At 74.8% G+C, this 115343-nt stretch carries 103 protein-coding genes, 1 tRNA gene and 1 pseudogene (2 of these 105 running past the window's edge); 47 read left to right on the forward strand and 58 right to left on the reverse strand.

The window, feature by feature from the left end:
- Nucleotides 1-271, reverse strand: the start of a protein-coding gene (locus ABD990_RS13615; RefSeq protein ID WP_345380829.1) for a tyrosine-protein phosphatase. 488 nt of this gene lie to the left of the window's left edge; only the first 271 of its 759 coding nucleotides appear in the window; the start codon lies at nt 269-271; its stop codon lies off the left edge, out of view.
- A gap of 48 nt (nt 272-319) precedes the next feature.
- Nucleotides 320-1102 carry a hypothetical protein gene (locus ABD990_RS13620; protein WP_345380830.1) on the reverse strand — a complete coding sequence of 261 codons (783 nt, stop codon included), beginning with the start codon at nt 1100-1102 and terminating at the stop codon, nt 320-322.
- A gap of 117 nt (nt 1103-1219) precedes the next feature.
- Here ABD990_RS13620 and ABD990_RS13625 point away from each other — a divergent pair, with 117 nt between their 5' ends.
- Nucleotides 1220-2674, forward strand: coding sequence for an AMP-binding protein (locus tag ABD990_RS13625; RefSeq protein ID WP_345380831.1), 1455 nt, complete (start codon nt 1220-1222; stop codon nt 2672-2674).
- A 163-nt stretch (nt 2675-2837) separates the two neighbouring features.
- Here the strand turns inward: ABD990_RS13625 and soxR are convergent, their stop codons facing one another.
- Nucleotides 2838-3302, reverse strand: coding sequence for a redox-sensitive transcriptional activator SoxR (gene soxR, locus ABD990_RS13630; protein WP_345380832.1), 465 nt, complete (start codon nt 3300-3302; stop codon nt 2838-2840).
- 323 nt (nt 3303-3625) lie between these two features.
- Between soxR and ABD990_RS13635 the strand changes: the two genes are divergently transcribed.
- Both ABD990_RS13635 and ABD990_RS13640 read left to right on the forward strand, forming a co-directional pair.
- Nucleotides 3626-4483, forward strand: coding sequence for a transglycosylase SLT domain-containing protein (locus ABD990_RS13635; protein ID WP_345380833.1), 858 nt, complete (start codon nt 3626-3628; stop codon nt 4481-4483).
- A gap of 256 nt (nt 4484-4739) precedes the next feature.
- A complete protein-coding gene (locus tag ABD990_RS13640) occupies nt 4740-6869 on the forward strand; it encodes an acyltransferase family protein (RefSeq protein WP_345380834.1) in 2130 nt (709 codons plus the stop codon).
- A gap of 4 nt (nt 6870-6873) precedes the next feature.
- On the opposite strand, the gene ABD990_RS13645 is transcribed toward ABD990_RS13640, so the two are convergent.
- On the reverse strand, nt 6874-7098 hold the full coding sequence (locus tag ABD990_RS13645) for an RNA-binding S4 domain-containing protein (RefSeq protein WP_345380835.1): 225 nt from the start codon (nt 7096-7098) through the stop codon (nt 6874-6876).
- 73 nt (nt 7099-7171) lie between these two features.
- Here ABD990_RS13645 and ABD990_RS13650 point away from each other — a divergent pair, with 73 nt between their 5' ends.
- The gene (locus ABD990_RS13650; protein WP_345380836.1) at nt 7172-8113 is read left to right on the forward strand and encodes an NAD(P)H-dependent flavin oxidoreductase; all 942 of its coding nucleotides are present in this window, start codon (nt 7172-7174) and stop codon (nt 8111-8113) included.
- Nucleotides 8114-8177: 64 nt separating this feature from the next.
- Here the strand turns inward: ABD990_RS13650 and ABD990_RS13655 are convergent, their stop codons facing one another.
- From ABD990_RS13655 to ABD990_RS13670, 4 genes are all read right to left on the reverse strand, one after another.
- Complete coding sequence (locus tag ABD990_RS13655; RefSeq protein WP_345380837.1) at nt 8178-8663, reverse strand: DUF3592 domain-containing protein; 486 nt, start codon at nt 8661-8663, stop codon at nt 8178-8180.
- A 41-nt stretch (nt 8664-8704) separates the two neighbouring features.
- Nucleotides 8705-9523 carry an HTTM domain-containing protein gene (locus tag ABD990_RS13660; RefSeq protein WP_345380838.1) on the reverse strand — a complete coding sequence of 273 codons (819 nt, stop codon included), beginning with the start codon at nt 9521-9523 and terminating at the stop codon, nt 8705-8707.
- Complete coding sequence (locus ABD990_RS13665; protein ID WP_345380839.1) at nt 9517-9837, reverse strand: hypothetical protein; 321 nt, start codon at nt 9835-9837, stop codon at nt 9517-9519. Before ABD990_RS13665 ends, ABD990_RS13660 begins: the two co-directional genes overlap by 7 nt.
- Before the next feature lie 132 nt (nt 9838-9969).
- Nucleotides 9970-11385: a phytoene desaturase family protein gene (locus ABD990_RS13670; RefSeq protein ID WP_345380840.1), complete on the reverse strand. Its 1416-nt coding sequence runs from the start codon at nt 11383-11385 to the stop codon at nt 9970-9972.
- Between the two features lie 195 nt (nt 11386-11580).
- Between ABD990_RS13670 and ABD990_RS13675 the strand changes: the two genes are divergently transcribed.
- The 6 genes from ABD990_RS13675 to ABD990_RS13700 all read left to right on the forward strand — a co-directional run bounded on the left by ABD990_RS13675 (nt 11581) and on the right by ABD990_RS13700 (nt 17036).
- Nucleotides 11581-12426 carry a class II aldolase/adducin family protein gene (locus ABD990_RS13675; RefSeq protein WP_345380841.1) on the forward strand — a complete coding sequence of 282 codons (846 nt, stop codon included), beginning with the start codon at nt 11581-11583 and terminating at the stop codon, nt 12424-12426.
- A 144-nt stretch (nt 12427-12570) separates the two neighbouring features.
- Entirely contained in the window at nt 12571-13779 is a 1209-nt protein-coding gene (locus tag ABD990_RS13680; protein WP_345380842.1) for a cytochrome P450, read from the forward strand.
- Nucleotides 13776-14459 carry a TetR/AcrR family transcriptional regulator gene (locus ABD990_RS13685; RefSeq protein ID WP_345380843.1) on the forward strand — a complete coding sequence of 228 codons (684 nt, stop codon included), beginning with the start codon at nt 13776-13778 and terminating at the stop codon, nt 14457-14459. The genes ABD990_RS13680 and ABD990_RS13685 overlap by 4 nt, the downstream gene beginning before the upstream one ends.
- Nucleotides 14456-14656 (forward strand): ferredoxin, encoded by a 201-nt coding sequence (locus ABD990_RS13690; protein ID WP_345380844.1) that lies wholly within the window; start codon nt 14456-14458, stop codon nt 14654-14656. Before ABD990_RS13685 ends, ABD990_RS13690 begins: the two co-directional genes overlap by 4 nt.
- Before the next feature lie 89 nt (nt 14657-14745).
- Nucleotides 14746-15723: an AraC-like ligand-binding domain-containing protein gene (locus ABD990_RS13695; RefSeq protein ID WP_345380845.1), complete on the forward strand. Its 978-nt coding sequence runs from the start codon at nt 14746-14748 to the stop codon at nt 15721-15723.
- Nucleotides 15724-15800: 77 nt separating this feature from the next.
- On the forward strand, nt 15801-17036 hold the full coding sequence (locus tag ABD990_RS13700; protein ID WP_345380846.1) for an acyl-CoA dehydrogenase family protein: 1236 nt from the start codon (nt 15801-15803) through the stop codon (nt 17034-17036).
- A gap of 10 nt (nt 17037-17046) precedes the next feature.
- On the opposite strand, the gene ABD990_RS13705 is transcribed toward ABD990_RS13700, so the two are convergent.
- Nucleotides 17047-17472 carry a nuclear transport factor 2 family protein gene (locus tag ABD990_RS13705; protein ID WP_345380847.1) on the reverse strand — a complete coding sequence of 142 codons (426 nt, stop codon included), beginning with the start codon at nt 17470-17472 and terminating at the stop codon, nt 17047-17049.
- 288 nt (nt 17473-17760) lie between these two features.
- Here ABD990_RS13705 and katG point away from each other — a divergent pair, with 288 nt between their 5' ends.
- The 10 genes from katG (at nt 17761) to ABD990_RS13755 (ending at nt 27717) form a co-directional block, all read left to right on the forward strand.
- Complete coding sequence (katG, locus tag ABD990_RS13710; RefSeq protein WP_345381007.1) at nt 17761-19944, forward strand: catalase/peroxidase HPI; 2184 nt, start codon at nt 17761-17763, stop codon at nt 19942-19944.
- A gap of 185 nt (nt 19945-20129) precedes the next feature.
- A complete protein-coding gene (locus ABD990_RS13715; protein ID WP_345380848.1) occupies nt 20130-21524 on the forward strand; it encodes a DNA-binding protein in 1395 nt (464 codons plus the stop codon).
- 380 nt (nt 21525-21904) lie between these two features.
- Nucleotides 21905-22372 (forward strand): MSMEG_3727 family PQQ-associated protein, encoded by a 468-nt coding sequence (locus ABD990_RS13720; RefSeq protein WP_345380849.1) that lies wholly within the window; start codon nt 21905-21907, stop codon nt 22370-22372.
- 14 nt (nt 22373-22386) lie between these two features.
- A complete protein-coding gene (locus ABD990_RS13725) occupies nt 22387-24081 on the forward strand; it encodes a PQQ-dependent dehydrogenase, methanol/ethanol family (RefSeq protein ID WP_345380850.1) in 1695 nt (564 codons plus the stop codon).
- A 53-nt stretch (nt 24082-24134) separates the two neighbouring features.
- Complete coding sequence (pqqA, locus tag ABD990_RS13730; protein ID WP_345380851.1) at nt 24135-24230, forward strand: pyrroloquinoline quinone precursor peptide PqqA; 96 nt, start codon at nt 24135-24137, stop codon at nt 24228-24230.
- A 73-nt stretch (nt 24231-24303) separates the two neighbouring features.
- The gene (gene pqqB / locus ABD990_RS13735; RefSeq protein ID WP_345380853.1) at nt 24304-25194 is read left to right on the forward strand and encodes a pyrroloquinoline quinone biosynthesis protein PqqB; all 891 of its coding nucleotides are present in this window, start codon (nt 24304-24306) and stop codon (nt 25192-25194) included.
- Nucleotides 25195-25204: 10 nt separating this feature from the next.
- Nucleotides 25205-25915, forward strand: a complete 711-nt coding sequence (pqqC, locus tag ABD990_RS13740) for a pyrroloquinoline-quinone synthase PqqC (RefSeq protein ID WP_345380854.1) — start codon at nt 25205-25207, stop codon at nt 25913-25915.
- A 5-nt stretch (nt 25916-25920) separates the two neighbouring features.
- Nucleotides 25921-26262: a pyrroloquinoline quinone biosynthesis peptide chaperone PqqD gene (pqqD, locus tag ABD990_RS13745; protein ID WP_345380855.1), complete on the forward strand. Its 342-nt coding sequence runs from the start codon at nt 25921-25923 to the stop codon at nt 26260-26262.
- Nucleotides 26255-27340: a pyrroloquinoline quinone biosynthesis protein PqqE gene (gene pqqE / locus ABD990_RS13750; RefSeq protein WP_345380856.1), complete on the forward strand. Its 1086-nt coding sequence runs from the start codon at nt 26255-26257 to the stop codon at nt 27338-27340. The genes pqqD and pqqE overlap by 8 nt, the downstream gene beginning before the upstream one ends.
- On the forward strand, nt 27337-27717 hold the full coding sequence (locus ABD990_RS13755) for a hypothetical protein (RefSeq protein ID WP_345380857.1): 381 nt from the start codon (nt 27337-27339) through the stop codon (nt 27715-27717). Before pqqE ends, ABD990_RS13755 begins: the two co-directional genes overlap by 4 nt.
- A 202-nt stretch (nt 27718-27919) precedes the next feature.
- Here ABD990_RS13755 and ABD990_RS13760 read toward each other — a convergent pair.
- The 3 genes from ABD990_RS13760 to ABD990_RS13770 form a co-directional block, all read right to left on the reverse strand.
- Nucleotides 27920-27996: transfer RNA gene (locus ABD990_RS13760), tRNA-Met, on the reverse strand.
- A 297-nt stretch (nt 27997-28293) separates the two neighbouring features.
- Nucleotides 28294-31230 (reverse strand): UPF0182 family protein, encoded by a 2937-nt coding sequence (locus tag ABD990_RS13765; protein ID WP_345380858.1) that lies wholly within the window; start codon nt 31228-31230, stop codon nt 28294-28296.
- Between the two features lie 226 nt (nt 31231-31456).
- Nucleotides 31457-32479 carry a YlbL family protein gene (locus ABD990_RS13770; protein ID WP_345380859.1) on the reverse strand — a complete coding sequence of 341 codons (1023 nt, stop codon included), beginning with the start codon at nt 32477-32479 and terminating at the stop codon, nt 31457-31459.
- A gap of 50 nt (nt 32480-32529) precedes the next feature.
- On the opposite strand from ABD990_RS13770, the gene ABD990_RS13775 reads away from it, so the two are divergent.
- A complete protein-coding gene (locus tag ABD990_RS13775; RefSeq protein ID WP_345380860.1) occupies nt 32530-34053 on the forward strand; it encodes a zinc-dependent metalloprotease in 1524 nt (507 codons plus the stop codon).
- A 147-nt stretch (nt 34054-34200) separates the two neighbouring features.
- On the opposite strand, the gene ABD990_RS13780 is transcribed toward ABD990_RS13775, so the two are convergent.
- A complete protein-coding gene (locus ABD990_RS13780) occupies nt 34201-34800 on the reverse strand; it encodes a M48 metallopeptidase family protein (RefSeq protein ID WP_345380862.1) in 600 nt (199 codons plus the stop codon).
- A 129-nt stretch (nt 34801-34929) separates the two neighbouring features.
- On the opposite strand from ABD990_RS13780, the gene ABD990_RS13785 reads away from it, so the two are divergent.
- Nucleotides 34930-35997: a hypothetical protein gene (locus ABD990_RS13785; protein ID WP_345380863.1), complete on the forward strand. Its 1068-nt coding sequence runs from the start codon at nt 34930-34932 to the stop codon at nt 35995-35997.
- Complete coding sequence (locus tag ABD990_RS13790) at nt 35994-37310, forward strand: ABC1 kinase family protein (RefSeq protein WP_345380864.1); 1317 nt, start codon at nt 35994-35996, stop codon at nt 37308-37310. The genes ABD990_RS13785 and ABD990_RS13790 overlap by 4 nt, the downstream gene beginning before the upstream one ends.
- A 210-nt stretch (nt 37311-37520) precedes the next feature.
- Here ABD990_RS13790 and ABD990_RS13795 read toward each other — a convergent pair whose 3' ends face one another.
- The 3 genes from ABD990_RS13795 to ABD990_RS13805 all read right to left on the reverse strand — a co-directional run bounded on the left by ABD990_RS13795 (nt 37521) and on the right by ABD990_RS13805 (nt 40936).
- The gene (locus ABD990_RS13795; RefSeq protein ID WP_345380865.1) at nt 37521-37760 is read right to left on the reverse strand and encodes a hypothetical protein; all 240 of its coding nucleotides are present in this window, start codon (nt 37758-37760) and stop codon (nt 37521-37523) included.
- A gap of 84 nt (nt 37761-37844) precedes the next feature.
- Nucleotides 37845-38201 carry a WhiB family transcriptional regulator gene (locus ABD990_RS13800; RefSeq protein ID WP_345381008.1) on the reverse strand — a complete coding sequence of 119 codons (357 nt, stop codon included), beginning with the start codon at nt 38199-38201 and terminating at the stop codon, nt 37845-37847.
- Nucleotides 38202-38860: 659 nt separating this feature from the next.
- On the reverse strand, nt 38861-40936 hold the full coding sequence (locus tag ABD990_RS13805; protein WP_425569595.1) for an ATP-dependent DNA helicase UvrD2: 2076 nt from the start codon (nt 40934-40936) through the stop codon (nt 38861-38863).
- A gap of 108 nt (nt 40937-41044) precedes the next feature.
- Between ABD990_RS13805 and ABD990_RS13810 the strand changes: the two genes are divergently transcribed.
- Nucleotides 41045-41287, forward strand: a complete 243-nt coding sequence (locus ABD990_RS13810; protein WP_345380867.1) for a mycoredoxin — start codon at nt 41045-41047, stop codon at nt 41285-41287.
- 106 nt (nt 41288-41393) lie between these two features.
- Here ABD990_RS13810 and nudC read toward each other — a convergent pair whose 3' ends face one another.
- From nudC to ABD990_RS13825, 3 genes are read right to left on the reverse strand one after another with little or no spacing between them, the layout of a single operon-like run.
- Nucleotides 41394-42389 (reverse strand): NAD(+) diphosphatase, encoded by a 996-nt coding sequence (gene nudC, locus ABD990_RS13815; RefSeq protein ID WP_345380868.1) that lies wholly within the window; start codon nt 42387-42389, stop codon nt 41394-41396.
- Nucleotides 42386-43765, reverse strand: a complete 1380-nt coding sequence (locus tag ABD990_RS13820) for a M16 family metallopeptidase (RefSeq protein WP_345380869.1) — start codon at nt 43763-43765, stop codon at nt 42386-42388. The genes nudC and ABD990_RS13820 overlap by 4 nt, the downstream gene beginning before the upstream one ends.
- The gene (locus ABD990_RS13825) at nt 43762-45108 is read right to left on the reverse strand and encodes a M16 family metallopeptidase (RefSeq protein WP_345380870.1); all 1347 of its coding nucleotides are present in this window, start codon (nt 45106-45108) and stop codon (nt 43762-43764) included. Before ABD990_RS13825 ends, ABD990_RS13820 begins: the two co-directional genes overlap by 4 nt.
- Nucleotides 45109-45363: 255 nt before the next feature.
- Between ABD990_RS13825 and ABD990_RS13830 the strand changes: the two genes are divergently transcribed.
- Nucleotides 45364-45669: a hypothetical protein gene (locus ABD990_RS13830; protein WP_345380871.1), complete on the forward strand. Its 306-nt coding sequence runs from the start codon at nt 45364-45366 to the stop codon at nt 45667-45669.
- 235 nt (nt 45670-45904) lie between these two features.
- Here ABD990_RS13830 and ABD990_RS13835 read toward each other — a convergent pair whose 3' ends face one another.
- The 6 genes from ABD990_RS13835 to ABD990_RS13860 form a co-directional block, all read right to left on the reverse strand.
- Complete coding sequence (locus ABD990_RS13835; RefSeq protein ID WP_345380872.1) at nt 45905-47182, reverse strand: aldehyde dehydrogenase family protein; 1278 nt, start codon at nt 47180-47182, stop codon at nt 45905-45907.
- A 205-nt stretch (nt 47183-47387) separates the two neighbouring features.
- Nucleotides 47388-47990 (reverse strand): class F sortase, encoded by a 603-nt coding sequence (locus ABD990_RS13840; protein ID WP_345380873.1) that lies wholly within the window; start codon nt 47988-47990, stop codon nt 47388-47390.
- A 188-nt stretch (nt 47991-48178) separates the two neighbouring features.
- Complete coding sequence (locus ABD990_RS13845) at nt 48179-48919, reverse strand: DUF4142 domain-containing protein (RefSeq protein WP_345380874.1); 741 nt, start codon at nt 48917-48919, stop codon at nt 48179-48181.
- 137 nt (nt 48920-49056) lie between these two features.
- Complete coding sequence (locus tag ABD990_RS13850; RefSeq protein WP_345380875.1) at nt 49057-50430, reverse strand: aldehyde dehydrogenase family protein; 1374 nt, start codon at nt 50428-50430, stop codon at nt 49057-49059.
- A gap of 138 nt (nt 50431-50568) precedes the next feature.
- Nucleotides 50569-51420: an exodeoxyribonuclease III gene (locus tag ABD990_RS13855; protein WP_345380876.1), complete on the reverse strand. Its 852-nt coding sequence runs from the start codon at nt 51418-51420 to the stop codon at nt 50569-50571.
- Between the two features lie 11 nt (nt 51421-51431).
- Nucleotides 51432-52487 (reverse strand): potassium channel family protein, encoded by a 1056-nt coding sequence (locus ABD990_RS13860; RefSeq protein ID WP_345380877.1) that lies wholly within the window; start codon nt 52485-52487, stop codon nt 51432-51434.
- A gap of 66 nt (nt 52488-52553) precedes the next feature.
- Here ABD990_RS13860 and ABD990_RS13865 point away from each other — a divergent pair, with 66 nt between their 5' ends.
- Nucleotides 52554-52910: a DoxX family protein gene (locus ABD990_RS13865; protein ID WP_345380878.1), complete on the forward strand. Its 357-nt coding sequence runs from the start codon at nt 52554-52556 to the stop codon at nt 52908-52910.
- A gap of 57 nt (nt 52911-52967) precedes the next feature.
- On the opposite strand, the gene ABD990_RS13870 is transcribed toward ABD990_RS13865, so the two are convergent.
- The gene (locus ABD990_RS13870) at nt 52968-54041 is read right to left on the reverse strand and encodes a saccharopine dehydrogenase family protein (protein WP_345380879.1); all 1074 of its coding nucleotides are present in this window, start codon (nt 54039-54041) and stop codon (nt 52968-52970) included.
- Between the two features lie 78 nt (nt 54042-54119).
- On the opposite strand from ABD990_RS13870, the gene ABD990_RS13875 reads away from it, so the two are divergent.
- The 6 genes from ABD990_RS13875 to ABD990_RS13900 all read left to right on the forward strand — a co-directional run bounded on the left by ABD990_RS13875 (nt 54120) and on the right by ABD990_RS13900 (nt 60201).
- Nucleotides 54120-55217, forward strand: coding sequence for a sensor histidine kinase (locus tag ABD990_RS13875; protein WP_425569596.1), 1098 nt, complete (start codon nt 54120-54122; stop codon nt 55215-55217).
- Nucleotides 55214-56002 (forward strand): LytR/AlgR family response regulator transcription factor, encoded by a 789-nt coding sequence (locus ABD990_RS13880; protein WP_345380880.1) that lies wholly within the window; start codon nt 55214-55216, stop codon nt 56000-56002. Before ABD990_RS13875 ends, ABD990_RS13880 begins: the two co-directional genes overlap by 4 nt.
- A gap of 10 nt (nt 56003-56012) precedes the next feature.
- Nucleotides 56013-56372, forward strand: coding sequence for a hypothetical protein (locus ABD990_RS13885; RefSeq protein ID WP_345380881.1), 360 nt, complete (start codon nt 56013-56015; stop codon nt 56370-56372).
- Nucleotides 56369-58027 (forward strand): sodium/solute symporter, encoded by a 1659-nt coding sequence (locus ABD990_RS13890; protein WP_345380882.1) that lies wholly within the window; start codon nt 56369-56371, stop codon nt 58025-58027. Before ABD990_RS13885 ends, ABD990_RS13890 begins: the two co-directional genes overlap by 4 nt.
- 165 nt (nt 58028-58192) lie before the next feature.
- Nucleotides 58193-58561, forward strand: a complete 369-nt coding sequence (locus ABD990_RS13895) for a DUF485 domain-containing protein (protein WP_345380883.1) — start codon at nt 58193-58195, stop codon at nt 58559-58561.
- Entirely contained in the window at nt 58558-60201 is a 1644-nt protein-coding gene (locus tag ABD990_RS13900; RefSeq protein ID WP_345380885.1) for a solute symporter family protein, read from the forward strand. The genes ABD990_RS13895 and ABD990_RS13900 overlap by 4 nt, the downstream gene beginning before the upstream one ends.
- A 152-nt stretch (nt 60202-60353) precedes the next feature.
- Here ABD990_RS13900 and ABD990_RS13905 read toward each other — a convergent pair whose 3' ends face one another.
- The 3 genes from ABD990_RS13905 to ABD990_RS13915 all read right to left on the reverse strand — a co-directional run bounded on the left by ABD990_RS13905 (nt 60354) and on the right by ABD990_RS13915 (nt 68227).
- On the reverse strand, nt 60354-63683 hold the full coding sequence (locus ABD990_RS13905) for an ATP-dependent helicase (protein WP_345380886.1): 3330 nt from the start codon (nt 63681-63683) through the stop codon (nt 60354-60356).
- Nucleotides 63684-63756: 73 nt separating this feature from the next.
- On the reverse strand, nt 63757-64680 hold the full coding sequence (locus ABD990_RS13910; RefSeq protein WP_345380887.1) for a glycoside hydrolase family 16 protein: 924 nt from the start codon (nt 64678-64680) through the stop codon (nt 63757-63759).
- A 193-nt stretch (nt 64681-64873) separates the two neighbouring features.
- Nucleotides 64874-68227, reverse strand: coding sequence for an ATP-dependent helicase (locus ABD990_RS13915; RefSeq protein WP_425569599.1), 3354 nt, complete (start codon nt 68225-68227; stop codon nt 64874-64876).
- Nucleotides 68228-68602: 375 nt separating this feature from the next.
- Between ABD990_RS13915 and ABD990_RS13920 the strand changes: the two genes are divergently transcribed.
- Both ABD990_RS13920 and ABD990_RS13925 read left to right on the forward strand, forming a co-directional pair.
- Nucleotides 68603-69376, forward strand: a complete 774-nt coding sequence (locus tag ABD990_RS13920; protein ID WP_345380889.1) for an alpha/beta fold hydrolase — start codon at nt 68603-68605, stop codon at nt 69374-69376.
- Nucleotides 69376-69654: an MGMT family protein gene (locus ABD990_RS13925; protein ID WP_345380890.1), complete on the forward strand. Its 279-nt coding sequence runs from the start codon at nt 69376-69378 to the stop codon at nt 69652-69654. The genes ABD990_RS13920 and ABD990_RS13925 overlap by 1 nt, the downstream gene beginning before the upstream one ends.
- A gap of 440 nt (nt 69655-70094) precedes the next feature.
- On the opposite strand, the gene ABD990_RS13930 is transcribed toward ABD990_RS13925, so the two are convergent.
- The 9 genes from ABD990_RS13930 to ABD990_RS13970 all read right to left on the reverse strand — a co-directional run bounded on the left by ABD990_RS13930 (nt 70095) and on the right by ABD990_RS13970 (nt 83006).
- Nucleotides 70095-70856 carry a sirohydrochlorin chelatase gene (locus ABD990_RS13930; RefSeq protein ID WP_345380891.1) on the reverse strand — a complete coding sequence of 254 codons (762 nt, stop codon included), beginning with the start codon at nt 70854-70856 and terminating at the stop codon, nt 70095-70097.
- The gene (locus ABD990_RS13935) at nt 70853-72031 is read right to left on the reverse strand and encodes a uroporphyrinogen-III synthase (protein ID WP_345380892.1); all 1179 of its coding nucleotides are present in this window, start codon (nt 72029-72031) and stop codon (nt 70853-70855) included. Before ABD990_RS13935 ends, ABD990_RS13930 begins: the two co-directional genes overlap by 4 nt.
- 47 nt (nt 72032-72078) lie before the next feature.
- A complete protein-coding gene (gene nirD / locus ABD990_RS13940; RefSeq protein ID WP_345380893.1) occupies nt 72079-72450 on the reverse strand; it encodes a nitrite reductase small subunit NirD in 372 nt (123 codons plus the stop codon).
- Complete coding sequence (gene nirB, locus ABD990_RS13945) at nt 72447-75002, reverse strand: nitrite reductase large subunit NirB (protein WP_345380894.1); 2556 nt, start codon at nt 75000-75002, stop codon at nt 72447-72449. The genes nirD and nirB overlap by 4 nt, the downstream gene beginning before the upstream one ends.
- Before the next feature lie 66 nt (nt 75003-75068).
- On the reverse strand, nt 75069-76448 hold the full coding sequence (locus ABD990_RS13950) for an MFS transporter (RefSeq protein ID WP_425569600.1): 1380 nt from the start codon (nt 76446-76448) through the stop codon (nt 75069-75071).
- Nucleotides 76449-76649: 201 nt separating this feature from the next.
- Complete coding sequence (locus ABD990_RS13955; protein WP_345380895.1) at nt 76650-77468, reverse strand: TIGR02569 family protein; 819 nt, start codon at nt 77466-77468, stop codon at nt 76650-76652.
- A gap of 222 nt (nt 77469-77690) precedes the next feature.
- The gene (locus ABD990_RS13960) at nt 77691-80147 is read right to left on the reverse strand and encodes a hypothetical protein (RefSeq protein WP_345380896.1); all 2457 of its coding nucleotides are present in this window, start codon (nt 80145-80147) and stop codon (nt 77691-77693) included.
- 635 nt (nt 80148-80782) lie between these two features.
- On the reverse strand, nt 80783-81955 hold the full coding sequence (gene moeZ / locus ABD990_RS13965) for an adenylyltransferase/sulfurtransferase MoeZ (RefSeq protein WP_345380897.1): 1173 nt from the start codon (nt 81953-81955) through the stop codon (nt 80783-80785).
- 22 nt (nt 81956-81977) lie between these two features.
- Entirely contained in the window at nt 81978-83006 is a 1029-nt protein-coding gene (locus ABD990_RS13970) for an alpha/beta fold hydrolase (RefSeq protein WP_345380898.1), read from the reverse strand.
- 199 nt (nt 83007-83205) lie between these two features.
- Here ABD990_RS13970 and ABD990_RS13975 point away from each other — a divergent pair, with 199 nt between their 5' ends.
- From ABD990_RS13975 to ABD990_RS13985, 3 genes are all read left to right on the forward strand, one after another.
- The gene (locus ABD990_RS13975) at nt 83206-84129 is read left to right on the forward strand and encodes a hypothetical protein (RefSeq protein ID WP_345380899.1); all 924 of its coding nucleotides are present in this window, start codon (nt 83206-83208) and stop codon (nt 84127-84129) included.
- A complete protein-coding gene (locus tag ABD990_RS13980) occupies nt 84126-86492 on the forward strand; it encodes a heavy metal translocating P-type ATPase (RefSeq protein ID WP_345380900.1) in 2367 nt (788 codons plus the stop codon). Before ABD990_RS13975 ends, ABD990_RS13980 begins: the two co-directional genes overlap by 4 nt.
- 113 nt (nt 86493-86605) lie before the next feature.
- Nucleotides 86606-87262, forward strand: coding sequence for a TetR/AcrR family transcriptional regulator (locus ABD990_RS13985; protein WP_345380901.1), 657 nt, complete (start codon nt 86606-86608; stop codon nt 87260-87262).
- 74 nt (nt 87263-87336) lie between these two features.
- Here the strand turns inward: ABD990_RS13985 and ABD990_RS13990 are convergent, their stop codons facing one another.
- Genes ABD990_RS13990 through ABD990_RS14000 form a run of 3 tightly spaced genes read right to left on the reverse strand, consistent with a single transcriptional unit; the run spans nt 87337 to nt 90019 of the window.
- Nucleotides 87337-88224: an alpha/beta fold hydrolase gene (locus ABD990_RS13990; RefSeq protein WP_345380902.1), complete on the reverse strand. Its 888-nt coding sequence runs from the start codon at nt 88222-88224 to the stop codon at nt 87337-87339.
- Nucleotides 88221-89126, reverse strand: coding sequence for an AurF N-oxygenase family protein (locus ABD990_RS13995; protein WP_345380903.1), 906 nt, complete (start codon nt 89124-89126; stop codon nt 88221-88223). The genes ABD990_RS13990 and ABD990_RS13995 overlap by 4 nt, the downstream gene beginning before the upstream one ends.
- Nucleotides 89123-90019 (reverse strand): SDR family NAD(P)-dependent oxidoreductase, encoded by an 897-nt coding sequence (locus ABD990_RS14000; RefSeq protein ID WP_345380904.1) that lies wholly within the window; start codon nt 90017-90019, stop codon nt 89123-89125. The genes ABD990_RS13995 and ABD990_RS14000 overlap by 4 nt, the downstream gene beginning before the upstream one ends.
- A 62-nt stretch (nt 90020-90081) precedes the next feature.
- Between ABD990_RS14000 and ABD990_RS14005 the strand changes: the two genes are divergently transcribed.
- Both ABD990_RS14005 and ABD990_RS14010 read left to right on the forward strand, forming a co-directional pair.
- Nucleotides 90082-90807: a TetR family transcriptional regulator gene (locus ABD990_RS14005; RefSeq protein ID WP_345380905.1), complete on the forward strand. Its 726-nt coding sequence runs from the start codon at nt 90082-90084 to the stop codon at nt 90805-90807.
- Nucleotides 90797-91156 (forward strand): DUF4873 domain-containing protein, encoded by a 360-nt coding sequence (locus ABD990_RS14010; protein WP_345380906.1) that lies wholly within the window; start codon nt 90797-90799, stop codon nt 91154-91156. The genes ABD990_RS14005 and ABD990_RS14010 overlap by 11 nt, the downstream gene beginning before the upstream one ends.
- 79 nt (nt 91157-91235) lie before the next feature.
- Here the strand turns inward: ABD990_RS14010 and ABD990_RS14015 are convergent, their stop codons facing one another.
- Both ABD990_RS14015 and ABD990_RS14020 read right to left on the reverse strand, forming a co-directional pair.
- Nucleotides 91236-91460 carry a DUF3107 domain-containing protein gene (locus ABD990_RS14015; RefSeq protein WP_345380907.1) on the reverse strand — a complete coding sequence of 75 codons (225 nt, stop codon included), beginning with the start codon at nt 91458-91460 and terminating at the stop codon, nt 91236-91238.
- A 147-nt stretch (nt 91461-91607) separates the two neighbouring features.
- Nucleotides 91608-92336 (reverse strand): ferritin-like fold-containing protein, encoded by a 729-nt coding sequence (locus ABD990_RS14020; protein WP_345380908.1) that lies wholly within the window; start codon nt 92334-92336, stop codon nt 91608-91610.
- A gap of 285 nt (nt 92337-92621) precedes the next feature.
- Here ABD990_RS14020 and ABD990_RS14025 point away from each other — a divergent pair, with 285 nt between their 5' ends.
- Nucleotides 92622-94409 (forward strand): DEAD/DEAH box helicase, encoded by a 1788-nt coding sequence (locus tag ABD990_RS14025; protein WP_345380909.1) that lies wholly within the window; start codon nt 92622-92624, stop codon nt 94407-94409.
- Nucleotides 94410-94430: 21 nt separating this feature from the next.
- Complete coding sequence (locus ABD990_RS14030; RefSeq protein ID WP_345380910.1) at nt 94431-95669, forward strand: Rv3212 family protein; 1239 nt, start codon at nt 94431-94433, stop codon at nt 95667-95669.
- Between the two features lie 237 nt (nt 95670-95906).
- Here the strand turns inward: ABD990_RS14030 and ABD990_RS14035 are convergent.
- From ABD990_RS14035 to ABD990_RS14060, 6 genes and pseudogenes are all read right to left on the reverse strand, one after another.
- Nucleotides 95907-96374 (reverse strand): annotated as a pseudogene (locus tag ABD990_RS14035) (aldo/keto reductase); the annotation flags it as partial.
- A gap of 230 nt (nt 96375-96604) precedes the next feature.
- Complete coding sequence (locus tag ABD990_RS14040; RefSeq protein ID WP_345380911.1) at nt 96605-96916, reverse strand: hypothetical protein; 312 nt, start codon at nt 96914-96916, stop codon at nt 96605-96607.
- Nucleotides 96913-97842, reverse strand: a complete 930-nt coding sequence (locus ABD990_RS14045) for a RecB family exonuclease (RefSeq protein WP_345380912.1) — start codon at nt 97840-97842, stop codon at nt 96913-96915. The genes ABD990_RS14040 and ABD990_RS14045 overlap by 4 nt, the downstream gene beginning before the upstream one ends.
- A 37-nt stretch (nt 97843-97879) precedes the next feature.
- Nucleotides 97880-98764 carry a PHP domain-containing protein gene (locus tag ABD990_RS14050; protein WP_345380913.1) on the reverse strand — a complete coding sequence of 295 codons (885 nt, stop codon included), beginning with the start codon at nt 98762-98764 and terminating at the stop codon, nt 97880-97882.
- A gap of 28 nt (nt 98765-98792) precedes the next feature.
- Nucleotides 98793-99356, reverse strand: coding sequence for a PH domain-containing protein (locus ABD990_RS14055; protein ID WP_345380914.1), 564 nt, complete (start codon nt 99354-99356; stop codon nt 98793-98795).
- Entirely contained in the window at nt 99356-99517 is a 162-nt protein-coding gene (locus tag ABD990_RS14060) for a hypothetical protein (RefSeq protein WP_197040525.1), read from the reverse strand. The genes ABD990_RS14055 and ABD990_RS14060 overlap by 1 nt, the downstream gene beginning before the upstream one ends.
- Nucleotides 99518-99616: 99 nt before the next feature.
- Between ABD990_RS14060 and ABD990_RS14065 the strand changes: the two genes are divergently transcribed.
- A complete protein-coding gene (locus tag ABD990_RS14065; protein WP_345380915.1) occupies nt 99617-100012 on the forward strand; it encodes an NUDIX hydrolase in 396 nt (131 codons plus the stop codon).
- A 145-nt stretch (nt 100013-100157) separates the two neighbouring features.
- Here ABD990_RS14065 and ABD990_RS14070 read toward each other — a convergent pair whose 3' ends face one another.
- Entirely contained in the window at nt 100158-100661 is a 504-nt protein-coding gene (locus ABD990_RS14070) for a MaoC family dehydratase (protein WP_345381011.1), read from the reverse strand.
- Between the two features lie 340 nt (nt 100662-101001).
- Here ABD990_RS14070 and corA point away from each other — a divergent pair, with 340 nt between their 5' ends.
- Both corA and ABD990_RS14080 read left to right on the forward strand, forming a co-directional pair.
- Nucleotides 101002-102051, forward strand: a complete 1050-nt coding sequence (corA, locus tag ABD990_RS14075; RefSeq protein ID WP_345381012.1) for a magnesium/cobalt transporter CorA — start codon at nt 101002-101004, stop codon at nt 102049-102051.
- A gap of 105 nt (nt 102052-102156) precedes the next feature.
- Nucleotides 102157-103149 carry a Rieske (2Fe-2S) protein gene (locus ABD990_RS14080; RefSeq protein ID WP_345380916.1) on the forward strand — a complete coding sequence of 331 codons (993 nt, stop codon included), beginning with the start codon at nt 102157-102159 and terminating at the stop codon, nt 103147-103149.
- A 2-nt stretch (nt 103150-103151) separates the two neighbouring features.
- Here the strand turns inward: ABD990_RS14080 and ABD990_RS14085 are convergent, their stop codons facing one another.
- Nucleotides 103152-105026, reverse strand: coding sequence for a class I SAM-dependent methyltransferase (locus tag ABD990_RS14085; protein ID WP_345380917.1), 1875 nt, complete (start codon nt 105024-105026; stop codon nt 103152-103154).
- Between the two features lie 77 nt (nt 105027-105103).
- On the opposite strand from ABD990_RS14085, the gene ABD990_RS14090 reads away from it, so the two are divergent.
- Both ABD990_RS14090 and ABD990_RS14095 read left to right on the forward strand, forming a co-directional pair.
- Entirely contained in the window at nt 105104-105751 is a 648-nt protein-coding gene (locus tag ABD990_RS14090; RefSeq protein ID WP_345380918.1) for a metallophosphoesterase family protein, read from the forward strand.
- Nucleotides 105752-106591, forward strand: coding sequence for a ParB N-terminal domain-containing protein (locus ABD990_RS14095; protein ID WP_345380919.1), 840 nt, complete (start codon nt 105752-105754; stop codon nt 106589-106591).
- Between the two features lie 60 nt (nt 106592-106651).
- Here the strand turns inward: ABD990_RS14095 and ABD990_RS14100 are convergent, their stop codons facing one another.
- From ABD990_RS14100 to ABD990_RS14120, 5 genes are all read right to left on the reverse strand, one after another.
- Nucleotides 106652-107653, reverse strand: coding sequence for a sugar phosphate isomerase/epimerase family protein (locus ABD990_RS14100; RefSeq protein WP_345380920.1), 1002 nt, complete (start codon nt 107651-107653; stop codon nt 106652-106654).
- On the reverse strand, nt 107650-108804 hold the full coding sequence (locus ABD990_RS14105) for a Gfo/Idh/MocA family protein (protein WP_345381013.1): 1155 nt from the start codon (nt 108802-108804) through the stop codon (nt 107650-107652). The genes ABD990_RS14100 and ABD990_RS14105 overlap by 4 nt, the downstream gene beginning before the upstream one ends.
- Nucleotides 108805-108824: 20 nt before the next feature.
- Complete coding sequence (locus tag ABD990_RS14110) at nt 108825-109889, reverse strand: substrate-binding domain-containing protein (protein WP_345380922.1); 1065 nt, start codon at nt 109887-109889, stop codon at nt 108825-108827.
- A gap of 30 nt (nt 109890-109919) precedes the next feature.
- On the reverse strand, nt 109920-110834 hold the full coding sequence (locus tag ABD990_RS14115; protein WP_345381014.1) for an ABC transporter permease: 915 nt from the start codon (nt 110832-110834) through the stop codon (nt 109920-109922).
- 196 nt (nt 110835-111030) lie between these two features.
- Nucleotides 111031-112509, reverse strand: coding sequence for a sugar ABC transporter ATP-binding protein (locus tag ABD990_RS14120; protein ID WP_345381015.1), 1479 nt, complete (start codon nt 112507-112509; stop codon nt 111031-111033).
- A gap of 107 nt (nt 112510-112616) precedes the next feature.
- On the opposite strand from ABD990_RS14120, the gene ABD990_RS14125 reads away from it, so the two are divergent.
- Entirely contained in the window at nt 112617-113915 is a 1299-nt protein-coding gene (locus ABD990_RS14125) for an ROK family transcriptional regulator (protein WP_345380923.1), read from the forward strand.
- Nucleotides 113916-114076: 161 nt separating this feature from the next.
- Here ABD990_RS14125 and ABD990_RS14130 read toward each other — a convergent pair whose 3' ends face one another.
- A complete protein-coding gene (locus tag ABD990_RS14130; protein ID WP_345380924.1) occupies nt 114077-115276 on the reverse strand; it encodes an ABC transporter ATP-binding protein in 1200 nt (399 codons plus the stop codon).
- 4 nt (nt 115277-115280) lie between these two features.
- A protein-coding gene (locus ABD990_RS14135) for a carbohydrate ABC transporter permease (RefSeq protein WP_345381016.1) crosses the window boundary here: on the reverse strand, nt 115281-115343 show its 3' portion. Its footprint extends 765 nt past the window's final position; only the last 63 of its 828 coding nucleotides appear in the window; its start codon lies off the right edge, out of view; it ends in the stop codon at nt 115281-115283.

Below are 115343 nucleotides of genomic sequence, written 5' to 3' on the forward strand. Positions count from 1 at the left end.
CGCCGGCCCGGGCGAGCTCGGTCTCGCCGCGCTCGGCGATCTCGCGATCGGTCCGCAGGTCGAGGATCAGCCGCAGCCCGAGCTCGTCGACCAGCCGCCGGACGTCGGCCGGGGTCACGTGGTCGAGCGACTCGCTGCGCAGCAGCACCCCGGTGCGGGTGTACCCGCCGCCGACGAGCGGCAGGCCGCCGACGTCGCGGATGTTGCTCAGGCCCTCGAAGCGCAGCCAGCGGTCGGTGGGAGTGGTCGGCACGGCGGCGGCGTCGGTCACGGACCCACGGTAACGGCGGTTCCGCGCCGATCGTGGGTGACCGGCGTCTCAACCCAGGAGCTTCCGCGTGCCCGCCTGCGCGATCGAGAGCGGGTCCGGGAGCGCGGCCAGGCCGTCCTCCGGCGCCAGCACGGTGAAGGTCATGACCACCTCGGCGTCCCGCACGGAGATCAAGACGACGTCGAAGCCCTGGCCGCCGACGCGCCAGCCGGTCGCCTCGTCGTGGCCCAGGTCCGCCCGCAGGTCCTCGGCGGGTGCGATCACCGCGGGCCGGCCGTCGACGTGGCCCTCGGAGCAGGACATCCCGGCGACGGACGCGCGGTAGGCCTCCGCGGCGCTCGCCTCGTCGCCGTAGACGCTCACGGCCTCCTGGACCAGCCCGTTCGCGCTCTCCGCGGCGGCACCGACCCGCACGGCGTACGGGAACTGCGCGACGACGCCCGGGCCGCCGCACAGCGCGGGCGTCGCCGGGTCCGGCCGCGGCTCCTCCCCCGCCGCGAACCCGGGGCCGATCTCCGCCGGGGTGAGCAGGAAGGGGCGGAGGCCGTCGGCGGCGGCGTCCATGCCGGCGTCGGAGACGGGGGCCTGGGCGGCACCGCCCGACGAGACCGGGCGCGGCGGGGCGGCGGCCCGGGGCGGCAGGGAAACCTGCTGTGGTGCGGGGATCTGCGGAGCGGGGACCTGCGGTGCAGCGACCTGCTGCGGCGCCGGGGCGGCCGTGACGGCCGGGCTCTCGATCCGCGGGTCGGCAGAGGCGGCGCCGCAGGCGCCGGTCGCGAGCACGGCGCCGAGCACGGCGGCGGTGGAGAGGGCGGCGGGCAGGAGTCGCATACCGGGAAGTCTTCGCCGGGCAGGGCGCCGCGTCGGGGAGGCCAGCACCACCCCGGGCCGGGGCCAGCATGCGGATCACAGGAGCGGATCGGGCCGCCGATGACGCAGGATCGAGGGGTGATCCCCGACGAGACGCCGCTCGGCCGCGCGATCGACCTCCTCGCCGAGCAGGACCCCGGCGCGACCGCCCTGCTCCATCCCGCCGGCACCACCACCCGCGCCGAGCTCGCCGCCGCGTCGAGCAGGGCGGCGCGCGAGTTCGCCGCGCTCGGGGCGGGCGAAGGCTCGCTGGTCACCATCGGGCTGCCGAACGGCGCGGCCTTCTACGCGGCGGCCGTCGGAGCCTGGAAGATCGGCGCGATCCCGCAGCCGGTGTCGGCGAAGCTGCCGCCCGCCGAGCTGGAGGCGTTGATCGAGGTCGCCGACCCGCCCGTCGTCGTCGGGCTGCGGGCGCCGGACGGGCGACCGTCGCTGCCCGCGGACTGGGCGCCCGATCCCGCCCTCGACGCGGGCCCGCTGCCGCCCGCGGTGCCGCCGAGCTGGAAGGCGCCGACCTCGGGCGGGAGCACCGGGCGGCCGAAGATCATCCTCGCGGGCAACGAGGGCCGGCTCGGGATCGTCACGCAGGCGGCCGAGCGGCTGCGCCTCGAGGGCGAGGGCGAGGTCTTCGCCGTGACCGCGCCGCTCTACCACAACGCGCCCTTCATGTTCTCGCTGATCAGCCTGCTGCGCGGGGGCACGGTCCTGGTGCTCGACCACTTCGACGGCGCGACGGTGCTGGAGGCCGTGGACCGGCACCGGGTGACGTGGCTGTACGCGGTCCCGACGCTGATGGGGCGGCTCCTGCGGCTGCCGGAGGAGGTGCGGACGGCGGCGGACGTCTCGTCGGTCCGCACCCTGCTGCACGTCGGGGCGCCGTGCCCGGAGCACGTCAAGCGCGGGTGCCTCGAGTGGTTCGGGCCCGAGACCGTCATCGAGCTGTACGCGGGCACCGAGTCGCAGGCCAGCTGCATGATCGACGGCGTGGAGTGGCTCGCGCACCCGGGCTCGGTGGGCCGGGTGGTGTCCGGCGAGATGCGGATCGGGGACGAGGAGGGCCGGCCGCTGCCCGTCGGCGAGGTCGGCGAGGTGTGGATGAAGGTGCCCGAGTCGCCCTACCGCTACCTCGGCGCCACCGCGCGGGCCCGCGACGGCTGGGAGTCGCTCGGCGACATGGGCCGCATGGACGCGGAGGGCTACCTCTACCTCGCCGACCGGCGCAGCGACATGATCCTGGTCGGCGGGTCCAACGTGTACCCGGCCGAGGTGGAGGCCGCGCTCGACGCCCACCCGGCGGTGCTGTCGTCCTGCGTGATCGGGCTGCCGGACGACGACCTGGGCTCGCGGGTGCACGCGATCGTCCAGCTCGACCCCGGCTCGGCCGTCACGGACGAGGAGCTGCGCGCGCACGTCGCGGGGCGGCTGGCCCGGCAGAAGGTGCCCGCGACGATCGAGCGGGTGGACCAGCCGCTGCGGGAGGACACGGGCAAGGTGCGCCGCTCCGCCCTCCGCGCCGAGCGGATGCCCGGCTGACGCGCCCCGGGTCGGCGTCCGGCGCTCCCGGGATCGCCGACCCGGTGTCCCGGCCTGCCGACTCGCGGAAGCCCACAGCGCGACTCGCAGAAGCCCACAGCGCGACTCGCGGAAGCTCAGGGCGCGACCCCGCGGAAGCCCTGAGCGCGGCCCGCGGGCGGCGTCAGGCGGCGGGGCCGCGGCGGAGGGCGGCGGGGAGCATCCGGGCGCCGTCGCCCGAGCCGGCGGCGCGGTCCTCCGGGTTCATCAACCGGCACCGGGCGAGGGAGAGGCAGCCGCAGCCGATGCAGGAGTCGAGCCCGTCGCGCAGGGCCACCAGCGCGTCGATCTGCTCGTCGAGCCGGCCCCGCCAGGTCTTGGACAGTCGCGTCCAGTCCGCCTTGGTGGGGGTGTGGTCGGCGGGGAGCTCGTCCAGGGCGGCGCGGACGTCGTCGAGCCCGATGCCGATCGAACGGGCGGCCCGGATGAACGCGAGCCGGCGCAGCACGCCCCGCTCGTAGCGCCGCTGACCGCCGGACGTGCGGGTGGCGCTGACGAGCCCCTCGCGCTCGTAGAAGCGCAGCGCCGAGTGCGGGAAGCCGCTGCGGGCCACGACCTCCCCGATCGTCAGCAGGTCCTTCGCGTGCACGGCGCCTCCCCCGAGCTGACGCTCACTTCACGTCCACCCTACGCGTCAGTAGCCTCCGGTCGCAGCCGGTGACCGTTCGTCGCACGAGACGCGGAACACCTTGCCACTGAACGACGCGACGAACGGCCCCGGAGCAGCGGTGACAGGCAGCCCCAAGTCTTGTGTCCGGGGGTTCACTATCCGTAGTGTCGCCGCCAGTCATCACGGTCCGATCACGAGCGGACGGTGGAGCCGGAGTCCCCGACCGGCTCCCCGGGACCCCCGACCCGGGTCCGCCCGCGACGGGCCGTGGACGTGGAAGAGAAGGCGAAAGGCTCAACACCTTGGCTGGCCACCGCTCCCCAGGCGGCCGGCGTGTCACCGGAGACCCGGCTCCCCACCGGGTCCCCACGCGGCACGCCGCCAGGCGCGCGACCGCCCCCGGTCGCGGCGCTCCCCGGCGCACCGTCGCGTCGACCACCGCGGCCGTCGGCGCCGCGTTCGGCGTCCTGTCGACGGGCGCGTTCGCGGCCGTCACGTCCACCGGTGCCGGTTCGGCGATCGCCGACGCGGCAGAGACCTCGACGGCCGCCACCCAGCTGGCCGCGAACTCCGAGGCGCTGCAGGTCGACCCCGCGGACGTCGCGATCACCGGTGCGCACCTGAGCCCGGTGGCCTACTCCGTGGCGGGCGTCGACGGCCCGGACCTGGCCGAGGCCGCTGCGGACGCCGCCCCCGACGCGGAGCTGGCCTCGCTGGACAAGGCCGGCCGGATCGCCGACCGGATCGCGGAACAGCAGGCCAAGGAGGCCGCCGCGGCCGCCGCGAGGACCGAGCTCGACGCGCTGATCGCGCGCGGCGGCCTCGACGGCTGGATCGCCCAGGCCCTCGAGATCTGCGACCTCCCGCAGGACCTGGCCCCGGGCGTCAAGAAGGTCATCATGGCCGAGTCCGGCGGCAACCCGCGGGCGATCAACCTGTGGGACTCGAACGCCCGTGCCGGCCGCCCGTCCCAGGGCCTGATGCAGGTCATCCCGACGACCTTCCGCGCCTACGTGCACCCCAGCCTGGCGGGCCGTGCGATCACCGACCCGGTCGCCAACATCACCGCGGGCGTGCGCTACATGATCGCCAACTACGGCGTGGACACGCTCGAGGCCGGCGGGCGCAGCAACAGCGCGGGCGACTACGTGGGCTACTGAGCCCACCACCGGGTCGGCCGCCGACCCACCTCCCGGGCGCGCCGGGACGACGTGCCACGGCCGGGTCCGCCGAGCAGGTCCCGGCGGCCCGCCTTACAGTACGAAGATCCGGATCGTCACGAGGGATGACGGCCCGGTCACGCCTCCCCTCGCCCCCGCCCCGCCGCGGGGCCCGCCCGGACGCCCGACGGGACCGTCCGCCGGGACCGGACGGGTGGACGAGGCGGGCCGGAGGAGGCGACAGCGGAGGGACCGGATGACAGCGATGCGGCCCGACCCCACCGACCCCGTCTCCGGTCCGGTCCCGCGCGTCCCTCCCCTCCCCTCCACCCCGGAAGCCACTCCGGACACTGCCCCGGGCACTGCTGCGGGCGCTGCTGCGGCCACCGAGCGCGCCCGCCGCTTCCGTCCCGAGCTGCAGGGCCTGCGCGCGCTCGCGGTCCTCCTCGTCGTCGCGTACCACGCCTGGTTCGGCCGGGTCTCCGGCGGCGTCGACGTCTTCTTCGTGATCTCCGGGTTCCTCGTCACCGGGCAGCTCTTCCGCACCGCCGCCCGCGCCCGGCTGCGCTTCCGTCCGATGTGGGCGCGCCAGGCCGCGCGACTGCTGCCCGCCGCCTTCACCGTGCTGGTCGTCTGCGCGGCCGCCGGCTCCCTGCTGCTGCCCGAGGCCCGCTGGCAGCAGACGCTGCACGAGCTCTTCGCCTCGGCCGTCTTCCTGGAGAACTGGCAGCTCGCCGCGGACTCGGTGGACTACGCGGCCCGGCACAACACCCAGAGCGTCGTCCAGCACTTCTGGTCGCTGTCCATCCAGGTGCAGTTCTACGTCGTCTGGCCGCTGCTGATCGCGCTCGTGGCGCTGGTCGCCGGGCAGGCCCGGGAGCGCCTGCGCGCGCACCTCCTGCTCACCCTCGGCGGACTGTTCGCCGCGTCGCTGACCTTCTCGGTCGCGCTCACGATCACCGACCAGCCGCTCGCCTACTTCCACTCGCTCACCCGGGTGTGGGAGTTCGCGCTCGGCGGCCTGCTGGCGCTGACGATCGACGCGATCGCGCCGTCCCGCCGCTGGCGGATCGTGCTCGGGTGGGTCGGCGTCGTCGGGCTGGTCGCGTGCGGCGCCCTCCTGCGGGTCGACGCCGTGTTCCCGGGCATCGCCGCGCTGTGGCCGACCGGCGCGGCGTGCCTCGTGCTGATCGCCGGGAGGACGGGCAGCCGGGCCGGGGCGGACCGCCTCCTCGCCTCCCGGCCGGCGCGCTACCTCGGCGACCTCAGCTACGCGCTGTACCTGTGGCACTGGCCCGTGCTGATCCTCTTCCTGGTCGCCCGGGACCAGGAGGAGGTCGGGCTGGGCGGCGGGCTGCTGATCGTGGCGGTCTCGGTCCTGCTCGCGGTGCTCACCCACCATCTCGTGGAGGAGCCGATCCGGCGCGCGCCCCTCACCGACCGCGTCCGCTGGCGCGGCGCGGCCGCCGGGCTCGCGGTGGTCCTGCTCGCGGGCGGCGTCTGGCAGGTCGAGGCCGCGCAGCGGGCGCAGGAGACCGCCGCCGTCGGCGACCCCGACCACCCGGGCGCGATGGCGGTGCACTCCGGCTCGATCGACGACGTCGACCCCACCGTCGAGCTGATCCCGCCGATGGTCACGGCGCCGAACGACTTCTACCCGGTGCAGGACTGGGCGTGCGCCCCGATGAACCGCTACCCCACGGCCGAGGCCTGCACGTTGCCCCGGCCCGATCCCGCCGTCCCGCCGGCGAGGCGGATCGTGGTGGTCGGGGACTCGCACTCCCAGCAGTACACCGCCGCGCTGGCCCCGGTCGCGCAGCGGAACAACTGGGAGCTGGTCGACTTGTTGAAGGGCGCCTGCCCCTTCTCCACCGCGTCCGAGGTGGACCCGGCCAACGTCGACTGCCTGAACTGGAACGCCGCGGTGGTCGACGAGATCGCCGACCTGCGGCCCGACGCCGTGTTCACCCTCGCCAGCCGGGACGTCCGGGCCGGGCTCACCGAGGTCACGCCGCCCGGGTTCGTCGCCGCCTGGCAGCGGATGAACGAGCTGGGCATCCCGGTGGTCGCCGCGCGGGACAACCCGCGCTTCGACCCGACCGTCAGCCCGCCGGACTGCCTGCAGCAACGCGGCCGCGGGGCCCCGGAGTGCGGCCTGCCGCGCGCCGAGGTGTACGGGCCGATCCCGCCGTACCAGCTGGCGCCGGACGTGCCGCCGAACGTGACCTTCCTGGACTTCTCCGACCACCTCTGCGACGTGGCGCTGTGTCCGGCGGAGATCGGCAACGTCCTCGTCTACATGGACTTCAACCACGTCTCGGCCACGTACATGGCCTCGCTCGCGCCGGTCATGGAGGAGCGGCTGCACCAGGCCCTGGGCTGGTAGCGGGCTACCCGACGGGCCGGGCCCGCCGGCCGTGCACCGCCACGACCTGTCCCCGGCGCAGCTGGGCGCCGCGGCGGGTCTCCGTGCGGCCGTCGACCATGACCTCGCCGGCCTCGACCAGCTCCCGGGCGTGCACGCCGTCCTCGGCGAGGCCGGACAGCTTGAGGAACTGCCCGAGCCGGATCGGTTCGGTCGCGATCGGGACGTCCAGGATCGGCGCGGGTGGCATGCCGCGATCCTCGCACCGGGGGCGTTCCGCCGGAGACCTTGGCCCTGAGTGAACGTTCGTTTAGCCTGCGGACGTGACCTTCGCCAACCGCGTGACCCAGCTGCTGGGCGTCGACGTCCCCATCCTGCAGGCCCCGATGGGCTACATCGCCAAACCACGGCTCGTCGCCGCGGTGTCCGAGGCCGGCGCCATGGGTCTGGTCCCGGGCTCGCTCGGGATCGACGAGGTGCGCGAGGACATCCGCCGCACCCGCGACCTGACCGAGCGGCCCTTCGGCGTCAACCTGCCGCTGGCGTTCGTCAAGGACCCGGCGATCGTCGACATGATCGTCGAGGAGGGCGTCCGCTTCGTGACGACGTCCGCGGGCTCCCCCACCGCGCACACCCCGCGGCTGAAGGAGGCGGGCCTGACCGTCTTCCACGTCGTCCCGTCGCTGCGCGGCGCGCAGAAGGCGGTCGAGGCCGGCGTCGACGGGCTGGTGGTCGAGGGCAGCGAGGGTGCCGGCTTCAAGGCGCCCCGCGAGGTGTCGTCAATGGTGCTGCTGCCGCTGGTGGCCGCCCAGGTCGGGGTGCCGATCGTGGCCGCGGGCGGGATCGCCGACGGCCGGTCGATGGCCGCCGCGTTCGCCCTCGGCGCCGAGGGCGTGCAGATGGGCACGCGGATGGTGGCGACCGAGGAGTCCCCGGTGCACCGGAACATGAAGGACGCGGTGGTGGCCGCCGCCGAGACCGACACCATGCTGATCAACAAGCACAACGGCAAGCAGGTCCGGGTGCTGCGCACCGAGGCGACCGCGCCCTTCGAGATCACCACCGAGGGCGACCCGATGGCGCTGCTCGGCAGCATCCACGGCCTCTACCGGGACGGTGACCTCGACGCGAGCCTCGCCCAGCTGGGCCAGGTGGCGGGCCGGATCGACCGGGTCGAGCCGGTCGCGGAGATCATCCGGCGCACGGTGGTGGAGTTCGAGGAGACCCTCGGCGGCCTCGCCAAGCGCTACCTGGAAGGCGCCTGACGCCGGCGGGGTGAATCGTGCAGCGGCACCGCGCGGTCGGGCGCGGTGCCGCGGCACGGGAGGCTCACGTGGCCCCGCCGCGCACCGGTTCGTCGCCCTCCGCGGCGGGGTCCGTGGCGGGCTCGGAATCGCGCCAGCGCCCCCAGCGCCACAGGAACACGGCGATCAACGGCAGCCCGGTCAGCGGGATCACGATCTGGCGCCAGGGCCAGCCGTCGCCGGCCAGCTCCGCCCGGGCCGGGTCCCGCGGGTCGACGATCACCTCCACGACCTCGCCGGACCGCAGGTCCTTGCGCGGGGTGGTGACCCAGGCCGACCCGCCGAACCGGGCGGTGTCGACCAGGGCCCGGTCGGCGCGGCCCGGCGGGGTGTGCCGGACGGCGACCACGGTGCCCTGGTCCGGCTCGCCGCGCAGGCCGAGGACGTGGTCGTCCCAGGCCGCGACGCCCGCGATGTGCACGACGACCGCCGTCAGCACCAGGGCGGTGACGCGCACGAGCAGGGCGACGTACCAGCGCGCGCCGCCCACCCGGTCCCGTTCCACGCCCACGGCGGGTCCTCGTCGGAACCGGGGGCGGGCGTTAACGACTCTCAGGCGCCCGCGGGCTCCCGGGCGGTAGGGATCCGGCGCTCGACGAACCGGGGCAGCCGATCGACGAAGAGCAGGTAGCCGCCGGTCGTGGTGGCCGCGAAGCAGGTCAGCTCGACGACCGCGATCAGGCTGTCACTGATCCACCCGATCATGCACAGGTGCAGCGCGAGGCCGAGCGCGATCGCAACGGGCCGGGTGCGCCGGAACCACAGCGCCACCGCCACGAACAGCTCGGTCGCGACCGCACCCACGGCCATCGTCGCCAGCACGGGCAGGACCAGCAGGAACCGCGGCGCCAGCGCCGAGTCGACCCCCCAGGAGGCCAGCCCGTTGCCGGAGAGGAAGTCGAGGCTGAGCTTCCCGAGGGCGGCGTAGACGTAGACGATCGTGATCTGCGCGCGCATGAGGTACACCGGCGGCGCCCAGACTCCGTCGCCGTAGCGGCGCGGGCGCAGGGCGAGGTCGGCGTCGCAGCGGGTGAAGGAGATCAGGACGGACATCGTGGCCAGCAGGAAGGCCCCGTTGCCGTAGTACCCCGCGCCCCACATCAGCACGAGCACGCAGACCCCGACGGTGGCCGCGGCCGGCCGCGCCCGCACGCCGAGCACGACGAGCACGGCGGCGGCCAGCATCACCAGCCCGACGACCGTCCACACCGGGGTGGGCAGCGCGGGCAGGAACGGGTAGAGCGGGCGCGGGCGGTTGCCCAGATACGGGTTGGCGGTGAGGGCCAGGGCGCGCACCACGGCGACCAGGCCCAGCACGATCCGGTAGGCCGCGAGCGGCCGGGCCGGCACGGTCTCGGGGATCGTCAGCACGGCTGCACGCTCTCGAGCTCGGCGTCGTAGAAGCGGGTCACCGCGTTCAGCTCGGGATGCCGGTCGCACAGCCGCTGCGGGGTCTGCGGCCCGTAGTGCACCGCCGACCAGGGCCGGCCGACCTCGGCCGGGTCCAGCTCGACGCGCGTGCCGTCCGCCGTCTCGCCGACGTACCGGTAGTCCGTGGAGGACTCGACGAACATGCTCCAGGCGTAGTGCCGCGGCGTCGAGGTGGTCGCGAGCGACACGGCCGGCACCACGATCTGCAGGGCCAGCACCCCCAGCAGCAGCCGGGACGCCAGTGCACGGTTCATCGGCCGACCGTAGTGCCGGGACGGCCGCGGGCCCCGGGAGCGGGACGGTGCTGCGGTCGGCGGCGCACGGTCCGCGGTGACTCGTCGTTCTCGTCCGGTCGGCGTCGCCGTGTCCGGTCCGTCCGGACGGCCCTACCGGCCCAGGTACCGCAGCGCCCGCTCCGCGGCGTGCGCCCCGCACATGCCGTGTGCCCCGGCGCCCGGCGGGGTCGCGGCGGAGCAGAGGTACACGCCGGGCACGCCCGTGTCGTACGGCGTGAGCGTGGCGCGGGGGCCGAGCAGCAGCCGTGCGGCGTGGGTCGACCCGGTGACGATGTCGCCACCGACGAAGTTCGGGTTGTACCGGGCGAGGTCGGTCGTGGTCCGCACGGCGGTGCCGACGACGCGGTCGCGGAAGCCGGGAGCGAACCGCTCGAGCTGCGCGGTGATCGCCTCGGTGGCGTCGCCGGCGAAGCCGTGCGGGACGTGCGCGTAGGCCCACACGGGGTGGACGTCCCCCACCGACCGGCCCGGATCCGCCAGGTACTGCTGCCCGACCAGCACGAACGGGCGCTCCGGCAGCCGGCCGGCGTGGATCGCGCGCTCCCCGGCCGCGACTTCCTCGAGCGGGCCGCCGAGGTGCACGGTGCCCGCCCGCGCCGCCGCGGGATCGCGCCAGGGCACCCCGCCCTCCACCGCGAAGTCGACCTTGAACGCCCCCGGGCCGTGCCGGAACCGGCGGTACGCCCGCGCCACCCGCCGCGGCAGCCGGTCGCCCAGGATCCCGGCGACCGCGGCCGGGGCCAGGTCGAACAGCACGACGTCGGCCGGCGGCAGCTGGTCCGCGGACGTCACGCGGACGCCGGTCTCGATCCGACCGCCGTACCCGGCCAGCACCGCGGCGAGGGCGTCCGAGATCGCCCGGGAGCCGCCGGCCGCGACCGCCCACCCGTGCCGGTGCCCCGCCGTGAGGATGCCGAGGCCGATCGCGGAGGTCAGCGGCCGCTCCAGCGGGTGGAACGCGTGCGCGGCGACCCCGGCGAACAGCGCCCGGGCCTGGGGCGTGGCGAAGGCGCGGGCCAGGACCGTGGCCGGCAGCAGGGTGGGCAGGCCGAACCGGGCGAGAGCGAGGGGGTGCGCCGGGACCCGCAGCAGCGGGCCGAGGACGTCCTCGGCCAGGGCGTCGTAGCGGGCGGCGGGGCGGGCGAGCAACGCAGACCAGCGGCGGCCGTCGCGGCCCAGCCCCCGGGCCGTCTCCTCGACCGAGCGGTGCAGCACGCCGGCCGGGCCGTCGTCGAGCGGGTGCACGCAGTCGATCTCCGGCCACCGCCACTCGAGGCCGTACTCGTCCAGCCGAAGGTCCTGCAGGGCCGGGGAGCCGACGGCCATCGGGTGCACCGCCGAGCAGTGGTCGTGCAGCAGGCCGGGCAGGATCGCCTCGCCCGTGCGGGTGCCGCCGCCGATCTCCGCGGCCGCCTCCAGGACGGTGACGTCGACGCCCGCGCGCGCCAGCAGCGCCGCCGCGGTGAGCCCGTTGGGGCCGCTCCCGACCACGACCGCGCTGCTCACGGCCGCGACCCTAACGCCCGGCGATCAACCGTCCGGACCCGCCGTCCGGACCTGCCGTCCGCCCCGGCCGCCCCGCCCGGTCGCGACCTCCCGCCACCGATCCTCCACCGACGACCCCACCGACGACCCGGCCGGACGATGCACCCGCCTCATCCGACCGTTGACGTGCGGGGCGGCGAGGCGCACCGTCGGAGGATGGTTGCACCGACGACGTCCGCACCCACCTCCGCCGCCGCCCCGACCGCCGAGGGCGGGATGCCCTCCTTCGAGCCCGCGCAGAAGGGCATCTCCCTGCCGCGCCCACCCGTGTTCGCGACCGTCGAGGAGGAGCGGCTGCACCGCAAGCAGCAGCTCGCCGGCGCGTTCCGGATCTTCGGCCGGTTCGGCTTCGGCGAGGGCGTGGCCGGGCACATCACGGTGCGCGACCCGGAGCACCCGGACATGTTCTGGGTCAACCCCTTCGGCATGTCCTTCCGGCACATCCGCGTCTCCGACCTGATCCTCGTCGACCACACCGGGGCCGTCCGGTACGGCGACAAGCCGGTCAACCGCGCCGGGTTCGTGATCCACTCGGCGGTGCACAAGGCCCGGCCGGACGTGGTCGCGGCCTGCCACGCGCACTCCGTGTACGGGAAGGCGTGGTCCTCGCTCGGCCGGCCGCTCGACCCGATCACGCAGGACGCCTGCGCGCTGTACGAGAACCACACGGTGGTCACCGAGGGCGCGGGCGCGGTCGTCGTCGACGAGGAGGCGGGTCGGCTGCTCGCCGAGGGCCTCGGCGACAACGCCATGTGCTTCCACCGCAACCACGGGATCTTCACCGTCGGGCACACGGTCGCCGAGGCGGCGTGGTGGTTCGTCAGCACCGAGCGCAACTGCCAGGCCCAGCTGCTGGCCGAGGCGGCCGGCACGCCGACGCTGGTCGACCCGGCGAACGCGCGGTTCACCCGCGAGCAGACCGGCGGGCACTACGCCGGCTGGTTCGCCTTCCAGCCGCTGTGGGACGAGGTCGTGCGGACGGACCCGGACCTGTTCGACTGACGCCGGGCACCTGACGACCGACCGGCGGGAACCCCGGCGCGCCGGGGTTCCCGCTCCGGGCGTGACCTTCACCGTGGTGAACCGAATCAAGCGGTTGATTTAGAGTGGCCGGAGAGCCCGACCGCCCACCACCGGAAGGACGCCGTGCCCCTCCCCGACTCCGGCGAGCTGCACTACCCGCTGCCCGCACCCGACCCGCTCGACCCGCCGAAGGAGTGGGCCGAGCTGCGCGACCGGTGCCCCGTCGCCACGGTGACCCTGCCCAGCGGCGACCACGCGCAGCTGCTCACCCGCTACGACGACGTCAAGCAGGTGCTCTCCGATCCCCGCTTCCCCCGCGTCGGCGGCGGGCAGGGCGCGCGGATCTCGGACTCCGGCGGCGTGTTCGACAGCGACATGGCGAGCGTGCTCCCGCAGACCGGCCCGGCCCACCAGCAGTGGCGGCGCCTGGTCATGCGCTGGTTCACCGCCAGACGGATGGCGGCGCTCCGGCCGCGGATCGAGGCGATGGCGGACTCGCTGATCGACGACATGCAGGCCCACGGTCAGCCGGCGGACCTCAAGGCGGCGCTCGGCTTCCCGCTGCCCGTCTGGGTCATCTGCACGATGCTCGGCGTGCCGGACTCCGACCGCGACAAGTTCTCCTACTGGTCGGACACGCTGCTCAACCTCACCCGCTACACCCGGGAGGAGATCGTCGCGGCGCAGTCCGAGTTCCTCGGCTACATGCAGGCCCACGTCCGGGCCAAGCGCGCGCAGCCCGGCGACGACCTGCTCAGCGAGCTGACCACCGAGCCCACGGCGGACGGCACGCTGCTGACCGACGCGCAGCTCGTCGGCACCGGCCAGGGCCTGCTCGTCGCCGGGCACGAGACCACCGCCAACATGATCAGCAAGATGGTCGCGATGCTGCTCGCGGACCGCAGCCGCTGGGAGCAGCTGCTCGCCGACCCGTCGCTGGTGCGCACCGCCGTCGAGGAGTCGCTGCGCTTCGACGCCAACCCCGGCATCGGCATGCCCCGCTACATCGCCGAGGACGTCGAGCTCGCGAGCGCCGCGCTGCCCGCCGGCACCACCGTCATGTGCAGCATGGGCGCCGCGAACCGCGACGCGCAGGCGTTCGACGGCGCCGAGGAGATGGACCTGACCCGCTCCCCGAACCCGCACCTGAGCTTCGGCTCCGGCCCGCACTCCTGCCTCGGCCAGGCGCTCGCCCGCACCGAGCTGCAGGTCACCCTGGAGGTGCTGCTGCGCCGGCTGCCCGGGCTCGAGCTCGCCGTCCCGGTCGAAGAGCTGCAGCGGGTCGAGGGCCTGGCCGTCGGCGGGCTCCGCGAGCTCCCGGTGCGCTGGTGACGGGCGACCCGGCCGTGACCTCACCCCGGACGAGCCGCGCCGAGGCGACCAGGGCGCTCATCCTCGACGCGGCCGAGCGGCTCTTCGCCGAGCGCGGCGTGCTGGCGGTGTCGAACCGGCAGATCGGCGAGGCGGCCGGGCAGGGCAACACCGCCGTCGTCGGCTACCACTTCGGCGCGAAGGAGGACCTGGTCCGGGCGGTGGTGCGCCGGCACACCTCGCGGATCGAGGGGCTGCGGGCCGAGGCGCTCGCCGCCACCGAGGGCTCGTCGGACGTCCGGGACTGGGTCGACTGCCTGGTCCGCCCGCTGACCGGGTACCTCGACGCCCTCGGTGCGCCCACGTGGTTCGCCCGGTTCCACGCGCAGCTCACGACCGAGCCCGCCTACCGCGAGATCGTCACGCAGGAGTCGCTGGGCTCGCCGGCGCTGCTCGCGACGGCCGAGGGGCTCAACCGCTGCCTGCCCGACCTGCCCGCCGAGGTCCGCCTCGAGCGCGGCGACATGACCCGCCTGCTGATGGTGCACGTGTGCGCCGAACGCGAGCGCGCCCTCGCCGAGGCCGCGCCCACCCCGCGGACCAGCTGGGACGCGACCGCCACCGGCCTGGTCGACGCGATCGTCGGCCTCTGGCTCGCACGAGCCGCCGCGCCCGCCGCCACGGAAGGAGACCGAGCGTGAAGGTGACCGTCGACGAGGACCGCTGCTGCGGCGCCGGGCAGTGCGTGATGCTCGCGCCGGACGTGTTCGACCAGCGCGAGGACGACGGCATCGTGGTGCTCCTCGAGGCCGAGCCCGACGCCGCCCTGCACACCGCGGTGCGGGAGGCCGCCGACGTCTGCCCCGCCGCGGCGATCACGGTCGACGAGGGCTCCTGAGCACAGCCGGTTGACCGGCGGCGACACCGCCGCGACCATGCCCGTGGGCGGCGACCACCGCCGCCCACGGGCCGCGGGGAGGTCGGCGGATGACGGTGTGGGACGTCGCCGCCCGGCCGGAGCGCGAGCAGTTCGGGTACTGGCACGAGGTCATCTGCCGGGCTTTCGTGCCGCTGACCCCGCGCCGGGAGGCCGCGGCCGGCCCCGGCTTCGCCGCCCGCGTCGAGACGCGGCCGCTGCTGCGGATCGTCCGTGCGCACATCGCCTCGCAGCCGCAGGCGACGCTGCACGGGCCGGCCGAGGTCGCCCGCACCGACGGGGCCTTCTACTTCGTGAACCTGCAGGTCGCGGGCCGGTGCCGGGTCCGGCAGGGCGGGGCCGACGCGGTCGTCGGGCCCGGGGAGTTCACCGTCGTCGACACGACCGAGCCGTACCGGTTCGACTTCGACGCCCCCTGGCGGATGGTCTCCTACCGCCTTCCCCACGACCTGCTCGACGGTCGCCGGCTGCGGCCCCGGCTCGGCGGGCGCTGGGAGGGCGACGGGGCGGGCGGGGTGGTGCGCGCCATGATCGGGGCGTTGTGGGAGGTGGACGACACGACCGGCCCGCTGGCCGCCGCCGACCTCGAGCACGCCCTCGCCGCCGCCGTCACGGCCGCCGCCGACCCCGCCCCCGAGACGCCGCCCGTCGAGGCGCTGCGGGCCGCGGTCCTGCGGTACGTGCACGGCCGGCTGGGCGACCCGTCGTTGTCCGTGGCCGCCGTCTGCCGCCGGTTCGCGATCTCCCCGCGGACCCTCCACGCCGCCTTCGCCGACGCCGACGGGACCTTCGCCGCCACCGTCCGCCGGCTGCGGCTGGAGCGGGCCGCCGCGCTGCTCGCCGACCCCGCCGACACCCGGACCGTCACCGGGATCGCGGCCTCGGTCGGCTTCCTCGACCCGGCCTCGTTCAGCCGGGCCTTCCGCCGCGCGTTCGGCTGCGCGCCGACCGAGCTCCGGGAGGCCGCCCGACGGCCCGCACCACCTGCACGAACCGCACGAACTGCACGGCTGCCGCGCACGGAATGACGAGACGGCGGCGCCGTGCGCCGGGAGCCTGAGGCTCTCCGCCGGACGCCGTCCGGCACCGACGACGGAGGTCCCCGGTGTCCGTCTCGTTCTCCCTCTCGCCCGAGCAGATCCGGCTCAAGCACGCCGCGCGGCACTTCGCCGAGGCGAACCTGCGCGACCTGGCCGAGGCCGTGCGCGCCGAACCCGACCCGGTCCGCCGCGCCGCGCTCGCCCGCCCCGCCTTCGAGAAGGCGGTCGCGGCCGGCTTCCTGAAGGGCCTGATCCCGGCGCCCTTCGGCGGGACCGCGGGCGGCGGCGTCGACGCGGCGATCCTGATCGAGGAGTGGGCGGCCCACAGCCCCGACTTCGTCATCTCGATGGCCGGGCCCCTGATCGCCCTCGTGCCCGTCTACGAGGTCGGCACCCCGGAGCAGGTCACGCGCTTCGTCGCCCCGTTCCTCGCCGACTCCGGCGCGCCACTGGCCGCCATGGCGTACTCCGAGCCCGGTGGCAGCGCCAACTTCGACGCGCCGCCACCCGCCGAGGGCACCCGCACCACCGCCGTCCCCGACGGGGACGACTACGTGATCAACGGGCGCAAGGCGTGGGCGTCGCACCTGCCGGGCTGGGACGGCGACGGGCCGGACCTCATGACGATCGTCTGCCGCGCGCCCGGCGGCATCTCGCTGATCGTCGCCGAGCGGGAGCACCTGGCCGGGCACGTCGAGGTCGAGGAGTACCACGACCTGCCGGCCCTGCGGGGCTGTCTCACGGCGACCGTCCGGCTCGTCGACCTCCGGGTACCCCGCGCGAACCTCCTGGGCCGGGAGGGCCAGGGCGTGGAGCTGTGCCGCAACGCCTTCGTCGGCAGCGGGGCGTCCATCGGCACCTTCGCCGTCGCGGCGATGCGCGGGGCGTTCGAGACCGCCCTGCGGTTCGCCACCACCGAGAAGCGCGGCGGCGCGGTGCCGATCATCGAGCACCAGTCCGTCGCGGACGTGCTGGCGGACGCCAAGGGGCGGATCGAGGCCGTCCGGCTCCTGTCCTGGCGGGCCCTCGACGCCGTGCTGGCCCAGGACCCGCACGGGCTCGAGTGGGCGCTGCACGCCAAGGTGTTCGGCTCCGAGACCGCGGTCGACGTGGTCACGGAGCTGGTCAAGGTGGTCGGCGTGTCCGCCTACGACACGGCGTTCCCGCTGCTCCGGTACCTGAACGAGGCCCTGGCCTACCCGGTGATCGAGGGGTCGAACACCGGCGTCCGGCGCCGGCAGCTGCAGGCCCTCCTGCGCACGCCGGGGTACGACCCGCTCGCCACCTCGGGAATGGAGTGACGGGCGGGGGTCAGGCCGGCTCGACCCGCTTCCAGAAGTCGGTGAACTCGATGGTGTCGAAGAAGGCGATCACCTCGACGATCCGCCTGTCCCCGTCCTCTCCCGCCAGCCGCATGTACCAGCTGTAGGTGTTGTCGTAGGGCGTGCCGTCCCGCGCGGTGGCGTGCGCGTCGAAGAGCGCGATCACCCAGTCCCCGTCGGCGAACAGGCCCCGCACGCTCGGCACGAGCCGCTCGGACATCCGGGCGTTGAACGGGTCGATGACCACGTCCAGGAACTCCTGTCGGCTCCGGTAGGTGCGCGAGACCGGGCTGTTGCCGGTGATCGTCCATGTGGCGTCGTCGGCGAGCAGGGCGAAGGGCCCGCCCGTGCCGGCCGCCCACTCCTCGAACGCCACACGGACGAGGTCCTTGTCCGCCTCCTGCTGGTCGCCCACCGCGACACCACCCTTCTTCGAGCTCCGGACCGGGACGTCGGCAGCATGCCGGAGCACCGCCCGTCGAACCAGACCCCGGGCCGGCGGTGGTCTCAGACTGCGACACGTCCTCGATCCGTTCCGGAGACTGCGCCAGACTCCCGCCGTGCCCAGAGCGGTCCGCGGCGCGCCGTGTGCCACCGCCGGGACACCGCTGAGGACACCGCCCACCACCGCCCACCACACTCCCCCGAGCGCAGGAGGACCGACGTGTCGCTGTCCGACGACCACACCACCGTCGAGAAGCAGATGCAGACGCAGGAGGCCGGCGGCTGCCCCGTGCACGGCGGTCGCCTCGGGCACCCGACCGAGGGCGCCGGCAACACCGACTGGTGGCCCAACCAGCTCAACCTGAAGATCCTCCGCAAGCACGCGCCCGTCGCGAACCCGATGGACCCGGACTTCGACTACGCCGCGGAGTTCGCGACCGTCGACCTGGACGAGCTGGCCCGGGACGTCGACGCGATCCTCACCGACTCCAAGGACTGGTGGCCGGCGGACTTCGGGAACTACGGCCCGTTCATGATCCGCATGGCGTGGCACAGCGCCGGGACCTACCGCGTCGAGGACGGCCGCGGCGGCGCGGGCGCCGGCATGCAGCGCTTCGCCCCGCTGAACAGCTGGCCGGACAACGGCAACCTGGACAAGGCCCGCCGCCTGCTCTGGCCGGTCAAGAAGAAGTGGGGCAGGAAGGTCTCCTGGGCCGATCTCATGATCTTCACGGGCAACCGCGCCCTGGAGACCATGGGCCTTCGGCCCTTCGGGTTCGCCGGGGGCCGCGCGGACGTGTGGGAGCCGGACGAGGACGTCTACTGGGGCCCGGAGCGCACCTGGCTCGGCGACGAGCGCTACACCGGCGACCGCGAGCTCGAGCGGCCGCTCGGCGCCGTGCAGATGGGCCTCATCTACGTGAACCCGGAGGGCCCGAACGCCAACCCGGACCCGGTCGCCGCGGCCCGCGACATCCGCGAGACCTTCGGCCGGATGGCGATGAACGACGAGGAGACCGTCGCCCTCATCGCCGGCGGCCACACCTTCGGCAAGACCCACGGCGCCGCGAACCCGGACGTCGACGACAACGTCGGCCCCGAGCCCGAGGGCGCCCCGATCGAGCAGCAGGGCCTCGGCTGGCGGCAGGGCTTCCGCACGGGCAAGGGCCGCGACGTCATCACCTCGGGCCTCGAGGTCACCTGGACCTCCACCCCCACGCGGTGGAGCAACGGCTTCTTCGACAACCTGTTCGGCTTCGAGTGGGAGCTCGAGAAGAGCCCCGCCGGTGCCTGGCAGTGGGTGGCGAAGGACGCCGGGACCGTCATCCCGGACCCGGAGACCAACGAGCCGGCCCGGAAGCCGACGATGCTCACGACGGACCTCGCGCTCCGGTTCGACCCGATCTACGAGCCGATCTCCCGCCGGTTCCACGAGAACCCCGAGGAGTTCGCCGACGCCTTCGCCCGCGCCTGGTTCAAGCTGACCCACCGTGACATGGGTCCGATCCAGCGCTACCTCGGCCCACTGGTGCCGCAGGAGGAGCTGCTCTGGCAGGACCCGATCCCCGCCCGCGGCGACTACACGCTGTCGACCGAGGACGTGGCGACCCTCAAGGAGAGGATCCTCGACACGGGGCTGTCGGTCTCCCGGCTGGTCGCCGCCGCCTGGGCCGCCGCGTCCTCGTTCCGGATCAGCGACAAGCGCGGTGGCGCCAACGGCGGCCGCGTCCGCCTCGAGCCGCAGCGCGGCTGGGAGGTCAACGACCCGGACGAGCTCGCCCAGGTCGTCCGCGCGCTGGAGGGCGTGCAGTCCTCCTTCGGCGCGCCGGTGTCGTTCGCCGACCTCGTGGTGCTCGGCGGCGTCGCCGCGGTCGAGAAGGCCGCGAAGGACGCCGGCTTCCCGGTCGAGGTGCCGTTCACCCCGGGCCGCACCGACGCGACCCAGGACCAGACGGACGTCGCGTCCTTCGCCCACCTGGAACCCACCCACGACGGCTTCCGCAACCACCGGGGCAAGGGCCACCGGCTGCCGGGCGAGTACCTGCTCGTGGAGCGGGCGAACCTGCTCGACCTGAGCGCGCCCGAGATGACCGTGCTGGTCGGCGGCCTGCGGGTGCTCGGCGCGAACACGGGCGGATCGAAGGCCGGCGTGTTCACCGACCGGGTCGGGGTCCTGACCACCGACTTCTTCACCAACCTGCTCGACATGGACGTCGAGTGGACGTCGGTGGCGGGCGACGACGACCTGTTCGAGGCCCGGCCCCGCTCCGGCGGCGACGTGCGGTGGACCGGCACCCGCGCTGATCTGGTCTTCGGCTCGAACTCCGAGCTGCGGGCCGTCGCGGAGGTCTACGCCTGCGACGACGCCGCGGAGAAGTTCGTGCGGGACTTCGTCGCCGCCTGGGCGAAGGTCATGGACGCGGACCGGTACGACCTGGTCTGACCCCGCTCCGGCGCCCGGACGGCCGTACCCCGGCCCCTCCACGGAGCACCCGGCACCACCCGGAAGGGCTCTCGGGACACCGTCCCGAGAGCCCTTTCGTCGGCTGACGCACTGGTGCGCCGGTGCCTACAGTGGGCCTTCCTGGCTGTGCTCGGACGACGAGCTCGACGACGAGTGGTCTCCTCATGAACGACGTACACCGGCTCGGCCCCACGACGGCGACCCCGTACCGGGACACCGTGTTCGCGGCCTGGGAGCGCTTCGTGCAGGGCGAGGACAGCGTCTCGGGGGTCCGCCCCGAGGTGGTGGTCTCCTGGCACCGCTGCCGGGAGCAGTACCGCGTCGACCCGCACCTGAGCGCCGCCCCGGTGGCCGTCGAGCAGATCGACCACACCCTCGAGCACGACGTCGTGTTCACCGAGCTGGGCGGCCTCGCCGCGTCCGTGGCGCAGGACGTCGACAACCTGAGCGGCATCGTGACCGTCACCGACGCCACCGGGCGGATCCTCGCCGCGTGGGGCAACAACGCGACGCTGAACCGGGCGTCGAGCTCCAACCTGGCGCCCTGGTTCTGCTGGTCGGAGTGCGCCGCGGGGACGAACGGCATGGGCACGGCGCTGGAGGCTCACGGCCCGGTCCTGGTCCGCGGCGCCGAGCACTGGTGCCAGGCCTTCCACAACTGGGTGTGCGCCGGCATCGCCGTGCGGGACGTCGTGACGCGGGACCCCATCGCGGTCCTGAACATCTCCTGCTGGCGCACCGCACTCCCCGAGTCGACCGGCGCGTGGCTCTCGCACGCCGTCGCCACCACCCGGCGCACGCTGCGCAGCCGGGCCCGGGACAGCGGGACCGCCCTCGTCGCGGCCTACACGCAGGCCCGGGGCCGGCCCGCCACCGGCCACGCCGCGATCGACACGGCCGGCAAGGTGGTGATCGCCGACGAGCGGGCGAGCGTGCTGATGGGTGTCCCGGCCTCGACCCCCGCGATCGACCCGACGGTGCGCTGGAACCCGGGGCTGCCCGACCTGATCGGGATCTCCCGGTACGCCCACCGGCAGGCCGCCCACAACCGCGACTGGGTGGGCTCGACCCAGGTCTTCACCCACCTCGCGGAGGAGCCGACCCCGGTCACCGTCCGCCCCGTGTTCGTGTCCGGGCGGATGGTGGGCAGCCTGCTCGCGTTCGGCACCGTCGACGGGGAGCTGCTCACGGACGTCGAGGGGCCGGCCCGGCCGCGGATGCAGCCGCGGCGGCTCGTCGCGCTGCGCGAGAACCGCCTCGTCCTGCTGCGGCCGTCCGAGGTCTACCTCGCCGAGGCGGACGGCAACGACGTGTGGCTCTCGACGGACGAGGGACGCCTGCGGGCCGCCTCCGCGGGCCTGGACCGGCTCGACGACGAGCTGGCCGACGCCGGCTTCCTGCGGGTGCACCGGCGGTTCGTGGTCAACCTCGGCCGCGTGCGGGAGGTCGACCGCGGGGGGAAGGGCGAGCTGTCGCTGGTCCTGGACAGCAGGGCGCGGGACCGCGTGCCGGTGTCCCGGCGGAACGCCCCGGCCGTCCGGCGGGCCCTGGGGATCTGAACGCACCCGTTCCCCCCGATCTTCCGGCGGCACCGGATCGCGAAGGAACGGTAGCTCCGGGCGGACGAACGGCGCGCCCGACCGGGAATCAGTACACGACCTTGCCGCTGAAGATGTGACGCGCGTAACGTTCGGCTCCTTCGGTGAACGATTAGGGGCGGGGTCCGATCGCGTCGGCGAACGCCGTTCCCATCGCTCGCCGTGCGTATTCCTCGGACGGCTTTCGAGAACGACCTACAGCGACCGATGCCCGTGGACGACCGGGCTCGGCGTCGTGCCCGGAGCCCGGAGCCCGGCGCACGACCTCGAACCCGGACCGGCGGGTGGTCGGGCGCGCGACGCGGATGACACGTGGAGTCGCGGACCAGGAGGCGAAGCCGATGACAGCCAGCACCGCCCACGAGCGGGCCGAACTGCTGCACAAGCTGGGGTTGGACACCCAGAACAAGGGACCCATCGGCCGCGTGATCGCGACCGGCAACATCGAGCAGGCCAAGGAGCGTGAGGACGGCACCATGCAGGCCCGGCTCCGGATCAACCCGGACGAGCTCTGCTGGGACCCCTCGGTCATCGTCATGCCGCACGGCGGCGACATCGAGATCGAGATCTTCAACGACGACCTCAACACGCATTGCGCGCTGTTCCCCAGCAATGGGGACCGGAAGTTCATCTGGTTGGTGAACCATTCCCGGGGCCGCGCCAGGCTCAATCTCGACGGACCCGGCTACTACTGGTTCAGCTCGCCCACCGGCAACGATGAGGGCCGGGGTCTGACCGGCGCCATCGTCGTGCTGGGCGACGTCCCGCCCGAGGCCCGCCTCGACCGACCCGACCAGCCGCGGCCGTAGGAAGGAGCAGTCCCATGACCGTCGAGTACGTCGACGCCGGCGAGGCCATCGACCAGGGCACGCTGAACTACAAGACCCCGGGCGCGGAGACCGCACCGCCGGTCGTCTCCGGCGTCACCTACGAGCGCATCCTCGACGCCCGCTCGGAGCCGCAGAACTGGCTCACCTACTACGGCGCCTACGACGGGCAGCGGTACAGCCCGCTGGACCAGATCAACACCGAGAACGTCAAGAAGCTCGTCCCCGCCTGGGTCTTCCAGGCCGGCACCACCGGCCTGATCGCCGGGGCGTCGACCTACTCGTTCGAGGCCACCCCGATCGTCGTCGACGGAATCATGTTCGTCGCCGGCTGGGACGGCTGGGTCTGGGCCCTCGACGCCAAGACCGGCGTGGAGATCTGGCGCTACAAGCACGCCGTCCCGTTCGACGTGTCGCTGTGCTGCGGGAACGTGAACCGCGGGGTCGCGGTCGCCCAGGGCAAGGTCTTCTTCGTGACGGCCAACGCCCACGTGCTCGCGCTCGACGCCACCAACGGCAAGCGGGTCTGGGACCGGACCTACGGCGACGTGCGCGCCGGCGAGAGCGCCACCGTGGCGCCGCTGGTGGTCAAGAACATGGTGATCGTCGGCAGCTCCGGCGGCGAGTTCGGGGTGCGCGGCCACCTCGACGCCTTCGACGTCGAGAGCGGCGACCACGTGTGGCGCTGCTACACGGTCCCGAAGCCGGGCGAGCCCGGTTCGGAGACGTGGCCGGCCGACGGGCAGGCGTGGGCCCGCGGCGGGGCGAACTGCTGGCTGACCGGCACCTTCGACCCCGAGACGAACCTGCTGTACGTGGGCACGGGCAACCCCGCACCGGACTTCGACGGGGAGGTCCGGGAGGGCGACAACCTCTACACGGACAGCATCATCGCCGTCGACGTGGACAGCGGGCAGATCCGCTGGCACTACCAGTGCACGCCGCACGACGTGTGGGACTACGACAGCATAGCCGAGTGCATCCTCTTCGAGTCGGAGGGGCGCAAGCTGCTCGGGCACTTCGACAAGAACGGCTACTTCTTCGTCCTCGACCGCACCAACGGCCAGCTGGTGCAGATCACCCCGTTCGTCGACCGGATCGACTGGGGCAACATCACGCGGGACGGCAAGGTGACGGCCTCGAAGTACCCCGACAAGGAAGGCGAACCGGTCCACTTCTACCCGGGCCCGGCGGGCGCGAAGGAGTGGACGCACGCGGCGTACAGCCCGCGGACCGAGCTGTTCTACGTGCCCGTCCAGGACACCGGGGCGACGGCCACCCGCCGGCGCCGCGAGTTCAAGGAGAGCATCCCCTACTGGGGCGCCGGCGTGCAGGTGGACATCGAGGACATGGCGGGCTCGATCAGCGCCTTCGACGCGAACGGCGAGGAGAAGTGGCGCTGGCGCAACGACCTCCCGATGTGCGCCTCGGTGCTGGCCACCGCGGGTGACCTGGTCTTCGCCGGTGAGCCCTCCGGCGAGTTCAACGCCCTCGACGCCCGCAACGGGGAGCTGCTCTGGCAGTTCCAGTGCGGCAGCGGCCACCACAGCAGCCCGTCGACCTACAGCGTGGACGGACGGCAGTACGTCGTCGTGCCGGTCGGCTGGGGCGGATGGGCCGAGGGCTTCCTCCCGGGGATGCTCGGCGCGGGCCACGGCAGCGCGCTGATCGCCTTCGCCCTCCCGGAGTAGGCCGGTCGAGGAACGTACGGATCCCGCAGTTCGCGCAGAGGGGAGGTGAGTCCATGGAGTCCCAGCTCGCCGTGTGGGAGCCACCGGAGTTCGACGAGATCGGGGTCGCCCCCGAGGTGACGATGTACGTCGCCCGGTGGGAGGACTGACTGACAGGAGGTGGAGAGGTGCGCCGGGTCCTCGGGCCCGGCGCCCTCCCGCTCCGGGGGGCGAGGTGTACGGATGTGGCTGCGGGTGCTCGGTTCGGCCGCCGGCGGCGGGTTCCCGCAGTGGAACTGCGACTGCCCGGGGTGCCGGGCGGTCCGTGACGGGACCCGGCCCGGCACGCCGCGCACGCAGTCGTCGGTCGCGGTGAGCGCCGACCGCCGGTCCTGGTTCCTGCTCAACGCCTCGCCGGACGTCCGGGCGCAGATCGAGGCCTTCCCCGCCCTGCACCCGCGCCCGGGCCGGGAGACACCGCTGCAGGCCGTGCTGCTCACGGACGCCGAGCTCGACCACACGCTCGGCCTGCTGCTGCTGCGCGAGGGTCGGGCGCTGGAGCTGCACGCGACGGCCGCGGTGCGCGAGACCCTGTGCCAGGGCTCCGGGATCCTCCGGACGCTCGAGCGCTACTGCCCCGTCGACTGGCACCCGGTCGTGCCGGGCGTCGACGTCACGCTGGCGGACGGGCTGTCCTACCGCGCCTTCGACGTCCCGACCAGGAAGGCGGCCCGCTTCGGGCCGGGACGGGCCGAGGGACGGGTGGTCGGCTACCGGCTGACCGACACCCGCAGCGGACGGGCCGCGGTCTACCTGCCGGGTGTGCAGGACCTGGGCGCGGTCCGGGAGCAGCTGCGGGACTGCGCCTGCCTGCTCCTCGACGGCACCTGCTGGAGCGACGACGAGATGGTCCGGCTGGGCCTCGCGTCGAAGACCGCGCGCGACATGGGGCACGTCCCGATGGACGGCCCCGGCGGCAGCCTCGAGCAGCTCGCGACGCTGCCCGTCGAACGGACGATCTACGTCCACCTCAACAACAGCAACCCCGTGCTGCTGGACGACTCGCCGGAGCGGCGGGCCGTCGGCGAACGCGGGCCGGAGATCGCCACGGACGGCCTCGAGGTGGAGGTCTGAGAGGGGTGCCATGACGGCCGGAACGATGGGGACGACCGGGTCCGGGACGACGGACGCCTTCGTCGACGCGCTGCGGGCGCGGTCGCAGCGCTACCACGACCAGCACCCCTTCCACGTGCGGATGAACGCGGGCCTGCTGAGCCCCCGGCAGATCCGGGGCTGGGTGGCCAACCGCTTCTACTACCAGGAGAACATCCCCCGCAAGGACGCCGCGATCCTCGCCAACTGCCCCGTGCTCGAGATCCGGCGGCGGTGGATCCGGCGCATCGTCGACCACGACGGCACGACCGGCACCGAGGGCGGCATCGAGGCGTGGCTGCGCCTGGCCGAGGCCGCCGGGCTGTCCCGCGCGGAGGTGCTGGACCACCGCCACCTCGTCCCCGGCGTACGGTTCGCCGTCGACGCCTACGTGACCTTCGCCCGCACGGCGCCGTGGGTCGACGCCGTGGCGTCGTCGCTCACCGAGCTCTTCGCGCCGGACCTGATGGCCGAGCGCCTCGCGGCGTTCGAGCGGTACTACCCGTGGATCGACCGGGACGGGCTGACGTACTTCCGGGCCCGGCTGCACCAGGCGCCCCGCGACTCCGAGCACGCGCTGGAGGTGGTGACCGGGTACTGCCGCTCGCCCGAGGAGCAGGAGCGGGCGGTGGCGGCGCTGACCTTCAAGTGCGACGTGCTCTGGGCCCTGATGGACGCCGTCGACCGCGCCTACCCGGAGTGATGCCGATGAGCTCCCCCGACTCCGCGGTGCTGGCCGCGACGGTGCCCGCCTCCGGGCGTCCGCGGCTCGCGCCCCACGTCCGGCTGACCTTCGACCGCGCCCGGGACCGGCACGTCCTGCTGCGGCCGGAGTGCGTGGTCGTCCTCAACCGCACGGGGGCGGACATCCTCGGGCTGTGCGACGGCCGGCGCACGGTCGCCGGAATCGTCGAGGACCTGCGGAAGCGGTACGACCGCGTGGCCGAGGCCGATGTGCAGCGCTTCCTCTCCGGCCTCGTCGACCGGCGGTGCGTGCGGATCGACCCGGAACCCGCGCCCGACAGGGACACGGAGGCCGTCGATGGATAGGCCCTTCGGCCTGCTGGCCGAGCTCACCTACCGCTGCCCGCTGGCCTGCCCGTACTGCTCCAACCCGATCGACCTCGCCGGCTACCGGGACGAGCTGACGACGGCGGAGTGGCTGCGGGTGCTCGAGGAGGCCCGGGAGCTGGGCGTCCTCCAGTGCCACCTCTCCGGGGGCGAGCCGCTCCTGCGGCGGGACCTGGTGGAGCTGGTGCGGCGGGCGACCGAACTCGGCCTCTACACGAACCTGGTGACGAGCGCCGTCGGGCTGTCCCGGCGCCGCGCGGAGGAGCTGCGTGCGGCCGGCCTCGACCACGTGCAGATCAGCATCCAGGCCGAGGACCCCGCGGTGTCGGACCGGATCGCCGGGACGCCCTCCTACGCCCGCAAGATCGAGGCGGCGCGGGTGGTCAAGGAGCTGGACTGGCCGCTCACCGTGAACGTGGTGCTCCACCGGCAGAACATCGACGGGCTCGCCGACATCGTCGGGCTGGCCGAGGAGCTGCGCGCCGACCGCGTCGAGCTGGCCAACACCCAGTACTACGGCTGGGCGTGGCGCAACCGGGCGGCGCTCCTGCCGACGCGGGACCAGCTCGAGCGCGCGGAGAAGGTCGTGCGCGAGGCGAGCCGGCGCCTCGCGGGGCGCATGGACGTCGTCTACGTCCTCCCCGACTACTACGAGCAGTACCCGAAGCCCTGCATGGGCGGCTGGGGCGCGCGTCAGCTCACCGTGGCACCCAACGGGGACGCCCTGCCCTGCCCGGCCGCGCAGACGTTGCCGCTCCCCCGCGCCAGCGTGCGCGAGGAATCCCTGGTCCGGATCTGGACGGACTCGCCGTTGTTCCGGCGGTTCCGGGGCACCGACTGGATGCCGGATCCCTGCCGGAGCTGCGACCGCCGGGAGGTCGACTTCGGGGGCTGCCGCTGCCAGGCGTTCCAGCTCACCGGCGACGCCGCCCGCACCGACCCGGTCTGTCACCTGTCCCCCGACCACGGGATCGTCGTCGAGGCCGTGCGGGCCGCCAACGAGGAGGAGCGGCCGGACACCCTCGTCCCCCGGCCGCACCGGGCGGGGTCGTCGTGACGGCCCCGTCCCCGCGGCCGACGCGCGCCGAGCGCAGGCCCGGCCACCCGGACGTCGACCAGGCGGAGCTGGCGTACCGCATCGGGTGCGACGCCGCGGCGCTGCGCCAGGAGTGCACGTACGCCGACGCCCCCGACCCGATCTGCCACGAGCTGCTGCCCTGGCTGACCGCCGTCCAGCGCTCGCTCACGGGTCCGGCCCTGCCCCTCGACGCGCTCCGGGAGCTCGCCGACCGGTGGCGGGAGCGCCGCACGGCCTACTTCGCCGACGACGACTGGGCCGCGGTCCGCGTCGTCGCACCGCTGGAACGTCCGCCGCCGTCCGTGTGGTGGCGGCTGCGGCACGGTCGGGAACCTGTCCCGCCCCGCGTCGGGTGACCGCTCCCCTGATCACGTGCCCGCGGCGCCGCTGCGCCCGGTCGGCCACGTGGCGTGGGTCGGTGAGGATCAGCGGGAGCTGCTCGACCGGCTGTCCCGGTGGTTCGGCACCCCTCGGCTGATCCCACTGCCTCAGCTCGCCGGGAAGCACCGCCCGAACTGCGAAGGGCCCTCGGGAGGTTCTCCCGAGGGCCCTTCGACGTGGTAGCGGGGGCAGGATTCGAACCTGCGACCTCTGGGTTATGAGCCCAGCGAGCTACCGAGCTGCTCCACCCCGCGTCACTGTGGTCGGCCCTTCCGGGCTTCGCACTGCTGTCTTGCTGTTGTGCCCAGAACATTACACGCCCGCGAACGGCGCGTGCACGGGGGGTCGGTCCCGGCGTCGAACCCGCTGACCTGGGACGACGGCGGCCTGTCAGCCGTGGCCGCGCGTTTGCACCGGTCAGCGCGGTGTGCCCCGGATCCGGTGGGCCTGCTCACATCCCGGCCCGGTCCGTGCGGCCCGAGAACACGGCCCGAGAACGCCGACGGGCGGCCCCGGATCCGGGACCGCCCGCCTGAGCGCTCTCAGTGGCGTCAGCCGCCCGGCGACGGGGCCGGGGTGGCCGGGGCCGCCGGCGCGGCGCTCTGCGCGGCCTGGAACTTCTTCACGGCCGCGTCGAGGGCCGAGAGCGCGTCGCCCTGGGCCGCGAAGTCACCCGACTGCTGCGCGGCCCTCAGCTGCGCGAGGGCCGAGGAGATCTCGTTCGCCGCGGACGCGAGCTCGGGACTGGTCCCGGTACCCGGCGTCGGCGCCGCGGTGGACGGGGCCTGCGGTGTCGAGCCCTGGGCCGGGGTGGTCCCCGCCGCCCCGGCACCCGCGCCCGCCCCGAACACCTGGTCCAGCGCCGCCGAGAGGTTCGGGTCGTACCCGACACGGCCGCCGAAGCTCACCAGCACCCGCGCGAGCTGCGGGTACGACGAGTCCTGCCCCGCCCGCTCGATGTACACGGGTTCGACGTACAGCAGCCCACCGGCCACGGGCAGCGTCAGCAGGTTCCCGTAGTCGATCGTGGTCTGGTTCTGCCGCAGCAGGTTCAGCTCGGAGGACACGTTGGGCGAGCCGAGGAACTGCGCCTGGACCTGTTGCGGGCCGAGCGTCTGCGTGTCCGCCGGCAGCTGCAGCACGGTGATCTTGCCGTAGGTGTCCGGTTCCGAGCTGGCGGACATGTACGAGGCCATGAACTGGCGGCGCAGGCTCACCAGCGCGCTGGTGAGCTGGAAGCTCGCGCCCTGCTGCCCGGGCAGGCCGGTCATCAGGTAGTACGGCGGCTGCGCGTCCTGCGCCGCACCCGTGTTGCCCTGCACCGTCGGGTCGGACGGGACGTCCCAGAACGACACCGTGGAGAAGAACTCGCCCGGGTTGTCGACGTGGTAGCGGGTCAGCAGCTCGCGCTGGACCTTGAACTGGTCCTCCGGGTAGCGGAAGTGCTCGCGCAGCGAGTCGCTGATGTCCGACGCCGGCTTGACGGTGCCCGGGAAGGCGTTCATCCAGGTCTGCAGCACCGGGTCCTTGTCGTCGAACGCGTAGAGCGTGACGGTGCCGTCGTACGCGTCGACCGTCGCCTTCACCGAGTTCCGCAGGTAGCTGACGGTCTCGTTGGGCAGCCGCTGGCCCTGCAGGCCGAGCTGGCTGTCCTGCGTGGTGTCACCCAGCGGCACCTGCTCCGCGTACGGGTAGTTCCGCAGCGTCGTGTAGCCGTCGACGACCCACTGGATCCGCCCGTCGACGACCGCCGGGTACGGGTCGTTGTCGACGGTCAGCCACGGGGCGACCTTCTCGACGCGGTCCCGCGGGTCCCGGTCGTACATGATCTTCGAGTTGTCGTTGATCGAGCTGTTGAACAGGATGTTCCGCTCGCCGTAGTAGAGCGAGAAGACCAGCCGGTTGAACAGGTTGCCGAGCGAGACGCCGCCCCTGCCCGTGTAGGTGTACTGCGCGGTGTCGGTGTCGTACTCGCGCGGCGCGGCGCCCTCCTCGGCGCCGACGATCGAGTAGTCCGTGATGAGCTCGCCGTAGTAGATCCGCGGCTCGGCGACCGGGATCTGTCCCTCGGTCGTGGTGTCGCTGACGGTGAACCGCGGCAGGCCGCCCTGGCCGCCGGTGTCCTCCAGCGCCGCGTTGACCTGGTTGGCCGGCGCGGCGACGAAGCCGTTGCCGTGGGTGTAGACGAGGTGCCGGTTGATCCAGTCCTGCTGGTTGCCAACGAGCGCGCTCGAGTCCAGCTCGCGGGCGGCGACCACGTAGTCCTGCTTCTGCCCGTCGACCGTGTAGCGGTCGATGTCGAGCTTCTCCGGGAAGCCGTAGAAGTTCCGCCGCTGCTGGAGCTGCGTGAAGGTCTTCGTCAGCTTGCTCGGGTCGAGCAGGCGGATGTTCGGGATCGTGGTCGTGTCCGCCCGGACCTGCGCCGATGTGGCGGTCGAGGTGCCCGAGTAGGGCTCGATCGTGACCTTGTCGTCCGTGAGCCCGAAGGCCTGCCGGGTGGCCGCGATGTTGCGTTCGATGGACGGCGCCTCGCGCTCGTTCGCGTTGGGCGCGACCACGAACTGCTGCAGCACGGCGGGCCACGCCGCGCCGACCAGCACGCTCGACAGCACCAGCAGCACCACCGCGATGGCCGGGAGCTGCAGGTTCCGGCGGAACACCGCGGCGAAGAAGGCGGCGGCGCAGATGATCGAGATGACCAGCAGGATGATCTTCGCCGGCATCACGGCGTTGAGGTCCGTGTAGGTGGCGCCGAAGAAGTTCTGGTTGCGGTCGGAGTAGAGCAGCTCGTACCGGTCGAGGTAGTACGCGACCGCCTTGAGCAGCACGAAGACGCCGGCGAGGATCGCCAGCTGGGCCCGGGCGGCCGCCGAGACCTGGCCCGAGCGGCCGGCCAGCCGGATCCCGCCGAAGACGTAGTGCGCGATCAGCGCGACCACGAAGCAGATCGCGACGGTGACGAACAGCCAGTTCAGCAGCATCCGGACGAACGGCAGCGTGAAGGCGTAGAAGCCGATGTCGTTGCCGAACTCGGGATCGGTCTGCCCGAACGGCGTGCCGTTCAGGAACATCTGCGTGGTCTGCCAGTCGCCCTGGGCGGCCAGCCCGGCGATGATGCCGACGATCACCGGGATGCCGATCCCGAACACCCGCAGCCGGGAGATGATCACGGTGCGGTACCGGGCGATCGGGTCCTCCGGCCCGTTGACCGGCACGAAGACCGGGCGGAACCGGTAGGCGAGCCACAGCGTGAGCCAGACCGCCCCGCCGAGCAGCAGCCCACCGATCACGAACTGGACGACGCGTGTGGCGATCACGGTGCCGAGCACCCCGCGGTAGCCCGTCTCGCCGTACCAGAGCCAGTCGACGTAGAAGTCGACCAACCGGGACCCGCCGAGCAGCACCACCACCAGGACCGCGGCCGCGATCAACAGTATCCGCGTACGGCGGGACAACGACGGTGCTCCCGCCGGGGGCCGCATGGCCACGGCAACTCCTCGAGGGTCGGTTCAGGTGCGTCAACTCTACGGACGGCGTGTGGAGTTCCCGTGTGTCCCGTGTGCGCGCACCGTTCGTACGGTTCGTCCGGTCCGTGTCCGCTCGCGGGCGACGGTACCGCGTTCTCCCGGCGGTCCGGATCCGTCCAGCTCACGGACCGCTCAGGGTCGGCTCAGGAACCGTTCGCGGAGCCGCCCGGGAGGGCTCCGGGACCGGTCAGGGGGTGCAGGCGGGGGCCGGCCCGCCGACGTCGAGCGTCTCCAGCGCGTCGACGGCGGAGGCGAGCGTCGTCACCCGGACCAGCCGAAGCCCGTCGGGCGCGTTCTGCGCGGCCTCGGCGCAGTTGTCGCTCGGCACGAGGAAGGTGACCGCACCCGCGTCCCGCGCCGCCCGCATCTTGAAGGGGATGCCGCCGATCGGCCCGACGGTCCCGTCCGCGGTGATGGTGCCGGTGCCCGCGACGAACTGCCCGCCGTTGAGCTCGCCCGGCGTGAGCTTGTCCACCACGGCGAGCGCGAACATCAGGCCCGCCGACGGACCGCCGATGTCGCCGAGGCTGATGGTGATGGCCCCGGTGGCCGGTTGCACGCCCGGCCGCACGCCGAGCATGCCCTGCTGCCGGTCGGGGCTGGAGCCGAGCGTGATCGTCACGTCCTGCTGGGCGTCGCCGCGCCGGTAGGTGACGACGACGGGCTGGCCCGGGCTCGTGCCGTTCAGCGCGTCGGCCACGGCCTGCGGGGTCGCGACCGGCATCCCGCGCACCGAGACGATGGTGTCGCCCGGCTGCAGCACGCCCTCGGCCGGCGAGCCGGGCACGACGTCGGCCACGGTGGCCCGGGTCGGCAGCTTCAGCTCGGACAGCGCGGCGAGCTCGGCGTTCGTCTCCGACGCCGTGAACTGCTCCGCGTTCTCCTTGTCGACCTCCGCGGTCGACCGCCCGGGCGGGAACACGGTGTCCCGCGGCACCAGCCGACGGTCCGGCGCCAGCCAGAACCCGAGCGCCTGCAGCCCGGTCACGCCGTCGTTGACCGAGACGGTGGTCATGTTGAGGTGCCCCGAGGTGGGGTAGGTCGGCGCCCCGTCGACGGCGACGACCTGCGTCCCGTCCACGGCGCCCAGGGTGTCGTAGGTCGGTCCGGGCCCCAGGGCGACGAAGGGCACGCGGACGACGGTCCCGACGCCCACCACCACGATCACCAGGAGCACGGCGGCGACCAGCGTCGACGTCCGGCGGCTCACGGAGAGCGAACCTACGCCGCGGGGCCCGGGGGCCGCGTACCGTGGTCGGCATGAGTGACGTCCCGTTCGGCTTCGGCCCCTCCGACCGCGACCCGGACCGCGACCGCAGACGGGACGAGGGAGAGGGCGGCAACGAGGGTCCCAAGGACCCCTTCGGCTTCGGCAACCTGCCCGGCGGCGGTCAGTTCCCCGGCATCCCCGGGATGCCGGGGATGCCCGGCATGCCCGGCGGCGGCCCGGGCGGCTTCGACGTCGGCCAGCTCGGCCAGATGCTCAGCCAGCTCGGGCAGATGCTGTCCAGCGCCAGCCAGACGGGTGGCGGCGGCGGCCCGGTCAACTACGACCTGGCCGCGCAGATGGCCACCCAGCAGCTCGCGCAGAAGACCTCGTCCCTGACGGACGCGCAGCGCACCGCCGTGGCCGACGCCCTCAAGCTCGCGGAGCTGTGGCTCGACCCGGCCACCGAGTTCCCCGCCGGCGCCACCGAGACCGTGGCGTGGACGCCGACGGACTGGGTGAAGGCGAGCATGCCGACCTGGAAGCGGCTGTGCGACCCGGTGGCCCAACGCGTCTCCGGAGCCTGGGTGGAGGGCCTGCCCGAGGAGATCCGCAGCGCGGCCGGGCCGATGCTCGCGATGATCGGGCAGATGGGCGGGCTCGCCTTCGGCAGCCAGCTCGGCAGCGGCCTCGGCCAGCTCGCGGCGGAGGTGCTCACCGGCACCGAGGTCGGGTTCCCGGTCGGGCCGGAGCGCACGGCGGCGCTGCTGCCGGAGGCGATCGAGAAGTTCACCGGCGGCCTCGACCGCCCGGCCAGCGAGGTCATGATCTACCTGGCCGCCCGCGAGGCGGCCCACCACCGGCTGTTCGCGCACGTGCCGTGGCTGCGGGAGCGGCTGCTCGGCGCGGTCGAGGACTATGCCCGCGGCATCACCGTCGACACCTCGCGCATCGAGGACATGGCCCGCCAGATCGACCCGTCGAACCCGGCGTCGATCCAGGAGGCCATGCAGTCCGGCATGTTCGAGCCGCAGACCACGCCCGAGCAGAAGGCGGCGCTGGCCCGGCTGGAGACGCTGCTCGCCCTCATCGAGGGCTGGGTGGACACCGTGGTCGCCGAGGGCGTCGGCGAGCGGCTGCCGGGTGCGGGCGCGCTGCGCGAGACCCTGCGCCGCCGCCGCGCCTCCGGCGGACCCGCCGAGCAGGCGTTCGCCTCCATCGTCGGGCTCGAGCTGCGGCCGCGGAAGCTGCGCGCCGCCGCCGAGCTGTGGAAGCTCCTCGGCGACGAGCGCGGGATCGAGGGGCGGGACGCGGTGTGGGCGCACCCCGACCTGCTGCCGGACACGGACGACCTGGACGACCCGGCCGCGTTCGTCCACCGCCGCGACACGGACGACCCGATCGCCGAGCTGGAGAAGCAGTTCGCCGCGGAGGCCGCCGAGGCCGCGGAGCAGGAGAAGCCCGAGGAGCCCGGCACGGACGACGAGCCGGGTGCCGCCTCCGCCGAGGGTCCCGGCGCCGCCGGGGACGCCCCCGAGAAGCGGGACGACGACGAGGGCGGGTCGCCCCGCACCTGATCGTCCGCTCGATCACCCGAACCGCACGGCGCCGGTCCCCGGAGGGGCCGGCGCCGTGTCGCGTTCGGCTCGGAGTTCGCTGTGCCGGACCGGTGAGCACCGAGCGGGTCGGCCTCCACCTCGCGTGAGCGGGCCGGCCCGAGCGGGTCAGCTCACGCTCGCGGCGGCCTCGCCCGCGGCCTCGGGTTCCTCGTCGACGTCCGGCAGGTCCTCGCCGTCCGTGCCGACCAGGCCCAGGCCGGCGGCCGCCGACAGCCCCTCCAGGTAGCCGATGGCCCGCTCGGTGCGCGGGTAGTGGTGCACGAGCGACCAGAAGTAGTCGTCGTGGCCCGGGGCGAGCAGGTGCGCCAGCTCGTGCACCAGCACGTAGTCGACCACCCAGCCGGGGGCCTCGCGCAGCCGCTCGCTGATCCGGATCGTGCGGTCCTGCGGGGTGCACGAGGCCCAGCGGGTGCGCATCGGCGGCACCCACCGCACCGACGCCGGGGTGGCCCGGCCGCCCAGGTACCGCTTCGACAGCTCGAGGCAGCGGTCCAGCAGCGCCCCGTCGCCGTGCCTGCCGGGTGAGCGCCGCTTCGCCTCGCTCTTCTCGAGCCGGCTGACCATCTCGTCCACCCAGCGCCGTTCCTCGGCCTCGCTCATCCAGCCCGGGATGAACACGATCACCGTGTCACCCTCGCGCCGCGCGCTGACCATCCGACGCCGCCGTTGACTCCGTCTCACCTCGACGACCGCGGGGCTCGCCATTCCCCCACCCTAGGCCCCGCGCCGGGCGGGCGGGAGCGGAGGATCTCCGGCGGCCCGGGTTGTCCACAGATCGGCGCGCCTGTGGACAACCGTTCGCGGGGCGGCGGGCCGCCGACCATGCTCGGGGCCGTGATCCGCACCGTCGCCTCCCTCCCCCGCCGGCTGGTCCTCGCCCCGCACCGTCCGCTGCTGGCCCGGGGCGCCCGCGCCCGCCAGGTCGGCCTCGCCCCGCGGGGCAACGTGGTGGTCGGCGGCCTGCCCGCCGCGGTGCTCCCCCTGCTCGAGCGGCTGCGCGCGCCGGCCGTCGCGTTGGACTGGGTGGCCGAGGCCGCGGCCCGCGGGGTCGGCGTCGAGTTCGCGCAGGCGTTGCTGCGGGGGCTCGTGGACCGTGGCGCGCTGGTCGACCCGGGCACGGGCGAGCGACGGGCCGGGCGTCGGGCGGCCTGCGCGGTGCAGGTGCGGGGCGACGGGCCGCTGGCGGTCGGGGTGGCGGTGGCGCTCGCCCGGGCGGGCGTCGGCGCGGTACAGGTCGTCGCCCGCGGGCACGTCGAGAGCGGGGACGTGGGGTACGGGTACGGGGAGGAGTCGGTGGGCAGGCCCCGCGGCGAGGCGGCCGCCGCGGCGGTCCGGCGCGCTCGCGCGGGCACGGCCAAGGACGCCCTGCCGCCGGGGCGGGCACCCGATCTCGTGGTGCTCACGGACGCAGTGGTCCCCGCGCCGGAGGTGGCCACCGGGCTCGCGGCCGCCGGCACGGACCACCTGCCGGTCCTGGTCCGGGACGGCGTCGGTGTGGTGGGCCCGCTGGTCCTGGTCGGGCGCTCCCCGTGCCTGCGGTGCGTCGAGCTGGGGCGGGGCGACCTCGACCCGGCGTGGCCGGTCGTCGCGGCGCAGCTGACCGGGCGCAGCGGCGGGGCGGAACCCGAGGCCGTCACCGCCACGGCCGCGCTCGGTGCGGCGCAGGCGCTCCTCGCGCTCGACGGCGAGCGCCCGCCGCCGAGCCTCGGCGCGGCCCTCGAGCTCGACGTGCACGGCGGATACCTGCGGCGGCGGCCCTGGCGGGCGCACCCCGACTGCCACTGCGGGGCGGGCGCGGCGGCGACAGCGGCGCCAGGTGTGACGCAGCCCTCCCCCACGCGCGCCGCAGAGGTCGGCGCGACGTGCGAGCCGGCCGCGCGGCGGGAGACAATCATGAGGTGAGCGACATCCCCCGCCGGACCGCCTCCCGCACGGCCAAGCTGGCCAGCCTGCCGCTCGGTGTCGCCGGGCGCGCCGCCGCAGGATGGGGTCGGCGCCTCGCGGGCGGCGACCGGGAGCAGATCACCGCGCAGATGATGGCCAAGAGCGCCGAGCAGCTCTTCGCGGTCCTGGGCGAGCTCAAGGGCGGCGCGATGAAGTTCGGTCAGGCGCTGAGCATCTTCGAGGCCGCGGTGCCCGAGGAGCTGGCCGGGCCGTACCGGGACGCGCTGACCAAGCTGCAGAGCGCGGCCCCGCCGATGCCCCCGTCGGACGTGCACCGGATGCTGGCCGAGCAGTTCGGCCGCAACTGGCGGTCCCGCTTCCGCGAGTTCGACGAGGAGCCCGCCGCCGCGGCGAGCATCGGCCAGGTGCACCGCGCCGTGTGGCGGGACGGCCGGGAGGTGGCCGTCAAGGTCCAGTACCCGGGCGCGGAGGAGGCGCTGCGCTCCGACCTGCGCCAGCTGTCCCGGATGAGCCGGCTGCTGCAGCCGCTGGCGCCGGGCATGGACGTCAAGCCGCTGATCAGCGAGCTGCAGGAGCGGATGGTCGAGGAGCTCGACTACCGGGACGAGGCCGACAACCAGCGGGCCTTCGCCGCCGAGTACGACGGCGACCCGGAGATCCGGGTGCCGAAGGTCGTCGCGTCGGCGCCGCGGGCGATGGTGAGCGAGTGGGTCACCGGGCGCCGGCTGTCGGAGGTGATCCGCTCCGGCACGACCGAGGAGCGCGACCACGCGGGGGCGCGGCTCGCCGGGTTCCACTACTCGGCGCCGTACCGGCTGCACCTGCTGCACTCCGACCCGCACCCCGGCAACTTCCAGATCCTCGACGACGGCCGGCTGCTCGTCGTCGACTTCGGGGCTGTGGCCCGGCTCCCCGAGGGGCTGCCGCCGCCGCTCACCGTCATGACCAAGTACGCCCTGGAGAACCGGCCCGCCGACCTGCTCCAGCTGCTGCGGGACGAGGGCTTCGTGCGCCCCGGCACGGAGCTCACCGCGGAGGAGGCCCTCGCCTACCTGGCACCGTTCACCGAGCCCCTGCACACCGAACGGTTCCGGTTCAGCCGGGCCTGGCTGCAGAAGCAGGCCGAGCGGGTCGGCGACCTGCGGCGCCCGGAGTTCGACACCGGGCGCGCGCTGAACCTGCCGCCGCAGTACCTGCTGGTGCACCGGGTCACCCTCGGCACCCTCGGCGTGCTGTGCCAGCTCGAGGCGGAGGTCCCGCTGCGCAGCATCGTGGGGCACTGGCAGCCGGAGCTGTTCGCGGCGAGCTGACACCCCGGCGTCCGCGCCGGGCTCGGCTAGCGGACGGCACGACGCCCGCCCCGGAGGTAGCTCCCGGGGCGGGCGTCAGGTACCGCGGTGGGACGCGCGGCGGCCGTCGTGGCGAGCGAGGGCGGCGGGGCGTCACCCGTCGCCGGGGCCCGGTCCGACGCGTGCGGACCCGGCTCCCGGCGGACGTGTACCGCGGTGCCCTCCCGCGACTCAGCCGGAGGCGGCGCGGGCGCGCGCGGCGCGGCGGGCGGCGTACGCCGCCACCCGGTCCCAGCGCCGGCCCGCGGAGAGCCGACGCGCGAGCCGGTGGTCGCGCGCGGCCTCCTCGGCCTCTTGCTGTCGCGATCGGGCCAGGGCTTCGTTCATCACCAACATCGCGGTGCCGTGGGCGTCGATGCGGGTGCGCACGTCGCGGGCCGGCCGGTCGGTGCGGATCACGAGATCGGTCATCGGAAGGTCTCCTCGAAGTGGGACGCCGGCCCCGGGGGAAGGGGATCGGGCGTCGGTCCTGGTCGGGCTGCGGGTTCTCGGTCGTCAGGCGCAGGGCCGGGCGTTCGCGCCGGCCATCTGCCGGGCCCGCTCCTGTGCCTTCTGGTGGGCCTCGGCCCACGCCCGGTCACGGGCGAGGTCGGCCTTGCTGGGCCGGCCCCTCGGGCGCTTGCGCGGGATGACGACTCCTCGTTCGAAGATCTCGCCTCCCCACACGCCCCAGGGCTCCTCGCGTGAGAGGGCGCCCGCGAGGCACTCGATCCGGATCGGGCAGCTCTCGCACAGCGCCTTGGCCCGTTCCAGCTCGGCCGGCGACTCGGCGAACCACAGGTCCGCCTCGCCCTGCCGGCAGGGCAGGTCCAGGCCGGACTCCGGGACGTCGCCGAGCAGGCCGCCGGGCACGGGAGCGGTGTCGCCGCCGCCGTATTCGTGCCGGATCGCCCCGCCGTCGCACGGGGTGGATCTGACTAGCACCGCACTACCTCCTGGTGTGGTGGGTGTTCTCTTCCTTCGGTGGTGGACGGGGTGGACGTCGTGCCCCGGGTGGGGACACGAAAAAGGGCCGCGGATCCCTGGTGTGGGTTCCGCGGCCCCGAAACTTCTCGGCCGGCTCGGCTGCTACGACCTTCGTCGGCACAGCCCGCTCGGAACGGACACACCTGTCCAGTTGTGATCGGTGACGACCGCGAACGGCACCTGCTTCTCGGTGCGGAGGGCACGGTGCACGGAGATCGGCCAACCGCCGCGCGGGCGGCGGAGGGACGGCGCATAGCCGAGGCGGGTGCAGGCACCGACGGGCGCGATCCCACGCGGGGTCCCGGTCGTCCCGGTCGTCATCGCGAAGATCTCCATGGCGGCGCCTCCTCTCCGGCAGCTCGGCGCGGATCCGTGCGGAAGGACGGGGCGTTGCTCCGTCCGTGCATGCGAGAGTAGAAGGGGGCGCCCGACCCGCACAACAGAATTAATCCGTTGATTCGAGAAGCAGTTTCCGGTCCACCCGCCGGCCGCCGGCCCGTCGCCCCGCGGTCACTCGGGGCGACACCGGAGCAGGCGGTGAAGACTCAGGCTCCGGAGTCGCTGACCAGCGCGAGGACCTCGGGGCCGTAGCGGTCGAGCTTGCGGGCCCCGATCCCCGGGATGCCGACGAGCGCCGCGGCGTCGGCCGGGCGCTGCTCGGCGATGGCGGTGAGCGTGGCGTCCGTGAAGATCACGTAGGACGGCACGCCCTGCCGCCGGGCCACCTCGCCGCGCCAGTCCCGCAGCCGCTCCAGCAGCTCGGTGTCCACGTCGGACGGACAGGCCCCGCACCGCTGCAGCTTCAGCGCGGTGGTGCCGATCAGCGGCTCCCCGCACACCCGGCAGCGCGGCTTCGGCCCGCCCTGCCGGCGACGGTCGCCCTGCGCGACGCGCGAGGCCGGGTGCTCCTCGGGGATCAGCCCGTACAGGAAGCGGCTGCGGCGCCGCTGGCGCCCGCGGCCGGAGGCCCGCGCGAGCGCCCAGGACATGCGCAGCACCCGGCGCGCCCGGGTCACCCCGACGTAGAGCAGCCGGCGCTCCTCCTCGATCGCGGCCTCGTCGCCCTCCGCGTGCTGGATCGGCAGGGTGCCGTCGACGAGCCCGACGAGGAACACGACGTCCCACTCCAGGCCCTTCGCGGCGTGCAGCGACGCGAGCGTCACGCCCTGGACCACCGGCGGGTGCGAGGCGTCCGCCCGCGTCTCGAGCTCGGCGGAGAACCGGCGCAGGTCGGCCTGCGGCTCGACGGCTGCCAGCTCCTCCGCCAGCCCCACCAGCGCGAGCAGCGACTCCCACTGCGCGCGCATCGCCGTGCCGGCGGGCGGTTCGTCCGTGAGCCCGACCGTCGAGAGCACCCGGCGCACCGCGGTGACCAGGTCCATCCCCTCGGGCAGCGGCGGTGCGGTGCGCAGCGCGACCATCGCCCGGCGCACCTCGGCGCGGGTGAAGAAGCGCTCGCCGCCGCGCACCTGGTACGGCACGCCGGCCTCGGTCAGCGCCTGCTCGTAGCTCTCCGACTGCGCGTTGATCCTGAACAGCACGGCGATCTCGGCGGGCGGGGTGCCGTCGGCGATCAGCCTGCGGATCTTCGCGGCGACGGCGGCGGCCTCGGCCGGCTCGTCCTCGTACTCGGCGAAGTCCGGGTCCGGCCCCGGCGGGAGCTGCCCGACGAGCCGCAGCCGGCTCCCGGCGACCCGGCCGCGCGCGGCGCCGATCACCGTGTTCGCGCAGGCCACGATCTGCGGGGTGGAGCGGTAGTCGCGGGTCAGCCGGACGACGGTGGCGTCCGGGAAGCGGCGCGGGAAGTCCAGCAGGTAGCGCGGCGAGGCCCCGGCGAAGGTGTAGATCGTCTGGTTGGCGTCGCCGACGACGGTCAGGTCGTCCCGCTCGCCGAGCCAGGCGTCGAGCACGCGCTGCTGCAGCGGGGTGACGTCCTGGTACTCGTCCACCACGAAGCAGCGGTACCGGTCGCGGAACTCCTCGGCGACCGCGCGGTGCTCCTCCAGCGCGGCGGCGACGTGCAGCAGCAGGTCGTCGAAGTCGAGCGCCTCGGCCCGGTTCTTCAGCGCCTCGTAGGCCGCGTAGACCTGGGCGACCTGCTCGACCGGGCCCGGGACGTCCCGCCGCAGCCGGGCGACCTCGGCCGGGTAGCCCTCCGGCGTGATCAGGCTGGACTTGGCCCACTCGATCTCGGTGGCGAGGTCCCGCAACGCGTCCGAGTCGGTGCCCGCGCGGGCGCGCGCGGCGGCCTGGCCGATCAGCCGCAGCTTGCCCTCGAGCAGCTGCCACGGCCGCTCGCCCACGACCCGCGGCCAGAAGTAGCGCAGCTGGCGCAGCGCGGCCGCGTGGAAGGTGCGGGCCTGGACGCCCCCGGCGTCGAGCGCGCGGAGCCGCGTGCGCAGCTCCCCCGCCGCCCGGGCCGTGAACGTGACGGCGAGGACCTGCCCGGGCGCGACGTGCCCGTGTCGCACGAGGTGCGCGATCCGGTGCGTGATCGTGCGCGTCTTCCCGGTGCCCGCGCCGGCCAGCACGCAGACCGGCCCGCGCGGCGCGGTGACGGCGGCCCGCTGTTCCTCGTCGAGCCGGTCGGGGTCGGCGGGAGCCGTCACGGGAGCCGTCACCACTCCATCCTGACAAACCCCACCGACGCTTCCGGCGGACCCTCACGGCGTGAGCCACTGCACAATCGGGTGCGGAACGGCACGGTCGCCGCCGCTGTTGAACCCGACATGGCGCAGCTGACGATGTACTCCACCACGTGGTGCGGCTTCTGCCGCCGCCTCAAGCTCCAGCTGGACGAGGCGGGGATCCGGTACCGCGAGATCGACATCGAGCGGGATCCCGACGCGGCACGGTTCGTGGAGGGCGTCAACGGCGGCAACCAGACGGTGCCGACACTGCTGTTCCCGGACGAGACCACCGCGACGAACCCGAGCTTCGCCGAGGTGAAGAAGCGGCTCGCCGCGGCCTGACCCGCGCCACACGACCCCGACCGGACCCGTCCGGTCGGGGTCGTGCCGTTCTGGGCGCCCCGCACTTCCCGTGCGCGGTGCGGAGCGTCCTCGGCGGTCGACGTGGTCAGCCCTGGGCCGCCCACGAGTCGAGCATCGAGCGGGCGATCGACACCCGCCCCGGAAGCAGGACGAGCTTGCCGTCCGACTCCTCGCGGGCGCCCCAGTCGCCCTTGTCCATCGCCGTCCGCAGCTCCGCGCGGGTGACCCAGATGGCCTCCTCGATCTCGCCCTCCGCGGGCCGCAGCGGCTGGTCCGGGTCCGCCTGCGCCTGGAACCCGATCATCAGCGAGCGCGGGAAGGGCCACGCCTGGCTGCCGAGGTAGGCGACCTCCGAGACGTCGACCCCCACCTCCTCGTGGATCTCCCGCATGACGCACGCCTCGAGCGACTCGCCGGCCTCCACGAAGCCGGCGAGCACCGAGTAGCGGCCGGGCGGCCACACCGGCTGGCGGGCGAGCAGGACGCGGTCGGCGCCGTCGTGCACCAGGCAGATCACCGCCGGGTCCGTGCGCGGGTACTCCTCGTGCTGGTGCGCCTCGCAGCGCCGGGCCCAGCCGGCGTTGTGCGGGTGGGTCGGCGAGCCGTCCCGGGAGCAGAAGCGGGCGGTGTCGTGCCAGTTCAGGGCGGCGACGGCGCCGGTGAACAGGCCCGCGCCGAGGGCGTCGAGCTCGGCGCCGACGGCCCGCAGGTCCGCCCAGTCCGCCGGGTCGTCCCCCGCCAGGAGGTCCGGCCGGCCGCGGACGGCCCAGTAGGGGACGCCCTCCGCCTCGCCGAGCAGCACGGCGTCTCCCGGTGGGGCCGGGGCGACCTCCTCGGCGGGCCGGGTGCGCAGGACGGCCCCGGAGCCGGCGGCGGCGTCCCAGGCCGCGGCGTCGCCCTCCCGGAAGCGGGCCTGGGGCGCGGCCTCCCAGGAGACCGGCGTGCGCCCCTTGTCGTCGACGACGACCACGCGCGCGCTCGGCCACGTGGCCTTCTGCCGGTCCGCGTCGAGGCGCAGCGGCTCGTCCCGCAGCACGGTCCCGCGGGACAGGACGGGCGGGGTGACCAGTTCGAACGTCATTCCACGCCTCCCAGCGCACGCAGCCGCGGGCCGATCACCTCGGCGTCGCCCACGACGACGCCGGTGAACCGCTCGGGTGCGAAGTACTCGAGCGCGGTCTCGGCCACCTGCTCGGGCGTGACCGCCTCCAGCCGCACCGGGCGCTCCCGCAGCCAGTCGACCGACAGGCCTGCGGCGTCGAGCGCGGCGAGGGTGGAGGCGAGCCCGCCCTGGCTGTCCAGGGAGATGAGCAGCGACCCGATCGCGTAGCGGCGGGCGGCCTCGATCTCCTCCGCGGTGGGCGGCACGGCGACCATGCGGCCCAGCTCGTACCGGGTCTCCAGCAGCGCGGCCGCGGTGACCTCGCTGGCGACGTCCGTCTCCACGCCGAGCACCGCCGCGCCCGGCACGAACTCGGCGCCCGAGTGGGCGCCGTAGGTGTAGCCCTTGTCCTCGCGGATGTTCTCCATCCAGCGCGAGGAGAAGTAGCCGCCGAAGACGAGGTTGGCGAGCTGGAAGGCCGCGTAGCCCTCCTCGTCCCGCCGCAGCGCGGGTGCGGTGAGCCGCAGCTGCGACTGCACCGACCCGGGCCGGTGCACCAGCTCCAGCGGGCCGGCGCCGGTGACCGGGGGCGTGCCCAGCTCCCGGGCCTGCCCCGCGGTCTGCCAGCCGCCGAGCACCGAGCCGACGGACGCGATCGCCTCGGCCGGGTCGATCTCGCCGACCACCACCAGCGTGGACCCCCGCGGCACGACGGCCTCCGCATGCAGTGCCCGCACCTCGCCGGGGTCGACGGCCGCGACCGCCTCCCCCGAAGGCATCTCGAGCGCGATCGGGTGCTCGCCGAAACGCTTCCGCTGGAGGGCCTCCCGCGCCACGGTGCGGGGCTGCGCCCGGGCGACGGCGATCCGCTCGACCAGCCGCTCACGCTCGCGCAGCAGCTCCGCCTCGGGGTAGGTCGCGCCGGTCAGCACGTCCGCGAGGACGCCGAGGACCGTCGGCAGCCCCTCCGCCAGGCCGGAGCCGTGCACCAGCAGCCGCTCCGGGTCCACGGCCACGCCGAGCTCGGCGCCGACACCGGCCAGCTCGTCGTCGATCCCCACCCGGTCGTGGGTGGCGGTGCCGGTGAGCATGGCCGACGACAGCAGCTCGGCCCGCGCGGTGAACCCCGGATCGGCGACCGCGCCGGGCGCGGCGAACGGCACGCGCAGCCGCAGCTCGACCATCGGCACGCCGGGCCGGTGCACGGCCAGCACGCGCAGCCCGGACGGCAGGGTCTCGGTGACGACCTCGGGCAGCGGGACCTCGCGCGTCGCGCCCAGCGGGGGCAGCGGGCGCGGGCCAGCCGGCGTCCGGCCGATCTCCTCGGCGGTGCGGTGCATGGTGGGCGCGCTCATGCGCCGGCCTCCTCGGGGTTCGCCAGCTCGGCGGAGTCCTCACTGCCCGGGCCGCCGTTCGTCGGCTCGACGAGCAGCACGGCCCGGCCGGCCGAGCGCAGCGACTCCGCGGCGGACCGGACCTGCTCCGGGGTGACCGCGGCGATCCGCGCGGGCAGCTCCTGCGCGATCTCGGCGCGCCCGTAGAGCAGCTCGCGGGCGCCGAGGCCGAGCATCCGGTACATCACGCGGTCGTCCTCGTGGTGCAGGGAGGCGGCCCAGCGCGCGGACTGGCGGGCCAGCTCGTCGGCGCTCGGACCCTCGGCCGCCAGCTTGTCCAGCTCCTCGTCGATCGCACCGAGCACCCGCTCCGGGTCCACGGTGCCCGGGTGCACGGCGGTGATCGTGAACGTGTCGGGGTCCCGCGCGTCGAGCGGGCCGCCCATCAGCCCGTTGCTGGCGCCGACGTCCGTGACCAGGCCGTCCGCGTGCACGAGCCGGCGCTGCAGCCGGGCCGCCTCACCGTCGCCCAGGACGGACGCGAGCAGGGCGTGACCCAGGTAGTCGTCCAGCGCGGTCGAGGGGTCCGGCACCCGGTAGCCGACGGCGAGGGCCGGCATGGGGGCGTGCGCGTCCGCCACGCTGCCGCGCCGCTCCGCACCCGGGACCGGCTCGCCGAACGACGGCCGCTGCGGCGTGGGCCGGGCCGGGATGTCGCCGAAGTGCTTCTCGACGAGCGCGAGCACCTCGTCCACCCCGCCGGCGGCCGCGAAGTCGCCGTGCACGGTGACCTGCGCGTTGCCCGGGGCGTAGTAGGTGTCGAAGAACGAGGCGGCGTCGTCCAGCGTGGCCTGCTCGAGCTCGCTGAAGTCGCCGTAGCCGTTGTGCGCGTTGGGGAAGGTGTCATAGAGGACCGGTGGCAACAGGATCCAGGGGAACCCGCCGTACGGCCGGTTCAGGACGTTGAGCCGGATCTCCTCCTTGACCACGTCCACCTGGTTGCGGAGGTTCTCCTCCGTGAGCTTCGGGGCCCGCAGCCGGTCCGCCTCGAGGAACAGCGCGCGCTCCAGCGCGGCGCCGGGCAGCACCTCGAAGTAGTCCGTGTAGTCCTGGTGGGTCGAGCCGTTGAACACCCCGCCCGCGCCCTGGACCAGCCGGAAGTGCTCCAGCTTCGCGAGGCTCTCGCTGCCCTGGAACATCAGGTGCTCGAACAGGTGGGCGAAGCCGGTGCGCCCCTCGGGCTCGGACCGGAAGCCGACGTCGACGTGCACCGCGACGCCGACGACCGGGGTGGCCGGGTCGGGCGCGAGGAGCACGCGCAGGCCGTTGGGGAGCGTGGCCCGGTGGAGTTCGGGAGCTGGCACGGATTCGACCCTATCCCCGCACCCCGACAGTCCGCCGGACGATCGCTCCGTGAGCCCGCTCCCGGCGCGCGGCCGCGGTGAGGCGCGAGGGGCCGGCCCCCGCCACGGGGTGGGGTCGACCCCCGGCGGGAACGGGGGTGACGATCATGCGGAGCGGGGGCCGACACGATCGTTCCGCGGGCCGCCGACCGGCAGAGTTCTCGGCATCGGAGGGACCGCCCGGATCCCCCGCCCGACACTCCCGAGGAGCTCCCGATGGGCTGGAAGAGCAAGCACGAGGACAACCACCACAACGACTGGGACGACAAGCACCACGACAAGGACCACGACCACGACTGGAAGCACGACAAGCACGACGGTCACGGGGACCACGACTGGAAGCACGACAAGGACCACGACCGGGACCACGACCGGGACCACGACGGCCACGACTGGGACGACAAGCACCACGACGGCGACCGGGACCACGACAAGCACGACGACTGGGACCACGACAAGGACCACGGCCGCGGCGACGACTGGAACGACCACGGCTCGCACGAGCACTCCTGGGCGCACTGAGCCCACCGGACCCACGTCCGCCCGCAACCGCGCGGCACACCTCGGGGGGTGTGCCGCGCGGTCGGCGTTCTGGGGTGGGGCGTCCGACTCGCGGAAGCTAAGACCCCGACTCGCAGGAGCCCAGACCCCGACTCGCGGGAGCGCAGACCCGACTCGCGCTGCAGGAACTCCCGACTCGCGCTCCCTTGTGCGCGGGTCGGGAGATGTGGACCCGCGAGTCGGGAGATCCGCGTGGTCAGCTGGGAGGGGCGGCGTCCTGGATCGAGGCCGGGGGGAGCACCACGAACTGGCGGAGGGCGAGGTCGGGGTAGGTGACCGGGCCCCGGGGGCCGGGGGTGTGGTCGACGTTGATGCCCGTCTCGGGCAGGCCGAGCAGCTTGTACCCGTCGAGCAGGCGGGTCGGGCTGTTCCAGAACACGCCCGTGCCCGTGTAGGCGTCGATGAACCGGTGCGCGACCGCCTCGTCGGCCGCGCAGACGCAGGCGGCCAGGCCCGAGGTCTCGCGGGCGGCGGTGAGCGCGGCGTCGACCGCGCCGTCGACGGGCGCGACCGTCACGTGCGCCTCGTTGCCGGAGTCGAGCGCCCACTCGTGGCCGAGGGCGTGCGCGTGCGGCGGCAGGCTCAGCGCGATGCCGCGGTCCCGCAGCACCTTCTCCGCGACCGGCAGGAGCTTCTCGTACACCGGGCGGTCGATGAGCAGCAGGTTCAGCCTGTTGCACACGCCGAGGCGGTCGGTCGAGTCGTGCACCAGCCGCTCGACGACGGTCTCCTCGGCCGTCGAGTCCAGGTACAGCACGCCACCGCCGTCGGCGTGGGCGAGCACGCGGGTGCCCGCGGCCGCGCCCAGCATCGACAGCTTCCGGGTGACCTCACCGCTCCCCCGCACCACGACGAGCGGCACCAGGTCGGGCAGCCCGACGAGTGCCTCGGCGCCGGCGTGCCCGGGCAGCGGGACGAGCTGCACCGCGTCCGCGGGGATGCCGTGCGCGGCGAGCGCGGGTGCGATCACCCGCTCGACCAGGGCGGTCGCGCTGCCCAGCGCGGCGGCGCCGGTGCGCAGGACGGCGGCGCTGCGGGCCTTGAGGACCTGCGAGGCGACGTCGATCGTCACGTTGGGGCGGGCCTCGAAGACCGCGCCGATGACGCCGACCGGGATGCTGCGCTCGAAGACGCGCTCGCCCGTCGGCAGGTTCCGGACGAACCGCTCCACCGGCGGCTCCGGCGTCTCCGCCAGCACCTCGAGCTGGGTCGCCATGTCCGCGAGCCGCTCGGGCGTGAGCCGGAGCCGGTCGAGCAGGCCGCCGGCCATCCCGTTGGCGGTGGCCGCCTCGACGTCCCGGGCGTTGGCCGCCAGCAGCCCGTCGGCCTCCTCGCGGAGTAGACCGGCGGCGGTGCGCAGCGCGGCGTCGACCGCGGTGCCACCCGCCGCACGCACACCCGGGGCGGCCGCGGCCGCACGCTGGGCGGCGGTCCGGACGGCGGCGAACTCGGGGGCTTCGGCGGCTGCGCTCACGCGACAACCGTACGACACGCCCGCCGTCGACATTCCCGCTCCACCGGAGACCTCACGCGGTCGGCGGCGGTCCGCGGACGGGCCGCGTCATGATCATCGACTGCGGTACCTGACGGCCGTCGGCGCCCGGTACGCACCGCACGTGCCGATCATGAACCAGCGCGGGCAGCCAGGGGAGCCGACGCGGTCCGGGCAGGCGTGCCGCTCAGGCGGGCTCGGCATAGACGACGATGTTGTCCTCGTAGGACCGCGTGTCCGGGTCGAAGCGCCCGCCACAGGTCACGAGCACCAGCCGTGGTGGACCGGTGCGGGCGAAGGTGTCGGCGGGCAGCACCGCCTTGGCGAACTCCCGCCGCGCGACGACGCGGTACCGGACGGCGCGGCCGTCGTCGCCGGTCAGGACCACCGGCTCGCCGACCGCGAGCTCGGGCAGGACGGCGAGGATCCCGATCCCGGCGACCCGCGAGTCCACGTGCCCGGCGACCACGACGGTGCCGGTCCCCGAGCCGGCGAGCGCGCCGGGTGCCCACCAGCCGACGGTCTGTGGCGGCTCGGGGACGACGAGCGCGCCGTCGGGCCCGGTCCCGACCGGGACGACCGGCGCACCGGTCCCGCGTCCGGGCAGGTCGAGACGCACCGGGACCGCACCGCCGGGACGGAGCCACGGCGGGGCGCCCGGCCCGGGGGCCACGGTGCCCGCCGGCACCACGCCGACGGGGTGTGCGGTCACGGCCGGCTCCCGACCGACGACGAGCACCGCCGCCGCGACCAGCAGCACCACCCCGGCCGACCCGAGCAGGGCGGGCATCCACCGTCGCCGACGCGGTGCCCGGTCCGCCACCGAGGCCTCCGGCACGTCGGCGCCGTCACGAGCCGGCGCGGTCGCGGCGGCTCCGGCCGGCGCCGGCGAGGACCCGGCCCGCACCTGCCGACCCACGGCCGACGTCCCCGGAGCGGGGCCGCCGGCCGTCGGGCCGGGTGCGCGGACGCGCACGGTCAGGCGCGGGTCCGCCGCGCCCGGTACCCGGCCACCCCGGCGGCCCCGAGCAGCACCAGCCCGGATCCGGCGAGGACGACCGGCAGGACGTCGTCCGAGCCGGCGGCCTGGCCCCCGCTGCCGGCGTCGACCGAGCCCGGCGTGGCGGCGCCCGCGGACGACGAGGCGGCCGAGAGCCTCGCGGCCAGCGCGTCGAGCTGGGCGAGCGCCTGCCGGGCCGCGGACCTGGCGTCGGCGGAGGCGTTCGGGTCGTCGATCACCGCGTCGGCCGCGTCGCGCGCCTGCTGCAACGTGGACCGGGCCGCCTGCAGCCACGCGGCGTCGAAGGGCTGCCCGCTGCGCGCCTGGAGGTCCGCGATCAGGGCCTGCTGCTGGGCGTCGAGCTGGTCGCCGAGCACGACGCCCTGCGCGGAGGCGGCCTGCCCGACCTGGTCGAGCAGCGCCTGGCCCTGCGACGTCAGGTCCGGCGCCAGCCCCGTGACCTGCTCGCCGACGCCCTTGTCCGTGCCCAGCCCGCCGAGCGCGACGAGCCCGAGCGCGCCCTGGTTGGCCTGGCCGAAGGCCTCCCGGGTGGCGTCGGTCGCCCCGCCGCCGGCGTCGCCGCCCGGGGACGGCGGCGCCGCGCTCCCGGTCGGGGCCGGCGGCGCCTGGTCGGAGCCCGACCCGCAGGCGGCCGCACCCGTCAGCGCGAGCGCCGCGAGGACGGTGCCGGCCGCCGCGCGGGTCAGCCGAGTGGTCATCACGTTCCCCCGAGATGTGCTGGTCACGTGGCCGAGTATCGGGACGCGACGGCGCCCCGCAACTGCGTGCAGCTCGATCGGGTGGTCCGTTCTGCCCACGCCTCAACGCCCGGTTGGGCGAGGGCCGCGGTGGGTACTCAGCGAGGCGGCGGCGCGAGGTGCACGACGGTCGTCGTCGTCATCTCGTCGAGCAGCTCCGGTCCGTACCCGAAGCCCTGCCCGCTGGCGCCACGCGGCTCGGCCGCCCCGCCCGGGGCCCCGCCGAACACCGCGTTGACCTTCACCGTGCCCACCGGCAGCTCGCGCCAGGCGCGTTGGGCGTGCTCCATGTCCGGGGTGAGCACGGTGGCGGCGAGCCCGTACCGGTCCTCGGCGGCCTCGCGCAGCGCGGTGTCGAGGTCCGGCACCTCCCGCACGGGCGCGACCGGCCCGAACGTCTCCTCGGACAGCACCGCCATGCCCGGCGTGCAGCCGCCGAGCACGGTCGGCGGGTAGAACGAGCCGGGCCCGGTCGGCAGCTCGCCGCCCGCGAGCAGGCGCGCGCCGTCCGCGACCGCCCCCTGCACGTGGGCGTGCACGTGCTCCCGCTGGCGCTCGTCCACGAGGGGGCCGATCCGCTCGGCCCACTTCCCCGCCTCGGCCACGAGTGCCTCGAGGAAGGGCTCGGCGACCTCGGTGAGCACGTAGATCCGCTCCACCGACACGCAGATCTGTCCCGCGTTGGCGAAGGAGCCGAGCGCCGCCTGCTCGGCGGCCCAGGCCGGGTCGACCCCGGCGTCGACGATCAGCGGGTCGTTGCCGCCGTTCTCCAGCAGCGCCTTCGCCCCGGTCCGTGCGCAGGCCGTGGCGATCGAGCGGCCGGTGGCGGTGCTGCCGACGTGCGCGACGACGTCGACCTCCGCCGAGCCGGCCAGCGCCTCGCCGACCGCCCCGTCGCCGTCGAGGACCTGCAGGACGCCCTCGGGCAGGTGCGCGGCGAGCAGCTCGGCGAACCGGCGCCCGGTGCGCGGGCAGCGCTCGCTCGGCTTGTGCACGACGGTGTTGCCGGTGACCAGTGCGGCACCGAGCAGGCCCGCGGCCACCGCGACCGGGTCGTTCCACGGGGTCAGGACGGCGACGACGCCGCGCGGCGCGTGCACCATCAGGTCCGTCGCGCCCCACCCGCCCTGCAGGCTGCGCCCGCGGTGCAGCGGCCCGAGCTGGGCGTACTGCTCCAGGGTGCCGATGCCGGCCTCGACGCCGCCGCGGGCGTCGTCCGGCGTCTTACCGGTCTCCCGGGTGTTCAGCTCGGCGAGCTCCCCGGCCGCCGCGCGGACGGCGTCGGCGGCGGCCCGGACGGCGGCGGCGCGCTCCGCGGGGGCGGTGCGGGCCCAGGCCGGCGCGGCGGCGCGGGCGGCGGCCAGCGCGGCCCGGACCTCTTCCTCGCCGGCGACGGGGACCGGCTCGAGGGCTTCGCCGGTGCGCGGGTCGGAGAGGGTGAGGGTGCGGGTCGGTTCCAGGACGGCCGTCATGCGTGACGGCTACCCGGCACGAGGAGAAGTACGCCGCGCCGCGGTCCTCAGTGCACGATCGACGCTCCGCCCGGTGCCGACGTCCGCTCCGCGAACTCAGATCAACGCCGCTCGATGGCGACCTCCGCTCGCCCCCGCTCAGTGGTGCTTGAGCTTGGCGGGGGTGGACGGCGGCGGCACCACCGGCCCGATGTCGCCGTCCGGGGCCTCGTCGAGGTCGACCATCACCGGGGCGTGGTCGCTGGGCCCCGAGCCCTTCCGCGCCTTACGGTCGATCCACGCCGCCTTCGTCCGGCCCGCGGGATCGGCGCCGCAGAGCACCAGGTCGATGCGCATCCCCATGTCCTTGTGGAAGCGGCCCGCGCGGTAGTCCCAGTACGAGAACACGCGGTCGCCCGGCCACCGGTCCCGCACCACGTCGGACAGCCCGGTCGCCTGCAGGGCGGCGAGCGCCTCCCGCTCCGGCGGCGTGACGTGGGTGGAGCCGACGAACAGGTCGGGGTCCCAGACGTCGGCGTCCGTCGGGGCGATGTTCATGTCCCCGGCCACGACGGTGTGCGCGGTGTCGCCCGCGGACACCATGTGCCGCAGGGCCTCGAGCCAGCGCAGCTTGTAGCCGTAGTGCGGGTCGTCCGGGGTGCGGCCGTTGGGCACGTAGACCGAGGTCACGCGCAGCCCGCCGCAGGTGGCGGTGATCGCGCGGGCGTCGGGGGTGTCCGAGTCGAAGGTGGGTTCCTCGGGCAGCCCGCGCAGGACGTCCGTCAACCCGACGCGGGACAGCAGCGCCACCCCGTTCCACCGGCCCTGCCCGTGGTGGGCGACCTCGTAGCCGCGCTCGGCCAGCGGGCCGTCGAACTCGGCGGCCCAGTCGGCGTCGGACAGCTTGGTCTCCTGCAGGCAGACGACGTCCGGGGCCCGCTCGTCCAGCCAGGGCAGCAGCCGCGGCAGCCGCGACTTCGCGGAGTTCACGTTCCAGGTCGCGAGGCGCACGGCGAGCGACCCTAGTCGTCGTCGGCGGGCGAGGCCTTGCGGACGTACAGCAGCCGGTCGCCCCGCTCGAGGGCGTCGACGGCCGAGGCGTCGACCCGGTAGAGCTCGTCGCCGCGCACCACGCCCAGCACGATGTCGGCGAGGTGCCGCGGGGAGCCGCCCACCTCGTCCGACTCGACCTCGCGCTCGCTGATCGCGAAGCCGGCCTCCGGCGTGAGCAGGTCCTCGACCACCTCGACGACGCTCGGGGTCCGGGTCGCGACGCCGAGCAGGCGGCCCGCCGTCTCCGCGGAGACGATCACCGAATCGGCGCCGGACTGCCGCAGCAGGTGCACGTTCTCCGACTCCCGGACCGCGCACACGATCCGCGTCTTCGGCGCCATCTCCCGCGCCGTCAGGGTGACGAGGACGGCGGTGTCGTCCCGGTTCGTCGCCACGACGATGGCCGACGCCTGGTGGGCGCCCGCGATGCGGAGCACGGCGGAGCGGGTGGCGTTTCCCGTCACCGTGACGAGACCGAGCGCGGAGGCCGCGTCGAGCTGGGCGCGGTCGGTGTCGACCACCACGATCCGTTCCGGCTCGACGCCGTCGCCGAGCAGCGTCTCGACGGCGGCACGGCCCTTCGTCCCGTACCCGATGACGACGGTGTGGTCGCGCACGCGTGACCTCCAGCGCTGGATCCGGAACGACTGCCGGGAGCGTTCGGTGAGCAGCTCGACGGTGGTGCCGACGAGGACGATCAGGAACAGCAGCCGCAGCGGCGTGATCACCACGGTCGTGAGCAGCCGGGCGGTCGCCGTGTAGGGGACGATGTCGCCGTAGCCGGTCGTCGAGAGCGAGACCGTGGCGTAGTAGAGGGCGTCGTTGAACGAGATCTCGCCCTCGCCGTTGTTGTCGACGTACCCGTCGCGGCCGACGTAGACGATCAACGCGGCGGCGAGCAGCGCCCCGAACGCGACGGCCACCCGCTTGAGCAGCGCGACCAACGGCCTCTCGGGGTTGTCGGGCATGCGAAGGGCGCCGATCACCAGCGGATCGACGGGCGGGCGGCGGGGCCGATCACGCATCGCGCGGAGACTAGCGCCCCGCGGGGCGCACCGGGGGACGGGTGTCCGCCCTGCGATCATGCCGGGATGAACACCTCCCGGCCGCTCGCCGCGCTGCTCGGCACGGCCGCCGTCGCGCACGCCGTCGCCCCGCGGTTCTTCGACGCGATCGTCCCCGCCGGGCTGCCGGGCACCCGGCGGTTCTGGACCTACGCCTCGGGGGTCGCGGAGGGCGCCGTCGCGGCCGCCGTGGCGGTGCCGCCAACCCGTCGGCCGGGCGGGTACGCCGCCGCGGCGCTGTTCGTCGCGGTGTTCCCGGCCAACCTGAAGACGGCGCTCGACCGGGCGGACGAGCCGGCGCGGCGGCGCGCCGTCGCCCACGGCCGGCTGCCGCTGCAGGTGCCGCTGGCGCTCTGGGTGCTGAGGGTGGCCCGCAGGGGCTGATCTCCGCAGGTCAGCGGGGTCGTGAGTGGCAACTGCCCCCGTAGCGGCAGTGAGCACTCACGGGGACGTGAGACCTGCGGAGGCCGCACCGTCGGCGAGCGCGTCCAGCCCGAAGGCGCCCACCGGATCGAGCGCACCGACACCGGCGACGCCGTGCGAAAGCGCGCGGGAGGCGCCCCAGGCGAGCAGGTCGGCGGTGAGGGCGTACGGGTCGGGGGCGGTGCGGCGGGTGCGGGCGAGGAGGGTGCCGTACTCGTCGAACACCTCGGCGACGACGTGCGACCGGCAGCCCGCCAGCGCCTCCGCCGAGGGGGCGCGGGGCAACCGGTCGGCGAGCCGGCCGAGGCCCGCGAGCAGCGGCGCGGGCGGGCCGGGGAGCCGGCTCGTGCGGTGCACGACCTCGCTCAGTGCCCCGAACCAACCGAGGTGGACGTCCACCGTCCGCAGCCCGGGGTGCAGCCGCGGCAGCGCGAAGTGCTCGACGCCCCCGATCGACACACCGGGCCACGGCCGCCCGTCGACCTCGTAGGTGCGCAGCCGCGCGCCCGCCTTCTCCGTCGTCAGGGTGCCGTGCCGGACGGTGTGCCCGGGCGTCCCGGCGATCCCGATCAGGGACTTCACGGTGCCGCGGGAGAACAGCCGGCCGCGGCCGGACAGGAAGTAGCCGACGTCCACGCGCGCGGCCCGCTCCCCCGCCTCACGCAGCGCGAGCGCCCCGGCGAGCACACCGGGCACGTAGTCGTGGCCGAATGCGGTGAGCAACCGCGCGCCGGAGCGCTCGGCGGCCGGGCCCTGCAGCTCGAAGACCTCGCGGAGGAAGGGCGGCTCGCCGGCCGAGTCCACACAGGTCGCGCCGGCGGACACCGCCGCGGCGAGCGCCGCCCCGCCGAGCCGGGTGAACGGGCCGACGGTGGTGACCAGCACGTCGTCCGGGCCGACGAGCGCGGAGACGGACGCGACGTCGGTGACGTCCGCGGTCACGGTCGGGCAGCCGAGGCGCTCGCCCAGGGCCGCCAGCCGGGCGGCGTCGCGCCCGGCCAGCACGGGCCGCACCCCCCGCCCGACCAGCACCTCCGCGGTGCGCCCGCCCGTGTAGCCGGTGGCGCCGAACAGCACGATGCGTCCGCTCACGGTTCCGGAGCGTAAGCGGACCGGCCATGACCCGTCCGACGGGCGCGCGGGACCGGGCCGGGTGCCTAAGGTGTGCGCGTGATCGCGACCGACGGCGAGGTCCCGCGCGTCCCGCGGCGCCGGCGGCTGTTCCGCCGCGCCGGCGGCGACGCGACGGAGGTCCTCGCCGCGGGCGCGGCGATCGCCGCCGACCTGCGCGGCGGCCTGGGCGCGCGGGCCGGTGACCTCGGCCCGGACCCGGTGGCGCGGGCGGTCCGGCGGCTGCGCACCCTGCTCGACGCCGACGCCGTCGGACTGGCGGAGCTGCACGGGGAGATCGCCTGGTCGGGGCGCCCCGACCCGCAGGCCGACGAGCTCGTCGAGCAGGCGCGCCGGGACGGGCACCGGGCGGCGCGCGGCACGACGGTGGTGCTGCCGCTGCAGGTCCGCGGGGAGCCCGCCGGGGTGCTGGCGGTGTGCGGCGACGTCACGCGCGCGGCGGCGCGGCGGGCCGCCGACTGGGTCGCCGAGGCGCTCGAACGCGGCCGGCTCGAGGCGTCGGCGACGGCCGCGGAGGAGGCCGAGCTGCGGGCGTTGCGCGCGGAGATCTCCCCGCACTTCGTCTACAACGCGCTGACCACGATCGGCTCGTTCGTCGACAGCGACCCGGACCGGGCCCGCGACCTGATCCTCGACTTCGCCGAGTACATCCGGCACTCGGTGGCCCGCCGCGGCGACTACACCACGCTGGCCGGGGAGTTCCGCGCCGTCGAGGCCTACCTGGCGCTGGCCCGCGCGGTGCTCGGCGACCGGCTGCGGGTGCAGGTCCGGATCGCGCCGGAGGTGCTCCCGGTCGCACTGCCCTTCCTCGCCCTGCAGCCGCTGGTGGAGAACGCGGTGCAGCACGGCGTCGAGCGACGCAACGAGGGCGGGTCCGTGCAGGTCAGCGGCGAGGCCCAGGGCTCGGAGTGCGTCATCGCGATCGAGGACGACGGGCCCGGCATGGATCCCGAGGTGGCCCGCGCGCTGCTCGCCGGGGCCGGACCGGGCGACGGGCTCGCGCTGACCAACGTGGACCGACGGCTGCGCGCGGTCTACGGCCCGCAGTACGGCCTGGTGATCGAGACCGCGGTCGGCGCCGGCACCCGCGTGGTCATGCGGGTGCCGCGCTTCCAGCCCGGGGTGGTCGCCTCGTGAACGGCAGGGTGAACGAGGCGCGCCTGCGGGTCCTGGCGGTCGACGACGTCGCCCCGGCCCTCGCCGAGCTGACCCGGCTGCTGGCGGCGTCGCGTTGCGTCGAGGAGGTCGTGCCCGCCGGAGACGCGCTCACCGCGCTGAAGCTGCTGCAGGCCGGCCGGTTCGACGCCGCCTTCCTCGACATCTCCATGCCGGGGATGGACGGCCTGGAGCTCGCCTCCCTGCTCTCCCGGATGACCGACCCGCCGGAGATCGTGTTCGTGACGGCGTTCGAGGAGCACGCCGTGTCCGCCTACGGCGTGGGCGCGCTGGACTACCTGCTTAAACCGGTCGCCGCGGAACGGCTCGACGCGACCCTCGCCCGGGTGCTGCGCGTCGCGCGGGCCGCGGACCCCGCGCCGCCCGCCCCGGCCGTCGACGAGCTGGCCGCGGTGTCCGTCGAGCTCGGCGGCAGGACCCGGTACGTGCGCCGGGACGACGTCCGGTTCGCCGAGGCCCAGGGCGACTACGTGCGGCTCTACACCCGCGGGGGCTCCCACCTGGTGCGGATGCCGATCTCGCGGCTGGAGGAGTACTGGTCGGGCGCGGGGTACGTGCGGGTGCACCGCAGCTTCCTGCTGGCCGTGCACGCGGTGCAGGAGCTGCGCAGCGACACGAGCGGCGGGCTGCTCGCCCACACGGACGCCGGTGACGTCCCGGTGAGCCGCCGGCACGCCCGCGAGCTGCGGGAACGGCTGCTCGAGGCCGCGACCCGCGGCGACTTCTCACCGGGCCGGCCACGATGAGCGCGGCCCGGTGAGCCGGCAGCGGCGGGTCGCGGTGACCAGCCCGCAGACCCGGGTGGCGCTCGCCGCGCGGCGGGGCGTGTCGGCGGTGCCGCGGTCGTTGACCGGCGACGAGCTGCGTGCGGCGGCGCGGATCCGGCGCCGTCAGCTGCGGATCGCCGCGAGCACGCTGGCCGCCGCCGCGCTGCTGCTGGTCGGGCTGCCCGTGCTGCTCGGGGTGGTGCCGGTGGACGTGCGGCTCGGGCCGGTCCCGGTCGTCTGGATCGCCGTCGCGCTGCTGCCCTACCCGGTGCTCGCGGGGCTGGCGCACTGGCAGCTGCTCCGCGCCGAGCGGACCGAGGGCGGGACCGAGCGGGACCGCGGCCGGTGATCGCGTTCGCCGTCGTCCCGGTCGTCCTGGCGACGCTGCTGATCGGGGCGCGCGGCGTGGCGGCGCTGCGGTCCACCTCGGACTTCCTCGTCGCGTCCCGGCGGGTCTCCCCCACGCTCAACGCCGCCGCCGTCGCCGGGGAGTACCTGTCCGCGGCGTCGTTCCTCGGCACCGCGGGGCTCGTCGTGAAGAACGGGGTGGGCGCGCTCTGGTACCCGGTCGGGTTCACCGCGGGCTACCTGCTGATGCTCGTGCTGGTCGCGGCCCCGATGCGGCGCACGGGCGCGCTCACCGTGCCGGACTTCGCCGAGGCCCGGCTGGGCTCGGCGGGCCTGCGCCGGTTCAGCGCCGTCGTCGTGCTGGTGATCGCCGGGCTGTACCTGGTCCCGCAGTTCACGGCCGCGGGCCAGGTCCTCACGCTGGTCAGCGGCACCCCGCACTGGGTCGGGATCGTGGTCGCGGGCGCGGCGGTCAGCGTGACGCTCGCGCTCGGCGGGATGCGCGCCGCCACCTACGTGCAGGCCTTCCAGTTCGTGCTCAAGCTGCTGCTGTTCATCGTCCCGGCGATCTGGCTGGTCGTGGCGGTCGGCGCCGGCACCCGGGCGGAGGCGCTGCGGCCCGCGGAGTACACCGCCTTCCCGCGGGCCACCGAGGTGACGTTCCGGCTGGACACCCGGTTGCAGGTCCGGGAGCCGGTCACGGTCCTCGCCGGCGGGGTGCCGGTGCGGCTGGACCCGGGCGAGCACGTGGCCCCCGGCGAGGCGACCTGGGTCTTCCCCGAGGGCGCCGCCGTGCCGGAGATCGCGGGCGCGGCGCTGCCGGGCAGCGACACCTGGCAGCACCCCCTGCTCGACGGCGGCAACGGCCACCCGCTGCTCGCCACCTGGTCGATCCTGGTCGCCACGGCCCTGGGCACGATGGGGCTCCCGCACGTCATCGTCCGGTTCCACACCAGCCCGGACGGCCGCGCCGCCCGGCGGACCGCGGCCATCACGGTCGGCCTGCTCGGCTCCTTCTACGTCTTCACCGTGGTCTACGGGCTGCTGGGCGGGGTGCTGCTGCCCGAGCTGTACCTGTCCGGGGCGACCGACACCGCCGTCGTCGCGCTGCCGGGCCGGGTCGACGGCGGCACCACCGGGGCGGTGTTCACCGCGCTGCTCACCGCGGGCGCCTTCGCCGCGTTCCTGGCCACCTCGCTCGGCCTGCTGCTCGCGCTGGCCGGGGCGCTCGCCCACGACCTGCTGCCCGGCTCGCTGCGCCGGCTGCGGCTGACCGCGCTGCTCGCGGCCGGCGTGATCGTGCTGTTCGCCCTGCCGGCCGTGCGGATCGACGTCGGCGCGGTCGTCACCTCGGCCTTCGCCGTGGCCGCGTCGACCTTCTGCCCGATGCTGGTGCTCGGGATCTGGTGGCGGGGGCTGACGGCGCGGGGCGCGTTCGTGGGGATGGCGGTCGGGCTGGCGTCGTCGGCCGGGGTCATGGCGCTGGGGCTGCTGGCCCGGCCGGACCCCGGGCTGGTGGCGCTGCTGCTCGGGCAGCCGGCGCTGTTCTCCGTGCCGCTCGCCTTCCTCACGATGATCGCGGTGTCCCGCCGCGACCGCCCGCCGGCGGGTGCCGAGGCCGCGATGCTGCGGCTGCACCTGGACGAGCGAACCTGAACACGGGACCACTGGTCGCAGAATCCGACCGTTCGTCGGCCGTTCGTCGTCCGACCCCGCGGTGTGTCGTGGGTTACTTCCGCCGTCCTGGGTAGTCCCGGTGTGCTGTGCCCGGTCCGTCCGGGTCCGCGCGGCCCGTTGATCCCCACGATGCGAGGAGGCACCGTGAGCACCACCGAGTCCGGGCCCCCTGCCGGCGAGAGCCCGGCAGGAGGCGCCACGGAGCGGCCCGACTGGACAACGGTCCAGCAGAGCCCCGAGTTCCAGGCGCTCCGCAGCCGGTTGCGCCGATTCATCTTCCCGCTCACCGCCGCGTTCCTCGCCTGGTACCTGCTGTACGTGGTGCTGGCGAGCTACGCGGCCGGCTTCATGTCGATCAAGCTGGTGGGCAACATCAACGTCGGCCTGGTCTTCGGCCTGCTGCAGTTCGTGTCCACGTTCGCCATCACGACCTGGTACGTGAAGTGGGCGGACAAGAAGTTCGATCCGCACGCGGAGGCGATCCGCGAGGAGATCGAGGGGGTCCGCAAGTGAGGCTCCTGGCGCAAGGGGTGGAGGGCTCGAGCCCGCTGCTCAACATCAGCATCTTCGCGATCTTCGTGATCGTCACGCTGGCGATCGTGATCCGCGTGAGCAAGAAGGCGTCGAGCGGCGCGAGCGACTTCTACACCGCGGGCGGCGGCTTCTCCGGCCCGCAGAACGGCATCGCGATCTCCGGCGACTACCTGTCGGCCGCCTCGTTCCTCGGCATCGCCGGCGCCATCGCCCTCAACGGCTACGACGGCTTCCTCTACTCGATCGGCTTCCTCGTCGCCTGGCTGGTGGCGCTGCTGCTCGTCGCGGAGCTGCTGCGCAACACCGGCCGCTACACCATGGGCGACGTCCTGGCGTTCCGGATGCGCCAGCGTCCGGTCCGTGCCGCCGCGGCGACCTCGACGCTCGCGGTGTCGTTCTTCTACCTGCTGGCCCAGATGGCCGGCGCGGGCGGCCTCGTCGCGCTGCTGCTCGACGTCACCTCCACGACGGGTCAGTCGATCGTCATCGCGATCGTCGGCGCGCTGATGATCGCCTACGTGCTCATCGGCGGCATGCGTGGCACGACCTGGGTGCAGATCATCAAGGCGGTGCTGCTGATCGTCGGCGCCGGCGTGATGACGCTGTGGGTGCTCTCGCTGGTCGGGTTCAACCTGTCCGCGCTGCTCGGCGACGCCGTCGAGCGGGCCGGCGCGGCCGGCGAGAAGCTCCTCAACCCGGGCGCCCAGTACGGCAAGAGCGGCACCACCCGCCTCGACTTCATCTCGCTCGGCCTGGCGCTGGTGCTCGGCACCGCGGGCCTGCCGCACATCCTGATGCGCTTCTACACCGTGCCGACGGCCAAGGAGGCGCGTCGCTCGGTCGTGTGGGCGATCTGGCTGATCGGCATCTTCTACCTGTTCACGCTGGTCCTCGGCTACGGCGCCGGGGCGATCGTCGGGCCCGACGCGATCAAGAAGGCCCCCGGCGCGGCCAACTCCGCGGCCCCGCTGCTGGCCTACGAGCTCGGTGGCACGGTGCTGCTGGGGCTGATCGCGGCCGTGGCCTTCGCGACGATCCTCGCGGTGGTCGCCGGACTCACGATCACGGCGTCGGCGTCCTTCGCGCACGACATCTACATCAACGTGATCAAGCACGGCCAGGTGCAGGACGAGCAGCACACCGAGGTGAAGATCGCGCGGCGCACGGCGGTCGTGATCGGCATCGTCGCCATCGCGGGCGGCATCCTCGCCAACGGGCAGAACATCGCGTTCCTCGTGGCGCTGGCCTTCGCCGTCGCGGCCTCGGCGAACCTGCCGACGATCCTCTACTCGCTGTTCTGGAGGAAGTTCAACACCAACGGCGCGCTGTGGAGCATCTACGGCGGTCTCTCCATCACGCTGGTGCTGATCATCTTCTCGCCGGTCGTGTCCGGGAAGCCGGTCGATCCCGCCACCGGCCGCAGCAACTCGATGCTGCAGGGCGTGGACTTCCACTGGTTCCCGCTCGACAACCCGGGCCTGATCTCGATCCCGGCGTCCTTCCTGCTCGGCTACCTCGGCACGGTGCTGTCGAAGGAGAAGGCGAACAAGGAGAAGTACGCGGAGATGGAGGTCCGCTCGCTCACCGGGGCCGGCGCCGAGAAGGCGGTCGCGCACTAGCGAGCTGCTCGACGCGGACGCGGCGTCCCTTCCCGGGGGCGCCGCGTCCGGCGTTCTCGGGCTCCGCGTCGGGGATCCTGGTTCCCTCACGCGAACTGGTCGGGTGCTCTGCCGCGTGACGGTTCCACAGTGCGGTCTCGGGAGTCCCGCGGTCAGGGGCTCTCGGGGAGGCTGCGGATCATGGCGTGCAGCTCCTCGGCGGTCTCCAGGTCGGCGGGCCGGAGGGTGACGCCCTCGCGCACGTAGTGGAACGCGGCCCGGACCTTCTCCGGCGGCACCTCCGCCAGCGCCGCCCACGCGAGCCGGTACACCGCGAGCTGCACCCCGACCGCGTGCCGGCGCGACTCGTCCGGCACCGCACCCGTCTTCCAGTCCACGACCGTGAAGCCGCCGTCCGGGTCGGCGAACACGGCGTCCATCCGGCCGCGCACCGCCACCCCGGCCAGCACCGTCTCGAAGGAGACCTCGGCCTCGACCGGCACCCGGTCCGCCCATTCCGAGGCGAGGAAGGACTCCTGCAGCTCGGCGAGCTCGGCGTCCGTGGACTCGCTGGCGCCCTCGTCCGCCGCGCCGGGCAGCTCGTCGATGTCGAGCAGCCGCTCCGCCCCGAACCGCTGTTCCAGCCAGGCGTGGAAGGCGGTGCCGCGGCGGGCGTGCGGGTTCGGCGGCAGCGGCAGCGGCCGGCGCAGACCCGCGGCGAACGCGTCCACGTCGGCCGCGAGCTCGACGAGCTGGCTCACCGACACGTGCCCCGGGAGCGCGACCGACGGACGCGCGATGCCCGCCGCCCGCTCCGCCAGCAGCACGTCCACGTCGGCGGCCCAGCCCTCCGGGTCCGGCTCCCCCACCGGTTCGGGTTCGATGTCGAAGCTCAGCTGGTCGGTCTCGCGGGCCCGGCGCCGCTCGGCCCGCCGCACCCGCTCCTGCGTGCGGATGGCCTCGCGGACCAGCTCGGCGCCCTCGTGCACCGCCCCGGTGCGCGGACCGAGCGGGTTCGGGGGCCACTCGGCGGTGACCTGCTCGGCGAGCACCGGGTTCTCGGCGCCCTCCTCCGGCGGCTCCGCCCACACCTCGGGTTCCGCGATCACCCGCAGCTCCTCGAGGAACGGCGAGGGGCCGCGCGGCTTCGAGCCCGTGGCGCCCCAGTGGTGCCCCGAGCAGAGCAGGACGTGCTCGGAGCGGGTGAGCGCCACGTAGAACAGGCGGCGCTCCTCGGTCCTGCGGCGCTCCTCGAGGGCGGCGTCGTGCTCGTCGAGCGCCTGCTCGACCTGCTTGCGGTCCGGACCCGGCGGCAGGTACAGGCCGGGCAGGTCGTCCGCGTCGCCCCGCAGCGGGACCGGCAGCTCCGCCACGCCGGTGAGCCAGGTCCCCGACATGCGCCGCCCCGGGAAGACCTGGGTGACCACGTGCGGCACCGCGACGACCTCCCACTCCAGGCCCTTCGCGGCGTGCACCGTGAGGATCTGCACGCGGTCCTCGGCCACCTCGACCTCGCCCGGGGACAGCCCGTCCTCGGCCTTCTCGGCGGTCTCGAGGTAGTCCAGCAGCGCGGGCAGGCTCGCCACCTCGGCCCCGGTCGCGAAGTCGGCGACGACGTCCGCGAAGGCGTCGAGGTGCGCCCGGCCGGCGGGCCCGGGTCGGGCCGCGGTCTCGACGTCCAGCAGCAGGACGCGCTCGACGTCCGCGACCAGGTCGGTGAGCGGCGCCGACGCGCGCGATCGCAGCCAGGACAGCTCGCGCGCGAGCCGGGTGATCCGCGCGTACCCGGCCGGGGAGTAGCGCTCGGGCTCGCCCGGGTCGTCCAGCGCGTCGACCAGGCCGGCCTGCTCGGCCTGCTCCCCCGGCAGCGCACCCAGCGCGAGCTCCTCGGGTGCCAGCGGGCCGGGCCGCGGCGGCAGCGGCGGCACCAGCTCGCGGGCCCGCGCCCACAGCGCGGCCAGGTCGCTCACCCCGAGCCGCCACCGGGCGCCGGTGAGCAGCCGGACCGCGGCCGGGCCGGCCAGCGGGTCCGCCACGATCCGCAGCGCGCTGACCAGGTCGCGGACCTCCGGGGTGTCGAGCAGCCCGCCCAGCCCGACGACCTCCACCGGCAGCCCGCGGGCGCGCAGCGCGGCGGCGAGGGCGTCCATGTCGCCGCGGCGGCGCACCAGCACCGCGGAGGTCGGCGGGCCCTCGCCCACCGCGTCCCGGGCGCGCCAGTGCGCCGCGATCCCGTCCGCCACCCACTCGACCTCGGCGACGACGTCCGGGTGCAGCGCCACCCGCACCTCGCCGGGCACCGCCTGCGGCCCCGGCCGCAGCGCACCGACGGCCACCGAGTCCGGCGCGGTGCGCAGCGGCTCGGACACGGCGTTGGCCAGGTCGAGCACCTCCGCGGGGTTGCGGAAGCTGGTGAGCAGGCCGTACTCGCGGGCGGGCTCGCCGCCCGGACGCGGGAAGTCGGTGCGGAAGCGCGTGAGGTTGCCGGCGCTCGCGCCGCGCCATCCGTAGATGGACTGGCAGGGGTCGCCGACCGCGGTCACGGCCAGCGGCTCCTCCCGCGCCGGCTCGCCGGGAATGCGGCCGAACAGCGCGCGGAGCAGGACGCGCTGGGCGTGCCCGGTGTCCTGGTACTCGTCGAGCAGCACGGCCCGGTACTGCGCCCGCTCGATCGCGCCGACCTCGGGCCGGGCCTCCGCGACCCGGGCGGCGATCGCGAGCTGGTCGGAGAAGTCCATGGCGCGCTCGGCGGACTTGCGCCGCGCGTACTCCTCGACCAGCGGCAGCAGCTCGGCCCGCAGCCGCTGCGCCGCCATCCGGTCCCGGTACTTCTGCGACGGCTCGGCCCGCTGGCGTTTGCCCGGCGGTGCGTTCTCCAGCACCGCCAGCATCCCCGCCGTGAAGGAACGCAGCCGCTCCGGCTCGACGAGGTGCTCCCCCAGCTCCCCCGCCAGCGCCAGCAGGTAGCCCGTGACGGTGGCGGGCACCCGGTCCACCTCGAGGTCCGCCGCCCAGGACGAGACGACGCGGTGCGCCAGCTGCCACGCGGCCGTCTCGCCCAGCAGCCGCGACGCCGGCTCGGCGGGCAGCCGCAGCGCGTGCTCGGCGACGAGCCGGCCGGCGTAGGCGTGGTAGGTCGCGACGGTCGGCTCGCCCGCGAGCAGCGCGGCGCGCCGCCCCCCGCCGGGGTCCAGCTCGTCGAGCAGCGGGGAGCCGGCGAGGCGGCGCAGCCGGGAGCGAACCCGGGTGCCGAGCTGCTGCGCGGCCTTGCGCGTGAACGTGAGCCCGAGGACCTGCTCGGGCAGCACCTGCCCCGTCGCCACCAACCAGACGACGCGGGCCGCCATCGTCTCCGTCTTGCCCGCGCCGGCCCCGGCCACGACCAGTGCGGACTCGGGCGGCGCGGCGATCACCGCGGCCTGCTCCTCGGTGGGCGGCGGCAGCCCCAGGGCGCGCGCCAGCACCGCGGGCGGGAGGCGTGTGTCGGCGGGGGCGAGCGTCACGGCACCTGTCTACCCGACCGCACCGACAGGACCTGCCGGGCGGGGGCGATGGGGACGAGGGGTGGGGACGGGCTCAGGCGGCCTGGCCGGGCAGTGCGGAGACCCGCAGGTAGTCGACCTGCAGCCGCGTCTCGGCCGGGGTGGTGTCGTCCGGCGCCGCGAGCCAGTCCTTGGCGGGGCCCTGGTCGAGCTGGATGGTGGCGTGCATCGGCGTGGTCGGGATCATCGCCTTGTCGGTGGTCTCGAACGTCATCCGGCCGTCGATGTACGCGGTCAGCCGGTCCGGCAGCCACTCGAACGCGAACGTGTGCCACTGCGAGAAGTCGCCCTTGGTGGCGTCGCCGAACGTCTTGTTGGCCGATCCGCCGTAGTGGATGATCGTGTGCGCCAGGTCCCGGTTCTCGCCGGGGACCTCCATCATGTCCAGCTCGCCGTCGTCCGGCCACTTCTCCGAGTCCGGCCAGAGCAGGATCGCCGAGCCCCAGCCGCGGCCCTTGTCGGTGCGGGCGCGGAACTCCCAGCGCCCGTACAGCTGGCCCTTGGCGTGGGCGACGCCGCCCGACACCCCGCCGTCCCCGGGCCGGGCGGTGATCGTGAGCGCGCCGTCGACCACGGACACCGCGTCGGGGCTGCGCCGGCCGTTGCCGAAGGCGCCGACCGAGTCGTACGTGCCCCAGCTGCCCTTGTCGAGGGAGCCGCCGGTGAACTCGTCGCCCCCGACCGGCACCCAGGCGACGCCGGACGAGGCCGCCGCAGCCTGCCGGGCCGCGTTCGGGGCCGCCTTCTTCGTGGTGGTCGGCTTCGGCGTGGTGGTCGGGGCCGGTGTCGGCGCTGCCTCGGACGTCGGGGGAGGCGCCGTGGTGGGTTGGGCCAGCAGGGCGCCCTGCGACGAGTCGGGTGCGGGCGTCAGCTCGGGCTCGGCCGCGGAGCCGCACGCGCTGAGCACGACGGCCAGCAGGCCGGCGAGGCCGACCGCACGGACGCGTTGGCGGAACACGGGGAGCCTCCAGGGACCGGACCGCCGCGCGGCGACGCGGGGAGCAGCGGCGCGACGGGAAGAAACGCAAGGGGGACGCGCCCGAACCTAGCGCGGACACACGGCCGGGTGACCGCCGATACTCCGAGCGGACGCACGGGCGCGCTGCACGGTCGCCGCCGTGCGGACGCGGCGGCGGCGATGCCCACCCGGCTCACTCCTCGACCACCGAGCGACCGGACTCCACGGCGGGGCAACTCCCCCGAACGGGGCAACGGTCGCAGTCCGGTCCGACGTGCGCGACGTACGCCGGGCCCGAGGTCTGCCGCGCCGCCTCCCACACCACGTCCCGCCACCGGCCGGCGGCCTCGGCGTCGAGCGGGGGCTGGACCGGCTCCTTCGGCGAGCCCGTCGCCTTCCGGTCGGCGACGAACACCAGGCGCGCGCCGCCGGGCGCGGCGCCCTCGCCGACCAGGTCGGAGAAGGCGCCCAGGGTCGCGGCGAGCTGGTAGACCGCGAGCTGCGGGTGCTCGGCGGCCGACGCGGCGCTCACCGCGGTCCGCCCCGTCTTGACGTCGACGACGACCGGGCGGCCCTCCGCGTCGACCTCCAGCCGGTCGACGCGGCCACGCAGCCGCACAGTGGGTCGGGGCGTGCCGACCTCGATCTCGTCCGGGTCGTCGCCCTCGATGTCGAGCTGCACGGGGTGCTCGACGGCGACCAGGCGCAGGCCCTGCGCGCGGCTCTCGCGGAGCCACTGGGCGTAGCCGGCGAGCATCCCGCGCACCCGGGCCAGCTCGCGGCGGCCGAACCAGGGCGCGCCGGCGTCGAGCCGGGCCCAGGCGGTGCGCAGCGCGGCGTCGAGCTCCGCGGGCGCGGCGCCGGCGGCCTCCGCCTGCACCAGGGCGTGGACGAGCGAGCCGGTGACGGCCGACAGGGCGCCGGTCTCGTTGCCGCCGTGCCGCTCGAGCACCCAGCGCAGCGGGCAGGACAGGATCCGCTCGATGTCCGACGGCGACACCGAGACGATCTCGCCCTCGGGGCGCAGCGGCGCGTCGGCGGACGGCTCGGGCAGGCCGTACCAGTCGTCCGGGTGGGCGCCGGGCACCTTCTCCGCGGCCAGCCGGGCGAGCTGGGCCGCCGCGCGCCGGCGCCGGGCCGCCCGCTGCGGGTCGCCGTGGTCCGGCTCGGTGACGGCGCGGCGCAGCTCGCCGACCAGTTCGGCCAGGACGAGCGCCCGGCCGGGGCGGAAGGTGGGCCTGCCCTCGGACGCGTCGGCCGGCAGCGGGTCGAGCTCGTCGAGGAAGCGCGAGGGCTGCTCGTCCTCCGCGTGCACCGCGCTGACCAGCAGGGTGCGGCGGGCCCGGGTGCACGCGACGTAGAACAGCCGCCGCTCCTCGGCGAGCAGCGGGGCCACCCGGGACACCGCCGCCTCGGGCCCGGTCGGCTCGGCGACGCCGGCGACGACGTCGACCAGCCGCTCGTTGCCCAGCAGGCTGCCGCGCAGCCGCAGGTCCGGCCAGCTGCCCTCCTGGACGCCGGGGACCGCGACGACCTCCCACTCGCGGCCGCGGGCGGCGTGCGCGGTCAGCAGGGCGACCGCGTCCTCGCGCGGTGCGCCGGTGGTCTGGGTGTCGCCCGGGAGGTGCTGGTCGCCCAGGTACTCGGCGAAGCCGGCCACGTCGGCCCCGGGCAGGCGGTCGGTGTAGCGGGCGGCGGCGTCGAACAGCGCGAGCACGGCGTCGAGGTCGCGGTCGGCGGCGGCGCCCACCGGGCCGCCGCGGGCGCTGGCGGCGGCCCAACGACGGGCCAGACCGCTGCGCTGCCACACCCGCCAGAGCACCTCCTCGACCGTGCGCCCCTCTCCGGCGGCCTCGGCGGCCGCGGCGAGCAGGGCCGAGACGGCGCGCAGGGGCGCGCTGTCCCCGGGCGGGAGCGCGGTGAGCGGGTCGGGGCGGCCGGCCGCGGCGGCCCGCAGGGCCTCGACCAGCAGCGGATCGCTGCCGACGCGTTCCACGTCCTCCGCCGAGAGGTCGTGCGGGTCGGCGTCCTCGCGGGGCGGCTCGGGGTCCGCGCGGCGGCGCCGGCCCTCCTCCCCCGCCGCGTGCAGGCGGAGCAGGCCGCGGCGCAACCGGCGCATCCGCATGGGGTCGCCCGAGCCGAGCGCCGAGGTGACCAGCGCGGTGGCGGCGTCGGCGTCGATCTCCTCGGGCCGGGTGGCCGCCCGCAGGATCAGCAGGAAGGGCAGGACCGCGGGCTGGCGCGCCAGCGGCAGCTCCTCCGGCGGCGCCGCGATCGGCACACCCGCCGCGACCAGGGCGCGCCGCAGCGCGGGCAGGGTCCGCCGCGCCGACCGGGACAGCACGGCCATCTCGGACCAGGGGACGCCCTCCACCAGGTGCGCCCGCCGCAACCGGTCGGCGATCCAGGCGGCCTCGGTGGCCGCCGAGGAGAAGGTGCGGACCAGCACGGACCCCGGGTCCGGGACCTCGGGCGACAGCGACGCGGGCGCGACCCGCAACCTGCCCTCGCCCGACCCGGCCAGCCGCGACGCCAGCCGGGCGCCCGCGGCGCGCACCGCGTCCCGCTGCCGGTGGTCGACGGTCAGCACCGCGGTGGGCGCGTCGACCGCGCGCAGCCCGTCCGGATCGGCGCCGCGGAACCCGAGCACCGCCTGGTCGGGGTCGCCGGCGATCAGCGTGCTGGTCGCGGTGCGGGCCAGCACCCGGACCAGCTCGAGCTGCTGGGGGTCGAGGTCCTGCGCGTCGTCGACCAGGAGGTGGCGGACGCGCTCGCGCTCGGCGTGCAGGAGGTCGGGATCGAAGGCCAGCGCGTCGAGCGCCGCGGCCACCAGCTCCGCGGAGTCGAGCGCGGGCGCGGTGGCGTGGGGGGCGGCCCCGCCCGCGGCGCCACGCAGCAGGATGACCTGCTCGTACGTGCGGAAGAAGCGGCCGGCGGCCTCCCACTCGGGCACCCCGTGGCGCTCACCGAGGGCGAGCAGCTCCTCGGGCCCGAGCCCGCGCTCCTCGGCGCGCAGCAGCAGCTCGCGCAGCTCGGCGGCGAAGGCGGGGATGCCGAGCGCGGGCCGGAGCCGCTCGGGCCAGCCGGAGCCGGGCACGCTGCCGTTCCAGTTCGCGATCTCGCCGGCCAGGAGGTCGCGGACCACCGCGTCCTGCTCCGCGCCCGCGAGCAGCCGGGGCGGTGGGTCGCCCGCCCGCGCCGCGTGCAGCCGCATGATCCCGAACGCGTACGAGTGCACGGTGCGCACGAGCATCTCGCGGGAGGTGTTCGCCCGGATCGCGGTGACCGCGGGATCGTCCGGGTGGATCCTGCGGACGATCCGTTCGCGCAGGTCCGCGGCCGCCCGGCGGCTGCCGACGAGGAACAGGATGCGACCCGGGTCCACGCCTGCCGGCACCCGCCGCGCCACGCTCTCGAGCAGCACCGTGGTCTTCCCGGTGCCCGGCCCGCCGATCACCCGCAGCGGCCCGGCCTCGTGCTCGACGACCCGGCGCGCCGCCGCCTCCCACTCCGGCTCCGGCACCGCGGGCCGGGCCGGCCGGACCAGCAGCGGTCCTTCGGCCGCGCTCGCCCGACCGCCGCCGACGGACAGGCCGTCGACCGCGGCACGGCGGGCGGGATCGGGGGTCACGCGGACGATTCGACCACGCCGCACCGACAGTTCCGCGCGGGGTGGGGAGGCTACCCCGGTGAATGGCGCTAGTCGCTCTGCCGACCACCGCCAGGCACGAGGTGGGGCGGCGGTGCTGGTGATCCTTCCGAGTGTCACCGTGCTGTCGGTCTGGCAGCGTTCACGTGACGGTCGCAGTGATCACAGCCTCAGTGATCGATCCGAGGGGCACGAAGCCGTCGTGGGAGGAGCGCTCCTGTAGCGCTCGGAATCACGGGCGATCCTGTCGGGGTCGGGTGGCACGATCACCCCATGCCCGACGCTCCCCTCCACGTCCACCTCGCCGGCGACCCCGACGGTCCACCGGTGCTCGCCCTGCACGGTGTCACCGGGCACGGTCTGCGCTTCCGGCCGCTGACCGAGGCCCTGCCGGGGCTGCGCTGGCTCGGCGTCGACCTCCGCGGGCACGGGCGGTCGCCGTGGGTGCCGCCGTGGAACCTGGAGCAGCACGTCGCCGACGCGCTCGGCGTGCTCGACGCGCACGGGATCGACCGGGCGGCCGTGGTCGGGCACTCGTTCGGCGGGGCGATCGCGACCCATCTCGCCCGCACCGCACCGGAGCGCGTCACGAGGCTCGTGCTGCTCGACCCGGCGATCGGGCTCGACCCGCAGGACATGCTCGAGACCGCCGAGGAGTCGCGGGAGGACGAGTCGTTCCCCGACCGCGCGGCGGCCCGGGCGGCCAAGGCGGAGAGCTGGGCGGACGTGCCGGCGGAGCTGGTCGACGCCGAGGTCGATGCCCATCTCGAGCAGCGGGACGGCGCGTGGCGGTGGCGCTACTCGCGCGCGACGCTGGTCGCGGCGTGGGGCGAGATGGCGCGCGAGGCCGTGGTGCCGCCGACCGGGCTGCGGACGTTGATCATGCCGGCGACCGGGGCCGACTTCGTGTCCGAGAAGTGGCTGGAGGCCTGCCGCGCCGAGCTGGGCGCGGACCTCACGGTCACCCCGGTGGACACCGGGCACATGCTGTACCTGGAGCGGACCGCCGAGGTCGCGGAGCATCTGCGGGGCTTCCTGGAGGGCTGATGGACGAGGAGACGCTCGAGCGGGTGCGTGCCGTCGTCGCCGCGATCCCGCCGGGCGCGACCAGCACGTACGGGCGGGTCGCCGCCGACGCCGGCATCCCCGGCCGGGCGCGGCTGGTGGGCCGGATCCTCGCGGAGGACGGCCACGACCTGCCCTGGCACCGCGTCCTGCGCGCCGACGGCTCCTGCGCCCCGCACATCGCGCAGGAGCAGTCCGCGCGGCTGCGGGCCGAGGGCGTGCTCCTCGTCGACGGCCGCCTCCCCCGCGACCGCCGCTGATCGGCATTCCGGCGCGGTCCGGGTCGCCGCACCGGCCGTCGCCGCACGCGCCCGCCGCGAACGCCCGCGCCGCTGACAGCGATGCCGTGCTCTCGGGCCGACGCACCCGCTCCCCCTGCACGCGCCCGCCGATCACGCCGGAGCGCCGCTCCCACGACCGCCCCATGGTCAGCGGCCGTGTGCGGCGACGGTCCCTCGGCAAGCCCTGAACGCACGCACCCGACGATCAACCTGGGGCGCGATCTCGACCGCGCCCTAGATCAGCGGCCGGATGCGGCGATGGTCCCTCGGCAAGCCATGGACGCACGCATCTGACGATCACCCTGCGGCGCCGACTTGCGGCGGCCGGGGGCAGCCGCGCCGATCCCGCACTTCCCCGCCAGCAGCGCGTCGTGAGTGGCGACCGTCGCCACTCACAGCAGCGCCGGCGGGCGCGACTCCTACGCCGCGACCCGACCCGTCTCCACGCCGGCGTGGTAGCGCGCCACCACGGCGGCGACGACGTCCGGGTGCGCGCCGAGCGGGTCGCCCACCGCGTCGGCGCCGGTGTCCCGGACCCGGGTGTGGAACACCCCCGGTGCGAGCAGCCAGGACACCACCGAGATGCGCTCGGACCCGGCGCGGCGCAGGCCCTCGACCAGGGCGTCGATCCGAGGGGTGGCGGTGGCGGCGAACCCGACCCGCACGCTGCGGCCGAGCGCGTCGGCCAGCATCTTCCCCGCGGCCCGGACCTCGGCGACGGCGGCGGCGTCGGAGGACCCGGCGGCCGCCAGGACGACCGTGTCGCCGACCCGGTGCCCGGCGTCGGCCAGCCGGGCCAGCGCCGCGCGGACGAGCAGCGGGTCGGGGCCGAGCGCCGGCGTGACGACGAACCGGTCCGGCCCCGCGCCCACCTCGGCGAGCTGCGCCGGGAGGTCGGTGCGCACGTGGTAGCCGGAGGCGAGGAAGGCGGGCAGGACCACGGCGCCGTCGAGCCCGCGGACGGCGTCGGCGACGGCCGGCCGCCGGACGTCGACGTACCCGACCCGCACCTCGACGCAGGGCAGCGCGGCGCGCGCCCCGGCCGCGATCTCGTGGACCACCGCGTCGGCGGCGTCCGACCGGCTCCCGTGCGCGACCAGGACCAGCGGCGGCAGGTTCGTCCCCGGTCCGGACGGAGGCAGCGTCAGCGGCAGGTCGGGCACGGTCGTCGTCGCCCTCATCGCTCGTCCCCGGACACGCAGTGCCCACCCAGCGGCGACGGGCCGGCGTTGGGGTCGAGCGCGAGCCGGTACCCGCGCTTCACCACGGTCTGGATCAGCTTCGGCACGCCCAGCGCCGAGCGCAGCCGGGCCATCGCCGTCTCCACCGCGTGCTCGTCCCCGCCCCCGCCGGGCAGCGCGCGCAGCAGCTCCGCACGGGACACGACCCGCCCCGGACGCCGGGCGAGCACCCGCAGCAGGGCCATGCCGGTGGGCGGCACCGCCTTGAGCTCGCCGTCGACGAGGGCGGCGTGCCCGCGCAGCTCCAGCCGGTGCCCGGCGACGGGCAGCCGGCGGGCGCGGGCCGGGGCCTCGGCCTCCAGCGCGCGGACCATCGCGCCGAGGCGCGACCGCTGCGGCTGCAGCGTCGGGACGTCGACCGCCTCGAGCGGCGCGGCCGTGACCGGCCCGACGCACACGACCAGCACCGGCCCGCGCAGCGCCGCGACCAGCTCCTCGCGCAGCCCCCGCTCGGCCGCGCGGGCCAGCAGGCTCGCCGCCGCGGGGGCACTGGTGAAGGTCAGCATGTCGACACCGCCGGCCAGCACGAGGTCGGTCAGCCGGTCCATCGGCGCCAGGTCGGCGGGCGGCACCCACCGGTACACCGGCACCTCGACGACCTCGGCGCCCGCCATCTCGAGCGCCTCGACGACGTCCGGCAGGGGTTCGCCGTGCAGCTGGACCGCGATCCGCCGTCCGTCGACCCCCTCCTCGAGCAGGTGGTCGAGCACCTCCGCCGAGGACTCCGACGGCGGCGACCACACCTCCGTGAGCCCGGACGCCCGGATCTGCCCGCGCGCCTTCGGACCGCGCGCCAGCAGCTCACCGTGCGACAGCGCGGCCAGCAGGTCCTCGCCCATCCCCCAGCCGTCCGCGGCCTCGATCCACCCGCGGAACCCGATGCCGGTCGTGGCGACGGTGACGTCCGGCGGCCGCTCGATCAGGTCCCGGGTGCGGGCCTCGAGCTCGGCGTCGTCGGCGAGGGGGACGATGCGCAGCGCCGGCCCGTGCTGCACGCACGCCCCCCGGCGCTCGAGCATCGTGCCCAGCTCCTCGGCCCGGCGGGCGGCCGTGACGCCGACCGTGAAGCCGGCCAGTGGGGGGACCTGCGCCTCGGTGGTGGTGGGGGCGCTCATCGGGGCATTCTCCGCTACGTCGGGGTCGGAGCTGAACGCCGGAGTGGTCACCGTAACCCGATCTGCACACGACCGTCGTGGACGCGGACCGGGTACGCGGGCACGGAGACCCCGGGAGCGTCGAGGCAACGTCCGTCGACGAGGCTGAACGACTCCTTGTAGACGGGCGAGGCGACGGTGGGCTCGCCGCCCCGGTCCCCGACGATGCCGCGGGACAGCACCGCGGCGCCGGACTTCGGGTCGATGTTGCCGATCGCGTACAGCTCGCCCGCGTGCGTGCGGAAGATCGCGACCTGCTGGTCGCCGAACAGGGCTGCGACTCCGCGCTCGGGCTGCAGCCGCTCCAGCCGGCAGGCCGTCTCCCAGCGGAGGGCCGTCCCCGGGTCGTCCGTCACCGGACGCTCGTCGGTCGTGGTCACCACTGCACCTCCTGGCGGCCGAACGCGGGCACCCCGATCAGGACGGGCTCGGGATCGCCCGGACGCGGCGTCGGGACGGGCTGGCCCCGCTCGGTCACGAACGAGATGGTCGGGTCGGGCGTCTCGGGGTCGTTGACGAAGGAGACGTAGCGCTCCAGCTTCTTCGGGTCCTCGAGGACACCCCGCCACTCGTCGGCGTAGTTCTCGACATGCCGGGCCATCGCCGCGTCGAGCTCGGCGCAGATGCCGAGCGTGTCGTCGACGATCACCTCGCGCAGGTGGTCGAGCCCGCCCTCCAGCTCCTCCAGCCACGGTGCGGTGCGCTGCAGCCGGTCCGCGGTGCGGATGTAGAACATGAGGAAGCGGTCGATCGTGCGGATCAGGGTCTCCTGGTCCACGTCCTGCACGATGAGCTGCGCGTGCCTCGGCGTCGCGCCGCCGTTGCCGCCGACGTAGAGGTTCCAGCCCTTCTCCGTGGCGATCACGCCGAAGTCCTTGGACCGGGCCTCGGCGCACTCGCGCGCGCAGCCCGAGACGCCGGACTTGAGCTTGTGCGGGCTGCGCAGCCCGCGGTACCGCAGCTCCAGCAGCACGGCCATGCCGACCGAGTCCTGCACGCCGTAGCGGCACCAGCTCGACCCGACGCAGGACTTCACCGTGCGCAGCGACTTGCCGTAGGCGTGCCCGGACTCGAACCCGGCGTCGACCAGTCGCTTCCAGATCGCGGGCAGCTGCTCGACGCGGGCGCCGAACATGTCGATCCGCTGCCCGCCGGTGATCTTGGTGTAGAGCCCGAAGTCCCGCGCCACCTCGCCGATCACGATCAGCCCCTCGGGCGTGATCTCGCCGCCGGCGATCCTCGGCACCACCGAGTAGGTGCCGTTGCGCTGCATGTTGGCGAGGAAGTGGTCGTTGGTGTCCTGCAGGGTGGCCTGTTCGCCCTCGTGGATGTGGCCGGTGCCCAGCGAGGCCAGGATCGACGCGACGGCGGGTTTGCACAGGTCGCAGCCGCGGCCGGTGCCGTGCTTCTCGACCAGCTCGGTGAAGGTCCGGATCCCGGTGCTGGCGATGATCTGGAACAGCTCGGCGCGGGAGAAGGCGAAGTGCTCGCAGATCGCCTTGGAGACCTCGACGCCCTCGTCGACCAGCATCTTCTTCAGCAGCGGGACACAGGAGCCGCAGCTCGTGCCCGCCTTGGTGCAGGCCTTGAGGTCCGGGACCGTGCACGCGCCGCCCCCGATGACCTCCTTGAGCGCCCCCTTGGTCACGGCGTTGCAGGAGCAGATCTGCGCGGAGTCCGGCAGCGCGTCCGCCCCGAGCTCGACGCCGCCGGGCGCGATCATCGCGACCGGGTCGGCCGGGAGCTTCATGCCGACCATCGGGCGGAGCGTGGAGTACCTCGACGCGTCCCCGACCAGCACACCGCCCAGCAGGGTCTGCGCGTCGTCGGACACCACGAGCTTCGAGTAGGTGCCCGCCACCGGGTCGTTGACGACGACCGCGAGCGCACCCTCGGAGGCCGCGTGCGCGTCCCCGAAGCTCGCCACCTCGACGCCCAGCAGCTTGAGCTTGGTGGACATGTCCAGCTCCTCGGGCGTCATGCACGCCTGCCCGCCGAGCAGCCGGTCCGCGACGACCTCGGCCATCGCGTACCCCGGCGCGACCAGCCCGTAGGTGCGCCCCTCCAGGGCCGCGACCTCGCCGATGGCCCAGACGTGCTCGTCCTCGGTGCGGCAGGTCGCGTCCACCCAGACGCCGCCGCGCTCGCCGAGGCGCAGCCCGGACTCGCGGGCCAGCGAGTCGGCGGCCCGGATCCCCGCGGAGAAGACGACGACGTCCGCGTCGAGCTCCACCTCGTCGGACAGGGTGGCGACCAGCCGGTCCCGCTCCTCACGGATGCCGCTGACGGCGACACCGGTCCGCACCGCGATGTCCTGCCGGGTCACGAGGTCGCGCAGCAGGGCGCCGCCGCCCTCGTCGACCTGCACCGGCATCAGCCGGGGCGCGATCTCCACGACCTGCGGGGACAACCCGAGCAGGCGCATCGCCCGGGCGGCCTCGAGGCCGAGCAGCCCCCCGCCGACGACGACCGCGGAGCGTCGCCCGGGGCCCGGCCGGGCGACGGCGGCCGCGGCGGCCGCCTTGATCGCGTCGAGGTCGTCGAGCGTGCGGTAGACGAAGCAGTTCGGCAGGTCACGGCCGGGCACCGGCGGCACGAACGGGACGGACCCGGTGGCGAGGACCAGGGCGTCGTAGGTCAGCTCGTCGCCGGAGGCGGTGGTGACCGTGCGGCGCTCCCGGTCCACGGCGACCGCGGGGTCGCCGAGCCGCAGGTCCACCAGCGGGTCCGCGAGCTCGGCGAGCCGCAGCTCCTCCTCGCTCTTCCCGTCGACGTACGACGACAGGGCGACCCGGTCGTAGGCCTGCCGGGTCTCCTCGCCGAGGACGGTGATCCGCCAGTCGCCGCGCCCGTCGCGGTCGCGCAGCGCCGAGACGAGCCGGTGCCCGACCATCCCGTTGCCGACCACGACGAGATGCCGTGTGTCCGTCACGTCGTACCTCCTGTGCCGCAGCGGGCGGCGTTCGTGCTGTGCGTGCGGGTGGATCGAGGGCCGCGGTCAGACGCGGGCGAGGGCGACCTGGCCCTCACCGGTGCGGACCGACGAGGCCTGCCGCTGGTAGACGGCCCAGGTGATGCCGGCGCAGATCACGTAGAAGGCCAGGAAGGCCCAGAACGCGGGGACGCCGGACCTGGTGGCCGCGAAGGACTGCCGGAAGGCCAGGTTGATCAGCAGGCCGCCGAGCGCGCCGACCGCCGAGATCAGGCCGATCGCGGCACCGGAGACGCGGCGGGCGTGCAGCATCGCCGCGGCGCGGTCGGCGCCCTCACCGATCCGCTCCAGCGCCTGCCGCCGGAAGATCGCCGGGATCATCTTGTAGGTCGAGCCGTTGCCGATGCCCGAGAAGACGAACAGCAGGATGAACCCGAGCGTGAACAGGGCCAGCGAGTTCCTGCCCGAGGCGACGATGCAGATCAGCGCCGACACGGCCATCAGCCCGAAGTTCACCGCGCTGACCTTGGCCCCGCCCAGCCGGTCGGCCATCCAGCCGCCGATGGGGCGGATGAACGAGCCGAGCAGCGGACCGATGAAGGTGACGGCCGCGGCCTGCAGCGGGGTCCGGCCGAACTGGGTCTGCAGGACCAGGCCGAACGCGAAGCTGTAACCGATGAACGAGCCGAAGGTGCCGATGTAGAGCACCGACATGATCCCGGTGTCGCGCTCCTTCAGCGCCAGCGAGAAGGCGCCCTTGTCGTTGCTGACGGAGGCGATGTTGTCCATCGTGAAGGCCGCGACGATCGAGCAGACCACGATCAGCGGGATGTAGACGGCGAGCAGGATCTTCGGGTGGCCGGCGCCCGAGGTGGCGATGACCAGCAGCGCGATGAGCTGGATGACCGCGACGCCGAGGTTCCCGCCGCCGGCGTTGAGACCCAGCGCGGTGCCCTTGCGACCCTCCGGGAAGAACGCGTTGATGTTGGTCATCGACGAGGCGAAGTTGCCGCCGCCGAAGCCGGCCAGGGCCGCCATCAGCACGAACACCGAGTACGGGGTGCCGGGCTGGAGCACGAACGCCGCCGCGATCGTCGGGATCAGCAGCAGCAGGCCGCTGATCACCGTCCAGTTGCGGCCGCCGAAGCGGGCGACGGCGAAGGTGTAGGGCACCCGGAGGATCGCGCCGACGAGCGTGGCGGTCGCGCCGAGGAAGAACTTCCCGGCCGCGTCGACGCCGTACTCCGGGCCCATGAACAGCACGAAGACCGACCAGAGGGTCCACACCGAGAACCCGACGTGCTCGACGAAGATCGAGGCCCAGAGGTTGCGGTTCGCGATCCCCTTGCCGGTGCGCTCCCAGAACCCGGCGTCCTCCGGCTCCCAGTGCTGGATCCACCGCCCCCCGGCGACGCCGCGGGACACGGTCCCGGTCTCCGTGTCGATCGGTCCTTCTGCGGTGGCTGTCACGCCGGCTCCTCCTGCGCATCCGTGGTCGTGTCTCTCGGATGCGCAGGACGGTAGGCAGCGGGGATTACCCCGGGGTGGCGCCGTGTGACACGGGCGCAAAGGCCCGCTCACGTTCGGTCAGCTGCGGTGTGAGGTCACGACGCGCAGGTCAGGGCTGTGAGGGACGTGCTGCCGGACTCAGAGCCGGGCGCTGACGAGCCCGGCCACCCGCTCCAGCCCGGCGACGCTGCGGGCCGACGCGTCGGGGTGCTGGGCGTGCAGGGCGAGCCGGTAGAGGGCGGCGCGCAGCAACGCCTGGGGCCACTCGTCGAGGTGCGCCCAGCGGTCCATGAGGCCCTCGTCGGCCCCGCCCCAGGCGATCGCGTCGACGACGACGACCGCCGCGGCCCACTCCGGCGGGCGCCAGAAGGGCACCAGGTCCAGCACGACGGGCGTGCCGTCCCCGTCGAAGAGCACGGCGCCGAACAGCTCGCCGTGCACGACCTGCGGCGGCGACTTCATCGGGCGCCGGTGCGCGGCCAGCTCGGCGAACAGCCGGCCACCGGAGGCCTCGTCGAGGGCGAAGCGGCGCTCGCCGAAGGCCGCGGCGGCGGAGCGGGCCAGCAGGTCGTCCCGGTTGTCGAGCAGGCGGGGACGCTGCACGGTGGCGGTCGCGGCGTGCAGGCGCAGGCTGGCCGAGACGACGTCGTCGTGCCGGGGTTCGGAGGCGCCGGCGAGGAACCGGGACGCGGCCCAGCCCGCGACGACCCACCGGCCGTCCGACGAGCGGACGGGGCGGGCCAGCCGGACCGCCTCGACGTCCAGCGTCTCGAGGACGCCCGCGGACCACGCGGCCATCGCGTTGTCGGCCACCGGGCGCAGCAGGACCTCACCGCAGTGCCAGGCGCGCTGCCCGGCCCAGACCACGGGCCGGGGCGTCGCGTCCTTCACGCCGAAGGCGACGCGGACGTGCTCGGGGAGCGCGCTCGCCTGCGGGACCGTGGGTGCTGCCGTCACGGGGCGCCACGCTACCTGCGCGCACCCATGGAGCAGGAGTGCCACGCGGAGAACTCTTCGCGGGCGGGGCGGGCACGCGGGGGTGGTCGAGATGAGCACCGTCGTCGTCGCGGGCACCACGGACAGCAGTGGTGCTCATCCGGACAGCCTCGAGCTCGGCTCGTGCCCGCTGCCCGGAACCGGAGGTCGGGGCGTCGTGCACTGAGCGCAGGGGTGTGTGGGTCAGTGCTCCTCGTCGTGGTCGGCGTGGTCGTGGTGGTGCACCCCTCGCTCGTGGTGGTGGTCGTGGGAGCCGTGGGCCCGGGACGTCCGGTGCGACGTGCCGTCGCGGTCGGAGTCGTCGGAGCTCCGGTGGGAGCGGTCGCGGTCGGAGCGGTCCCGGTCGGAGCGGTCCCGGTCGGAGCGGTCCCGGTCGGAGCGGTCCCGGTCGGAGCGGTCCCGGTCGGAGCGGTCCCGGTCGGAGCGGTCGCTGTCGTCGTCCTGTCGACCATGGGAGCGCTGCGAGCCGGAGTCAGGGGTCGACCGCCGCGCGCGCTCGGCTGGGTCGGCGAACTCGCGGGCGACGGCCTCACGCGCCGCCGCCTCCGCGGACCGTCCCTCGCCGCGCTGCCCTGCCCGCGCGGACTCCCGCGCCACAGCCGCGGGCGCAGCCGCCTCCGGCGACCGCCGCTCACCTGCCCCCGCGAACTCCCGCGCGACGGCCTCCCGTGCAGCGGCCTCCGCCGGGCCGCCGGAGGAGCGCGACCCGCGCGGGACCTGGTCCTCGGCGATCTCCGCGGATGCCCGCCGGGCCGACGCACCGGCGGCGGCAGCCATGTCGGGGGCGAACGCAGACCCGGACCGGACCGACCCCGCCGGGGCGGAGGCCCGGACGACCTTGGCCGTCGCCCTCTCGCCCGACGCGACGGACCCCACGGCCTTCCGCGTCGCGGCCGCGGCGGGAGCCGCAGCGGCGCGAGCCTGCGCGTCGACGGTGCCCGAGGATGGGGTGGCCGCGACGCCCTCCCGCGTCGGCGCGGGCGTCGCCGCGGCCTCGGCAGCCCGGCGGTCCGCCTCGTGCACCGCCTCCTCCACGTACGGCGCGCCGATCCCACCCGTCATCGAGCGGGCCACGGGTCCCGCCACCGCCGCGGCGACGCCCGGCGCGGCCGGAGCAACGGTGGCCGCGGCGGCCGGTCCGGCGAGACCACCGCCGACCGGCGTCACACCCGCAGCATCCACGGCAGCCACAGCAGCGGCCGCGACCGCCGCGACCTCGCCGACCCCGGCGTCCCCGGAGCTCCCCGCACCGACCCCCGGAGCGACATCATCACCGGCGGTCGTCACAGCGCCGTCGGCGCCGGGCCCCGCCGATCCCGACCTCGTCCCCGCCCCGGCGACCCCGCCGAGCTCGCGGAGCACGTCGCTCCCGCCGTCGCCGACCGCGCCCACACCCCGACCGGCGGCCGATCCGAGGGCGTTCACCCCGTTCGAGGCCCCGGCGCCCACGGACTCGACGCCCTCGCCGGCCCCGTCCGCCAGCGCCCCCGCGGCCCCGCGGCCCTGACCGGCCTCGTCGAGCGCGTTCCCGGCACCGGTCGCGGTCGCGCCCGCCGCCCCGCCGACGCCCTCGGCCGCGGTGCCGACGGCCTCGCCGCCGCCCTCCCCGACCGCGCCCACGGCCTCGCCCGTCCCGCGGGCGCCCGCTCCGACGGCCCGCCCGGCACCCTCGCCCGCCGGTCCGGCCCCCGCGGCCCGACCCACCGAGCCCACGGCGGCGCCGGCGCCCTCGCCGACCCTGCCGACACCGTCGCCCGCCGTGCGTCCGACCCTGCCGGCGCCGTCGCCGGCCGCGCGTCCGACCCGATCGACGCCGTCGCCGGCACCGCGGCCTGCCGCGCCGACAGCCCGGCCGGCCCCGCGCCCGCCGGACGCGACCCCATCGCCCGCGGCCCGCCCGTACCGGTCCCGCTCCGCGGTCTCGTCGACCGGCCCGCGGGGATCCGGCGGCCCGCTCGTCCCGACGACGGCGGCCGGCCGGTCCTCCACCTCGTCCCGGACCTGCACCGCCGGCGGCTGCGCGTGCAGCCCCGGCGTGGGCGCGGGAGCGGGCCGGCCCGCCGCGGCGTCGAGCACCTCGGCGGAGACACGGTCCGTGCGGCCGGCCTCGACCGCGGGATCGGGCAGGGGCGTGCGGGAGGCCGCGTCGACGCCGGAGCGCAACGCGGCGACCTGCTGCCGGATCCCGTCGCGCTGGCGGATCCGCAGGTCCCGCTGCGCCGCGAGCGCGGCGGACCAGGCCGGGTCGCCGGCCGGACCCTCGGCCAGCAGCTTCTCGATCGCGGCGAGCCGGGCCTCGGCACGTTCCAGCTCGTCGGCGCTGCGCTCCAGCTCCCGGTAGCTCTCCAGCTGGGCCTGCAGCGTTGCGCGCTGCCGTTCGAGGAGCTGTCGGCGCTGCTGCAGCCGGCGCAGGGCGGACGGCGGGGTGCCGGCCCGGGCCGCCTCGCTGGCGTTCCACGCCTGCTCGGTCCGGGCGAGGAGGTCGAGCTGGCGGTTCACCGCGACCAGCACGAGCTCGGCGCGGCTCGCCCACTGCTCCGTCGACGTCGGCCCCGTGACGACGCCCTGCGGCGCCTGCCCCGGCGAGGACGCCACGGTCAGCACGTACCCGCCGAGCAGGACGGCCGTGGCCCCGAGCACCGCGACCGCGCGCCGGCGGCGGGCCGGACCCCGGGCCCGGCGTGCCCGTCCCGCACGGCCCGTGGACCCGGGCCGAGGACCTTCGCACCCGTCCCGGGGAGCGGGCACGGGTCCGGCGACCGGGGAGAACCCCGGGGCCGACCCGGACGACGGCTCCCGTAACCACGGCAGCGTCTCCACCACCCGCGGGTCCTGCGCGGCGTGCGCGGCCGCCCGCCGGAGCCGGCGCATCGCCGCCCGGTGCGCCGTCGAGCAGTACTTCCGCTGGGGCCGACCGGTGACCGGTTCGATCGGCGCACCACAGCCGGGCAGCGCACAGACCACATCGGACGACCCGTGAACTGCGACGTCCCCCACCACCCGGCACCTCCGGCTCCCGCGTGGTCGATCACCACCGGGTCGGGATGCTACGGCGCGCGGCGGCGCGACCGTCCTCATCGGAACGACGCCGACCACGGCCGGTCAGGACGGGCCGCCGGGGCTGCTCCGTTCCACCCGCCACCGGCACCCGGTCGCCACGAGTTGATCACAGTCCGCGACGCGCCGCCGGCGCCGGACAAGCCCCGGAAACACCACACCGCCCGACCCGGTGAAAACCGGGCCGGGCGGTGTGAGCCTCGCGCGGAGGGGAGGGATCAGTAGCTGGGCTTGTCCGGCTCCACCTGCTTGACCCAGGCCAGCACGCCGCCGCCGACGTGCACGGCGTCGGCGAACCCGGCCCTGTGCAGCGCCGCGAGCGCCTCGGCGGACCGCCCGCCGGACTTGCAGTGCAGCACGATCGGCTTGTCCTGGGGCAGCTCGGACAGCGCCTCGCCGGACAGGATCCGGTCCTTGGGGATCAGCACCGCGCCGGGGATGTTCACGATGTCGTACTCGTGCTGCTCGCGGACGTCGATGAGCGCGAAGTCCTTGCCCGCGTCCATCATCTCCTTGAGCTCGAGCGCGGTGATCGTGTTGCCCGCGGCGGCCCGCTGCGCGTCGTCCGACACGGTCCCGCAGAACGCCTCGTAGTCGATCAGCTCGGTGATCTTCGGGGTGTCCGGGTCCTTGCGGATCCGCACCTGGCGGTAGGTCATCTCGAGGGCGTCGTAGATGACCAGCCGGCCGAGGATGGGCTCACCGATACCGGTGATGAGCTTGATCGCCTCGTTGACCATGATCGACCCGATCGACGCGCACAGCACGCCCAGCACGCCGCCCTCGGCGCACGAGGGGACCATGCCGGGGGGCGGCGGCTCGGGGTAGAGGTCGCGGTAGTTCAGGCCCTGGCCGTTCGGGGCGTCCTCCCAGAACACCGAGGCCTGGCCCTCGAAGCGGAAGATCGAGCCCCAGACGTACGGCTTGCCCGAGAGCACGGCGGCGTCGTTCACCAGGTAGCGGGTGGCGAAGTTGTCCGTGCCGTCGAGGATGAGGTCGTAGTCGGCGAAGATCTCCAGCACGTTGGAGGAGTCCAGCCGGGTCTGGTGCAGCCGCACCTCGACCAGCGGGTTGACCTCCTTGATCGAGTCGCGCGCCGACTCGGCCTTCGGCCGGCCGATGTCCGACTGGCCGTGGATGATCTGGCGCTGCAGGTTGGAGGAGTCGACCTCGTCGAACTCCACGATCCCCAGCGTGCCGACCCCGGCCGCGGCCAGGTAGAGCAGCGCGGGCGACCCGAGCCCGCCGGCGCCCACGACCAGCACCTTCGCGTTCTTCAACCGCTTCTGGCCGTCCATCCCGACGTCCGGGATGATCAGGTGGCGGCTGTACCGCTCCACCTCGTCCTTGGTCAGTTCGGCGGCCGGCTCCACGAGCGGCGGTAGCGCCATGTCCACAACTCCCTGCGCGTCTTCAGCGGTCCCTTGCCGCAACACGTTCGTCGACGGACATGTTCCCATCCCCCGGCGCGTCCCAGAACGCGGCGACGGCGGCGGCGACGCGGTCCGGCGTCTCGATCTGCGCGATGTGCCCCACGCCCTCGAGCATGACCAGCCGGCCGTCCGGGAAGGTGCGGGCCGTCCGGACCGCGAGCCGCGGGTGGACCAGCCGGTCCCGGTCGCCCCAGACCACCAGCGTGGGCACCGGCACCCGGGCGGCGATCCGCCACAGACCGGGCCCCATCCAGCTGCGGAACATCCCGAACGCGGACCGGTCGATCGCCTGCCCCGCCCACGGCTGCCGCCCCCGGGCGGCGATCTCCTGCGCCGTCTCGTCCAGCCGGGCGTCCGTGGCCCGGCCGGGGTCGCCGAAGCACAGCCGCATGGTCGCCTCGGCCCGGGCACGCGGGGTCATGGCCGCCAGCTGCGCGCGGGCCCGGCTGCCCAGCCCGGGGATCCAGGCCACCGCCATCCGCGGGTCCGACATCCGGCGCGGGTCCGGCCGCCGGTCCGGCATCGCGGGCGAGACGAGCGTGAGCGTGCGCACCAGCTCCGGCCGCCGGGCCGCCACCAGCATGGCGACGACGCCGCCCAGCGAGTTCCCGAGCAGGTGCACCGGCCGCCCGCGTCCGGCCAGCCAGCACAGCAGCGCGTCGGCGTGCCCGGCGGGGCTGTAGTCGCAGGACGGGACCGGCTCGGTGTAGCCGAACCCGGGCAGGTCGACGGCGGTGCCGGCCACGCGCGGCGCCAGCAGGCCCGCGACGTCGGTCCAGTTCGTGGCGGAGCCGGAGAGCCCGTGCACGTAGACGGCGTCCGGACCTTCCCCCGGCGTCTCGCGGACGTGCAGCGTCACGCCGCCGGCCGTGACGTGCCGGCCCGGCCACGCCGGCTGGTGCACGGGCAGCGGGGGCAGCGCGCCGAGGTCGCCGGGCTCCCCCAACGGCGCAGGTGCGGAGGCCCGGGCGAACCGCGGGTGAACGAGCGGCAGCGAGAGGGAGACCACGTCCCGAGGATGGCAAGAACGGCGCGCCCGCGGCCACTCCCGCGGCCACTCCGGACGCCGACGGGCGCACCCCTCCGTCGTCGCGGCTGGTCAGCCGGGCCGGTGACGGCTCCCACCTCGACCCCCGTATCCGACGGGCGATACCCCCCGTTGGTATGTTCGGACCTGCCGGGCGGCAGGTCGGCGGAAGGAAGAGGGCATGCTCACGGCGGTACGTCTCGCGGCCTACGTCGGGATTCTCGGCGTGGTCTTCGGCGCTGCCTGGGGCGCGGGCGCACTGGCGCAGCCCTCGCTCGGCCCTCCCGCCCCGGCTTCGGCGGAGGCCCCCGCAGACGTCCACGCCGGGATGGACATGGACCTGCAGGGCACCGCGGTCACCCGCGCCGGCACGGACGGCCTCGCCACCACCGCCGGCGGGTACACGCTGGTCCCGGCCACGACGGCGGCCTCCGCCGGCGGCGCCACCGACCTCGCCTTCGCCGTCACGGGCCCCGGCGGCGCGCCCGTCACCGCCTTCACCCCGGGGGCGGACGGCTCGGCGCTGCGTCTGCTCGTCGTCCGCCGGGACGGCGCAGGGCTGCAGGTCGCCCACCCCGAGATGGCCGCGGACGGCACCTGGCGCGCCCCGCTGCAGCTGCCCACCGCCGGGACCTGGCGGGTGCTCGCCGAGTTCACCCCCGCCGGCGGCACGCCCACCGTGCTGGGCACGGACGTCTTCGCGCCGGGCGAGTTCGCGCCGCTGGAGTTCCCGCCCGCGCGCGCCGCCCAGGTCGGCGGGTACCAGGTCCGGATCGACGGCGACCTGCGCGCGGGCACCGAGTCCGCGATCTTCGCGACGGTCAGCCTCGACGGGCGGGCCGTCACCGACCTCGAGCCGGAGCGCGGGACGTTCGGCGACCTCGTCGCGCTGCGGGCCGGCGACCTGGCCTACACGGCCGTCACCGCCCAGACCCGCGCGGAGCCCGGGGACCGCTCCGGCCCCGGCATCGCCTTCACCGCCACGGTGCCGACGGAGGGGACCTACCGTCTGTTCCTCCGGTTCCGGCACGCCGGCGAGATCCACACGGTCGACTTCACCGTCCCGACGACCGGCGCGGCCACCGCGACGGGAGGTGCCCGATGAGCGCCCCGACCACTCCGGAGGCCGGCTCGCGGATCGAGCTCGCGATCGGCGGCATGACGTGCGCATCCTGCGCGAACCGCGTGGAGCGCAAGCTCAACAAGATGGCCGGCGTCACGGCGTCGGTGAACTACGCGACCGAGAAGGCCACGGTCACCCACCCCGTGGACGTCTCGCCCGAGGACCTGGTCGCGACCGTGGAGGCCGCCGGGTACACCGCTAAGCTGCCCGCGCCGCCCACAGCCGAGGAGGAACGGGAGGACCCGGCCGCACGGCACGCCCGCGACCTGCGGACCCGGCTGACCGTGAGCGCGGTGCTCGCGGTCCCGGTGATCGTGCTCGCGATGGTCCCGGCCCTGCAGTTCACCTCCTGGCAGTGGATCTCCCTGACCCTGGCCGCACCCGTCGTCGTCTGGGGGGCGCTGCCCTTCCACCGCGCGGCCTGGACGAACCTGCGGCACGGCGCCGCGACCATGGACACGCTGGTCTCGCTGGGCATGCTCGCCGCGCTGGCGTGGTCGCTGTACGCGCTGCTGTGGGGCGGCGCGGGCGTACCGGGCATGCGCCACCCCTTCGAGCTGACCGTCACGCGCGGCGGCGGGGCGGACGCGATCTACCTCGAGGTCGCCGCCGGCGTCACCACCTTCATCCTCGCCGGCCGGTACTTCGAGGCCCGGTCCAAGCGTACCGCCGGGGCGGCCCTGCGGGCGCTGCTCGAGCTCGGTGCGCGCGAGGTCTCGGTGCTCCGCGGCGAGACCGAGGTGCGGGTCCCGGTCGACCGGCTCCGGGTCGGCGATCGGTTCCTGGTCCGCCCCGGCGAGAAGGTCGCCACGGACGGCGAGGTCGAGGAGGGGACGTCGGCCGTCGACGTCTCGATGATCACCGGCGAGTCCGTGCCGGCCGAGGTCTCCCCCGGCTCCGCGGTGGTCGGCGGGTGCGTGAACGCCGGCGGGCGGCTGGTCGTGCGGGCCACCCGGGTCGGCGCGGACACCCAGCTCGCCCGGATGGCCGCGCTCGTCGAGGAGGCGCAGAACGGCAAGGCCGCGGTGCAGCGGCTGGCCGACCGGGTCTCCGGCGTGTTCGTGCCGGTCGTGATCGCGCTCGCCGTCGGGACGCTCGGGTTCTGGCTGGGCAGCGGCTCCGGCGCCGCACCCGCCTTCACCGCCGCGGTCGCCGTGCTGATCATCGCCTGTCCGTGCGCGCTGGGTCTCGCCACGCCCACCGCGCTGCTGGTCGGGACCGGGCGGGGCGCCCAGCTCGGCGTGCTCATCAAGGGCCCGGAGGTCCTCGAGTCCACCCGCCGCGCCGACACCGTGGTCCTGGACAAGACCGGCACGCTGACGAGAGGGCGGATGCGCCTGCTGGAGGTGCACCCGGCCGGCCGGGAGTCCGAGGAGGACGTGCTGCGGCTGGCCGCGGCGGTCGAGGACGGTTCCGAGCACCCCGTCGCGCGGGCGATCGCGGTGGCCGGGCGCGAGCGGTTCGGCGGCCTGCCCGGCGTGTCCGACTTCGAGAACCGGGCCGGGCTCGGCGTGCAGGGCGTGGTGGCGGAGCTCGCGCAGCTCCCCGGCCTGCCGGCGCCGGTCCGTGCCGCCACCGGCGCCTCACCGATCACCCCCGCCGGCGGCACCGGCCGGGTCGTGGCGCACGCCGTCCTGGTCGGGCGGCCCGCGCTGCTCGCCGAGTACGGCATCGAGCTGCCCGCGGAGCTGGCCGAGGCCCGCGAGCGGGCGGAGGCGGCCGGACGGACGGCGGTGTGCGTGAGCTGGGACGGCCGGGCGCGCGGCGTGCTCGTCGTGGCCGACTCGCTGCGGCCGACCAGCGCCGAGGCCGTCGGGCGGCTGCGCGACCTCGGGCTCGCCCCGATCCTGCTCACCGGCGACAACGAGGCCGCGGCCCGCGCCGTCGCCGCAGAGGCGGGCATCGACCCGCCGGACGTGATCGCCGACGTGCTGCCCGAGGACAAGGTCGCCGTCGTGCGCCGGCTGCAGGCCGAGGGGCGGACGGTCGCGATGGTCGGCGACGGCGTGAACGACGCCGCCGCCCTCGCCACCGCCGATCTCGGCCTCGCGATCGGCACGGGGACGGACGTGGCGATCGAGGCGAGCGACCTCACGCTCGTCCGCGGCGACCTGCTGGCCGCGGTCGACGCGATCCGGCTGGCCCGGCGTACCCTGAGCACCATCCGCGGCAACCTGTTCTGGGCGTTCGCCTACAACGTCGCGGCCCTCCCGCTGGCTGCGCTCGGGCTGCTCAACCCGATGATCGCGGGCGCCGCGATGGCGTTCAGCTCCGTGTTCGTGGTGGCCAACAGCCTGCGCTTGCGCGGTTTCCGCAGCGTCGTCGCGGGGCACGGCCAGGGGTGAGATCGGCGCCCGTCGGTGACACGTTGCACGTCTCCCGGCACGCGTCATCCCACGTCGGTGGCTACCGGCGGGTAAGGTGACCCGGCACGACAGCGGTACCGAAGGGGAGCACGATGAGCGAGGCGGCAACGGCGGCGTCCGGACCGGCCCAGATGCCCGCGCGTGGCACGCGGCTCTCCCGGAGCGCCCGCCGGGCCCAGCTCCTGGTGGCGGCCCGGGACGTCTTCGCCGCGCAGGGCTACCACGCCGCGGCCATGGACGACATCGCCGAGAAGGCCGGGGTCAGCAAGCCGGTCCTCTACCAGCACTTCCCGGGCAAGCTCGAGCTGTACCGGGCACTGCTCACGACCTACGCCGACGAGCTGGTCAACCGGGTGCGCGAGGCGATCAACCACACCCACGACAACCGGGAGCGCGTGCACGCCGCCGTCGCGGCGTACTTCGACTTCGTGGCCGGCGAAGGCCACGCGTACCGGCTGGTGTTCGAGTCGGACCTGCGGGGCGAGCCCGAGGCCGCGGCGCTGGTCGACGGCGCCCTGACCAAGTGCATCGACGCGGTGGCGGCGGTGGTGACCGAGGACGCGGGCATCGACGGCGAACGCGCCCGGCTGCTGGCCGTCGGCCTCGTCGGGCTGAGCCAGGTCACCGCGCAGTACTGGCTGGACTCGGAGCAGTCGATCCCGCGGGACGAGGCGGTCGCGCTGATGTCCGCGCTGGCGTGGAAGGGGCTGGCGGGCTTCCCGCTGGTCCACGACCAGGCCGTGCAGTAGACCGGCGGAGCCGCCCCGATCGCCGGGCCGGCGGGGGCACGCCGACGGCGACGATCGGGGCGACGATCAGGTGGTCACGCGGCCCGCGTCCCGGCCGCGGAGCGCGCCAGAGCGGCGATCCGCCCGGCCACGCCCGCGATGCGCTCGACGGGGAGCATGTGGCCGGCGTCGGGGAACACCGTGAGCTGGGCCGAGGGCAGGCCCTCCCGGATCCGCCGGGCGTAGCGCGGCGGGGTGAGCCGGTCCCGCGTCCCGACCATGATGTGCACCGGGACCTGCGAGTACAGGGCCAGGGCGGCGTCGCGCTCGTGCGCCTCCAGGGTGGGCCGGAAGCCGGAGACGGTCAGCGGCCGGCACCCCGACACCGAGGCCGTGGTGATCCGCAGCGCCTGCTTGCCGGCGTCGGGCCCGAGCAGGAGCCACCGCATGGCCGGTGAGAGCAGCGTCGGGTGCCGGCTCAGCGCCCGCCGCGTGGACCAGCCCTTCGAGGCGTACAGCTTCTTCTCCGCGGCGCGCACCAGCTCGAACGCCGGCGACGGCAGCCCGAAGGTCTGCCCGCCGAGCCCGCCGCTCGCCGTGGCGACCAGCGCCAGGCCCGCCACCCGCTCCCTCACCAGGTCGGCCTGCCGGTCGGCGAGCGCCATCGTGGTCATCCCGCCCATCGAGTGCCCGGCCAGCACCAGCGGCCCCCGCGGCGCCACCTGCCCGATCAGCGCGGCCAGGTCGTCCGCCAGCTGGTCGAGGGTCATCGTCGCCGGGTCGACGGCGCCGGAGCGACCGTGCCCGCGGTGGTCGTAGCGGACCACTCGGACGTCGCCCGCCGCGAGCGACTCCGCGACGGGCGCCCAGCAGCGCTCGTCCAGGGTCCAGCCGTGCGCGAGCACCACCGTCACCGGCGCGTCGGAACGGCCGGACTCCACGACGTGCAACGGGGTGCCGTCCGCGGCCCGCACGGTCGTCATACGAGGTGCGCCTTCTTCCACAGCAGCTCGGTCGGTCCGCCGATCAGGCCCTGGTCCCGGAGGAACTCCACGCACTTGCCCGCCGACCAGCGCAGCGACTCCCGCCAGTGCGGGTTGGCCAGCGCGGCCCTGCGGCAGACCTGCGGGTCGATGCCGACGCACGTGTAGACCTCCGGGTGGATCAGGTTGCGCGCGACCACGAAGGCGATGCGGGCCAGGAGGTAGCGGCCGATCTCGCGCTGCGCCCGGGTGGTCCTCGGCATGATCCGCTGCAGCTCCTCGCGGGCGTAGCGGACGTGCCGGGCCTCCTCGGTCACGTGGATCCGGTTGACCATGCGGGTCAGCGGCTGCACCGTCTCGTCCCGCATCGACTCGCGCTGGAAGCGGTCCAGGATCTCCTCGACGAACAGGGTGCCGCCGAACATCGCCGGGCCGTACCCGACCGTCTTGAAGACCCGGCCCAGCTCGTGGGTGAGCCCGCGCGGCGCGTAGTCGGGCACGCCGTACCGCTCCGTCATCTTCGCGAACATGATCGAGTGCCGGCACTCGTCGGCGATCTCGGTGAGGGCGTACTGGATGTGCGCGCGGCGCGGGTCGCGGTCGTAGGCGTAGCGCAGCAGCATCTGCATGAGGATCATCTCGAACCACAGCCCGATGCGGGCCACGCTGCACACCTCGTGGACGCTCAGCGTGCGGCGCTGCTCCTCGCCGAGCCCCTCCCACAGCTCGGTGCCGTACAGGCTGCAGCGGTGCGGCGGGATGCCCCACAGCCCGTCGACCAGCGGAGCGTCCCAGTCGATGTCCAGGTGCGGCTCGTAGGACCGCTCCACCGACGACCTCAGCAGGCGCTGCGCCGTGGCCTCGCGGTCCTGGACGGGCTTGCGAACGGCCGGGGTGGTCACGAGGCGCTCCTCTCGGGGGTGCGGTCGCCGGTCACGGCGGGGACGGTGCGGCCGGTGAGGCGGCGGACCAGCCCCGCGGCGACGGGCGAGGAGTCGAAGCGGCCCGCAGCGGCCTGCTGCCGGATCCGGCGGACGACGCCGCGGCCCAGCAGGCCGGGCGCGTGCCGGCCGACCCACAGCTCGGCCTGGCCGGCGAGCGTCCCGGCGGTGTCGCGTGGCGGCCGCCGCGCGGCGAGCGCGCCGACGACGGTGCCCACGATGTCCTCGACCTCCTCGCGGCGGACCTGGCCCTCGAGCGAGAGCCCGACCTCGTGGCCCGCCTCGTGGATCGGGGTGCGGACGTAGCCGGGGTACACGGTCGTGACGTGCAGGCCCGTGCCGTCCACCGCGGTGCCGTACTCCAGGCGCAGCGCGTCGGCGTACGCGGACATCCCGCGCTTGGCCACGCTGTAGGCCGACAGGAACGGCAGCGTGACGTAGGCGAGCTCGCTGGCCACGAACACCACCCGGCCCTTGCCCGGGCCGTCGAGCAGCGCGGGCAGCGCCGCGCTGGTGACCCGCCAGGCGCCGAGCAGGTTCACGTCGATGACCTTCAGCGCGTCCGGCTCGAGGGGGCCGCCGGCGTCGTTCGGGATGCCGATGCCCGCGTAGTGCACCACGGCGTCGAGGCCGCCGAGGGTGCGGACCGCCTCCGCCACGGTCCGCTGCACCTCCGCCGGATCGGTGACGTCGCAGGCGAGGACGCCCTCTCCCACCGACCGGTCGAGGCCGACCACCCTCGCGCCCTGCTCGCGCAGCCGCGCGACCGTGGGGGCGCCGAACCCGCCCGCGGCACCGGTGACCAGCACCCGTGTCCCCGCCGGGACCGGGCCCCGGGTCCTCCTGAGCGACACCCACCCGCTCCTCTCCGCCAAGACCCTTGCTGTTACCGCCGGTAACTGTTACCACTGGTAACGTGCCGCAGAAGGATCCCCCTGTCAAGAGGAACACCCGCGACCGCCGCGCCGAACGCCGCGCGGAGATGGTCGAGGCGGCCATGGCGGCCGTCCGCGAGCACGGCGCGGCCGTGTCGGTGGCCGAGATGGCGGCGAGCGCCGGGATCACGAAGCCGGTCCTCTACCGCTACTTCGAGGACCGCGCGGACCTGCAGCGCGCCGTCGGGCTGCGCGCGGCGGAGTGGCTGATGGAGCGGATGGCGCCCGCGCTCGCCGCGGACACCGGCCCACAGAACCAGATCGCCGCGGTGATCGACGCGTTCCTCGCCGGCATCGAGGAGGAGCCGGAGCTCTGGCGGTTCGTGGTGCACAACCCGGCCGAGCGGCAGGCCGGCACCGAGATCGTCGAGGACGTCCGCGAGCAGATCGCCCGGCTGCTGGCCCAGCTCATCGGGGCGAGGCTGCGCGCGGTCGGCCGGGACTCGGGTGCGGCGGAGGCGTGGGCGCACGGGCTGGTCGGCATGGTGCAGAGCGCCGGCGACTGGTGGCTCGAGCGCCGCACGATGAGCCGCGCGGACCTGACCCGCTACCTCACCGCGCTGATCTGGGACGGGGCCGCCGGCATCCTCGGCGACGCCCCGGCGGAGGAGCCGGACGCGCCCGCGGCGCCGACCGCACCGCCGACCGCACCCACCACCGCCCCCGTGCTGCACATGGTCCCGAAGGAGGCCGGCGATGGCGCCTGAGCAGGTGCTCTCCCCCGCGGCGGACGGCCGCCCGCACGAGCACGACGACGAGGGTTACACCGGCCCGGCGACGCTGACCGTCGACGGCACGTCCGTCGAGGTCCGGGTCCGGCTGCTGTCGCAGACCGAGCCGCACGACGGGCAGGTGCACTGGTTCGGCCGCGTCGACCGCGAGGCCGAGCTCTCGGCGCTGCTGGGCGGGAAGGCCGCGGACGTGCTCGTCGTCACACCGCGTGGACGGGCGGAGGGCCGGGTCGGCGACGTCGACCTGTGGGACCGCTACCGGCTCACCGGGGTCGGCATCCCGCCGTTCCCCCTCGACGAGCCGCCCGCGCCCGACACGGACTGAGCTGCACGTCAGGGGTCGGAACGCACGAACGGCACCCCTGCGCCCGGGCGCGGAGGTGCCGTTCGACGGGTGTGGGGCGTCAGGCGCCGAAGCCGACCCGGGTCGCCGAGGACGGCGCGATCTCGACGTAGGAGATCCGGGCGGAGGGGACCACGTACTTGCGCCCCTTGTCGTCGACGAGCGTGAGCGTGCCGTCACCGGACTTGAGCGCCTCGCCGACGAGCTTCTCGACCTCGTCCGACGTCTGGTCGCTGGACACCACGAGCTCCCGCGGGCTCTCCGCGATGCCGATCTTGACCTCCACCGGGGACCTCCAGGTGACGTACGGGTGGATGAACCTTTGCTGCCTACCCGGCGGGCGGCCCGATTCACGCGGGACCTCACCGGCGCGGCCCAGGCTAGTCGAGCGGCGCGCGCCGGCTCGGCCGAGTCCGCCAGGGGCGAACGGCCGTCACGAGAGGCCGAGGGCGGACATGCGCTTGCCGTGGTTGCTCTGCAGCCGCTTGATCAGCGCACCGATGCCCGCGATGTCGCCGGACCCGCGCACGATGAAGTCCGCCAGCTCGTCCCGCTCGGCCACGATGTGCTGGGCCTGGGTGACCGCCTCGCCGAGCAGCCGGCGACCCCACAGCGCCAGCCGGTCCCGGACCTGCCGGTTCGCCGCGCAGGCCGCGTGCACCTCGCGTTCGGCGAAGGCGCTGTGCCCGGTGTCGGCCAGCACCGTGCGGACCAGCTCCGAGGTCGCCGGGTCGACCCAGCCGGCGACCTCCCGGTAGAAGTCCGCCGCCAGCCCGTCGCCCACGTAGGCCTTGACCAGCGACTCCAGCCAGGTCCGGGGGCGGGTGGTGGCGTGGTAGGCGTCGACCCCCGCGACGAACGGCGCCATGGCCTCCTCGACGGCCACGCCGAGGCCGCGCAGGTGGTCCTCGAGCAGCCGGAAGTGCGCCATCTCGGCGGCGGCCATCGCCGACAGCGCGGCGCGCCCGGTCAGCGTGGGGGCGGTGCGGGCGTCCTCCGCGAGGCGGTCGAAGGCGGAGAGCTCGCCGTAGGCCAGCGCTCCCAGCAGGTCGATCACGGCCACCCGCGACGCGCCGTCGAGACGCGTCGGACCAGGGCCGTCGTCCGCGGTGTCACCGGTTCCGGCCGTGCTGCCGGTGCCGTCCGCGGCGTCGGTCGTCATGGTCGTCGAGCCTAGTCGTCCGTACAGGTCGCCCGCCCGCCGGCGGTGCACATCACCCCGGCGTGACGGCGCCGACGCTGACCGCGGACCGGCCCCCGGGGTATGATGCACGTGCGCGCAGCAGATCAGCCCCGTGTCCACACGGTTCCAGGGCCCGATGCCGCGCGGACCGACTGCGACACCGCCGGGTAACGGGTCGGCGCCACCGGGCGCCCGACTCACCGGCGCGCAACGACCTGGTGCGTACAGCGCCTCGACGGCTCTCCCGCGCGACTCCCCGAGTGCGTGGTCGACGAGCCGGTGCAGGGCTCCTGTACGCGGAGAGAGGCGATTTCACTGTCCGTCCAGAACGAGACCCCCGAGAACACCGAACCGAACGCCGCGCCGGCGCCGGCCGAGACGGTCGACGCCGACGCCACCGAGGAGGCGCACCCCCTGCAGGCGGGCGCGCCGGTCAAGCCCGAGGCCCCCACCTTCGCCGAGCTGGGCGTCCGCCCCGAGATCGTGCGGGCGCTGGCCGAGGCCGGCATCGAGCGCACCTTCGCGATCCAGGAGCTCACCCTCCCGCTGGCGCTGGCCGGCGAGGACGTGATCGGCCAGGCCCGCACCGGCATGGGCAAGACGCTGGGCTTCGGCGTCCCCCTGCTCCAGCGCGTCACGCCGCCGTCCGAGCAGCCCGCCGCGACCGCCGAGGGCGAGGCCGCGGACCGGGAGAAGGACGTCCCGCAGGCCCTCGTCGTCGTCCCGACGCGCGAGCTGTGCGTGCAGGTCGCGCAGGACCTGGCCGACGCCGGCAGGCACCTCGGCATCCGGGTCACCGCCATCTACGGCGGCCGCGCCTACGAGCCGCAGCTCACCGCGCTGCGCAAGGGTGTCGACGTGGTCGTCGGCACGCCCGGCCGGCTGCTCGACCTCGCCGAGCAGCGCCACCTCGTGCTCGGCCGGGTCAAGGCCCTGGTCCTCGACGAGGCCGACGAGATGCTCGACCTGGGCTTCCTGCCCGACGTCGAGCGGATCATGCGGATGCTGCCGGACGAGCGGCACACGATGCTCTTCTCGGCGACCATGCCGGGCCCGATCATCCAGCTGTCCCGCACCTTCCTCACCCGTCCCACGCACATCCGGGCGGAGGAGGCGGACCAGGGCTCCGTCCACGAGCGCACGAAGCAGTTCGTCTACCGCGCGCACGCGATGGACAAGGTCGAGCTGGTCACCCGGGTGCTGCAGGCCCGCGAGCGCGGCCTTACGATGATCTTCGCCCGGACCAAGCGGACCGTGCAGCGCGTCGCGGACGACCTGGCCGAGCGCGGTTTCGCCGCCGCGGCCGTGCACGGCGACCTGGGCCAGGGAGCCCGCGAGCAGGCGCTGCGCGCGTTCCGCTCGGGCAAGGTCGACGTGCTGGTCGCCACGGACGTCGCGGCCCGGGGCATCGACGTCACGGACGTCACGCACGTCGTCAACTACCAGTGCCCCGAGGACACCAAGACCTACGTCCACCGGATCGGCCGTACCGGCCGCGCCGGCAAGGAGGGGGTCGCGGTCACCCTCGTCGACTGGGACGAGATCCCGCGCTGGAAGCTCGTCTCCGAGGAGCTGGGCCTGGGGATCGACGAGCCGGTCGAGACCTACTCCACCTCGGACCACCTGTACTCCGACCTCGACGTCCCCACGGACGTGACCGGCCGGCTGCCGCTGAGCAAGCGCACCCGCGCGGGGCTCGACGCGGAGTACGTCGACACCGAGGGCGACCAGGGCGGCCGCAAGCGCAAGGGCCGCGAGGAGCGGGCCGCGAAGCCGCGCCGCGAGCGCCAGCGCACCCGGCGCCGCAACGGCGTCCCGGTCGCGGGTCCCGCCGGGGCCCGGCCGGCCGTCGAGGGCGACGGGTCCGCGGACTCCCCCGAGGTCACCGAGGGGATCGACGAGGCGGCCACCGGCACGGACGGCGAGGGCCCGGCCAAGTCGCGCCGCCGCCGTCGTCGCGGGGGCCGGCGCCGCTCCGGGGGCGAGGGCGACACCGCCACGACCACCGAGGCCGGTGCCGAGCGCGCCGAGCCGGACGCCGCGGCCAGCTGAGCCGCCGGTAGGTTCGGGCGGGTGCTGCGCGCCCGACGAGACGTTCCGGTACGCCGCCGCCGCGGGGATCTCGCGGCGGCGGCGTTCCTCGTTCTGGTGCTGATCGTGGTCGCCGTCGTGTACGGCACGCAGAGCCCGGCGGCCGAGACGGAGTCCGTGCCCGCCACCGCGCCAGGGACCGCTCCCACCGCGGCCGTCGCGGTGCCGCCCGGGTTCACCGAGGCCTGGCGCGCGCCCAGCGGGGCCGCGCCCGTCCCCGTCGTCGCCGGTCCGGGGGTCGTGACGGCCGACGGCAGCACGGTCGTCGGGCGGGACGCCACCACCGGGGCCGAGCGCTGGCGGTACTCCCGGGACCGCCCCCTGTGCACGGTCGCCGAGGGCTTCGGCCGGGCGCTCGCGCTGTACCAGGACGGCTCGGGCGAGTGGTGCAGCGAGCTCAGCGCCCTCGACGCGGACCTCGGCACCCGCGGCCCGGCCGCGAACCTCGACGTCCGGCCCGGCGCGCGGCTCCTCGCCTCCGGCAGCGTGGTCGCCGCGAGCAGCCGCGACTACCTCGAGACGATGCGGTCGGACCTGGTCACGACCGCGCAGTACGGTGCCGTCGTCGCGCCCGCCCAGCCCGGCCGTCAGCCGCGGCCGGGCTGCAGCTACACCTCGCTCGCGCTGGGGAGCGGGCGGCTCGGCGTGATCGAGAACTGCGCCGCGGACGCCGGGGACCGGCTCACGGTCCTGCGCCCGGACGGCTCCGGGGACGCGGACACCCCGAACGTCGAGTTCTCCACCCAGCTCTCCGCGCGCGGCGTGCACCTGCTCGCGGTGTCCGTCGACCGCGAGGCCGTGCTGCTCCCCGGGCCGCCCGAGCTGCAGATCCTCGACCGCAGCGGCAACCAGGTCGGGCTGATCGGGCTGGACGTGCCCGAGTCCGAGATCGCCCCGCCCGCCGACGGGATCGGCGCCACCGCGCACGACACCGCCCGCACCTACTGGTGGAGCGGCTCGCGCACGATCGCGCTCGACCGGAGCGGCCTCGCCCCCGTCTGGACGCTGCGGGGCACGCTGGGCCCCGGGACCGCCTACGCGGGCGGCTGGCTGGTCCCGGTCGAGGCCGGGATCGCCGTCGTCGACCCACTGCGCGGCGCGGTCGAGCGGACGATCCCGGTGGACCGCGGCGGGTACACCGGGAAGGTCCTGCTCGCCGCGCAGGGCGGGATGCTCTACGAGCAGCGCGGGGGCGAGCTCGTCGCGCTGCGGCCGGCGTAGGGCGGGTCGCCGCGCCCTCCCTCTCGCGGCCCCGGCCGGCTCAGAACTCCTCGTGGGTCTCCGGGTCCTGGCCCCAGATCCGGCCGCGCTCGAGCGCGGACAGGGCCGCCACCTCGTCGTCGGCGAGCTCGAAGCCGAACAGGTCGAGGTTGGTGCGCTGCCGCTGCGGGTCCGCGGGCTCTTCGGGATCGGCACCGCGCCGAGCTGCACGTGCCAGCGCAGGATCGCCTGCGCGGGGGTGACGCCGTGGGCCTCGGCGATGCGCACGACGGTCGGCGCGGCCAGCAGCTCGCCGCGGCCCAGCGGGCTCCAGCTCTCGGTGACGATCGCGAGCTCGGCGTGCACCTCGCGCAGCGCCGCCTGCGGGAAGTACGGGTGCATCTCGACCTGGTTCAACGCCGGGACCACCCCGGTCTCGTCGACCAGCCGGCGCAGGTGGGTCTCGGTGAAGTTCGAGACGCCGATCGACCGGACCAGGCCCTTCTCGCGCAGCCGGATCATCGCCTTCCAGCTGTCCACGTACCTGTCCAGGCGCGGCAGCGGCCAGTGGACGAGGTAGAGGTCGACGTAGTCCAGGCCGAGGTTCTCCAGGGACTCGTGGAAGCCCTTCAGCGTCTGTCGACGGCGTGTGGGGCGTCTGCTCGGGTGTGCGAGCCGGACGGGGCCGATCTGGCTCCGCTCCTCGTCGACGACGGGGTGGTCCATCCGCCCGGCATCGTCAAGGCCGGCACACCCGGTCACCTTCGCGGCCGGCACACCCGGACAGACGTCCCACACGCCGTCGACTGGGTGTGCCGCCGCCCTCCCGGGTGTGGGCCCAGGTCCGAGCGGGTGTGAGCAGCACAGCGTGGTGCGCCGCCGCCATAGCTGGTGCCGCCCGGCCGGGCGGGTGTGCGAGCTCCGACCAGCCCGGCGGCACCGCCCGAGCCCGCCGCTCAGAAGAGCCAGTAGCCCCCGAGCACCCCGGCGGCGATCGCGACCACCAGCCAGGCGGCGAGGGCGCCCGCGCGTCCGTCCCGCCGGTCCGCCACCACCTGCGCGACGACGGCGGCGGCTGCGGCGAGGCCGTGGCCCACGAGCATCCCCGTTCCCGGCCCCGCCGACCCGGTCCGCGTGGTGAAGGCCCAGCCCGCCAGCAGCACCACGAACAGCCCGACGAGCCCGGCGGCCAGGACTCCGGAGGTCCCGCGCAGCACCCGCCCGGGCAGCCCTCGACCCCGGTGCGCCCGGGTCCGCGCCGCCGTCACGGGACCAGGTCGTCCCACGGCGCGGCCGCCGGACCCACGGCCTGCCCTTCGGGGCAGTGCCGGCGGACGTCGCAGGCGGCGCAGCGGGAGCCCGGGCGCGGCGGGAAGAGGGCGTCGGCGTCGCCGCCCGCGGCGAGCGCGTCGGCGGCGTCGGCGGCCTCGAGGGCGCCGCGCTCGGCCTTCTCGACGTGCGCGGCAAGCGACGCCTCGTCGTGCTCCCAGGCGGCGGCGCGGCCCGTCGGCAGGTGGTGCAGCTCCACGCGCCGACAGTCCCGGCGCAGCGTGCGTGCGGCGCCGAGGGCGTAGAGCGCGAGCGCGGACGAGTCGCGTGCGTCGGCCGGCTCCGGCACCCGTCGTCCGGTCTTGTAGTCGACGATCACCGCCGCGCCGCCCGCACCGTCGATCCGGTCGACCCGCCCCTCGGCGACGATCGCGGCAGTCGGCGCGGACACCCAGCGCTCGACGCCGAGCGGCTCCGGCCGGCCCTCGACGTGCTCGGCCACGTAGTCCGCCGTCCAGGCCCGGGCCCGGCCGCGGTAGTCCGCCTCCTGGGCCGAGTCGCGGAAGCCCTCGCCGGACCAGTTGCGGTCGACGAGCAGGGCGGCCTGCTCCGGGGTCCGCTCCCGGGCCCGGCGCAGGTACAGGGCGCGCAGCGCGAGGTGCACCACGGCGCCGAGGGTGCTCGCCGCCCGCGGCCCGCCGCGGGGCGGCGCGGGCTTCTCGACGTAGGTCAGCCGGTAGCGCCGCGGACAGGACTCCCAGGTCGCGAGCCGGGCGGGCGTGACGCGCACCAGCGGCCGGGCCCAGCGGGCGGCCTCCCGGGCGGCTCCGGCGGGGAGGGCGGGGTCGTCGACGAGGTCGTCGAGCAGGTCGTCGAAGCCGAGCTGGCCGCCGCTCCCGGCGGCGCGGGAGGAGGAACCGGGCACCACGTCACGGTACCGGCCGGGCGGGCCCGGCCCGCGCTCAGGAGCCCTCCAGCACCTCGACGCCGGTGGCCTTCACGAGCAGCTCGTCGAGGGCCTCGGGGGCGGTCGTCTCGGCGGCGATCGGGGTGGTCTTGTTGGTGCCGTGGAAGTCGCTGGACCCGGTCGGGACCAGGCCGAGCTCGCCCGCGACACCGCGCAGCAGCTCCCGGTCCGCGGGATCGTGGTCGGGGTGGTCGACCTCCACGCCGGTCAGCCCGATCCCGGCCAGGTCGGCCAGCACCGAGGTCTCGATGACCCGCCCGCGCCGGCGCGCCAGCGGGTGTGCGAACACCGCGACGCCGCCCGCCTCGACGATCATCTCGACGGCCCGCTCGACCGGGGTGTCGGTCTTCGGCACGTAGTACTTGCTGCCCGTGCGCAGGATGCTGGCGAAGGCCTCGTTGACCGACTCGACGACCCCGGCGGCCACCAGCGCGCGGCCCAGGTGCGGGCGTCCCGGCGTGGTGCCCTCGGGGACCAGGTCGAACACGCGCTCGGCGTCCAGCTGCGGGTGGTCGACGGCGACGTTGCGGGCCATCTTCTTCAGCCGCTCGACGCGCTCGGCCACCAGCCGGCGCTGCTCGTCGACGATCGCGGGGTGCTCCGGGTCGAACAGGTAGCCGAGCAGGTGTACGGGGACGGTGGCCCTGTCGCCGGGCGTCTCGGGCCGGCCCGTGGGGCTCACGCAGGAGAACTCAGCGCCGCGGACCAGGCGCATCCCGCGCGGCAGCACCGTGGCGGCCCGCGCCCAGCCGCCGGTGGTGTCGTGGTCGGTGAGCGCGAGCGTCGTGATGCCCGCGGCGGCCGCCGTGGCGACCAGCTCCTCCGGGGTCTCGGTGCCGTCCGAGACGGTCGAGTGGGTGTGCAGGTCGATCAGGGCCACCCGCCGACCCTAGACGAGACCGACCGGCTCAGCGCCGCCAGCGACTGCGCGCCAGCATGCCGGTGGCCCGCGTCTTGCCCTTCTCGCCGAACACCAGCTCGGAGAGCGCCTCGTAGATCTCCTCCGGCCGCGGCATGTAGTCGATCCGGTTCAGCGCCTGGATCTGGCCGGCGGACTCCACGATCAGCGTGCCGTAGCCCAGGAACCGGCCGCCGATGCTGCGTTCGAAGGTGAGGTCGGTGACCTTGCCCAGCGGCATCATGCCCACGCTGTGCGTGATGATGCCCTGGGCGAGCATCACGCGCTTGTCCGTGATCACGATGCGCTCGATCCACCAGAGGATCGAGTTCACCACGAAGCGCAGCACGGCGACCAGCGCCAGGTAGAAGGTCAGGTTGTCGACGAGCGCCTCGCCGAACCCGCCGGGCTCGCCGACCCGCCCCTGCAGCAGCCGGTCGATCGCGATCATCGCGATGAGGAAGAGCCCGGTCTGCGTGATGTGCGGGATCATGACGGCCCAGTGCTGGCGCACCCGGATGACCCGCCGCTCCGTGGGGAGCAGGTACTCGTCGATCTCCCGGGGCGCGAGCATCAGGGCGCCAGGCTGGAGAGGAAGCTCGTGATGTTCGTGCCGACGCCGTACAGCCAGTTGCCGATGCCGTTGACGGCGCCGGATGCGCCACTGGGGTTGGTCACGATGAAGAACACCACCAGGGCGATGACGATCAGCCCGGTCAGCTTCTTGACGTTCACACGACCACCGTTCCGGCCAGGAGGAGCTAGCAAGATCAGAAAATACCGACATCCCCGGCGTGGGGATACGGCCACGCGGGCAGCGTACCGTTCCGGACGATGACCGAGGGTAGCCGACACGTCCCCTGTGTGGGGGCTATCGCGCACGACGCCACAGGCAGGTTACTGCTGATCAAACGGGGGACGGAGCCCGGGCGGGGCCGGTGGTCCCTGCCGGGCGGGCGCGTCGAGCCGGGCGAGGACGACTCCGCCGCGCTCGTGCGCGAGATGGCCGAGGAGACCGGCCTGGCCGTGGAGCCCGGGCCGCACGTCGGCACGGTCCTGATCGGGCCGTACCGGATCGCGGACTACCGCTGCACCGTCGTCGGCGGCACGCTCACCGCCGGGGACGACGCCGCCGACGCCCGCTGGGTCGACGCCACCGAGTTCGCCGCGCTCCCCCTCGTCGACGGCCTCGCCGAGACGCTCGCAGGCTGGGCGGTCCTCCCCCGCTGACCCCGCTGACCCCGCCCGGCGCGCCGACCCCGCCGACCCCGCCCCGCCGCGCCGACCCCCCCGCCGCGCCGACCCCGCCCCCGATGCACGAACGGCACCCTCGCTCAGTAGGTATGAGCGAGAGTGCCGTTCGTCTCAGATCGACTCAGGAGGTCGGCACCGGGCGGCCCGGCTGCTCCCCGCCGCGGGTGTCGCCGTAGCTGCGCTTGGGCACCATGACCTTGCGCCGGAAGGTGCAGACGACGGTGCCGTCCTGCTTGTAGCCGCGGGTCTCGACGTAGACCACGCCGCGGTCGTCCTTCGACTTCGACTCGGTCTTGTCCAGGACCTCGGTCTCGCCGTAGATCGTGTCGCCGTGGAAGGTCGGCCTGGTGTGCTTGAGCGACTCGACCTCGAGGTTCGCGATCGCCTTGCCCGAGACGTCCGGCACGGACATGCCGAGCAGCAGCGAGTAGATGTAGTTCCCGACGACGACGTTGCGCTTGAAGTCCGTCGTCTCCTCCGCGTAGTGCGCGTCCATGTGGAGGGGGTGGTGGTTCATCGTCAGGAGGCAGAAGAGGTGGTCGTCGTACTCGGTGACCGTTTTCCCGGGCCAGTGCTTGTACACCGCCCCGACCTCGAACTCCTCGTAGTAACGGCCGAACTGCAACGTTCTCGCCTCCATCGCCGACAATCCGTACGGCCGGGTAATCTAGCCGGTGGCCCGCGTCCGGGAGGCGCGGCGCGATCACGGTCACGCACGCGGGCCGTCGAGTGGCGGAGGAGGTGACGCGCGATGGATCCGGCGCCAGGCAGTAGTACCGAGCGCGTCCCCGCCGTGCCCGCCGTGGGCTGAGTCACTCCCCGAGTCACTCCCCTTCTCCCCTGCGGCGTCCGGCGAGGCGTGCCTTTCCCCCGCGTCCCCCGCCCGACCTCGCCGCAGGAGGTGCGCCGTGCCGCCCCTGTCCTCCCTCCGTCCCGCCTTCAGAGCGGCGGGCTCGCGCGCCCGCCTGGGCCGCAACGCCCACACCAGCGTGCTGCCGCGGCTGCGCGTGCCCGTCTCGGCCTACGTGGTCGACTGCGGCGTCTACGTCGACGGCGAGCGGCTGCCCGGCCGCTGGACGCACGACGCGGCCATCGACGAGGTCCGCGAGCGCGGTGAGGGCTTCGTCTGGATCGGGCTGCACGAGCCGACCGAGGACCAGATCACCGGCATCGCCGAGACCTACGGGCTGCACGAGCTCTCCGTCGAGGACGCGGTGCACGCGCACAACCGGCCCAAGCTCGAGCGCTACGACGACACGTTGTTCATGGTCCTCAAGACCGTGAGCTACGTGGGGCACGCCGAGCCGACCACCAGCAACGAGATCGTCGAGACGGGCGAGGTGCAGGCCTTCGTGGGCCGGGACTTCGTGGTCACCGTCCGGCACGGCAAGCACACCGGCCTCGCCGCGGTGCGGCGCAAGCTGGAGGAGGACCCCGAGCAGCTCGCCCTCGGCCCGGCCGCGGTGCTGCACGCGATCGCCGACCACGTCGTCGACACCTACCTCGAGGTCACCGAGGCGATCGAGGACGACATCGACGAGCTCGAGGCCGAGGTCTTCGCCCCACGCACCACGATGGACCCCGAGCAGATCTACGTGATGAAGCGCGAGATCCTCGAGCTGCGCCGCGCGGTCACCCCGCTGCTCAAGCCCCTGCACAAGATCACCGAGGGGTACAGCTCCCTCATCCCGCACGACGTGCGCAGCTACTTCCGGGACGTGGAGGACCACCTGTCCGGGGTCGCCGAGCGCGTCGCCGGCTTCAACGAGCTCCTCACCACCCTGGTGGACGCCGTGCTGGCCAAGGTGTCCATGCGGCAGAACTCCGACATGCGCAAGATCACCGCGTACGCCGCGCTGATCACCGTGCCCACGATGGTCGCGGGCATCTACGGGATGAACTTCGACTACATGCCGGAGCTGCACTGGCAGTTCGGCTACCCGCTGGTGCTCATGGTGATCGTGCTGGCCTGCGGGCTGCTCTACCGCAACTTCCGGAAGAACGGCTGGCTGTAGGCCTGTGATCGGCGATGGTCGCCATGGCGGCTGTGGCCACTCACGACCGGGGCGGGGGCGAGGGTTCGACTCGCGGATCCGCCGGACCTGGCTAGCCTTCGACCCGTGCCGAAGCGCCGCCCCGTCACGCCCCTCCGCCTGCTGCGCACGCCCCCGTGGGCGGAGCAGGATCCGTCCTGGCGTGGTGCGAGCCCCGCGCTGATCCGGGCCGCGACCGAACGGGCCGCCGCGCGCCCGTCCGGTGGCTGGGTGGTGCTCGCCGCGAGCCGCGAGGTGAAACCCGGCACGGCGTTCGGACGGACGGTGGCCGGGCGGGAGCTGGTGGCCTGGCGGGACGAGGCCGGGGCGCTGCACGTCGGCCCCGGGGCCTGCCCGCACCTCGGCGCCGCCCTCTGCGACGCCCCGGTCCACGACGGACAGCTGGTCTGCCGCTGGCACGGGCTCGCGCTCGGCGCCGGCGGGCGGCCGGGCTGGTCGCCGCTGCCCGCGTACGACGACGGCGTGCTGGCCTGGGTCCGGCTGAACGAGTTGCTGGCGCCCGGCGAGAGCCCCACCGAGGCGCCCGTGCTGGGCCCGCGGCCGCCGGCGGAGGGCTCGTTCTCCGCGGTCGCGACGGTGATCGGGCGGTGCGAGCCGCAGGACGTGGTCGCGAACCGGCTCGACCCGTGGCACGGCGCCTGGTTCCACCCGTACTCGTTCGCCTCACTGCGGGTGCTCGACGCGCCCGCCCCCGGGGTCTCGGAGGCCGAGGACCGCTTCCTCGTGGAGGTGAGCTTCCGGGTCGCGGGGCGGATCGGGGTGCCGGTGCACGCGGCGTTCAGCTGCCCCGAGCCGCGCACGGTCACGATGGAGATCGTCGACGGCGAGGGCGCCGGGAGCGTGGTCGAGACGCACGCGACCCCGCTCGGCCCGGGCCCCGACGGTGCACCCCGGACCGCCGTGATCGAGGCGGTCGTGGCGTACTCGGACCGCGGCGGGTTCGCGCACGTCGCGAAGGTGGGCGGGGCGCTGCGCCCGCTGGTGCGCGCCACCGCCGCCCGCCTGTGGAAGGACGACATCGCGTACGCGGAGCGCCGCTACACGGTCCGCACGCGGTAGGGCTACTCCTCCGGCTGCCGGCGCGCGGCCTCGCGCTCGGCCCTGCGGAGCCACGGCGAGCCGGCCGCCTCGGTCGTCGCCGAGCTGCGGCGGGGGGCGCGGAAGAGGTTGCGGACCCGGCCCCTCGCGAGTGCAGTCGGCGCACTCTTCCCGTCCCGTGTGGTCTCCCCGTCCGGCTCGGTCTCTCCCTCCGGCGCGGTCACACTGTCCGGCGCGGTTCGGTCCGGCGCGGTCCCACCGTCCGGGGCGATCCGGTCCGGCGCGGTCCCCACGTCCGGTGCGGTTCGGTCCGGCGGGATCTCGGCGTCCGGCGCGGTCCCGTCCCGCGCGGTTGTGCCGTCGGCCTCGGGGTCGTCGTCGGGTGTCCGGTCCGCGGCGGGTTCGCGCTCCACGCCGGCCGCCGCGTCCGCCCGCTCCGTGCCGGCGGGGGCGCCGGCGGGATCGCCGGCGTCGGCGTCCTCGGCGACGGTCGGGGCCTCGCCGGCCCCCGGTGCGGCGTTCGCCTCCACGGGCGACGCCGGCGCCGCAGGCTCCACCGCCCGGTCCGTCCGCTCCTCGCGGGCGGCGCCAACGGGGGCGGGCACGACGTTCTCGGGTGTGTCCGCGGGAGCCGACGCCACGAGGCGGCCGCGGCCGTCCGGCTCGGCCTCCACGCCCGTGCCCTCGGCCTCCCCACCGACCGACCGCGCGTCCACCACCGCCAGCCCCGCGGGCGGGGTCTCCGCCTCCGGGTCGGCATGGGTGAACAGCACCTCCTCAACGGGGTCGTCGACGTACACCGTGCCGTCGAGGTCGTGGTTGTCGGCGAACTCGTCCATGTCCGCATAGGACGTGGGCGCGGGACCGGCCTCGAGGTCCTCGTCGGGATCGGGACCGGAGCCCCGGACCTCCCGCGGCTCGTACCCGGTCTCGTCCTCCTCGTCGAGGTCGAACACGTCCGCACCCGGGTCCTCACGCCGCGACACCGGCCCCCACCCGGGCCGGTCCGCCGGCCTCGGCGCCGGGACCGGCGCGGACGCGACGGGCGGGGTGTCGGTGTCCGGCTCCACGCCCCGCTCCGTGCCCCCGTCCGCGCCGCGGTCCCCGGTGTCGGTCGCGTCCCCGGTGGCCGGCTCGTCGAGCGGCTCGTCGCCCTCGTCCTCCGGCTTGCGCCCGAGGAAGGTGTGCAGGACGTGCTCCTGCCAGCCCCCGACCGTCTGGACCCGGACGTCCGTGAACCCGGTGACCTCGAGCCGCTCCTTGAACGTCTGCGGGGAGTCGAAGCGCAGCACCGAGCGCCACAGGAAGGACGCCATGCCCGGCACCCGCCCGCGCATCCGGATCCGCGGCAGGTAGTCCAGCCAGCACGCGGCGGTCCAGCGCAGCCGTGCCACGCGGTTGCCGCGCACCGAGTACTCGTGCACCGCCAGCGGCCCGCCCGGCGCGAGCAGCTCGAGCAGGTAGTCGAGGGTGTCGTCGAGGTTGCGCTGGTGGCGCATCTGGAACACGACGAGGATCGCGTCGAACCGCGGCTCGATGCCCTCGGCGCGCAGGGCGTCGTCGAGCGTGCCGAGCGTGCCGTGCAGGAACCAGTAGTCCGGCGGCCAGGGCTCGCGCCGGGCGATCCCGACGAGCTCGGCGGACTCCTCGAGGGCCACGACCTTCCATCCCGGCGCCTCGTCCACGACCCCCTGCACCGGCGCCCCGCTGCCGCAGCCGAGGACCAGCAGCGTGCGTCTGCGCCCGCTCAGGCCCATCCGGTGGATCGTGGTCCGCAGCTGCGCACGGTAGGCGTCGCTGTTGCGGACGATCCGGTCGAAGGCCCGGGCGGGCTGGTCCAGGGCGGTGTCGACCGCCGGCAGGACGGTCTCCGGCGCGCTGGTCTCCGTTCCGCTCACGCCCCGATCCTGGCCCATCCGCAGGCCACGCCCAAGGGGACGCGCGCCGCGCCCGGACCGAATAGGCTGGTCGGGCGATGGTGCGAACCCTGGCCGTGGCCGACGAGGAGATCCCCGGACTGCGCTGCGGCGCCGCCCGGCGCAGCGGGGTGGATCTGGTCCTGGCCGCGGGCGACCTGCCCTTCGACTACCTCGCGGCGATCGCCGACGCCGTGGACCGGCCGGCCGTGATGGTCCCCGGCAACCACGACCGGGACCTGAGCGGCTTCCGCCAGCGCCGCGGGCTGTGGACCAGCGCCGGTCACCCCTGCGAGTGGCCGGGTCCGGCCGGCTTCGAGAACGCCGACGGTCGCATCGTCGACGCCGGCGGGCTGCGGATCGCGGGGCTCGGCGGCTGCCTGCGCTACCGGCCCGGGCCCAACCAGTGGACCGAGGCCGAGCAGACGCGACGCGCGAAACGGCTGGTCCGGCTGGCGAAGCGGGCCCGGCGCCGGGACGGACGGGGCGTCGACGTCCTGCTCACCCATGCGCCGCCGCGACACTGCGGGGACCGCGAGGACGGCCCGCACCGCGGCTTCGTCTGCCTGCACGGCGTGGTCGCGCAGCTGCAGCCGCGCTTCCTGGTGCACGGCCACATCCACCCCTACGGTGAGCGTGTACCGGACCGGATGCTGGGCACCACCAGGGTCGTCAACGTCGTCGGCAGGAAAGTGCTGGAGCTCTGAGTGGAGACCGGATTCCCGCAGACGGACGCGGAGCACGACTTCCTCCGCCTGCGCCGCCGGCAGGTGCTCTCCCGGCTGGCCGCGTGGCTGCGCCGGGTTCCCGACGACGTCTCCGAGATCCTCCCGTTCGACGAGGTCGTGGCCGCGCTGGGTCGTACCGGCGAGCGGCGCCTGCCGGGCATCCACGTCGTGGACCTGGACTCCGTCGTCGGCAGCGTCGACCGGACCGCGGACTTCGACCGCTGGTTCCGGCCGCGCAGCCGGCACTCGCGCGAGCGATGGGAGCGGCTCGCCCGTGCCCAGCGCCGCGGCGAGACCATCCCGCCGGTCGACCTGTACCGGGTGGGCGAGCTGCACTTCGTGCGGGACGGGCACCACCGCGTCTCGGTCGCGCACGCCCTCGGGCTGCGGACGATCGAGGCCGTCGTCACCGAGGTCACCACCAGGATCGACCCGCAGGGCATCGTGCACCGCGGGGACCTGATCACGAAGGACCTGCGGCGGGTCTTCCTCGACCGCGTCCCGCTCGGCCGCACCCAGCTGGCGACGATCGAGGTCGGCGACGCGTGGAACTACGCCGAGCTGTCCGAGACCGTCGAGGCCTGGGGCTTCCGGCTCATGCAGAGCGAGGGCCGCTACCTGGACCGCGAGACCGTCGCCCGGCGGTGGTGGGCCGAGGAGTACCGGCCCGTGGTGCGCATGCTCGCGCAGGCCGAGCTCGTCGGCAACCGCACCGAGACGGACGCCTACCTCCACCTCGCCTGCCAGCGCTACCGCCTGCTGCGCACCCACCGCTGGGACGACGAGGTGGTCGAGCGGCTGCGCGCGGACCCCGGCTGACCCGTGAGCGGCAACTGCCCCTCCGGCGGCAGTGGCCACTCACGACCCCCGCCGGCCTGCTCAGCCGCCGCCGAACGCGGAGTCGAACGCCGCCCCGGGCGGGTCGAACAGGTTGCGCCGCACGAACTGCAGCGCGTCCGGCGCCCCGTGCAGCCGGTCCATGCCGGCGTCCTCCCACTCGATCGACACCGGCCCGTCGTAGCCGATGGTGTTGAGCATCCGGAAGCACGCCTCCCACGGCACGTCACCGTGTCCGGTGGACACGAAGTCCCAGCCGCGCCGCGGGTCCGCCCAGGGCAGGTGCGAGCCCATCCGGCCGTTGCGCCCGTTTCCGACCTGGCGCTTCGCGTCCTTGCAGTCGACGTGGTAGATCCGGTCCCGGAAGTCCCACAGGAACCCGACCGGGTCGAGGTCCTGCCACACGAAGTGGCTCGGGTCCCAGTTCAGCCCGAACGCCTCGCGGTGCCCGACGGCCTCCAGCGCGGCGACCGTCGTCCAGTAGTCGTAGGCGATCTCGGACGGGTGCACCTCGTGCGCGAACCGCACGCCCACCTCGTCGAAGACGTCCAGGACGGGGTTCCAGCGGTCGGCGAAGTCCTGGTACCCCGCGTCCACCATGGACTGCGGCACGGGCGGGAACATCGCGACCGTCTTCCAGATGGACGAGCCGGTGAACCCGACGACCGTCCGCACGCCCAGCTTCGCCGCGGCGCGGGCGGTCACCTTCATCGCCTCGGCCGCCCGCTGCCGCACCCCCTCGGGCTCGCCGTCGCCCCACACCCGCGGGGGCACGATCCCCTTGTGGCGCTCGTCGATCGGGTCGTCGCAGACCGCCTGGCCGGTGAGGTGGTTGGAGATCGCGAAGACCTGCAGGCCGTGCTTCTCGAGGATGTCGCGCCGCTCCTGCACGTACCCGTCGTCCTCGACGGCGGCCCAGGGGTCGAAGTGATCGCCCCAGCAGGCGATTTCCAGCCCGTCGTAGCCCCACTCCCCCGCCAGCCGGGCCACCTCGGTGAAGGGCAGGTCCGCCCACTGCCCGGTGAACAGCGTGATCGGTCTCATGACGCGTCCCCCTCGATCGTCTCCCAGCAGCTGCCGCCGGCCGCGGACCGTTCGACCGCGTCGAGCACCAGCTGCACCTGCATCCCGTCGGCGAACGACGGCACCGGGTCGGCCCCGGACCCGATGTCGCGCACCAGGTCCGCCACCTCGTGCACGAAGGTGTGCTCGTAGCCGAGCCCGTGCCCGGGCGGCCACCACGCGCCCGCGTACGGATGGGTCGGCTCGGTGACGTGGATGCGCCGGAACCCGGCGGTGTCCGGGTCCTCGGTGCCGTCGTGGAACCAGAGCTCGTTCATGTTCTCGAAGTCGAACGCCAGTGACCCGCTGCCGCCGTTGATCTCCAGCCGCAGCGCGTTCTTGCGCCCGGTCGCGAAGCGCGTGGCCTCGAACGAGGCGAGCGCGCCGCCGGCGAAGCGGCCGAGGAACAGCGCGGCGTCGTCGACGGTCACCTCCCCGCGCTCCGCGGCACCCGCACCCGAGAGCCCGCCGGACAGCGCGGCCAGCGGCCGCTCCTTCACGAAGGTCTCGGTGAGCGCCGAGACCCCGGTGAGCCGGTCGCCGACGACGTACTGCGCGAGGTCCACGATGTGCGCGCCGATGTCGCCGAGCGCGCCCGACCCCGCCTTGTCCCGCTGCAGCCGCCAGACCAGCGGGAATGCCGGGTCGACGATCCAGTCCTGCAGGTAGACGGCGCGCACGTGCCGGACCGGGCCGATGCGGCCCTGCTCCACCAGCCGCCGGGCCAGTGCGATGGCCGGCACCCGGCGGTAGTTGAAGCCGACCATCGACCGCACCCCGCGGGCCTTCGCGCGCTCTGCCGCCGCGACCATGGCCCGGGCCTCGTCGACGGTGTTGGCCAGCGGCTTCTCGCACAGCACGTGCTTGCCCGCGTCGAGGGCCGCGACCGCGATCTCGGCGTGCGTGTCGCCCGGGCTGCAGACGTCGACGAGGGCGACGTCGTCCCGGGTCAGCAGCTGCTTCCAGTCCGTCTCGACCTCGCGCCAGCCGAGCTTCGTCGCCGCCGCCCGGGCCCCCTCCGGGTCCCGGCCGCACAGCACCGTCATCTCCGGGGCGAGCGGCAGGTCGAAGGCGTGCGCGGCCGTCCGCCACGCCTGCGAGTGGGCCGCGCCCATGAAGGCGTAGCCGATCATGCCGACGCCGAGCGGTGGGGTCACGACTCGAAGCCCAGCGGCAGGTAGTCGGCGACGTTCTCCTTCGTGATGGTCGCCGAGGCCAGCGTGATGGACGTCGGGACCTCCTTCTCCACCAGGTCGCCCATGCCACGGTTCTGCGCGACGAGCCGGGCCAGCGAGATGGCCGACGACGCCATGGTCGGGCTGTAGGTCACCGTCGCCTTGAGCACGGTGTTGTCGGCCTGGATGTCCCGCATGGCGTTGGCCGAGCCGGCCCCGCCCACCATGAAGAACTCGTTGCGCCCCGCCTGGTTGATCGCGGCGAGCACGCCGATGCCCTGGTCGTCGTCGTGGTTCCAGAGGGCGTCGAGCTTCGGCGCGGCCTGCAGCAGGTTCGCCGTGACCCGCTGCCCGCCCTGCGCGGTGAAGTCCGCGGCCTGGCGCGGGCCGACCGCGTAGCCGTAGGAGGCCAGCGCGTCGGAGAAGCCCTTGCTCCGCTCCTGCGTGAGCGGGAGGTTGTCGATGCCGGCGACCTCGCCGATGACCGGGTTGGTGATGTTCGCGGCGCGCAGCCGGTCGCCGATGTAGATGCCGGCGCTGACGCCCATGCCGTAGTTGTCGCCGCCGATCCAGGTCCGGTAGGCCAGCGGCGAGTCGAAGATGCGGTCGAGGTTGATCACCGGGATGTCGGCGTCCATGGCCCGGCGCCCCAGACTGGTCAGCTGGCTGCCGTCGTTGGGCAGGATGACCAGGGCGTCGACCCTCTGGTTGATGAGGGTCTCCACGGCGGCGATCTGCTGGGCGACGTCGTTGGTCGGGTTCACCGGCGCGAAGGTGACGTCCGGGTACTGCTCGGCCTGGGCCTTGGCGTTGTTCGCGATCGCGGCGATCCAGCCGTGGTCGGCCGCGGGCGCGGAGAAGCCGATGGTGACGGGGGCACCGGGGGTGGCGTTGTTGCCGGCGGCCGCGCCGACGTTGGCGCCGGAACCGCCGGACGGGGCCTCGTTGCTGGTGCAGGCGGCCACCGTGGCCACCGTGCCGACGCCGAGCGCGGCGAGGAAGCCGCGGCGGCCGAGGCCTCCGGGCAGCAGGGAATCGGACATGGCTCTCGCACTCCTTCGTGGACGGCCGGGTCAGGTGGTGGACGAGCGCCGGGCGCGGGCCTGGATCAGCACCGCGACCACGATGATCGCGCCCTTGGCGATGTTCTGGACCTCGATGGCGAGGTTGTTCAGCACGAACAGGTTGGTGATCACGGTGAACACGAGGACGCCGAGGATCGAGCCGATCAGCGTGCCGCGGCCGCCGGTGAGCAGCGTGCCGCCGATGATCACCGCGGCGATGGCGTCGAGCTCGTAGAGCGTGCCGTGGGTGCTCGAGCCGGTCGTGGTGAGCGAGGCGATCATGATCGCCGCGATGCCGCAGCACAGGCCCGACAGCACGTAGAGCAGGACCGTGTGCCGCCGGACGTCCACGCCGGCCAGCCGCGCCGCCTCCGGGTTGCCGCCGATCGCGAAGGTCCGGCGGCCGAAGGTGGTGCGGTTCAGCACCACCCAGCCGACGGCGATCACCACGGCGAAGATGTAGACGAGCAGCGGGATGCCCAGGATCCGGGTGCTCGCGATGGCGGCGATCACCGGGTCCGTGACGATCTGGCTGCGCCGCCCGGAGATCAGCTCGGCGAGGCCCTGGGCGGAGATCAGCATCGCCAGCGTCGCGATGAACGGGACGATCCGGCCGTAGGCGATGAGCACGCCGTTGACCAGCCCGGCGCCGACACCGACCGCCAGCGCGCAGAAGATCATCACGACCCAGCCGAAGGACTGCGTCGCGACGGTCGTCGCCCACACCGACGCCAGCGCCATCACCTTGCCGACGGAGAGGTCGATGCCGCCGCCGATGATCACGAAGGTCACGCCGACGGTGAGCACGCCGATGATCGAGGCCGAGGTCAGCACGGTCAGCAGGTTCGACACGGTCGGGAAGGTCTGCGGCGCCGTCACCACCCCGACCACGGCGAGCAGGACCAGGACCGCGACGAGCCCCATGTTGCGCCCGACCCCGCCCTCGAACAGCAACCGCACCGCGCGCGAGGGTTCGGGTCCCGCGGGCGCACGCTCCGGTGCCCGTGCTCCCGGCGCCTCCCCGGACGTCTGCTGCCCGGACGTCTGCTGCCCGGACGTCGCCCCGGACGTCCGGCCCTGCTCGCTCATGCCTGCACCTCCGCAGGACGGTCGTCGGCGGTCATGTCCGCTCCCCCTCCATCACCAGGTCGAGCACCCGGTGCTCGTCGAGCTCGGCGGCCGGGCCCGCGTGCACGACCCGGCCCTCCCGCACCACCAGCACCCGGTCGGCCAGGCCCAGCACCTCGGGCACCTCGCTGGAGACCAGCACGATCGCGACGCCCTCCGAGGCGAGCCGGCGCACCAGCGCGTACATCTCGCTGCGGGCGCCGACGTCGACGCCGCGGGTGGGCTCGTCGAGCAGCAGCACCTCGCAGCCGTGCAGCAGCCAGCGGGCGAGCACGACCTTCTGCTGGTTGCCGCCGGAGAGCGTGCGCACGGGGCGGCGCGGGTCGGCGGGCCGGACGTCGAGCTGCGCGGTGACCACACCGGCGTCGGCCAGCTCGGCCTCCCCGCCGAGGAACCCGCCGCGGGCGAACCGGCGCAGGGCCGGTAGGGACACGTTGCGCATCACCGGCTCGTCGAGCAGCAGGCCCTGGCTCTTGCGCTCCTCCGGCGCCAGCCCGAGCCCGGCCCGGACGGCGACCGGCACCGAGCCGCGCCTCAGCGCCCGCCCGCGGACCCGGACCTCGCCGGTGTCGGCCCGCCGGGCGCCGTAGATCGTCTCGAGGATCTCCGAGCGCCCCGAGCCGACCAGGCCCGCGAGCCCCACCACCTCGCCCGCCCGGACCGTGAACGACACGTCCGCGAACTCGCCGGCGCGCCCCAGACCCTCGACCTCGAGCACGACCTCGCCGGTGGTGCCGGTCGACGGCGGGAACACGTACTCGAGCGAGCGCCCGGTCATCAGCCGGATGACGTCCGCGGTCGGCGTGGTCCGGGCGGGCAGGTTCCGGGCGACGGTCCGGCCGTCCTTCAGCACGGTGACCCGGTCGCCGATCTCGCGGATCTCCTCGAGCCGGTGGGAGATGTACACGACCGCCACGCCGTCCGCGATCAGCTCGCGGATGACCCGGAAGAGGTTGCGCACCTCCTCGGGGTCGAGCACGGCCGACGGCTCGTCCATCACGATCAGCCGGGCGTCCCGGGCCAGCGCACGGGCCATGCTGACGATCTGCTGGCCGGCGGCGGAGAGGTCGCCGAGCTCGCGGCGCGGGGGGATCTCGGGATGGCCGAGCCGGGTGAGCAGCCGCCGGGCGATCCGCTCCGCGTCGCGCGGGCGGGTGAAGCCGAGCCGGGCGGGCTCGTGCCCCAGCACGACGTTCTCCGCGACCGACAGCCCGGGGACGAGGTCGAGCTCCTGGTGGATGGTGGCGATGCCGGCGGCGTCGGCGGCGTGCGGCGACCCGAAGGTGACCGGGGCGCCGTCCCAGGTGATCGCCCCCGCGTCCGGGCGGTGGGCGCCGGCCAGCACCTTGATCAGGGTCGACTTGCCGGCCCCGTTCTGCCCGAGCAGGCAGTGGACCTCGCCCGGGGCGACGTCGAGGTCGACACCGTCGAGCGCACGCACGCCGGGGAAGGTCTTCACGATCCCGCGCATCGTCAGCAGTGACGCCACCAGGGGAAAGTAGAAGCGTTGACCAGCGCCGTACAACGACCGAATAATGCCCTTTCCGGCTATTTATCGGACGATATCGGGGCGAGACGATGGCGTTGCCGCACTCGACGACACCCCGGGCCCCCCAGCCCGGGCCGGCGCAGCCCGGTCCGGCGCTGCCCGGTCCGGTGTTGCCCGGCTCGGCCCCCCTGCCGACCCTGCGGCTGAGCGCCCCGCCGCAGACCGGGCGCATCGACTCGGCGGTGCTGCTCAGCACCGTCGCCCGACTGGTCGCCTCGGGGACCGCGCTCAGCAAGGCCGACCTGGTCGCCGCGACCGGGCTGGCCAGGACCACCGTGAGCACCGCCGTCGACGAGCTGCTCGCCGGCGGGCTGCTCCGGCTCGACGGGCTGCGGCCCACCGCCGGCCGGGGCCGGCCCGCCGACCGGCTCGCACTCGCCGCCGGGGGCGGGCGGGTGCTGGTCGCCGACGTCGGTGCGCGGGGTGCGCACCTCGCTGTGACCGACCTCGGCCAGCGGGTGCTCGCGCACACGCACATCGACCTCGATGTCACGGACGGGCCGGACACCGTGCTCCGGATGGTGGAGACGGAGCTCACGCGGCTCCGCGGCGGCTCGGGCGTGCCGGCGCGGGCGGTCGTGATCGGCCTGCCCGGGCCGGTCGACAACCACCTGGGCATCCCGGTGCGGCCGCCGATCATGCCCGGCTGGCACGCCTACCCCGTCACTGCCCGGCTCCAGCAGGCGTTCGGGTGCCCGGCCGTGCTGGAGAACGACGTGAACCTGCGCGCGCTCGGCGAGGCCCGGGCGCTGCCCGCCGACCAGGTCCCGCTGCTGTTCGTCAAGGTCGGGACCGGGATCGGCGGCGGACTGGTGACCGGCGGGGGCTCGCTGCACCACGGTGCCGACGGGGCGGCGGGCGACATCGGGCACGTGCGCGTGCGCGGGGCGCCCGACGACGCGTGCGTGTGCGGCAACGTCGGCTGCATCGAGGCCGTCGCCTCGGCCGGGGCCATCGCGCGCCGGCTCGGGCGCCGCGGCGAGGCGCCCTCGATCGCCGAGGTCAGGGCCATGCTCGGGCGCGGGGATGCCGCGGCGATCGCTGCGGTGCGCGAGGCGGCGGGGCTGATCGGCGAGCTCGTCGCGACCCTCGTCCACCTCTACAACCCGGCGCGGGTGACGATCGGCGGCTCGCTGACCGCGGCCAGCGACGAGCTGCTCGCCGGGGTCCGCAGCGTGGTCTACCAGCGCGCCCTGCCGCTGGCCACGCGCAACCTGGTGCTCACCAACAGCGCGCTCGGGGAGTACGCGGGCGTCGCCGGCGCGACGGTCCTCGGCATCGAGCGGGTGCTCTCCGCGGAGTCCATCGGCCTCCTCCTCGGTGCCTGACGCCCCCGCGAGTCGCGCTCCGGGCTCCCGCGAGTCGGGACTTCCGGCGGCGCGAGTCGAGACTTCCGGCGGCGCGAGTCGCGACTTCCGGCAGCGCGAGTCGGGAGCTCGTGCAACGCGCGACTCGCGCTGCAGGATCTCCCGACCCGCGGAACCGAGGGTCAGACGGTGGCGGGGGCGGCCTCGCTCGCCGTCAGGTTCCGGCCCGTCCTGGGGTCGAAGACCTGCAGCTTGGAGGTGTCCACCCACACGTCGACGGCCTGGCCCTCGCGGGCACCCGAGGCGGCGGAGAGCCGGGTGACCAGCGAGCCCCCGTCGCCGCCCGGGACGTCCGCGGTCCCCGCGTCGGCGGCCAGCTCGGCGAGCTCGTCCGAGGTCGCCTGCTCCTCGATCGTGAAGTAGGCGAACTTGTCCGAGCCCATCGACTCCAGGACGTCCACCTGGGCGTTGAAGGTGGAGCCCTGGTGGCGGACGCCCTCGTCGATCAGGGAGGCGTCCTCGAAGTGCTCCGGCCGGATCCCGACGATCACGTCCCGCTCCGCCCCCGACGCGGACAGCGTCTGGCGCAGCTGGTCGGAGAGCGCCAGATCGCCCAGCGCCGTGCGGAGCGAGTTGTTCTCCAGCCGCGCGGGCAGGAAGTTCATGGCCGGCGAGCCGATGAACCCGGCGACGAACAGGTTGGCGGGGTGGTCGTAGAGGTGCTGCGGCGAGCCGATCTGCTGCACCACGCCGCTGCGCATGACGACGATCCGGTCCCCGAGCGTCATGGCCTCGGTCTGGTCGTGCGTGACGTAGACCGTGGTCGTCTCCAGGCGCTGCTGCAGCTTGGAGACCATCGTCCGCATCTGCACGCGAAGCTTGGCGTCGAGGTTCGACAGCGGCTCGTCCATGAGGAAGGCCTTGGGGCTGCGGACGATCGCGCGGCCCATCGCGACGCGCTGCCGCTGGCCGCCGGACATGTTCGCGGGCTTGCGGTCCAGGTGCTGGGTGAGGTCGAGGATCTTCGCCGCGTCCGTGACCTTGCGGTCGATCTCCGCCTTGTCGACCTTGGCCAGCTTGAGCGGGAAGGCCATGTTCTCCCGCACCGTCATGTGCGGGTAGAGCGCGTAGGACTGGAACACCATTGCGATGTCGCGGTCCTTCGGCGCGCGCTCGTTCATGCGCTGGCCGCCGATGCGCAGCTCGCCCTCGGAGATGTCCTCGAGCCCGGCGATCATGTTGAGGGTCGTGGACTTCCCGCAGCCGGAGGGGCCGACGAGGATGATGAACTCGCCGTCGGCGATCTCGATGTTGACGTCGTCGGCGCCGAGGGTGCCGTCGGGGTACCGCTTGTACACGTGGTCCAGGACGATGTCGGCCATCGGGTTATCCCTTCACTGCGCCGGAGGTGAGCCCGGCGACGATCCGGCGCTGGAAGAACAGCACGAA

The organism is Pseudonocardia yuanmonensis, assembly GCF_039542425.1.
Taxonomy (GTDB): domain Bacteria; phylum Actinomycetota; class Actinomycetes; order Mycobacteriales; family Pseudonocardiaceae; genus Pseudonocardia; species Pseudonocardia yuanmonensis.

Bases quoted from the DNA above. Each gene is read 5' to 3' on its own strand.
- ABD990_RS13620 (WP_345380830.1), bottom strand. From the start codon at position 1,102: ATGCGACTCCTGCCCGCCGCCCTCTCCACCGCCGCCGTGCTCGGCGCC.
- ABD990_RS13640 (WP_345380834.1), top strand. From the start codon at position 4,740: ATGACAGCGATGCGGCCCGACCCCACCGACCCCGTCTCCGGTCCGGTC.
- ABD990_RS13645 (WP_345380835.1), bottom strand. From the start codon at position 7,098: ATGCCACCCGCGCCGATCCTGGACGTCCCGATCGCGACCGAACCGATC.
- ABD990_RS13665 (WP_345380839.1), bottom strand. From the start codon at position 9,837: ATGAACCGTGCACTGGCGTCCCGGCTGCTGCTGGGGGTGCTGGCCCTG.
- ABD990_RS13675 (WP_345380841.1), top strand. From the start codon at position 11,581: ATGGTTGCACCGACGACGTCCGCACCCACCTCCGCCGCCGCCCCGACC.
- ABD990_RS13695 (WP_345380845.1), top strand. From the start codon at position 14,746: ATGACGGTGTGGGACGTCGCCGCCCGGCCGGAGCGCGAGCAGTTCGGG.
- katG (WP_345381007.1), top strand. From the start codon at position 17,761: ATGCAGACGCAGGAGGCCGGCGGCTGCCCCGTGCACGGCGGTCGCCTC.
- ABD990_RS13715 (WP_345380848.1), top strand. From the start codon at position 20,130: ATGAACGACGTACACCGGCTCGGCCCCACGACGGCGACCCCGTACCGG.
- ABD990_RS13720 (WP_345380849.1), top strand. From the start codon at position 21,905: ATGACAGCCAGCACCGCCCACGAGCGGGCCGAACTGCTGCACAAGCTG.
- ABD990_RS13725 (WP_345380850.1), top strand. From the start codon at position 22,387: ATGACCGTCGAGTACGTCGACGCCGGCGAGGCCATCGACCAGGGCACG.
- pqqA (WP_345380851.1), top strand. From the start codon at position 24,135: ATGGAGTCCCAGCTCGCCGTGTGGGAGCCACCGGAGTTCGACGAGATC.
- pqqB (WP_345380853.1), top strand. From the start codon at position 24,304: ATGTGGCTGCGGGTGCTCGGTTCGGCCGCCGGCGGCGGGTTCCCGCAG.
- pqqC (WP_345380854.1), top strand. From the start codon at position 25,205: ATGACGGCCGGAACGATGGGGACGACCGGGTCCGGGACGACGGACGCC.
- pqqD (WP_345380855.1), top strand. From the start codon at position 25,921: ATGAGCTCCCCCGACTCCGCGGTGCTGGCCGCGACGGTGCCCGCCTCC.
- pqqE (WP_345380856.1), top strand. From the start codon at position 26,255: ATGGATAGGCCCTTCGGCCTGCTGGCCGAGCTCACCTACCGCTGCCCG.
- ABD990_RS13775 (WP_345380860.1), top strand. From the start codon at position 32,530: ATGAGTGACGTCCCGTTCGGCTTCGGCCCCTCCGACCGCGACCCGGAC.
- ABD990_RS13780 (WP_345380862.1), bottom strand. From the start codon at position 34,800: ATGGCGAGCCCCGCGGTCGTCGAGGTGAGACGGAGTCAACGGCGGCGT.
- ABD990_RS13795 (WP_345380865.1), bottom strand. From the start codon at position 37,760: ATGACCGATCTCGTGATCCGCACCGACCGGCCGGCCCGCGACGTGCGC.
- ABD990_RS13810 (WP_345380867.1), top strand. From the start codon at position 41,045: ATGGCGCAGCTGACGATGTACTCCACCACGTGGTGCGGCTTCTGCCGC.
- nudC (WP_345380868.1), bottom strand. From the start codon at position 42,389: ATGACGTTCGAACTGGTCACCCCGCCCGTCCTGTCCCGCGGGACCGTG.
- ABD990_RS13820 (WP_345380869.1), bottom strand. From the start codon at position 43,765: ATGAGCGCGCCCACCATGCACCGCACCGCCGAGGAGATCGGCCGGACG.
- ABD990_RS13830 (WP_345380871.1), top strand. From the start codon at position 45,364: ATGGGCTGGAAGAGCAAGCACGAGGACAACCACCACAACGACTGGGAC.
- ABD990_RS13840 (WP_345380873.1), bottom strand. From the start codon at position 47,990: ATGCCCGCCCTGCTCGGGTCGGCCGGGGTGGTGCTGCTGGTCGCGGCG.
- ABD990_RS13845 (WP_345380874.1), bottom strand. From the start codon at position 48,919: ATGACCACTCGGCTGACCCGCGCGGCGGCCGGCACCGTCCTCGCGGCG.
- ABD990_RS13850 (WP_345380875.1), bottom strand. From the start codon at position 50,430: ATGACGGCCGTCCTGGAACCGACCCGCACCCTCACCCTCTCCGACCCG.
- ABD990_RS13860 (WP_345380877.1), bottom strand. From the start codon at position 52,487: ATGCGTGATCGGCCCCGCCGCCCGCCCGTCGATCCGCTGGTGATCGGC.
- ABD990_RS13865 (WP_345380878.1), top strand. From the start codon at position 52,554: ATGAACACCTCCCGGCCGCTCGCCGCGCTGCTCGGCACGGCCGCCGTC.
- ABD990_RS13920 (WP_345380889.1), top strand. From the start codon at position 68,603: ATGCCCGACGCTCCCCTCCACGTCCACCTCGCCGGCGACCCCGACGGT.
- ABD990_RS13925 (WP_345380890.1), top strand. From the start codon at position 69,376: ATGGACGAGGAGACGCTCGAGCGGGTGCGTGCCGTCGTCGCCGCGATC.
- ABD990_RS13930 (WP_345380891.1), bottom strand. From the start codon at position 70,856: ATGAGGGCGACGACGACCGTGCCCGACCTGCCGCTGACGCTGCCTCCG.
- ABD990_RS13935 (WP_345380892.1), bottom strand. From the start codon at position 72,031: ATGAGCGCCCCCACCACCACCGAGGCGCAGGTCCCCCCACTGGCCGGC.
- moeZ (WP_345380897.1), bottom strand. From the start codon at position 81,955: ATGGCGCTACCGCCGCTCGTGGAGCCGGCCGCCGAACTGACCAAGGAC.
- ABD990_RS13975 (WP_345380899.1), top strand. From the start codon at position 83,206: ATGCTCACGGCGGTACGTCTCGCGGCCTACGTCGGGATTCTCGGCGTG.
- ABD990_RS13980 (WP_345380900.1), top strand. From the start codon at position 84,126: ATGAGCGCCCCGACCACTCCGGAGGCCGGCTCGCGGATCGAGCTCGCG.
- ABD990_RS13985 (WP_345380901.1), top strand. From the start codon at position 86,606: ATGAGCGAGGCGGCAACGGCGGCGTCCGGACCGGCCCAGATGCCCGCG.
- ABD990_RS13990 (WP_345380902.1), bottom strand. From the start codon at position 88,224: ATGACGACCGTGCGGGCCGCGGACGGCACCCCGTTGCACGTCGTGGAG.
- ABD990_RS14010 (WP_345380906.1), top strand. From the start codon at position 90,797: ATGGCGCCTGAGCAGGTGCTCTCCCCCGCGGCGGACGGCCGCCCGCAC.
- ABD990_RS14020 (WP_345380908.1), bottom strand. From the start codon at position 92,336: ATGACGACCGACGCCGCGGACGGCACCGGCAGCACGGCCGGAACCGGT.
- ABD990_RS14055 (WP_345380914.1), bottom strand. From the start codon at position 99,356: ATGCTCGCGCCCCGGGAGATCGACGAGTACCTGCTCCCCACGGAGCGG.
- ABD990_RS14065 (WP_345380915.1), top strand. From the start codon at position 99,617: ATGACCGAGGGTAGCCGACACGTCCCCTGTGTGGGGGCTATCGCGCAC.
- ABD990_RS14090 (WP_345380918.1), top strand. From the start codon at position 105,104: ATGGTGCGAACCCTGGCCGTGGCCGACGAGGAGATCCCCGGACTGCGC.
- ABD990_RS14100 (WP_345380920.1), bottom strand. From the start codon at position 107,653: ATGAGACCGATCACGCTGTTCACCGGGCAGTGGGCGGACCTGCCCTTC.
- ABD990_RS14105 (WP_345381013.1), bottom strand. From the start codon at position 108,804: ATGATCGGCTACGCCTTCATGGGCGCGGCCCACTCGCAGGCGTGGCGG.
- ABD990_RS14110 (WP_345380922.1), bottom strand. From the start codon at position 109,889: ATGTCCGATTCCCTGCTGCCCGGAGGCCTCGGCCGCCGCGGCTTCCTC.
- ABD990_RS14115 (WP_345381014.1), bottom strand. From the start codon at position 110,834: ATGGGGCTCGTCGCGGTCCTGGTCCTGCTCGCCGTGGTCGGGGTGGTG.
- ABD990_RS14120 (WP_345381015.1), bottom strand. From the start codon at position 112,509: ATGCGCGGGATCGTGAAGACCTTCCCCGGCGTGCGTGCGCTCGACGGT.
- ABD990_RS14125 (WP_345380923.1), top strand. From the start codon at position 112,617: ATGGCGTTGCCGCACTCGACGACACCCCGGGCCCCCCAGCCCGGGCCG.
- ABD990_RS14130 (WP_345380924.1), bottom strand. From the start codon at position 115,276: ATGGCCGACATCGTCCTGGACCACGTGTACAAGCGGTACCCCGACGGC.